The organism is Flavobacterium bernardetii (assembly GCF_011305415.1).
GTDB lineage: Bacteria > Bacteroidota > Bacteroidia > Flavobacteriales > Flavobacteriaceae > Flavobacterium > Flavobacterium bernardetii.
Genome location: NZ_JAANOQ010000001.1, coordinates 574,973 through 690,315, shown reverse-complemented (window position 1 = coordinate 690,315; position 115,343 = coordinate 574,973). Strand labels below are relative to the sequence as shown.

The 115,343-nt window shown below is 30.3% G+C and carries 119 protein-coding genes, 4 tRNA genes, 1 other RNA gene and 1 pseudogene (2 of these 125 running past the window's edge); 42 read left to right on the top strand and 83 right to left on the bottom strand.

Annotated features, from left to right (window positions below; translation table 11 throughout):
- From G6N05_RS03255 to rnpB, 5 genes are all read right to left on the bottom strand, one after another.
- A protein-coding gene (locus tag G6N05_RS03255; RefSeq protein ID WP_166125117.1) for a zinc-dependent metalloprotease crosses the window boundary here: on the bottom strand, nucleotides 1-1,910 show its 5' portion. Its footprint begins 631 nt before the window's first position; only the first 1,910 of its 2,541 coding nucleotides appear in the window; its start codon is at nucleotides 1,908-1,910; its stop codon lies off the left edge, out of view.
- A gap of 154 nt (nucleotides 1,911-2,064) precedes the next feature.
- On the bottom strand, nucleotides 2,065-3,279 hold the full coding sequence (locus G6N05_RS03250; RefSeq protein ID WP_166125116.1) for a porin: 1,215 nt from the start codon (nucleotides 3,277-3,279) through the stop codon (nucleotides 2,065-2,067).
- A 216-nt stretch (nucleotides 3,280-3,495) separates the two neighbouring features.
- Nucleotides 3,496-5,175: an inorganic phosphate transporter gene (locus G6N05_RS03245; protein WP_166125115.1), complete on the bottom strand. Its 1,680-nt coding sequence runs from the start codon at nucleotides 5,173-5,175 to the stop codon at nucleotides 3,496-3,498.
- Between the two features lie 9 nt (nucleotides 5,176-5,184).
- Nucleotides 5,185-5,829 carry a DUF47 domain-containing protein gene (locus G6N05_RS03240; RefSeq protein WP_166125114.1) on the bottom strand — a complete coding sequence of 215 codons (645 nt, stop codon included), beginning with the start codon at nucleotides 5,827-5,829 and terminating at the stop codon, nucleotides 5,185-5,187.
- A gap of 112 nt (nucleotides 5,830-5,941) precedes the next feature.
- An RNA gene (rnpB, locus tag G6N05_RS03235) (RNase P RNA component class A) lies at nucleotides 5,942-6,275 on the bottom strand.
- 212 nt (nucleotides 6,276-6,487) lie between these two features.
- Here rnpB and dnaX point away from each other — a divergent pair.
- From dnaX to G6N05_RS03210, 5 genes are all read left to right on the top strand, one after another.
- Nucleotides 6,488-7,573: a DNA polymerase III subunit gamma/tau gene (dnaX, locus tag G6N05_RS03230; protein ID WP_166125113.1), complete on the top strand. Its 1,086-nt coding sequence runs from the start codon at nucleotides 6,488-6,490 to the stop codon at nucleotides 7,571-7,573.
- A 404-nt stretch (nucleotides 7,574-7,977) separates the two neighbouring features.
- Nucleotides 7,978-8,223, top strand: coding sequence for a DNA polymerase III (locus tag G6N05_RS03225; RefSeq protein ID WP_166125112.1), 246 nt, complete (start codon nucleotides 7,978-7,980; stop codon nucleotides 8,221-8,223).
- 4 nt (nucleotides 8,224-8,227) lie between these two features.
- The gene (locus G6N05_RS03220; protein WP_166125111.1) at nucleotides 8,228-9,856 is read left to right on the top strand and encodes an acyl-CoA carboxylase subunit beta; all 1,629 of its coding nucleotides are present in this window, start codon (nucleotides 8,228-8,230) and stop codon (nucleotides 9,854-9,856) included.
- Between the two features lie 80 nt (nucleotides 9,857-9,936).
- Nucleotides 9,937-11,562: a M1 family metallopeptidase gene (locus G6N05_RS03215; RefSeq protein WP_166125110.1), complete on the top strand. Its 1,626-nt coding sequence runs from the start codon at nucleotides 9,937-9,939 to the stop codon at nucleotides 11,560-11,562.
- A gap of 62 nt (nucleotides 11,563-11,624) precedes the next feature.
- Nucleotides 11,625-12,050, top strand: coding sequence for a DoxX family protein (locus G6N05_RS03210; RefSeq protein WP_166125109.1), 426 nt, complete (start codon nucleotides 11,625-11,627; stop codon nucleotides 12,048-12,050).
- Nucleotides 12,051-12,228: 178 nt separating this feature from the next.
- Here the strand turns inward: G6N05_RS03210 and G6N05_RS03205 are convergent, their stop codons facing one another.
- Together G6N05_RS03205 and G6N05_RS03200 are read right to left on the bottom strand one after the other, a co-directional pair.
- Nucleotides 12,229-13,260, bottom strand: a complete 1,032-nt coding sequence (locus G6N05_RS03205; protein WP_166125108.1) for an AMP-binding protein — start codon at nucleotides 13,258-13,260, stop codon at nucleotides 12,229-12,231.
- A complete protein-coding gene (locus tag G6N05_RS03200) occupies nucleotides 13,260-14,159 on the bottom strand; it encodes a CPBP family intramembrane glutamic endopeptidase (protein WP_166125107.1) in 900 nt (299 codons plus the stop codon). Before G6N05_RS03200 ends, G6N05_RS03205 begins: the two co-directional genes overlap by 1 nt.
- A 59-nt stretch (nucleotides 14,160-14,218) precedes the next feature.
- Here G6N05_RS03200 and arsC point away from each other — a divergent pair, with 59 nt between their 5' ends.
- Entirely contained in the window at nucleotides 14,219-14,560 is a 342-nt protein-coding gene (arsC, locus tag G6N05_RS03195) for an arsenate reductase (glutaredoxin) (RefSeq protein WP_166125106.1), read from the top strand.
- Here the strand turns inward: arsC and G6N05_RS03190 are convergent, their stop codons facing one another.
- Nucleotides 14,561-15,268 (bottom strand): YoaK family protein, encoded by a 708-nt coding sequence (locus G6N05_RS03190; RefSeq protein ID WP_166125105.1) that lies wholly within the window; start codon nucleotides 15,266-15,268, stop codon nucleotides 14,561-14,563. It abuts the gene before it with no gap.
- A gap of 206 nt (nucleotides 15,269-15,474) precedes the next feature.
- Here G6N05_RS03190 and G6N05_RS03185 point away from each other — a divergent pair, with 206 nt between their 5' ends.
- A complete protein-coding gene (locus G6N05_RS03185; protein WP_166125104.1) occupies nucleotides 15,475-17,937 on the top strand; it encodes a TonB-dependent receptor domain-containing protein in 2,463 nt (820 codons plus the stop codon).
- 107 nt (nucleotides 17,938-18,044) lie between these two features.
- On the opposite strand, the gene G6N05_RS03180 is transcribed toward G6N05_RS03185, so the two are convergent.
- Entirely contained in the window at nucleotides 18,045-18,260 is a 216-nt protein-coding gene (locus tag G6N05_RS03180) for a hypothetical protein (protein WP_166124465.1), read from the bottom strand.
- A 147-nt stretch (nucleotides 18,261-18,407) separates the two neighbouring features.
- On the opposite strand from G6N05_RS03180, the gene G6N05_RS03175 reads away from it, so the two are divergent.
- From G6N05_RS03175 to G6N05_RS03130, 10 genes are all read left to right on the top strand, one after another.
- The gene (locus tag G6N05_RS03175; protein ID WP_166125103.1) at nucleotides 18,408-19,178 is read left to right on the top strand and encodes a hypothetical protein; all 771 of its coding nucleotides are present in this window, start codon (nucleotides 18,408-18,410) and stop codon (nucleotides 19,176-19,178) included.
- Nucleotides 19,179-19,250: 72 nt separating this feature from the next.
- Nucleotides 19,251-20,114: a KPN_02809 family neutral zinc metallopeptidase gene (gene ypfJ, locus G6N05_RS03170; protein ID WP_166125102.1), complete on the top strand. Its 864-nt coding sequence runs from the start codon at nucleotides 19,251-19,253 to the stop codon at nucleotides 20,112-20,114.
- Between the two features lie 91 nt (nucleotides 20,115-20,205).
- Nucleotides 20,206-20,796, top strand: coding sequence for a hypothetical protein (locus tag G6N05_RS03165; RefSeq protein ID WP_166125101.1), 591 nt, complete (start codon nucleotides 20,206-20,208; stop codon nucleotides 20,794-20,796).
- Nucleotides 20,797-20,888: 92 nt separating this feature from the next.
- On the top strand, nucleotides 20,889-21,335 hold the full coding sequence (locus G6N05_RS03160; RefSeq protein WP_166125100.1) for a contact-dependent growth inhibition system immunity protein: 447 nt from the start codon (nucleotides 20,889-20,891) through the stop codon (nucleotides 21,333-21,335).
- 27 nt (nucleotides 21,336-21,362) lie between these two features.
- Nucleotides 21,363-21,812: a GNAT family N-acetyltransferase gene (locus G6N05_RS03155; protein WP_166125099.1), complete on the top strand. Its 450-nt coding sequence runs from the start codon at nucleotides 21,363-21,365 to the stop codon at nucleotides 21,810-21,812.
- A 22-nt stretch (nucleotides 21,813-21,834) separates the two neighbouring features.
- The gene (locus G6N05_RS03150; RefSeq protein WP_166125098.1) at nucleotides 21,835-22,602 is read left to right on the top strand and encodes a hypothetical protein; all 768 of its coding nucleotides are present in this window, start codon (nucleotides 21,835-21,837) and stop codon (nucleotides 22,600-22,602) included.
- 51 nt (nucleotides 22,603-22,653) lie between these two features.
- Entirely contained in the window at nucleotides 22,654-23,265 is a 612-nt protein-coding gene (locus tag G6N05_RS03145; RefSeq protein WP_166125097.1) for a hypothetical protein, read from the top strand.
- 23 nt (nucleotides 23,266-23,288) lie between these two features.
- Nucleotides 23,289-23,843, top strand: a complete 555-nt coding sequence (locus G6N05_RS03140; protein ID WP_166125096.1) for a glycosyl-4,4'-diaponeurosporenoate acyltransferase CrtO family protein — start codon at nucleotides 23,289-23,291, stop codon at nucleotides 23,841-23,843.
- A gap of 139 nt (nucleotides 23,844-23,982) precedes the next feature.
- Nucleotides 23,983-24,420, top strand: a complete 438-nt coding sequence (locus G6N05_RS03135) for a MarR family winged helix-turn-helix transcriptional regulator (RefSeq protein WP_166125095.1) — start codon at nucleotides 23,983-23,985, stop codon at nucleotides 24,418-24,420.
- Between the two features lie 109 nt (nucleotides 24,421-24,529).
- On the top strand, nucleotides 24,530-25,750 hold the full coding sequence (locus tag G6N05_RS03130; protein ID WP_225875119.1) for a serine hydrolase domain-containing protein: 1,221 nt from the start codon (nucleotides 24,530-24,532) through the stop codon (nucleotides 25,748-25,750).
- Nucleotides 25,751-26,098: 348 nt separating this feature from the next.
- Here the strand turns inward: G6N05_RS03130 and G6N05_RS03125 are convergent.
- The 3 genes from G6N05_RS03125 to G6N05_RS03115 form a co-directional block, all read right to left on the bottom strand.
- Nucleotides 26,099-26,172, bottom strand: a tRNA-Arg gene (locus G6N05_RS03125).
- A gap of 32 nt (nucleotides 26,173-26,204) precedes the next feature.
- A tRNA-Pro gene (locus G6N05_RS03120) sits at nucleotides 26,205-26,279 on the bottom strand.
- Nucleotides 26,280-26,289: 10 nt separating this feature from the next.
- Nucleotides 26,290-26,373, bottom strand: a tRNA-Ser gene (locus G6N05_RS03115).
- Between the two features lie 385 nt (nucleotides 26,374-26,758).
- Here G6N05_RS03115 and G6N05_RS03110 point away from each other — a divergent pair.
- Both G6N05_RS03110 and G6N05_RS03105 read left to right on the top strand, forming a co-directional pair.
- Nucleotides 26,759-27,937: an acetyl-CoA C-acyltransferase gene (locus tag G6N05_RS03110; protein ID WP_166125093.1), complete on the top strand. Its 1,179-nt coding sequence runs from the start codon at nucleotides 26,759-26,761 to the stop codon at nucleotides 27,935-27,937.
- Between the two features lie 81 nt (nucleotides 27,938-28,018).
- Nucleotides 28,019-28,780, top strand: coding sequence for a C40 family peptidase (locus tag G6N05_RS03105; RefSeq protein WP_166125092.1), 762 nt, complete (start codon nucleotides 28,019-28,021; stop codon nucleotides 28,778-28,780).
- Nucleotides 28,781-29,161: 381 nt separating this feature from the next.
- Here G6N05_RS03105 and G6N05_RS03100 read toward each other — a convergent pair whose 3' ends face one another.
- Nucleotides 29,162-31,120 (bottom strand): KUP/HAK/KT family potassium transporter, encoded by a 1,959-nt coding sequence (locus tag G6N05_RS03100; protein ID WP_166125091.1) that lies wholly within the window; start codon nucleotides 31,118-31,120, stop codon nucleotides 29,162-29,164.
- A 162-nt stretch (nucleotides 31,121-31,282) separates the two neighbouring features.
- On the opposite strand from G6N05_RS03100, the gene pheT reads away from it, so the two are divergent.
- Nucleotides 31,283-33,712, top strand: coding sequence for a phenylalanine--tRNA ligase subunit beta (pheT, locus tag G6N05_RS03095; protein ID WP_166125090.1), 2,430 nt, complete (start codon nucleotides 31,283-31,285; stop codon nucleotides 33,710-33,712).
- A gap of 162 nt (nucleotides 33,713-33,874) precedes the next feature.
- On the opposite strand, the gene G6N05_RS03090 is transcribed toward pheT, so the two are convergent.
- From G6N05_RS03090 to rpsA, 5 genes are all read right to left on the bottom strand, one after another.
- Entirely contained in the window at nucleotides 33,875-34,504 is a 630-nt protein-coding gene (locus G6N05_RS03090) for a hypothetical protein (protein WP_166125089.1), read from the bottom strand.
- Nucleotides 34,505-34,626: 122 nt separating this feature from the next.
- Complete coding sequence (locus G6N05_RS03085) at nucleotides 34,627-35,193, bottom strand: fasciclin domain-containing protein (RefSeq protein ID WP_166125088.1); 567 nt, start codon at nucleotides 35,191-35,193, stop codon at nucleotides 34,627-34,629.
- A 117-nt stretch (nucleotides 35,194-35,310) separates the two neighbouring features.
- Nucleotides 35,311-36,984: a T9SS type A sorting domain-containing protein gene (locus G6N05_RS03080; RefSeq protein WP_225875118.1), complete on the bottom strand. Its 1,674-nt coding sequence runs from the start codon at nucleotides 36,982-36,984 to the stop codon at nucleotides 35,311-35,313.
- Between the two features lie 105 nt (nucleotides 36,985-37,089).
- Entirely contained in the window at nucleotides 37,090-37,737 is a 648-nt protein-coding gene (locus G6N05_RS15580; protein ID WP_225875117.1) for a leucine-rich repeat domain-containing protein, read from the bottom strand.
- 173 nt (nucleotides 37,738-37,910) lie between these two features.
- Entirely contained in the window at nucleotides 37,911-39,695 is a 1,785-nt protein-coding gene (gene rpsA, locus G6N05_RS03075; protein WP_166125087.1) for a 30S ribosomal protein S1, read from the bottom strand.
- 118 nt (nucleotides 39,696-39,813) lie between these two features.
- Between rpsA and G6N05_RS03070 the strand changes: the two genes are divergently transcribed.
- The gene (locus G6N05_RS03070) at nucleotides 39,814-40,014 is read left to right on the top strand and encodes a hypothetical protein (protein ID WP_166124463.1); all 201 of its coding nucleotides are present in this window, start codon (nucleotides 39,814-39,816) and stop codon (nucleotides 40,012-40,014) included.
- Nucleotides 40,015-40,510: 496 nt separating this feature from the next.
- On the opposite strand, the gene cmk is transcribed toward G6N05_RS03070, so the two are convergent.
- The 5 genes from cmk to G6N05_RS03045 form a co-directional block, all read right to left on the bottom strand.
- Nucleotides 40,511-41,206 (bottom strand): (d)CMP kinase, encoded by a 696-nt coding sequence (gene cmk, locus G6N05_RS03065; protein WP_166125086.1) that lies wholly within the window; start codon nucleotides 41,204-41,206, stop codon nucleotides 40,511-40,513.
- A 150-nt stretch (nucleotides 41,207-41,356) separates the two neighbouring features.
- Nucleotides 41,357-42,373, bottom strand: coding sequence for a type IX secretion system protein PorQ (porQ, locus tag G6N05_RS03060; RefSeq protein ID WP_166125085.1), 1,017 nt, complete (start codon nucleotides 42,371-42,373; stop codon nucleotides 41,357-41,359).
- Between the two features lie 165 nt (nucleotides 42,374-42,538).
- Entirely contained in the window at nucleotides 42,539-43,081 is a 543-nt protein-coding gene (gene msrB, locus G6N05_RS03055) for a peptide-methionine (R)-S-oxide reductase MsrB (RefSeq protein ID WP_166125084.1), read from the bottom strand.
- Nucleotides 43,082-43,266: 185 nt separating this feature from the next.
- The gene (locus tag G6N05_RS03050) at nucleotides 43,267-43,698 is read right to left on the bottom strand and encodes a hypothetical protein (RefSeq protein WP_166125083.1); all 432 of its coding nucleotides are present in this window, start codon (nucleotides 43,696-43,698) and stop codon (nucleotides 43,267-43,269) included.
- Nucleotides 43,698-44,192, bottom strand: coding sequence for a DUF4920 domain-containing protein (locus tag G6N05_RS03045; protein ID WP_166125082.1), 495 nt, complete (start codon nucleotides 44,190-44,192; stop codon nucleotides 43,698-43,700). The genes G6N05_RS03050 and G6N05_RS03045 overlap by 1 nt, the downstream gene beginning before the upstream one ends.
- A 149-nt stretch (nucleotides 44,193-44,341) precedes the next feature.
- Here G6N05_RS03045 and G6N05_RS03040 point away from each other — a divergent pair, with 149 nt between their 5' ends.
- Entirely contained in the window at nucleotides 44,342-45,406 is a 1,065-nt protein-coding gene (locus G6N05_RS03040; protein ID WP_205729727.1) for a branched-chain amino acid aminotransferase, read from the top strand.
- Between the two features lie 50 nt (nucleotides 45,407-45,456).
- Here G6N05_RS03040 and G6N05_RS03035 read toward each other — a convergent pair whose 3' ends face one another.
- The gene (locus tag G6N05_RS03035) at nucleotides 45,457-45,840 is read right to left on the bottom strand and encodes a pyrophosphohydrolase domain-containing protein (protein ID WP_166125081.1); all 384 of its coding nucleotides are present in this window, start codon (nucleotides 45,838-45,840) and stop codon (nucleotides 45,457-45,459) included.
- A 229-nt stretch (nucleotides 45,841-46,069) separates the two neighbouring features.
- Here G6N05_RS03035 and G6N05_RS03030 point away from each other — a divergent pair, with 229 nt between their 5' ends.
- Genes G6N05_RS03030 through G6N05_RS03020 form a run of 4 tightly spaced genes read left to right on the top strand, consistent with a single transcriptional unit; the run spans nucleotide 46,070 to nucleotide 47,835 of the window.
- Nucleotides 46,070-46,258, top strand: coding sequence for a hypothetical protein (locus G6N05_RS03030; protein ID WP_166125080.1), 189 nt, complete (start codon nucleotides 46,070-46,072; stop codon nucleotides 46,256-46,258).
- Nucleotides 46,259-46,291: 33 nt separating this feature from the next.
- Entirely contained in the window at nucleotides 46,292-47,359 is a 1,068-nt protein-coding gene (locus G6N05_RS03025; protein WP_166125079.1) for a GyrI-like domain-containing protein, read from the top strand.
- A gap of 18 nt (nucleotides 47,360-47,377) precedes the next feature.
- Nucleotides 47,378-47,512 (top strand): hypothetical protein, encoded by a 135-nt coding sequence (locus G6N05_RS15690; protein WP_262887782.1) that lies wholly within the window; start codon nucleotides 47,378-47,380, stop codon nucleotides 47,510-47,512.
- Nucleotides 47,513-47,541: 29 nt separating this feature from the next.
- Complete coding sequence (locus G6N05_RS03020; protein ID WP_166125078.1) at nucleotides 47,542-47,835, top strand: hypothetical protein; 294 nt, start codon at nucleotides 47,542-47,544, stop codon at nucleotides 47,833-47,835.
- 38 nt (nucleotides 47,836-47,873) lie between these two features.
- Here the strand turns inward: G6N05_RS03020 and G6N05_RS03015 are convergent, their stop codons facing one another.
- From G6N05_RS03015 to G6N05_RS03005, 3 genes are all read right to left on the bottom strand, one after another.
- Nucleotides 47,874-48,371, bottom strand: coding sequence for a hypothetical protein (locus tag G6N05_RS03015; RefSeq protein WP_166125077.1), 498 nt, complete (start codon nucleotides 48,369-48,371; stop codon nucleotides 47,874-47,876).
- A gap of 64 nt (nucleotides 48,372-48,435) precedes the next feature.
- Nucleotides 48,436-48,753 (bottom strand): c-type cytochrome, encoded by a 318-nt coding sequence (locus G6N05_RS03010; RefSeq protein ID WP_166125076.1) that lies wholly within the window; start codon nucleotides 48,751-48,753, stop codon nucleotides 48,436-48,438.
- Nucleotides 48,754-48,876: 123 nt separating this feature from the next.
- The gene (locus G6N05_RS03005; protein ID WP_166125075.1) at nucleotides 48,877-49,809 is read right to left on the bottom strand and encodes a peptidylprolyl isomerase; all 933 of its coding nucleotides are present in this window, start codon (nucleotides 49,807-49,809) and stop codon (nucleotides 48,877-48,879) included.
- Between the two features lie 86 nt (nucleotides 49,810-49,895).
- Here G6N05_RS03005 and G6N05_RS03000 point away from each other — a divergent pair, with 86 nt between their 5' ends.
- The 7 genes from G6N05_RS03000 to G6N05_RS02970 all read left to right on the top strand — a co-directional run bounded on the left by G6N05_RS03000 (nucleotide 49,896) and on the right by G6N05_RS02970 (nucleotide 56,001).
- Nucleotides 49,896-50,696 (top strand): class I SAM-dependent methyltransferase, encoded by an 801-nt coding sequence (locus tag G6N05_RS03000; RefSeq protein WP_166125074.1) that lies wholly within the window; start codon nucleotides 49,896-49,898, stop codon nucleotides 50,694-50,696.
- A 15-nt stretch (nucleotides 50,697-50,711) separates the two neighbouring features.
- Nucleotides 50,712-51,269, top strand: coding sequence for a hypothetical protein (locus G6N05_RS02995; RefSeq protein ID WP_166125073.1), 558 nt, complete (start codon nucleotides 50,712-50,714; stop codon nucleotides 51,267-51,269).
- Nucleotides 51,270-51,320: 51 nt separating this feature from the next.
- Nucleotides 51,321-51,767 (top strand): DUF1569 domain-containing protein, encoded by a 447-nt coding sequence (locus tag G6N05_RS02990; protein ID WP_166125072.1) that lies wholly within the window; start codon nucleotides 51,321-51,323, stop codon nucleotides 51,765-51,767.
- A 97-nt stretch (nucleotides 51,768-51,864) separates the two neighbouring features.
- Nucleotides 51,865-52,542, top strand: coding sequence for a tRNA (guanosine(37)-N1)-methyltransferase TrmD (gene trmD / locus G6N05_RS02985; protein ID WP_166125071.1), 678 nt, complete (start codon nucleotides 51,865-51,867; stop codon nucleotides 52,540-52,542).
- A 13-nt stretch (nucleotides 52,543-52,555) separates the two neighbouring features.
- Nucleotides 52,556-53,377: an AraC family transcriptional regulator gene (locus G6N05_RS02980; RefSeq protein WP_166125070.1), complete on the top strand. Its 822-nt coding sequence runs from the start codon at nucleotides 52,556-52,558 to the stop codon at nucleotides 53,375-53,377.
- A gap of 76 nt (nucleotides 53,378-53,453) precedes the next feature.
- Nucleotides 53,454-54,854, top strand: a complete 1,401-nt coding sequence (locus G6N05_RS02975; protein ID WP_166125069.1) for an agmatine deiminase family protein — start codon at nucleotides 53,454-53,456, stop codon at nucleotides 54,852-54,854.
- A 13-nt stretch (nucleotides 54,855-54,867) separates the two neighbouring features.
- On the top strand, nucleotides 54,868-56,001 hold the full coding sequence (locus G6N05_RS02970; protein WP_166125068.1) for an agmatine deiminase family protein: 1,134 nt from the start codon (nucleotides 54,868-54,870) through the stop codon (nucleotides 55,999-56,001).
- Between the two features lie 76 nt (nucleotides 56,002-56,077).
- Here G6N05_RS02970 and G6N05_RS02965 read toward each other — a convergent pair whose 3' ends face one another.
- Entirely contained in the window at nucleotides 56,078-57,697 is a 1,620-nt protein-coding gene (locus G6N05_RS02965) for an ABC-F family ATP-binding cassette domain-containing protein (protein WP_166125067.1), read from the bottom strand.
- Nucleotides 57,698-57,851: 154 nt separating this feature from the next.
- On the opposite strand from G6N05_RS02965, the gene G6N05_RS02960 reads away from it, so the two are divergent.
- Complete coding sequence (locus G6N05_RS02960; RefSeq protein WP_166125066.1) at nucleotides 57,852-59,255, top strand: TlpA family protein disulfide reductase; 1,404 nt, start codon at nucleotides 57,852-57,854, stop codon at nucleotides 59,253-59,255.
- Nucleotides 59,256-59,347: 92 nt separating this feature from the next.
- Here the strand turns inward: G6N05_RS02960 and fsa are convergent, their stop codons facing one another.
- The 6 genes from fsa to G6N05_RS02930 all read right to left on the bottom strand — a co-directional run bounded on the left by fsa (nucleotide 59,348) and on the right by G6N05_RS02930 (nucleotide 64,451).
- Nucleotides 59,348-60,004: a fructose-6-phosphate aldolase gene (gene fsa, locus G6N05_RS02955; protein WP_166125065.1), complete on the bottom strand. Its 657-nt coding sequence runs from the start codon at nucleotides 60,002-60,004 to the stop codon at nucleotides 59,348-59,350.
- A gap of 76 nt (nucleotides 60,005-60,080) precedes the next feature.
- Nucleotides 60,081-60,884: an SDR family oxidoreductase gene (locus G6N05_RS02950; RefSeq protein WP_166125064.1), complete on the bottom strand. Its 804-nt coding sequence runs from the start codon at nucleotides 60,882-60,884 to the stop codon at nucleotides 60,081-60,083.
- On the bottom strand, nucleotides 60,884-61,774 hold the full coding sequence (locus tag G6N05_RS02945) for a DUF3667 domain-containing protein (protein ID WP_166125063.1): 891 nt from the start codon (nucleotides 61,772-61,774) through the stop codon (nucleotides 60,884-60,886). The genes G6N05_RS02950 and G6N05_RS02945 overlap by 1 nt, the downstream gene beginning before the upstream one ends.
- A gap of 91 nt (nucleotides 61,775-61,865) precedes the next feature.
- A complete protein-coding gene (locus tag G6N05_RS02940; protein WP_166125062.1) occupies nucleotides 61,866-63,278 on the bottom strand; it encodes an MBL fold metallo-hydrolase in 1,413 nt (470 codons plus the stop codon).
- A 135-nt stretch (nucleotides 63,279-63,413) separates the two neighbouring features.
- Nucleotides 63,414-63,803, bottom strand: coding sequence for a DUF983 domain-containing protein (locus G6N05_RS02935; RefSeq protein WP_166125061.1), 390 nt, complete (start codon nucleotides 63,801-63,803; stop codon nucleotides 63,414-63,416).
- A 117-nt stretch (nucleotides 63,804-63,920) separates the two neighbouring features.
- On the bottom strand, nucleotides 63,921-64,451 hold the full coding sequence (locus G6N05_RS02930; RefSeq protein ID WP_166125060.1) for a hypothetical protein: 531 nt from the start codon (nucleotides 64,449-64,451) through the stop codon (nucleotides 63,921-63,923).
- 177 nt (nucleotides 64,452-64,628) lie between these two features.
- On the opposite strand from G6N05_RS02930, the gene G6N05_RS02925 reads away from it, so the two are divergent.
- Entirely contained in the window at nucleotides 64,629-66,425 is a 1,797-nt protein-coding gene (locus tag G6N05_RS02925; RefSeq protein ID WP_225875116.1) for a BamA/TamA family outer membrane protein, read from the top strand.
- 99 nt (nucleotides 66,426-66,524) lie between these two features.
- On the opposite strand, the gene G6N05_RS02920 is transcribed toward G6N05_RS02925, so the two are convergent.
- The 37 genes from G6N05_RS02920 to G6N05_RS02735 form a co-directional block, all read right to left on the bottom strand.
- Nucleotides 66,525-66,860: a hypothetical protein gene (locus G6N05_RS02920; protein WP_166125059.1), complete on the bottom strand. Its 336-nt coding sequence runs from the start codon at nucleotides 66,858-66,860 to the stop codon at nucleotides 66,525-66,527.
- The gene (locus tag G6N05_RS02915) at nucleotides 66,857-67,210 is read right to left on the bottom strand and encodes a hypothetical protein (RefSeq protein WP_166125058.1); all 354 of its coding nucleotides are present in this window, start codon (nucleotides 67,208-67,210) and stop codon (nucleotides 66,857-66,859) included. Before G6N05_RS02915 ends, G6N05_RS02920 begins: the two co-directional genes overlap by 4 nt.
- 13 nt (nucleotides 67,211-67,223) lie before the next feature.
- Entirely contained in the window at nucleotides 67,224-67,454 is a 231-nt protein-coding gene (locus tag G6N05_RS02910) for a YtxH domain-containing protein (RefSeq protein ID WP_166125057.1), read from the bottom strand.
- A gap of 22 nt (nucleotides 67,455-67,476) precedes the next feature.
- Nucleotides 67,477-67,629 carry a lmo0937 family membrane protein gene (locus G6N05_RS02905; protein WP_166125056.1) on the bottom strand — a complete coding sequence of 51 codons (153 nt, stop codon included), beginning with the start codon at nucleotides 67,627-67,629 and terminating at the stop codon, nucleotides 67,477-67,479.
- A 17-nt stretch (nucleotides 67,630-67,646) separates the two neighbouring features.
- Complete coding sequence (locus G6N05_RS02900; RefSeq protein ID WP_166125055.1) at nucleotides 67,647-68,297, bottom strand: porin family protein; 651 nt, start codon at nucleotides 68,295-68,297, stop codon at nucleotides 67,647-67,649.
- A 190-nt stretch (nucleotides 68,298-68,487) separates the two neighbouring features.
- Entirely contained in the window at nucleotides 68,488-68,952 is a 465-nt protein-coding gene (locus tag G6N05_RS02895; protein ID WP_166125054.1) for a hypothetical protein, read from the bottom strand.
- 17 nt (nucleotides 68,953-68,969) lie between these two features.
- A complete protein-coding gene (locus G6N05_RS02890) occupies nucleotides 68,970-69,155 on the bottom strand; it encodes a CsbD family protein (RefSeq protein ID WP_091306797.1) in 186 nt (61 codons plus the stop codon).
- A 73-nt stretch (nucleotides 69,156-69,228) separates the two neighbouring features.
- Nucleotides 69,229-69,750, bottom strand: a complete 522-nt coding sequence (locus tag G6N05_RS02885) for a hypothetical protein (protein ID WP_166125053.1) — start codon at nucleotides 69,748-69,750, stop codon at nucleotides 69,229-69,231.
- Between the two features lie 97 nt (nucleotides 69,751-69,847).
- Nucleotides 69,848-70,279, bottom strand: a complete 432-nt coding sequence (locus tag G6N05_RS02880) for a low affinity iron permease family protein (RefSeq protein WP_166125052.1) — start codon at nucleotides 70,277-70,279, stop codon at nucleotides 69,848-69,850.
- A 2-nt stretch (nucleotides 70,280-70,281) separates the two neighbouring features.
- Complete coding sequence (locus G6N05_RS02875; RefSeq protein ID WP_166125051.1) at nucleotides 70,282-70,665, bottom strand: hypothetical protein; 384 nt, start codon at nucleotides 70,663-70,665, stop codon at nucleotides 70,282-70,284.
- Nucleotides 70,666-70,675: 10 nt separating this feature from the next.
- On the bottom strand, nucleotides 70,676-70,900 hold the full coding sequence (locus G6N05_RS02870; protein WP_166125050.1) for a hypothetical protein: 225 nt from the start codon (nucleotides 70,898-70,900) through the stop codon (nucleotides 70,676-70,678).
- A gap of 304 nt (nucleotides 70,901-71,204) precedes the next feature.
- Nucleotides 71,205-72,074: an OmpA family protein gene (locus tag G6N05_RS02865; RefSeq protein WP_166125049.1), complete on the bottom strand. Its 870-nt coding sequence runs from the start codon at nucleotides 72,072-72,074 to the stop codon at nucleotides 71,205-71,207.
- A 24-nt stretch (nucleotides 72,075-72,098) separates the two neighbouring features.
- Nucleotides 72,099-72,842 (bottom strand): PorT family protein, encoded by a 744-nt coding sequence (locus G6N05_RS02860; protein ID WP_166125048.1) that lies wholly within the window; start codon nucleotides 72,840-72,842, stop codon nucleotides 72,099-72,101.
- On the bottom strand, nucleotides 72,800-72,943 hold the full coding sequence (locus G6N05_RS02855) for a hypothetical protein (protein WP_166125047.1): 144 nt from the start codon (nucleotides 72,941-72,943) through the stop codon (nucleotides 72,800-72,802). Before G6N05_RS02855 ends, G6N05_RS02860 begins: the two co-directional genes overlap by 43 nt.
- A gap of 260 nt (nucleotides 72,944-73,203) precedes the next feature.
- Nucleotides 73,204-73,770 (bottom strand): hypothetical protein, encoded by a 567-nt coding sequence (locus tag G6N05_RS02850; protein WP_166125046.1) that lies wholly within the window; start codon nucleotides 73,768-73,770, stop codon nucleotides 73,204-73,206.
- A gap of 10 nt (nucleotides 73,771-73,780) precedes the next feature.
- Nucleotides 73,781-74,929 (bottom strand): hypothetical protein, encoded by a 1,149-nt coding sequence (locus tag G6N05_RS02845; protein WP_166125045.1) that lies wholly within the window; start codon nucleotides 74,927-74,929, stop codon nucleotides 73,781-73,783.
- A gap of 5 nt (nucleotides 74,930-74,934) precedes the next feature.
- On the bottom strand, nucleotides 74,935-75,165 hold the full coding sequence (locus tag G6N05_RS02840; RefSeq protein ID WP_166125044.1) for a beta propeller repeat protein: 231 nt from the start codon (nucleotides 75,163-75,165) through the stop codon (nucleotides 74,935-74,937).
- A 70-nt stretch (nucleotides 75,166-75,235) separates the two neighbouring features.
- Nucleotides 75,236-75,622 (bottom strand): FtsZ/tubulin family protein, encoded by a 387-nt coding sequence (locus G6N05_RS02835; RefSeq protein WP_166125043.1) that lies wholly within the window; start codon nucleotides 75,620-75,622, stop codon nucleotides 75,236-75,238.
- 116 nt (nucleotides 75,623-75,738) lie between these two features.
- Entirely contained in the window at nucleotides 75,739-76,365 is a 627-nt protein-coding gene (locus G6N05_RS02830) for a metallophosphatase domain-containing protein (RefSeq protein WP_166125042.1), read from the bottom strand.
- A gap of 19 nt (nucleotides 76,366-76,384) precedes the next feature.
- Nucleotides 76,385-78,337 carry a DUF262 domain-containing protein gene (locus G6N05_RS02825; protein ID WP_166125041.1) on the bottom strand — a complete coding sequence of 651 codons (1,953 nt, stop codon included), beginning with the start codon at nucleotides 78,335-78,337 and terminating at the stop codon, nucleotides 76,385-76,387.
- 4 nt (nucleotides 78,338-78,341) lie between these two features.
- The gene (locus G6N05_RS02820; protein WP_166125040.1) at nucleotides 78,342-79,670 is read right to left on the bottom strand and encodes a DUF262 domain-containing protein; all 1,329 of its coding nucleotides are present in this window, start codon (nucleotides 79,668-79,670) and stop codon (nucleotides 78,342-78,344) included.
- Between the two features lie 23 nt (nucleotides 79,671-79,693).
- Nucleotides 79,694-80,170: a 3'-5' exonuclease gene (locus G6N05_RS02815; RefSeq protein ID WP_166125039.1), complete on the bottom strand. Its 477-nt coding sequence runs from the start codon at nucleotides 80,168-80,170 to the stop codon at nucleotides 79,694-79,696.
- Nucleotide 80,171: 1 nt separating this feature from the next.
- Nucleotides 80,172-81,068: a helix-turn-helix transcriptional regulator gene (locus G6N05_RS02810; protein ID WP_166125038.1), complete on the bottom strand. Its 897-nt coding sequence runs from the start codon at nucleotides 81,066-81,068 to the stop codon at nucleotides 80,172-80,174.
- Between the two features lie 228 nt (nucleotides 81,069-81,296).
- Entirely contained in the window at nucleotides 81,297-81,461 is a 165-nt protein-coding gene (locus G6N05_RS02805) for a hypothetical protein (RefSeq protein ID WP_166125037.1), read from the bottom strand.
- A gap of 13 nt (nucleotides 81,462-81,474) precedes the next feature.
- A complete protein-coding gene (locus tag G6N05_RS02800; RefSeq protein WP_166125036.1) occupies nucleotides 81,475-82,218 on the bottom strand; it encodes a DUF3307 domain-containing protein in 744 nt (247 codons plus the stop codon).
- 6 nt (nucleotides 82,219-82,224) lie between these two features.
- A complete protein-coding gene (locus G6N05_RS02795; protein WP_166125035.1) occupies nucleotides 82,225-82,884 on the bottom strand; it encodes a hypothetical protein in 660 nt (219 codons plus the stop codon).
- A gap of 377 nt (nucleotides 82,885-83,261) precedes the next feature.
- Complete coding sequence (locus G6N05_RS02790) at nucleotides 83,262-86,714, bottom strand: DEAD/DEAH box helicase family protein (protein ID WP_166125034.1); 3,453 nt, start codon at nucleotides 86,712-86,714, stop codon at nucleotides 83,262-83,264.
- 69 nt (nucleotides 86,715-86,783) lie between these two features.
- A complete protein-coding gene (locus tag G6N05_RS02785) occupies nucleotides 86,784-88,079 on the bottom strand; it encodes a DUF2130 domain-containing protein (protein WP_166125033.1) in 1,296 nt (431 codons plus the stop codon).
- 141 nt (nucleotides 88,080-88,220) lie between these two features.
- Nucleotides 88,221-89,204, bottom strand: a complete 984-nt coding sequence (locus G6N05_RS02780) for a virulence RhuM family protein (protein ID WP_166125032.1) — start codon at nucleotides 89,202-89,204, stop codon at nucleotides 88,221-88,223.
- Between the two features lie 13 nt (nucleotides 89,205-89,217).
- Nucleotides 89,218-90,345, bottom strand: a complete 1,128-nt coding sequence (locus G6N05_RS02775) for a restriction endonuclease subunit S (RefSeq protein ID WP_166125031.1) — start codon at nucleotides 90,343-90,345, stop codon at nucleotides 89,218-89,220.
- A gap of 5 nt (nucleotides 90,346-90,350) precedes the next feature.
- Nucleotides 90,351-90,863 carry a hypothetical protein gene (locus G6N05_RS02770; RefSeq protein ID WP_166125030.1) on the bottom strand — a complete coding sequence of 171 codons (513 nt, stop codon included), beginning with the start codon at nucleotides 90,861-90,863 and terminating at the stop codon, nucleotides 90,351-90,353.
- Nucleotides 90,863-91,756 (bottom strand): hypothetical protein, encoded by an 894-nt coding sequence (locus tag G6N05_RS02765; protein WP_166125029.1) that lies wholly within the window; start codon nucleotides 91,754-91,756, stop codon nucleotides 90,863-90,865. The genes G6N05_RS02770 and G6N05_RS02765 overlap by 1 nt, the downstream gene beginning before the upstream one ends.
- 233 nt (nucleotides 91,757-91,989) lie before the next feature.
- Nucleotides 91,990-92,850: a hypothetical protein gene (locus G6N05_RS02760; protein ID WP_166125028.1), complete on the bottom strand. Its 861-nt coding sequence runs from the start codon at nucleotides 92,848-92,850 to the stop codon at nucleotides 91,990-91,992.
- A gap of 4 nt (nucleotides 92,851-92,854) precedes the next feature.
- Nucleotides 92,855-93,841 (bottom strand): PDDEXK nuclease domain-containing protein, encoded by a 987-nt coding sequence (locus G6N05_RS02755; protein ID WP_166125027.1) that lies wholly within the window; start codon nucleotides 93,839-93,841, stop codon nucleotides 92,855-92,857.
- 11 nt (nucleotides 93,842-93,852) lie between these two features.
- Complete coding sequence (locus tag G6N05_RS02750; RefSeq protein WP_166125026.1) at nucleotides 93,853-95,418, bottom strand: class I SAM-dependent DNA methyltransferase; 1,566 nt, start codon at nucleotides 95,416-95,418, stop codon at nucleotides 93,853-93,855.
- A 329-nt stretch (nucleotides 95,419-95,747) separates the two neighbouring features.
- Complete coding sequence (locus G6N05_RS15575; RefSeq protein WP_225875115.1) at nucleotides 95,748-97,313, bottom strand: hypothetical protein; 1,566 nt, start codon at nucleotides 97,311-97,313, stop codon at nucleotides 95,748-95,750.
- 521 nt (nucleotides 97,314-97,834) lie between these two features.
- Nucleotides 97,835-98,584 carry a hypothetical protein gene (locus G6N05_RS02735; protein WP_166125025.1) on the bottom strand — a complete coding sequence of 250 codons (750 nt, stop codon included), beginning with the start codon at nucleotides 98,582-98,584 and terminating at the stop codon, nucleotides 97,835-97,837.
- Nucleotides 98,585-98,824: 240 nt separating this feature from the next.
- On the opposite strand from G6N05_RS02735, the gene G6N05_RS02730 reads away from it, so the two are divergent.
- Nucleotides 98,825-99,013, top strand: a complete 189-nt coding sequence (locus tag G6N05_RS02730) for a hypothetical protein (protein ID WP_166125024.1) — start codon at nucleotides 98,825-98,827, stop codon at nucleotides 99,011-99,013.
- A gap of 158 nt (nucleotides 99,014-99,171) precedes the next feature.
- Here G6N05_RS02730 and G6N05_RS02725 read toward each other — a convergent pair.
- The 10 genes and pseudogenes from G6N05_RS02725 to panB all read right to left on the bottom strand — a co-directional run bounded on the left by G6N05_RS02725 (nucleotide 99,172) and on the right by panB (nucleotide 108,283).
- Nucleotides 99,172-99,259: transfer RNA gene (locus G6N05_RS02725), tRNA-Ser, on the bottom strand.
- A 136-nt stretch (nucleotides 99,260-99,395) separates the two neighbouring features.
- On the bottom strand, nucleotides 99,396-100,526 hold the full coding sequence (gene ribB, locus G6N05_RS02720) for a 3,4-dihydroxy-2-butanone-4-phosphate synthase (protein ID WP_187002993.1): 1,131 nt from the start codon (nucleotides 100,524-100,526) through the stop codon (nucleotides 99,396-99,398).
- Nucleotides 100,516-102,003: an LptF/LptG family permease gene (locus tag G6N05_RS02715; protein ID WP_166125023.1), complete on the bottom strand. Its 1,488-nt coding sequence runs from the start codon at nucleotides 102,001-102,003 to the stop codon at nucleotides 100,516-100,518. Before G6N05_RS02715 ends, ribB begins: the two co-directional genes overlap by 11 nt.
- 115 nt (nucleotides 102,004-102,118) lie before the next feature.
- Nucleotides 102,119-102,781, bottom strand: a complete 663-nt coding sequence (locus G6N05_RS02710) for a LolA family protein (RefSeq protein ID WP_166125022.1) — start codon at nucleotides 102,779-102,781, stop codon at nucleotides 102,119-102,121.
- Between the two features lie 12 nt (nucleotides 102,782-102,793).
- Entirely contained in the window at nucleotides 102,794-105,280 is a 2,487-nt protein-coding gene (locus tag G6N05_RS02705) for a DNA translocase FtsK (protein ID WP_166125021.1), read from the bottom strand.
- Between the two features lie 6 nt (nucleotides 105,281-105,286).
- A complete protein-coding gene (locus tag G6N05_RS02700; protein ID WP_166125020.1) occupies nucleotides 105,287-105,661 on the bottom strand; it encodes a diacylglycerol kinase family protein in 375 nt (124 codons plus the stop codon).
- A gap of 4 nt (nucleotides 105,662-105,665) precedes the next feature.
- Entirely contained in the window at nucleotides 105,666-106,163 is a 498-nt protein-coding gene (gene tpx / locus G6N05_RS02695) for a thiol peroxidase (RefSeq protein ID WP_166125019.1), read from the bottom strand.
- Nucleotides 106,164-106,290: 127 nt separating this feature from the next.
- Nucleotides 106,291-106,980, bottom strand: a complete 690-nt coding sequence (locus G6N05_RS02690; protein WP_166125018.1) for an RluA family pseudouridine synthase — start codon at nucleotides 106,978-106,980, stop codon at nucleotides 106,291-106,293.
- A 56-nt stretch (nucleotides 106,981-107,036) separates the two neighbouring features.
- Nucleotides 107,037-107,350: pseudogene (locus G6N05_RS15795) on the bottom strand (four helix bundle protein).
- Between the two features lie 114 nt (nucleotides 107,351-107,464).
- Entirely contained in the window at nucleotides 107,465-108,283 is an 819-nt protein-coding gene (gene panB / locus G6N05_RS02680) for a 3-methyl-2-oxobutanoate hydroxymethyltransferase (protein WP_166125017.1), read from the bottom strand.
- A gap of 146 nt (nucleotides 108,284-108,429) precedes the next feature.
- Between panB and G6N05_RS02675 the strand changes: the two genes are divergently transcribed.
- Both G6N05_RS02675 and G6N05_RS02670 read left to right on the top strand, forming a co-directional pair.
- Complete coding sequence (locus G6N05_RS02675; protein ID WP_166125016.1) at nucleotides 108,430-108,864, top strand: nuclear transport factor 2 family protein; 435 nt, start codon at nucleotides 108,430-108,432, stop codon at nucleotides 108,862-108,864.
- Between the two features lie 28 nt (nucleotides 108,865-108,892).
- Complete coding sequence (locus tag G6N05_RS02670) at nucleotides 108,893-109,933, top strand: DUF389 domain-containing protein (RefSeq protein ID WP_166125015.1); 1,041 nt, start codon at nucleotides 108,893-108,895, stop codon at nucleotides 109,931-109,933.
- A 55-nt stretch (nucleotides 109,934-109,988) separates the two neighbouring features.
- Here G6N05_RS02670 and G6N05_RS02665 read toward each other — a convergent pair whose 3' ends face one another.
- On the bottom strand, nucleotides 109,989-111,407 hold the full coding sequence (locus tag G6N05_RS02665; RefSeq protein ID WP_166125014.1) for an L-serine ammonia-lyase: 1,419 nt from the start codon (nucleotides 111,405-111,407) through the stop codon (nucleotides 109,989-109,991).
- A 179-nt stretch (nucleotides 111,408-111,586) separates the two neighbouring features.
- Between G6N05_RS02665 and G6N05_RS02660 the strand changes: the two genes are divergently transcribed.
- Complete coding sequence (locus G6N05_RS02660) at nucleotides 111,587-112,159, top strand: hypothetical protein (RefSeq protein WP_166125013.1); 573 nt, start codon at nucleotides 111,587-111,589, stop codon at nucleotides 112,157-112,159.
- A gap of 66 nt (nucleotides 112,160-112,225) precedes the next feature.
- Here G6N05_RS02660 and G6N05_RS02655 read toward each other — a convergent pair whose 3' ends face one another.
- Nucleotides 112,226-113,536 carry a DEAD/DEAH box helicase gene (locus tag G6N05_RS02655; RefSeq protein ID WP_166125012.1) on the bottom strand — a complete coding sequence of 437 codons (1,311 nt, stop codon included), beginning with the start codon at nucleotides 113,534-113,536 and terminating at the stop codon, nucleotides 112,226-112,228.
- A gap of 122 nt (nucleotides 113,537-113,658) precedes the next feature.
- Between G6N05_RS02655 and G6N05_RS02650 the strand changes: the two genes are divergently transcribed.
- The 3 genes from G6N05_RS02650 to dnaK all read left to right on the top strand — a co-directional run.
- Nucleotides 113,659-114,546, top strand: a complete 888-nt coding sequence (locus tag G6N05_RS02650; RefSeq protein WP_166125011.1) for an EamA family transporter — start codon at nucleotides 113,659-113,661, stop codon at nucleotides 114,544-114,546.
- Nucleotides 114,546-114,863 carry a ribosomal maturation YjgA family protein gene (locus G6N05_RS02645; protein ID WP_166125010.1) on the top strand — a complete coding sequence of 106 codons (318 nt, stop codon included), beginning with the start codon at nucleotides 114,546-114,548 and terminating at the stop codon, nucleotides 114,861-114,863. The genes G6N05_RS02650 and G6N05_RS02645 overlap by 1 nt, the downstream gene beginning before the upstream one ends.
- Before the next feature lie 226 nt (nucleotides 114,864-115,089).
- Nucleotides 115,090-115,343 carry the 5' end (the start) of a molecular chaperone DnaK gene (gene dnaK, locus G6N05_RS02640; RefSeq protein ID WP_166125009.1) on the top strand. 1,627 nt of this gene lie beyond the right edge of the window, so 254 of the gene's 1,881 nt are visible here — the first part of the coding sequence; the start codon lies at nucleotides 115,090-115,092; its stop codon lies beyond the right edge, outside the window.

Sequence of the window (115,343 nt, the reverse complement as noted above, 5' to 3'; positions counted from 1 at the left end):
ATATATCTACGGAATTGACCTACTAAAGAATTATATAAACCTTCTAATTCAGAATAATCTTCCCCTTTTTCTTTACTCCATTCAATTAAATTTGGTAAAATTCTTTTTAAGTTTTTAATACCATATTCCGAAGCTTTCATTGAATTATCTCCTAAATCTTCTGTTTGAAAACGAGGATCATACGGACTAGTTTCTGTACCAAACTGTAATCTTTTATTTTTGTAAGCTTCTTTTGTCATTTCATTTAACAACGCTTTTTCTGCATCTTCAGATTTCGCATCATTAAAATATGAGTAACCCCATTTGATGGCCCATTTGTCGTAATCTCCAATTCTTGGGAATAAATCTGTTACACCATCTTCTGGTTGTGCTACATAATTGAAACGCGCATAATCCATGATTGAAGAAGTATGTCCGTTTTTAGCTTGGAAATCTTTATTACGTAACATTTCAACAGGAGTGGCGTTACTTGCACCCATATTATGACGTAATCCTAAAGTGTGTCCAACTTCGTGAGCCGCCACAAAGCGAATTAATTCACCCATTAATTTATCGTCTAATTTTTTATTTCTTGCTTTAGGGTCAACTGCAGCTGTTTGAATCATATACCAATCACGTAATAAACTCATAATATTATGGTACCAACCAATGTGACTTTCCATAATTTCACCTGTTCTTGGATCATGAACATTTGGTCCGTAAGCATTTTGAATTTCAGCAGCGAAATATCTTAAAACAGAAAAACGTGCATCTTCTAAACTCATAGTAGGATCATTTTCTGGCCAATATTCACCACGAATAGCATTTTTCCAACCAGCAAATTCGAAAGCCACTTGCCAATCGTCAATACCTTGTTTGATGAAAGGTTTCCATTTATCAGGAGTTGCAGGATCTAAATAATATACAATTGGTTTTTTAGGTTCTATTAATTCCCCTCTTTTTTGTCTTTGAGCGTCTTCTTCATTTTTAGGTTCTAAACGCCATCTCACAGCAAAAATATCTGTTTCAGCTTTTTGAGAATCTTCTTCGAAAACATCGTATCCATTTGCAAAATAACCTACTCTTTTATCGAAAGAACGTTTACGCATAGGGTTTTCTGGTAATAAAATAAATGAAGTGTTTAATTCCATAGTTACTACACCAGCATCTAAACCAGCAGGTAAATCCACTCCAATTTTTGGTGTTGGATTTCTTGAAATTTGAGGAGCAACAGTTGTAAACGTTTTAGTCGTTCTAATTTCTGTATTGATTGGGAAACTTTTTACGAATTGAATAAACGATTTATCTTTTTGAAAAGCTTGAATACTCAACAATTGCTTGCTGATAGAATTCAAAGAAAACGTTTGTAAATCAGAATCGAAAGCAGTTGTCATATCAATAACACTTGCCGTGTTTTCTTTTCCAGATTCGTCTTTTTTATAAGCTAAAATATCATAAATCCCGATAATTGGATCAGCATTTGAATTTCTAACCGATTTTGTAATGGGTTTGTCTTCATCTGGCGTCATGATTACATACGTTATCGAACGTAAAATCATCGTATTATTTTGTCCTTTTTCGAAACGAACTACTTGACGATTTACTTCTTCACCACCAAAAATTCCTCCACCAGCTGGTGTTTTAGAATATCTCGTGATAGTCATAATTTCTTTTCCGATTAATGATTCTGAAATTTCAAATAAATATTTATCCGCAACTTTGTGAACATCAATTAATCCTTTTTGTGTAACCGCAGTAGAATCAATTACTTTTTTATAAGGTTTTGGTTCTTTTTTAGCGTCTGGTTTTTTGGCTTCAGCTGTAGCCGGAGGTAAGTTTTTCTTATTCTTTTTGTCTTTCTTTTGTGCGAAAGTTTCTGCACTTGTTAGAAGAAAAAAGCAAAAAAGAATTTGTAATGATTTTTTGATCATAAAATTTAGTTTAGTTAATGTTTAACTAATCTGTCTGAGAAATTATTTTATGTTACTCAGATTTTGAAGTTTTAAGTTTATTTTAACAATTGATTAAATACAAAACGCCGATTTAAATGAAATCGGCGTTTTGAATTGTAATTATGAATTGAATTTATATTCCGATTTCAACCTGAAAACGTAAATACCAATTGTTTTTAGTTGTTCCATCAAAATAATCTAAAGTATCATAAGCAACTTCTGTTTGTAATTTAAAAGTGTGTTCCCAAATATATCTTGTTAATCCTAAAGATATTTGTTTAGAATTTGGTGCGAATTCTCTAATATCCTTTCCAACTTTTTGAATGGAATATCTTGTGATAAATTCGTAGTTTGATTTTGTATTATAACTCAATTGATAATCAAATCCGTTACCAACATAAGCATAATTAGAACTTGTAATATCATCTGGATCAAAAGTAACCGCGTTTTTTGTAGTGGTTCTCGACATAAAACTAGACATCGCAGCAAAACCATTATATTTGAACATCGCATCTAAAAGTACTGATTTCATGGTTCTTTTTTCAAATAAATCATTCCCTAATTGACCTTGAGTTCTTCTGGCATGATTATTTTGTTGGAAAGCTCCTGAAAACATTAATTTCGGTTTTTTCTCACGCATAATATCTCCCTCAAAATAGGTTCCATCTCTTGTAAAAGCTCCTAAAGGTAAGATTTCAATTTTTCCAGTTACTGCAACTCCATCATCTGGTTTTTCTGTTGAGTTTCTTCCTTCTCCGGTTGAAACAGCTCCTTTTAAATTATAAGAAAACTTATCTTTAAACTCATTCATATTATGAACTTGAAATCCAAAATCTCTATCAATTGTAAAACGAGAATTATTAATAGATCTATCCGTTAATTGTAATCCTCCAGATGAATTAACACGCTGTCTGTTTCCAGGTAATTTTGTTTGTCCAAAACTAATGTTCCAATTTTTATTTGGTCGATACATAAAAACCGCATCTCTAATAATATTTATATTTTCTCCATCTTTTATTTCGCCAACATCACCTGGAGCGAAAGACAGTTGAATCGCATATAAAAACTTTGGACTTCCTACATAACCATCAAAACGTAATCTTAATCTTCTAATTTGTGCATCATAGCCTCCGTTTTCACCTTCATTTTCAATATAAGTCACTCGGTTTTGCATTCTAAATCTAATATTCAATTGATATAAACTATCTGGTGAGGTTATACCAATTCCTTTACCTGTACTGAAGTAAGGTAACGTAGATAATTTGATGTCATTTGTTGGTTTGTCTTGTGAAAAAACTTGACCTGAAATTAAAAAAACAAATAAATGAAGGTAAATTATTTTTTTCATTAGTTTTTGCGTTGTTGTGTTAAGAATTAGTTGTTGTTTTGTTTTGTTTTTGCAAATTTAATGTTAAGAATCAGAGTATTAACACATCTTATATTAAGTTATCTTTAAGTATTTAAAACTGTAATTTACAATTTCTTAACAATCGAAATTTTGTAAAAAAAAAATCCGTCCTGATTATCTCAGGACGGATTAAGTATTTTATATAATTTATTTTTATTACACGAATAAAGTAGTAACGTAATATAATATTGCAGCAATAATTGCTGATACTGGAATAGTTAATACCCAAGCCCATAACAAACTTATTGTAACTCCCCAACGCACCGCACTTAAACGTTTTGTTGCTCCTACTCCTATAATTGATCCAGTAATAGTGTGTGTTGTAGAAACTGGTACTCCCATTTGAGAAACTGTAAACAAAGTTAAAGCTCCTGCTGTTTCAGAACAAACTCCCTCTAATGGTGTTACTTTGGTAATCTTAGTTCCCATTGTTTTTACAATTTTCCAACCACCCATTAAAGTTCCCATTCCAATCATTAAGTAACATCCGAAAGCAATCCATGTTGGCATTGTATCTTTAGTCACTTTCGTTTCTAATTTATAACCTTCTAAAAGTTTCCCTTCTTTATCAAGATATTTTGAGAAAATTTTGGCATATCTATACTTTGGATTTATCGTTTTATCCGTAAAAATAACTTCGTTAGTTACAACGTCTTTTACTTCTTTTTTATCCGAATATACTTCTAATTTAGTAAGTGGATGACTCGATGTATTTACTTTTGATTTTCTTTCTAATTTTTTTTCTGTACTAACAATTTCACTGAAATTATTAACATTAACTCCTTCTTTCTTCAAATGATTAATAAAAGGGTTGTCAGTAGAAACTTTTGAGTTTAATTTCTCATCCTCATAAATTTTCTCTCCTGTAGTTAAATCAAAAATATTTTTACCATCTAAATAGACCGTGTCTTTTCCGAAAACACCAACTGATGGTTTGAATTTCTTAACTTTTCCTTCTTCATTTTTATAAACAACCTGAAGAACTTCAGTAGTATTTAATAAGTTGTATTCTTTTACGAATTCTGGCATGTTTTTATCAGGACTCGTTCTATATCCGTTTGCATAAACTATACAAGCCGCACAAATAATTCCCATTACCTTTTGTGAATCGGCACCACCATGTCCTAATGAAAAGGCTGCAGAAGATAATAATTGTAATTTTTTATACATATTACCTTCTTTAGTATGCGAAGGATTTTTTCCATGAACTAATTCATACCAACAGTATACTAAGATAAATAAACCTAAAAGTACACCAATAATCCAAATCATAATTGGTTTAATATCTAAACTGTCTTTTAAAGCATAAGTAACATAAACAGTTAGTGCTGAAATAGCTATAGAGATACTTATTTTTTTAGCGAAATTTCTTTGTATAGTTACCATTGCAATAAAGAAAGAAATGATTCCTCCAATAAATGGTGCTAAAAATATAAATATAACTGTAAGTCCAATAGATTCTAAATTTAATACTCCAAAACCTGCGTGTGCCACGGCTGCTCCTGCAAAACCACCAATTAAAGTATGTGATGATGATGAAGGAATTCCTAATTTCCAAGTTAATAAATTCCAAATTGTTGCTGCTAATAATCCAGATAAAATTACCCAAAGATTAATTACAGAACCATCTACTGTTTTGGCAACGGTATTTCCAACACTCATATCAAAAACCCAATAGGCGATAAAGTTGAAAAATGCTGCCCAAATTACAGCTTGTGTAGGCGTTAAAACCTTTGTAGAAACTACTGTTGCAATTGAGTTGGCCGCGTCATGAAATCCGTTTACCAAGTCAAACAACAATGCAATTACTATAATTACTATTAATAATGTAAACATAGTACTTAATTAAGAATGTTTAACAGCTACTGCTTCTAATACTCTTGCAACAGATTTACATTTGTCTGATGCTTTATCTAATGACGCTAAAACTTCTTTATATTTAATAATATTTTTGGCATCTGTTTCATTTTCGAAAATATCAGCAACTGCTTTTTCAAAAACTGAATCTGATTTTCTATCTAATTTGTTGATTTTCTTAACAGAATCAAAAATATTTTTGAAATTCTTCATATCTTTTAATTCCATTACAGATTTTGCAATGTAACCACAAGCTTCTAAATTAATTTCAGTAATTTTTCTAATCGATTTCGTAATTTTTTCTACTTGATACATTCTAATTCTGTTAGAAGCTTCTTGCAAATTACTAGCCACATCTTCAATTGTAGTCATTAATGCGTGAATATCTTCTCTATCAAATGGAGTAATAAAGTTTTTACTCAATTCAATGTTCATTCTGTGAGAAATTTTCTCAATGCTTTCAAATAACTCATCAATCTTTTTAAAATAACTTTCTCTATCTGCTTTTGAAGCATTTACACCTTCATGTAAAGCGTCAGACATTTTTGTTAACTTGTTAGTTGCATCCTCAAATAAAGGAAAAAAAGTTTTGTCTTTTGGAGAGAAAAAATTTAAAATGTTTTTAAAGGCCATCTTTTAGTTTGTTTAAATTACGGTGCAAAAGTAAAAACCTAATGTTAAGTTAATGTTACGTAATTAATAATAGTAGATTAATTGTTAACGAATTATTAACAATAAGTAAAGAAAAAAATGCAGACCTATAAGCCGGATTCTGTACTCCGATAAATCGGAGCCCTTATCATTTATCTAGTTCCAAAATTACTCTTGGAATCCATCTTTCTACCCTTCAGCAACGGACGAGAAACCCTTAAATGCTGATATACTTGAAATTTCACCGCATAGAGTTTACCTGGTTTCACTACAGCTTAACCTGTACATACTTTCTGTTGCACTTGTCCTCCCCCATCTCGTTCCTAAAAACGAGGCAGAGTGACGGGCGTTACCCGCTATACTTCTCTTTGGTGTCCGGACTTTCCTCCCTTCCGATAAATCGAAACGACGATAAGGCGGTCTGCGTGGCAAAGATAATTAAAGTTAGGAGTTGGAAGCTGGAAGTTGGAAGTTTTTTTTTTCAAAATACAGTTTGAACAGATTTTAAAATTCTTTAAAATTCTCAAATCTGTGTTGAAAAAATAGTTGAAATTGATTTTTTTAAATTTATTAATAACTTTTATCTTTTTACTTTTGACTTTTTACTTTTAAAATCTATATTTGCTATCGAGAATTACCTATGGAACAATTTATAGTATCAGCCCGAAAATACAGACCTCAAACATTTAAAGATGTTATTGGGCAACAGGCTATTACAAATACTTTACTACACGCTATAGAAAATAATCACTTAGCCCAAGCCTTACTTTTTACAGGACCTCGTGGTGTTGGAAAAACAACTTGTGCTAGAATTTTAGCTCGAAAAATCAATCAAGAAGGTTATGACGACCCAAATGAAGATTTTTCTTTCAATGTTTTCGAATTAGATGCCGCTTCAAATAATGGTGTAGATGATATTAGAAGTATTATCGACCAAGTTCGAATCCCTCCACAAACAGGAAAATATAAAGTTTATATTATTGACGAGGTTCACATGCTTTCAACTTCTGCATTTAATGCGTTTTTGAAAACTTTAGAAGAACCACCAAAACACGCTATTTTCATTTTAGCAACTACAGAAAAACACAAAATTCTTCCTACGATTTTGTCGCGTTGTCAAATATTCGATTTTAAACGAATTACGATTAATGACACAAAAGACTATTTAATGGGAATTGCCGAAAATCAAAACGTGCAGTTTGAAGAAGAAGCGTTGCGTATTATTTCTCAAAAAGCAGATGGTGCCATGCGTGACGCGTTGTCAATTTTTGACAGAGTGGTTTCGTATTGCGGAAATAACTTAACACGTCAGGCTGTTGCCGAAAACTTAAACGTGTTAGATTACGATTACTATATTAAAGTTACCGATTTAATTTTAGAAAATAATATTCCAGAATTACTGTTAACCTATAATGATATTTTAGCCAAAGGATTTGACGGACACCATTTTATAGCTGGTTTAGCATCTCATTTTAGAGATTTATTGGTTTGTAAAAATCCAGTAACACTTAAGTTGTTAGAAGTCAGCGAACAAACGCAACAACAATTTGCCATTCAAGCACAAAAAGCTTCTCAAGCCTTTTTATTAGCTGGAATTGAAACCGCAAATGATTGTGATTTAAAATACAAAGTCAGCCAAAATCAAAGACTATTTGTAGAATTAACTTTAATGCAATTGGCTTCATTAACACATGATGCCGAAAAAAAAAAGCTAAATACTTTATAATTCCTTCAAATTTCTTTCATAAAGCGAAAGAAATTCAACCTTCAACAAGTACAATTCAAACAGAAATCGTTTCACAACCAGAAGCGAAAGTTGTTCCTGTAGAAACCATTCAAAAAGTTGAAGAAAAAATTGAAGAGAAAATCGAACAAATTCAGCAAAAGCTTCCTCCTACTATTTCTATTGATCCAAGTAAAAGAGTTTCTTCTTTATCTATAAAAGGATTAAAACAAAAAGCGGATGTTTCGAATCAAAACAAAACAGAAACGGTAGCAATTGGCGAACATCTAGCCGATCCATTCACTCAAGAAGACGCCATAAAACATTGGAACGATTATATCGAAATCTTAGAAGCTAAAGGAAAAAAGCTATTTTGTAGCTACATGAGATTGAGCAAACCGGTTTTAATGGGAACAAATATTTTATTAGAATTCCCAAACCAAGGCTCAAAAGAAGATTTTGAAAACACCAATTCAGATTTAATTGGTTACTTAAAAACAAATTTACGCAATTACGATATCAAGATAAAAATTACGGTTATAGAAACCTATAAACCAAAAGTAATTTATACCAACGAAGAAAAATACAAACATTTTTTAGAGTTAAACCCAACAATAGAATTATTTAGACAAACCTTTGAATTAGATTTATAACAACATGGACATTAATTTCAACAAAAACGAAGATCATAACAAATTATTAGTTTCAGACATGCTGCAAAAATTTGCGAAAGTAAAATTAGGTGGCGGACAAAAACGTATCGATAAATTACACGCTGAAGGAAAAATGACAGCTCGTGAACGTATTGATTATTTATTAGATGAAAATGCCAAAAGCATTGAAATTGGTGGTTTCGTTGGAGATGGAATGTACGAAGAACATGGCGGTTGTCCTTCTGGTGGTGTAGTCATAAAAATAGGATACATCAAAGGAAAACAATGTATTGTTGTCGCTAATGATGCCACAGTAAAAGCTGGAGCTTGGTTTCCTATTACAGGAAAAAAGAACTTAAGAGCGCAAGAAATTGCCATGGAAAACCGTTTACCTATTATTTATTTGGTAGATTCTGCTGGTGTGTACTTACCAATGCAAGATGAAATTTTCCCAGATAAAGAACACTTCGGAAGAATTTTCCGTAACAATGCCATTATGAGCAGTATGGGAATTACTCAAATTGCTGCAGTAATGGGAAGTTGTGTAGCTGGTGGAGCGTATTTACCAATTATGAGTGACGAAGCTTTAATCGTAGATAAAACTGGAAGTATTTTCTTAGCAGGAAGCTATTTAGTAAAAGCCGCAATTGGTGAAACTATTGATAATGAAACACTTGGTGGCGCAACAACACATTGCGAAATTTCAGGAGTGACCGATTTTAAAGCAAAAGATGATGCTGCCGCTTTAGACAGAATTAAAAGTATTGTTTCTAAAATTGGAGATTACGATAAAGCAGGATTCAACAGAGAAACACCAGCAAAACCAGCATTAGAGCCAAAAGATATATACGGAATTTTACCAAAATTACGTACGGATCAATATGATATGAATGAAATTATCAAACGTTTGGTGGATAATTCAGAATTTGATGAATACAAAGCGGGTTACGGACAAACTATTATTACGGGTTATGCCAGAATTGATGGTTGGGCTGTAGGAATTGTTGCCAATCAACGTTTGGTTTCAAAAACTAAAAAAGGAGAAATTCAATTTGGAGGAGTTATTTATTCTGAAAGCGCCGATAAAGCCACTCGTTTTATTGCGAATTGTAACCAAAAGAAAATTCCATTAGTCTTTTTACAAGACGTTACTGGGTTTATGGTAGGAAGTAAATCGGAACATGGTGGCATCATTAAAGACGGTGCCAAAATGGTAAATGCAGTTTCGAATTCTGTAGTTCCTAAATTTACAGTGGTTGTCGGAAATTCATACGGAGCTGGAAATTACGCCATGTGTGGAAAAGCATACGACCCAAGATTAATTTTTGCATGGCCAAGTGCTGAATTAGCTGTTATGGGTGGAACTCAAGCTGCAAAAGTATTAGCACAAATTGAAGCGGCTTCTTTAAAAAATAAAGGAGAAGTAGTTGATGAAGCTAAAGAAAAAGAATTATTCGATAAGATAAAAGCAAAATATGATGCGCAAGTTTCACCGTATTATGCCGCTTCTCGTTTATGGACTGATGCCATCATTGATCCATTAGATACCAGAACATGGATTTCTATGGGAATTGAAGCAGCGAACCACTCGCCTATTGAGAAAAAATTTAATTTAGGTGTGATTCAGGTGTAATCTTGAATTTTTAAAAAAAATAAACGTAACAAAACACAAAAATCTACTACTAATTAGTAGATTTTTTTATTCCAACTACTATGAAAAAAACACTATTATTTTCCCTTGCTTTTTTAGGTTTCAATCAAATTGAAGCGCAAAATTTTTCTCGTAAAGATTCTTTACAAGGTGGTTTACGTGAAGAACGCACGTGTTATGATGTATTGCGATATAACTTAGATATCAAAATTAATCCTACTGAAAAATCAATTGTTGGATACAACGAAATCATTTTTAAAGTGGATGATAACACGTCTAAAATTCAAGTAGATTTGTTTGAAAACATGAAAATTGAATCGATTGTTTGGGAAAATAGTAAGCTAAATTATAAAAGAGAATTCAACGCTGTTTTTATAGATTTTCCTGAAGAATTAAAAAAAGGAACAACTCAAACCATAACATTCAATTATTCTGGAAATCCAGTAATTGCTAAAAATGCACCTTGGGATGGTGGTTTCGTATTTACAAAAGATAAAAAACAAGATCCATGGATTGGTGTAGCTGTACAAGGAACTGGCGCAAGTTTATGGTATCCATGTAAAGATTCTCAAACAGACGAACCTGATAATGGCGCAAGTATGAAAATAGCTGTTCCGAACGGATTAATGAATGTTTCTAACGGAAGATTTTTAGGTTCTACCGATTTAAAAAATGGATATACACGTTGGGATTGGGAAGTGAAAAATCCAATTAATAATTATGATATTACTGTAAATATTGCCGATTATGTGCATATTCACGACAATCACGAAGGTTTAGATTTAGATTATTATGTATTACGTTACAACGAAGAAACAGCACGTAAACACTTTGACAATGATGTAAAACCTATGATGGATTGCTTTCAATCGAAATTTGGAAAATACCCGTTTTACGAAGATGGTTACAAATTGGTAGAAACTCCTTATTTAGGTATGGAGCATCAAAGTGCTGTTGCTTATGGTAATAAGTATAAAAAAGGATATCTAGGAATGGATATATCTGGAACTGGAGCTGGAATGTTTTTCGATTATATTACGATTCACGAAACGGGTCACGAATGGTTTGGAAACAGTATTACAAGTAAAGATATTGCCGATATGTGGATTCACGAAGGTTTTACAACGTATACTGAAACCGTTTTTATCGAATGTGTCAAAGGATATGATGAAGCTATTAAATACGTAAACGGACAATCGAGAAGTGTTCAAAATGACCGTCCAGTTATTGCTCAATTTGGTGTAAACAAAGAAGGCAGTGGCGATATGTATTACAAAGGTGCATTAATGCTAAACACAATTCGTCACATCATTAATGACGATGCAAAATGGTGGAAATTATTATACAATTATTCTGAAACCTATAAAAAACAAATTATTGATACAAAAACAGTAGTTGATTATTTTAATGCAGCAAGTGGTATCGATTTAACTTCTGTTTTTAATCAATATTTAACGACAACAAAAATTCCAAAATTAGTTTTATCTAAATCTGGAGGCAAATTAAATTACAAATGGGAAAATGTAAATAACGACTTCAAAATGCCTGTAGATATTATAATTAATGAAAAAACAATACGATTACATCCAACCAATTCAAAACAAGAAATTAAAATTGATAAGAAATTTGAATTAGAAAACATTGAAGTAAAAACAAATCAGTTTTTTATTTCGGTAGAAAAAAAATAAAAAAATAATTTATAATCAATTAATTTTTAGTAACTTAGATTGTAATTTTAAATCTATTATCTATGGCTACTACTATTAAACATTTGAACAAATGGGCAAACGCACACACATCTTACCCATTAGATTTTGTCAGAATTGCATTAGGCGTGTTTTTATTTATTAAAGGCGCAACCTTTATTACCAATAAGCAATATTTAAGTGAAATTTTAAGTTCATTTAGAGGTTATGGAAGTGAAATGATGATAATTCATTACGTTGCTATGGCTCATATGATTGGTGGATTTATGATTGTACTTGGCTTCTTTACCAGATGGTCCATTTGGTTTCAATTACCAATTGTTTTATGCGCCGTACTAATTAATTTTTTCGGAGAATTTATACTCTCTAACTTTATACAATCAAGTGTTGCCCTTTTATTATGTGTCTTTTTCTCCTTCTATGGAAGTGGAAAACACTCTTTAGATTACAATTTCAAAATGGAACATTAAAAAAATTAACGAAAAGTTTGTGTATTTAATAATTTTTTTATAAATTTACTACTCTTTTCAAAACAACTTAAACTATTAATTAGTTATAAAGTATTTTATTAGTGTCATACTGGAAAAAAATCTGCAAAAAGAAGAATTTAATTACAAAACAGGATTTTTTATTAGTGTGGCACTTTTTTTATGCCAACTTCTCAAGGGTTTTTCTCCTATTGATTTTATTGGTTTCCGTTTCCATAAACTTATCTACAAAGACAATTTCCTTAGGAATCTGAAATTTTGATAATTCTGAAAATATAGCATTCTCAATTTCAAAAGACTTTCCTTCTAAAACCAAAACTAGTTTTTCTCCAAATTTCTCATCAGGTAAACTAGCCACAAAAAAAGGAGTTGAAATATATTTCGCTAACTTTTCCTCTACTTCTTCAGGGAAAATTTTCACACCTCCAGAATTAATCACATTATCAATTCTTCCTTTTAAAATAAATTGCGTTTCGTTTAAAATCTCAACTATATCATTTGTACTAATTTTATTTGGCGACAGCTCTAACGCTTCAATAACTAAACAATTTCTTTCATCAACAGAAATACTCACATGGGGTAAAATAGTAAAAGGCTTCGCTCCTATTTGCTTTATAGCAATATGAGAAATCGTTTCCGTCATTCCATACGATTCAAATGCTTGGCAATTTGTTTTCAAAATACTTTCTGTCATTTGATAACTTACTTTTGTTCCGCCAATTAATAACGTTTCAACCAAATGCAATTGATCTAAAGAATTCGCCACTTGCATCGGAACCATTGCTACAAAATCGTATTTTTTATTTTCTAATGGATTGCTATTCGGTTCAACAGTATCTAAATGTAACCCTAAAGTTATGGCACGAACCAACATCATTTTTCCAGCAATATAATCTGCGGACAAACACAATAAAGCTTTAGTTTTTGGTTGTAAATTGAAAAATGAACCTGTAGCTTTCGCCGAAGCCATCATCGCCGTTTTTTGCAACACAATTTTTTTGGGCTTTCCAGTAGAACCTGAAGTTTGCACAAAAACAAACGATTCGTTATTGAGCCATTCTAAAATAAATTTTCCAATATTTTTTTCAAATAATTGTCCGTTTTCTTTTAAATATAAAGCTTCAGATAAAAGTTCGATGTAAGAAAAACTCTTTCCGTTTAGTTTAAAATCGGGATGAATAAATTGATTCATTATTCTACTTCAATAGGTTTGATAGTTCCGAAAAGTTTTTCTTTCCAATTGCTCCATTTATATTTTATAGCGAAAATGTAAAGTAGTATAGGGAAAATAACCAAAATCGGAATGAATATTTGAATATTTGCGCTTGGTTCCGATACATCTTTTAAAATAGAATGTGTTTGAAATGCCGACCAATCTGAAGTCACTAACAAAGCACCAATTAAATTATTAGCCGCATGAAATCCTAAAGCTAATTCTAAACCTTCATCCATTAAAGTCAAAATCCCTAAAAACAAACCTGTTCCAATGTAATAGAACATAATTACCATTCCTAATTTTTCTACTTCCGGATTAGCAATATGCATAATTCCGAATAAAAAAGAAGTCACAACTAACGGAATCCATTTTGTTTTTGTCGCTAAGCCTAATCCTTGCAACATATGTCCACGAAATAAATATTCTTCAAAACTAGTTTGAAATGGAATTAAAATTATCGCTAAAATCACAAAAACTGCAAACTTTTCAGGTTTAAAATTTAGCACGAAATCTTCCGGAGCATTGTAATAACTCACCACAGTGGTAAAAATTGTAATTAAACTCCAAAGTCCAAAAGAAAAAAACACCCGTTTCCAATCGATTTTTGGTCGAGATGTCGTTAATATTCGTAACGTATTATTTTGAATGAATTTATTGTAGAATAAAACGATTAACAACATAAATACTAAAGGTGAAACCAACATAACAAATGTTCCATTTATACCAATCATTTCAATAGTTTGCTTAATCATTGTATTGGTATCAACACCTTCAGTAGCCATATAATTATAAGCCATTAAGCCTAAAAAGGCAATTGGAATGACTAAGTATGTCCACAAATTAATCTTGAATTTTTGCAATTGTTCTATATACATTTTTTGTTTTTTTAAAGTCCACTAAAATACAATTATTACCTTTGCAAAAAAAATATTTTATGCTAACCATTTACCACAACAATCGCTGTTCGAAATCAAGAGAAGGACTTTGTTTTTTAGAAAACATGAATGAACCATTTGAAGTAATCAATTATTTAGAGAACGTTCCTACTTTCAAAGAATTAGAAACTATCATAAAAAAACTAAATATTAAACCGATTGAATTAGTTAGAATCAAAGAAAAAGATTGGACAGAAAACTTCAAAGGAAAAACCTTATCGGATAAAGAAATTATTGAAGCTATGATTCAATTTCCTAAATTGATAGAAAGACCAATTGTAATTAATGGAGAAAAAGCTGTAGTTGCAAGACCAACGGAATTGATTAATAAAGTTTTATAGTTATTTCGTTTCGTCAAGTTTCACATTAATATAATCTACAATTAAGCCAATTATAAGTATTAGAGAAGCTATCAATAAGGTTTTCATTTTATTGGTTGAAAAAAATAATCCAGCCAAAATTCCACCTATAAAAAATGTGGTTATAATCGTTAGTCTTAACTTAATTGAGGAAAAAAGTTTTAAGCGTTGTTCTTCTGTTTTATAAAAAAATAGCTGAGATATTTCAATTCCTAAATCCGTGAATAATCCCGTTAAATGTGTTGTTCTAACCACTGAATTGGAAATAGTTGTCACCAAAGAGTTTTGCAATCCCATCGCAAATAGCAAACAACAAGCAATTAAATTTGGATGTTGAACTATATAGTTAAAATTCAATAAAGCAATAATTGTTAAAAGAATCGCTTCAATTAAAACAGGAATAATGAATATATTTTTATCAGTAACTTTTTGTGTGATTTCAATGATAAAATTGGAAAAAAAAGCACCAAATAAAAAGAAGAAAATATAAATAAAATAAAAAAGTGCCTGATTAAAATGAAATGAAAAAGCTGCATCAACCATAAACGCAAAATGTCCAGTAACATTAGTAGTTAATTTCTGAACCGCTAAAAAACCAACAACATTAACAATTCCAGCCACAAAAGACAACAAAGAAGCTATTCCAATATTGTGTTTTAAATTTCTGGTTTTACCTTTATGTCTGAACATTTATTTTCTTTTTTATTCTTAATTAATACTTAAAGATAGTGTAAATTATTCCACTACTAATAAATCATTTTTTTCAGGAATTTTAGTTCTAGTTTAAAACCACAACTCACAACTTGTCAAGCAAATTTTATAAAATCATTTAACATAGTTTTAATAATTATTTGCTAAGTCTAACAGTACATTTGTACTGTAAATTGTTTTACGCTATGTTATTAAAAAAATCTATTCTATTTTTAACTTTATTACTTGTAAGCACAACTGCTTTTTCGCAAGTTTCTTTAAAAAAAGTAACTCTATCAGGCAAAATTATCGACAAAGAAACTTCAGTACCAGTCGAATTCACAATTATTACAATTTCAAAATCAGACACCAAAATAGTTGTTAATGGTGGAACTGCTGATGCTAATGGAAATTTTAATATCGAATTAAATAACGGAAATTACGACTTCAAATTTGAATTTCCAGGTTATAAAACTCAAGAAAAATTAAACCAAAACATTTCTGTAGATACCAATTTAGGTAACATTCTGTTCGAAACGGAATCCAGCCAAATTGAAACAGTTATGATTCGTGGAGAAAGAACAACTGTTGATATTAAATTAGACAAAAAAGTTTATAATGTTGGTCAGGATTTAATGGTAAAAGGTGGAACAGTTAGCGATGTTTTAGATAACATTCCAAGTGTTGCTGTTGATGTAGAAGGAAATATTTCTCTTCGTGGAAACGAAAGCGTAAGAGTTTTAATTGACGGAAAACCTTCAACTGCGATAAATGTTACCGACGCTTTAAGAATGCTTCCTGCTGATGCCATTGATAAAGTAGAAGTAATTACCAATCCATCTGCGCGTTATGATGCTGAAGGTGGTGGTGGAATCTTAAACATTATTCTTAAAAAAGGAAAAAACAAAGGTTTAAATGGAACGCTTATAGCAACTGCTGGAGACCCAAGAAACAATGGAATTTCTGCAAACATCAATTCAAAAACAGATACTTACAATTTATTTACCACTATTTCATATAATGATAGAAATAATCCTGGGAAAACAAAAATTAATCAGGAAAATTTAGAACAAAACAGTTATATTGAAGAAAGAAGATTTTCAGATCGTTACAGTAAAGGGGCGAATGTCAACTTCGGAATGGAAGTGTTTTTAAACAAAGACAAATCGGCAACTTGGACAAATAGTATCAACTATAGAAATAATGGTGGAAATAATTTTGAAGATGTTACTTATAAAAATTACACTTTGGATAGAAGTACGTTTTTATTCACCCGTTTTCGTGATAACATTTCTGAAAACGATAATGAAGCAATTGAATACAGTTCAAACTTCTTAAAGAAATTCAAAAAAGATGGTCATAAATTAACAATCGACGCTTCTATTTCTTTAAATAAAGAAGATGAATTTTCTAATATTTATGGTAGTTATTTAGAAACTGGAGCGTTTGTTTCCGATGAAAAAACATCTAAAATTGGAAGACAAAATAGAAACTTATTTCAAGCAGATTATGTTTTGCCACTTGGTAAAGGCATGCAGTTTGAATTAGGTTCTAGAGGAAGTTATACCAATTCAAATAGTGTTTATGAAGTTTTAGAAAGAGTGGCACAAAATGATCCTTATACTAATATTCCTGGCTTCACTAACAACTTCGAATATATTGAAAATATAACTGCAGTTTATACACAATTTGGAACTAAATTTTTCAACAAACTATCTGTTTTAGCAGGTTTACGATTTGAAAACACCAATTTAGAAATCAATCAATTGTTAACTAACGATTTAAACAAAAGAAATTACAACAATTTATTCCCAAGTCTTTTCTTTACTTATGAATTAAATGACGATTCTAGTTTATCTTTAAATTACAGTAAAAGAATCAGCAGACCAAGAGATCGTTTCATCAATCCGTTCTCTTCTTACACAAGTAATACTAACTTATTTATAGGTGACCCGAAATTGAATCCAGCATTTACAGATGCTTTTGATATTGGTTATTTAAGAAAATGGGATGAAATTACATTTAGTACTTCAGCCTACTATAATCATACAACAGATTCTTTCCAAACGGTTAGAAAAGAAAGCGGTCGATTTATTGGTACAATTCCGGTAATCATTAATTCGCCTTTTAACTTAGGTGAAGACAACAGAATTGGTATAGAATTTACGGTAAACTATTCATTAAAAAAATGGTGGAAATTAAACTCAAACGTAAATTATTTTTACAATGAAACCAAAGGAAATTACCAATTTACCAATTCAAACAACGTTTTAGTGAATCAAAATTTTGATTTCAAATCTAGTACTTGGTCGGCAAGAATAACATCTAAAATTAATTTACCATATAAAATTGATTGGCAAACAAATATGAATTACAATGCAGGTCAGAAAATGGCTCAAGGTAAAAACAAAGGAATTGCGGCTATGAATTTAGCTTTTAGTAAAGATGTATTAAAAGACAAAGGAACTATTGCTTTTAATGTGAATGATGTTTTTAATTCAAGAAAGAGAATTCAAGATTTACAATTACCAACTGTAAATTCATATAGCGAAATGCAATGGAGAGTTCGTGCAATTACGGTTTCTTTCACTTACAGATTTAACAAATTAAAAACAGATAAAGATCCAAAACCAAAAATGCAAGAGCAAGATGGTGGTGGAGAATTCTAAAAATATACAATCTTTCAAAACCTCTTTTTTAGAGGGTTTTTGATTAAGACCAAACATAAAAAAATCCCGATTCGTACGAATCGGGATTTTTTATTAAGCTAAGAAAATTACTTTTCTTGTTCAGCTAATCTTTTTGCTTTCTTTTCTTTGTACATTTCTATTAAAGATCCGCCAATCCAATATTGAACAAATCCTACTAAAAAGAACATTAACCAAAAACCTATAGTTAAAATGGTTAAGAAAAGTATAAAGCCTAAATACTGTTGAAATTCAAACATGTTTTCCGGAATTTTATTTGTGAATTCTGTCCAAAGATAAATCATAAATTTATTTTTAACAAATATTATATATTTTTTAAACGAATTTATTTAATCAAATCAAAAAACTAAGATACAAAACAAGATAATTAACATTTCCATTTGCTATTTAATTTTAAAAAACTAAATTTGATTTTAACATATTTTTAAATTATGAACTCAAATTTCGAAACCAAATTCAGACAAAATAATTCGCCAGACATCGGTAAAGTCATTGATCAAAGCTTTACTACTTTTAAAAAATCCATTTGGGTTTCTGGAGTTGGAATAATTTTAATGCTTTTATTAGCCGTTCCAATCACCTTTTTTGCCATTTTTACCTATATGGGAATTTCATCATTAGAAGATTTTGTTCAAAAAAGTGAAACTTTACAATCAGATTTTACCTATTTATTAATGAATGCTGCAATTGGAATTGTTTTAGCTGCACTTATAGCTCCAGTTATGGCAGGTTTTTATAAAATTAATCACCTTGCCAAACAGGATAAAGAATTTGGTGTCAATAATTTATTCGATTATTATAAGAGTCCTTATTTTCAGCCTTTGGCATTAAGTGCTGTTTTAGCAACGCTTTATTCAAATATTATTAGTCTTCTACTAATTTATTTAAACTTACCTCTTGTTGCAAGTATCATGCAAGCGTTTATTTCGCTTCTATTTATTTTCATGGTTCCTCTAATTATTTTCGAAAATCAAAATGCAACTGATGCCATGTCAAACAGTTCTAAAATTGCTGTAAAACATCCATTTACAATAATTGTAACTGTTATTTTTGCATTTATAATTGCGCTTTTAGGCGTTTTTGCATTCTGTATTGGATTATTTTTTACTGTAGGATATTTCTATACGATGAATTACACCTTATACAATGAAATAATTCCAATAGAAAACAAAAATGCTTTTGACGAAATTGGTCAAGAATAAAAATAATTAATTTAACAAAATGTCAGTCTGAGCGTAGTCGAAGACTTTTTATAAACAATAAATACTTAACATATGAAATGGAGAGATTATAGAAAAAGTGACAACGTTGACGACAGACGTGGCATGAGCGGAACAGGAAAAGCTGTTTTAGGTGGTGGTGGAATCATCGGAATTATAGCTTTTTTATTAGTAACATTTGGTGGTGAACAAGGGCAACAAATTGGAAATGTAATCCAACAAATGCAACCTGCTCAACAAGAAACTCAAGTTCAAGGTGCAACAGAATTAACACCAGAACAAAAAGAAATTGGAGATTTTGCCAATGCTGTTTTTGCAATGACTGAAGACACGTGGACAAAAATATTTCAAGAAGAAGGTTTAGGTAACTATCCAAAACCAGAAATGGTATTGTTCACTGGCGGTGTAGAAACTGCTTGCGGTAGCGCAACTTCTGCTTCTGGACCATTTTATTGTCCTGGTGATAATAAAGTGTATATGGATTTAGAGTTTTTTGAAGAATTAAAAACACGTTTTGGTGCAAAAGGTGGCGATTTTGCTATTGCATATGTAATTGCGCATGAAGTAGGTCATCACGTACAAACGGTTTTAGGAACGTCGGCAAAAGTGCGTCAAGCACAACAAAACAAAAGCGAAGAAGATGCCAATAAATTATCTGTTTGTCAAGAATTACAAGCCGATTTTTATGCAGGTTTATGGGCAAAATATAACCAAGACCGAATTGAAGTGGGCGATTTAGAAGAAGCTATTGATGCTGCTCACGCTGTCGGTGATGATGCCATTCAATCTAAAATGCAAGGTCACGTACAACCAGAAAAATTCACACACGGAACGTCAGCACAACGTAAAAAATGGTTTACCAAAGGTTTCCAAACTGGCGATTTCAAACAACACGATACATTCGCAGAAGAATTGTAAAAAGAATATTTAAATTATAAAATAGCGCATATTCATCTTGATTTAGAAGTTTATGCGCTTTTTTGTAACAAGAAAAAAACATTTAAAAAAGATGAACATATTCAACATTTTAGCACAAAAGCTTAAAAAGTTTTATGGAACTATAGCTGATGAAAATGGTGTTTATTTTCATGAGGATTTTTTTAATCAAGTTGAATTTCTTCCAAGAGAAAATCTATTTTATCTAAAAAAAGAGAATGAAAAAATTGAGAGTTTTGCTGAAGAAAATTTTGATTCAAATGGCTTTACAGACATTTATCTTAGAAACGAAAATCCAGTTACCATAGCTAACAAGAAATTTTCTGTTGACAAACTGGACAAATTACTTCTAAGTCTACATCTAAAAAAAAATATTGAAGTTTATGAAGGATATGCTTCAACAAAACAAAAGTGTAAAAATACTTTTGCATATTCTTACAAAAGTGCTGACATAATAATTACTTTTAAGGATAATGTGGTACATGATTTTTGGATTAATGGTTTTCGATTTTGCAAAGACATTGAAACTAAATCTAAATTAAAAAGCGTTTTGTTCATAATTGGTAATGAAATGGATTTAATATTAAATGATTGGGATTTACCTGCAGTCATAGATTTAAAAAACGAAAACGAAATCCAAAAATATTTAAATGAAGAATTATAAACTCCGCTGCTCAAAGTATCTAGAATTTAAGTACTAAAACTTAGAACTAATTCAAAATCTATTTACTTGCTTAACAAGAGGATTCATCAAACATGGAAAATAAATTAAAACTTAATACAATAGAAAATCTTGAAAAAAATATTTGGACGTTATCAAATGTTGATGAAGAATCGTATTTAATTAAAACTTGTAATAAGTTACGTAAAAAACAATTGATCGATTTTACAATTGAAGATTTAAGAATTATGATAAGTCAAAATATGGGTTTAAAATATTTGATTCCAATTGCTATTGAAATATTAAATGAAAACATACTTGCCGAAGGTGATTATTATGAAGGCGATTTATTAAGTGCTGTTTTGAGTAGCGATGTTAAATTTTGGAAAGAAGATATAACAAATTATAAAACTTTTTTTGAGTTATTTCAAAAAAACGATTCAATATTAAAAAATTGTGATTCAACTTGGGAAATTAAAAAAAACTGGTTTGAATTGTTTAAAGAATTCGGAGAAATAAATTCATATAGTTCTAATTTATAGTCCTTGTAAACATAAATACTAATCAAAATGACATTCAGAGAAGCAAAAATTGAAGATATAAAACAAATACAAATTGTTAGAAATTCTGTAAAGGAAAATATGTTATCAAATCCAGATTTGGTTACAGATAAAGATTGTGAAGAATTTATGTTTGAACGCGGAAAAGGCTGGGTTTGCGAAATTGACAATCAAATTGTGGGTTTTGCTATTGCCGACTTAAAAGAAGATAACATTTGGGCCTTGTTTTTAGATCCCGAATTTGAAGGCAAAGGAATCGGAACCCAACTTCATAAAATGATGCTAGATTGGTACTTTTCAACTGGAAAAGAAAACGTTTGGTTAGGCACTTCACCAAATACAAGAGCAGAAAAATTTTACACCAAATCCGGCTGGACAAAAAACGGCATGTACGGACAAAAAGAAGTGAAATTTGAAATGTCAAAAAGTCAATGGGAAGCTATTTCAAATAATCATTAACAATTTTATCTAAAAATATACTATGAAAAATAGAACATCAATCGTCCTATTCGCTTTAATTGTGATGATTTCTTGTAATACTAAATCAGAAAATGAAAATAGTACTAAAAAAGAAATAGCACCTAAAGTAACTGATTCGATTTTAGACAAACAAAAAGATATTGATTCAACTAAAGAAGAAAACGAAGACATAAAAGAATTAGCTAATAAAGTAAATTTAAAGATTGAAAGTGTAGAAAAAATTGACTTTGACGGAGACGGAACCAAAGATTTTATATGTAAAGGTATTGTTAATCAACAAGGTCTACAAAATGAGTATTGGATTGACTCCAACTTTAAAATTGTAAAAAATAAATTAGTTTCTATTTATGGTCGGTTATATCGTCAATATATAAATCTTGACGAAGACAAAGAACCTGAAATATTTGAAGTTGATGTATATGATGACGGTGCGGATTATGTAATCCTTGATCAAAATCTGAAAACAGGAAAGGATAAAATTGTAATGTATTACAATCCAGTCATAATTGAAAATAACAACTATTATTGGGGCTATCCATGGGATGTAACAAGTATTATGTCTAAGGAAGAAAACGGACAAGTTAAATTATATTGTTCCCTAAATCATAATATTGAAAGAGATGGAAATGAAGAAAGCTACCCAAAACACCAAAAGCAAATGCCAGTAATTTTCTTCAATGGAAAACATACACAAGAAGGCAATGAGAAAAAAATATCAAACCTAAAATGGTTAACCTTACAAGAGATTGTTAAACTTATTGAAAGGTAAAAGATACTAGAAATATAACTCGATAATACGGATTTGTAACCTAAACACAATATGGATTTACAAGATAAAATTATTCTTTTTTTTAGTGGAAAAGATAAAACTCCAATATGGCAACAATTTGCAAATGAAAAACAAGGTAAATTAAAATCCACAAGTGGAGATTTATTTGTTGAGTATACTTACTCAAATTATAAATTTCAAATAGGAGAATTTACTCATTATGTTACAACTGGCGGTAAATCTTATGAAAAAAAATACATGATTGGAATAGTAGCATTTTCAAATCTGAACAATTTTGAAATATCCATAGCTCCAGATGATTTGTTTAGAAAAATTGGAAAAATCTTTAAAAACAATGACATCAATATCGGACATAAAGATTTTGATAATAAATTTTATATTAAAAGTAATCATGAGTTTAAAGCAATAACAATTTTAAAGGATAAAGCATTATTGGAAAAAATAATATCTGTCAATCCTACTCTATTGGAAATTACGAATGATAAAGGTTTATTTGATGAAAATCGTCCACCTGAAGGAAAATACATGTTACACTTTGCGAAACAAGAAAAATTTAAAGATCTAAATCAATTAAATTTCATTCATTTATTACTCTCAACTTTTATAGAAAATTTGAAAGTAAATTGTTCCATTCAAAATTAATACAATTATTAATACATCAAAAAATGCGCAAATACATACTACTTTCTCTTACTGTAATTATCACCATTTTCTTAGTTTACGGACTCGTTTACAAAGTTGGAATGCTTGGATTTCTATTTGCTTGGATATTGAATTTTGTATTAATGATGTGTGTTTTCTTTTTTACAGAAACCCTAAAATCAGAATTTAAATCTGAGTATTATTTAGAAAAAACTTGGGAAAAGAAAGGAAAAATATACGAAGCTTTTGGTATCAATTGGTTTAGAAAATTATTGGTTATAATTGGTTGGGAAAAACTAAATAAAAAAGCCAATCCGGTTGAAAAGAATTTACAAGCGTTAGTTCATTTAGAATACCGCACCAAACAGTCAGAATTAGGGCATATCATCATCTTTTTCATTGTTTTAGCCTTCACTATTTATGTGGCGATTACTTTCGGAATAAAGGAATCTGTATCATTAATTATATTAAATATTCTACTGAATCTTTATCCCGTTTTATTACAACGCTACAACAGACCTAGATTACAAAGAGCTATTATTTTAAGTAAATATAGAGAAGAAAGAAAAAATTCTTAGGCAAGAAGAAAACTCCTTACTGCGTTTATAAATCCTGCAACTACACTCTATTCCACTCAAAAAAAAAAATATTAAAAAAATAAAGTTTTTTTGAATTTTTAATTAACATATCAATTATATTTGCATCAAACAAAATAGTATGCTAAACAGTAATCCAACAGGAACAGTGCTTTATTCCATAGAGCAAGCAATTAAAGAATATAGAAAAGTATCACAGAAAAATATTTCTAAAATTGTAAAAGATATTACAATAGATCAATGTTTAGTTTTGATAATACTTAACAAGGATTCAAATATTTCTCAAAACGTATTGGCAAATCTTATATTTAAAGACAGTGCATCCATCACGAGAATGATAGAATTAATGGTTAAAAAAGAGTATTTAATCAGAACTATTCATAAAAAAGATAGAAGAAAATTTAATCTCGAAATAACCGAAAAAGGCAAAAAAACCCTGGAATTAATAGAACCTGTTATCAAAATAAATAGAGAAACTGCGCTTGATGGTTTATCATTGGAAGAAATAAATTTTCTAGAGAAAACTTTACATAAAATAATCTCAAATTGTAAAAAATAAAATGAAAAAAATATATCAAATATTTAAGTCCGCACAAATTTTAATATTTATACTTATCCCAGCAGTAATTTTTGGACAAAAAAACATATCAACTCATCTTGCAAAATATATGCAAGCACAGGTTGAAGTAAATAATTTTAGTGGAACAGTTCTTATCACAAAAAACGGATCTGTTTTATTAAAAAAAGCATATGGTTTAGCAGATTACGAATGGGATATTAAAAACACAATAGATACTAAATTTCAGTTGGCTTCCGTAACAAAACAATTTACCGCTACAGCAATTCTTCAATTAGTTGAAGAAGGAAAATTGTCACTTAATGATAAACTGAGTAATTTTTTTCCAGATTACCCAAAGGCCGATAGGGTTACCATTCACATGTTATTATCTCATTCTTCAGGACTTGGCTTAGGCTTCAAAGAATTGGCAATAAGCACCATTAGCAATGATTCTGCTTATTCTGAGATTAAAAAAATACCATATGAATTTTCACCAGGAACGAGCACGGCATATAGCAATATAGGATATTACTTACTGGGCAAGATTATAGAAAAAGTCTCAGGTGAAAAATATGCTGTTTTTTTAAGAAAAAATATATTTGAAAAAGTAGGAATGAAAAACACTGGTGTTAGTAATAATGATTCGATAATTTCCAAAAAAGCAAAAATTTATTATAAAACTGATAAAGGATTTGCCCACAATCCTTATATTAATTGGGGATTTAACATTGGTCATGATGGTGTTTATTCTACCGTTGAAGATTTGGCTTTATGGGACAATGCGCTATACGGAACAACTATTCTGTCAGCAGAAATGAAGAAACTAATGTTCACTTCCCATAGCGATCAAAACTGGGGATATGGATTTATTATTAATCCATTTTATAATCACGGACATCAACTAATTGCTCATGATGGAGGTTTTTTTGGTACAATGACTTCTTTTAACCGATTTACAGATGACAAAATTTTTGTAACTGTACTTTCTAATAACGAATCATTTTCACACATTATAGGTTATGGCCTTTCAGCAATTGCACTGCAAAAAGAAGTGGAACTTCCATATAAACATCATCAAACTAAAATAGATACTACAATTTATGATAAATATGTAGGTAAGTATGGTAAAATTGAAATTGTAAAAATTGACGGTAAACTTTACTACAATAGTATAGAAATGGAACTAATTCCTGAATCCAAAACAAAATTTTTCAGAGCAGACAATAACGACAGAACCGTTGAATTTATTAAGGACAAATCAGGTAGTTACAATTCTATAATTTTGACAAAAGGTGGTGTGAAAGAAGTTTTTAAAAAGAATAGTAATTAAAATATACTAACTCTTAACCCAGCAATGGAATATTAGCTGACTTTTCGTGTTTATTAAGTTCCAAGTCAAAAAAGAAAACTCCTTACTGCATTTACACATCTTACTCCTTCGAAAAGGAAACTCCCTACTACGGAAAGAAATCTCGCTACTGAGGTTATATATCTCGCTACTGCGGAAAGAAAACTCCTTTAAGCGGTTAGATATCTAGTTACTGCGGGAAGAAAACTCCTTACTGCGTATAAATATTTCGCTACTGCGGAAAGAAAACTCCTTACTTCCAGCTTCCATCTCCCAGCTTCAAACGTATTAAAAACAAAAAAGTCCCGATAAAACTATCGGGACTCTTTGTGATCGCGCCAGGATTCGAACCTGGGACCTACTCATTAGAAGTGAGTTGCTCTATCCAGCTGAGCTACGCAACCTTAAAAATTATTCATTTGACAACCAAATGTTGTCGGGGTGGCAGGATTCGAACCTGCGGCCTCCTGCTCCCAAAGCAGGCGCGATAACCGGGCTACGCTACACCCCGAGGATAATTGCGGAGAGACAGGGACTCGAACCCAGGCGACAGTTACCCGTCGACAGTTTAGCAAACTGCTCCATTACCACTCTGGCACCTCTCCTATTAATTCTGCAAAGAACTTATCCTTTTTTGCGATTGCAAATGTAGAACAAAATTTGTAATTCACAAGAAAAAAAATGTAATATTTTTAAATAAAAAACAAACTTACTAAATATCAATATTATAGATGAATTAATAAATTTTACAATTCCTTAATTTTAGGTTTATTTTGAATAATTTGAGTGATTTTTGACAGAAAATAATATCGAGAATATGAAATATTTTATTAAAAACAGTTCTCTATATATTCTTAATGAATCAAACAACATCCACTAAAAACACTCGAAGTGACGTTTTAAATTCAATATTCACCTAGTTAAAAAAGCAAAAAATCCTTTAAAATTTGATAAATTTAGTTACTTTCGCAAAAAATAAAACAAATCACAATGAGCAAAAAAGTAGTTATCGTATCAGCTGTTAGAACTCCAATTGGTAGTTTTATGGGCGCATTATCAAGTGTACCAGCAACTAAATTAGGAGCAGCAGCTATTAAAGGCGCTTTAAATAAAATAAATTTAAACCCTTCTTTAGTTGACGAAGTGTTAATGGGGAATGTAGTTCAGGCTGGAAACGGTCAAGCTCCAGCTCGTCAAGCAGCTTTGTTTGCAGGTTTATCAAATGATGTAGTTTGTACTACTATCAATAAAGTATGTGCTTCAGGAATGAAAGCAGTAATGCAAGGTGCGCAAGCTATTATGGCTGGTGACGCAGAAATTGTGGTTGCTGGTGGAATGGAAAACATGAGTTTAATTCCGCATTACGCACATTTAAGAAATGGTGTGAAATTCGGCCCAACTACTTTCGTAGACGGAATGCAAAAAGACGGACTTACAGATGCTTACGATGGTAACGCTATGGGAGTTTCTGCCGATTTATGCGCTACTGAATATAATATCTCTCGTGAAGAGCAAGATAATTTCGCAATTCAATCTTATACTCGTTCAGCAGCAGCTTGGGACGCTGGTAAATTTGATGCAGAAATTGTTCCTGTTGAAGTACCACAAAGAAAAGGTGATCCAATTATCGTTTCTAAGGACGAAGAGTACACCAATGTAAAATTAGACCGTATCCCTACTCTTGCAGCAGTTTTTACAAAAGAAGGTACTGTAACAGCGGCAAACGCTTCAACAATTAATGATGGTGCTGCAGCATTAGTATTAATGAGCGAAGAAAAAGCAAATGAATTAGGTTTAAAACCTTTAGCATATATCAAATCTTACGCAGATGCAGCTCAAGAACCAAAATGGTTTACAACTGCACCAGCGAAAGCCTTACCAAAAGCATTAGACAAAGCTGGTTTATCAGTTGCTGATGTGGACTTCTTCGAATTTAACGAAGCGTTTTCAGTAGTTGGTTTAGCCAATGCAAAAATCTTAGGTTTAGATAACGATAAAGTAAACGTTAATGGTGGAGCGGTTTCTTTAGGGCATCCACTTGGTTGTTCTGGAGCCAGAATTATTGTAACTTTAATTAATGTTTTAGCACAAAACAATGCAAAAATTGGTGCTGCAGCTATCTGTAATGGTGGTGGTGGTGCTTCTGCAATTGTTATTGAAAGAGCGTAATTAATTATGAATTTAAAATTATGAGTTATTAATTTATATTTTTAACTCATAATTTATAATTCAAAATTTATAATTCAAAAAATGTTTGGAATTTGTAATTTAGGAATTGTACCAATAAGAAGTGAAGCCAGTGACAGAAGTGAAATGGTTTCTCAATTGTTATTTGGAGATTCTTTTAAAATCATAGAAACTTCACCTAAATGGACAAAAATCAGTACCACTTTCGATACTTACGAAGGTTGGATTGACAACAAACAATTTCAAGAAATAACTGAAAATCAATACAACTTATTAGAGAATTCAGAAATCGTTTTAAATGGTGAATTAATTGATTTCATTTCTTACGAAACAAATCAACTCATGCCTATTCCGCTAGGAAGTTCGTTGAATTTCTTAGACATTAACGAAGTTAATACCTCGAATTTTCAATTTGAAGGTAAAAAAGAATGTGGTGTAAAACCAAAAGACAATCTTCTTAAAACAGCCTTTTTATATTTAAACGCACCCTATTTATGGGGCGGAAAAACACCTTTTGGAATTGACTGTTCTGGATTTACTCAAATGGTGTATAAATTAAACGGCTATAAACTTTTAAGAGATGCTTCGCAACAAGCCAAACAAGGTGAAGCGTTAAGTTTTATTGAAGAAAGTGAACCCGGAGATTTAGCCTTTTTTGATAACGATGAAGGAAACATCATCCATGTTGGAATTATGATGGAAAACAATTACATCATTCACGCTTCAGGAAAAGTGAGAATTGACCGAATTGACCACTTAGGAATTTACAACGTAGATACCGGACGACATACTCATAAATTGAGAGTGATTAAGAAAGTGATATAAAACAAAAATATAAAAAAGTCAGAACGTAAATTCTGGCTTTTTCATTTATATTACAAATCTAATCTTGATCAGAATAATCGATTTTTTTGTAATCATTGTTTAATTTTTTTTCCAATTCCTTTTTATCTTTTTTATTTTGCTTTACAAAATATAGTATTAAAAAAAATACTAAAAAAACAACAACACCAATTATTAGTACAGAATTTTCCATGATTTCTTTTTTATAAAATTAATCAATTTCTTGAAATAATTACTATTTTAATTAGTGAAATATTAAACACTAACCTTTGTAAAAAACTCAACAATAGCAATTAACAAAAAATAAAGACTAAATTTCATAAAAAAAGCCAGAACTTACATTCTGGCTTTTCATTTATATTTTTAATCTATTCTGGTCAATTTTAATGCTTTCGTTTCCGAAATTTTTAATGGAAACTTTTCAATTGTTACTGAACCAGGATCCAATCCAAAGGCTTTTTCTTCAGATAAGCCCATTTTTTTCAATAAGTTATAACCATCTAAAATTAATTTTTCGTAGAATGGTAACGCGTTATCATATGACATAAATTTTTCAATCAATACAAATCTGAAGTCGCTAATTACTTTATGTTTATTTAAAGAAGTATATCGACTTATTAAATCAACTTCACCTCTTTTTTGCATGTCTTTTACAACTTGTGCAAACATTTTATTGAATTTTGGAGCAACTCTAAAACCTAATCTAAAATCTACACGAATAACATCATCATGAATAAATTCACAAACTCTGTATTCCATTGTATAAGGCTCATCCACAACATGTACGTGTGCGAACCAATAAATATCAGCACGCTTCGGACTATTGTTAATAATCGAATAAATAATTTTCGATTCTATTTCGTATCTATTATCTGCACTAGTTAAATACACTAAGTTAGTCGCATATTTTGCAATCGATTCATCTCTACTTAAATCTTCTAAAACAGGTAAGTATTTATCTAATTTAACAAATTCAACGAATCTATTTCTAATTTTTCTAGCGAAATACCAACAAGTCATTACGGCAAATAGTACAAATGCAATAATCAAAGTAATGTAACCACCTTCTCCAAATTTATGCAAACAAGCATATAAAAAGGCCATTTCAATAATAACATAAGTAGAAATAATCGTAAAGATAAAATACTTATTATATCGTTTTAAAATCATGTAAAAGTTCAACAAAGTAGTTGTCATTAACATGGTTAACACAATTGCTAAACCGTATGCCGCTTCCATTGCTGCTGCTTTTTGGAAGTATATTACAATGAAAATACAACCTGCCCAAAGTAACCAGTTTAATGAAGGAATATACAATTGACCTTTTAATTCGGTTGGATATTTAATCTTAACTTTTGGCCAAAAATTTAATCGAATCGCCTCATTGATTAAGGTAAACGAACCACTAATTAAGGCTTGAGAAGCAACAATTGCTGCTAAAGTTGCTATGGCAATTCCGAAAGGTAAAAACCAATCTGGCATTACACCATAAAATGGATTGGTAATTCCTGCTTCCGTTAAAGTTTGTCCATCATGTTGAATCAACCAAGCACCTTGACCTAAATAATTTAAAATCAAAGTTGCTTTTACAAAAATCCAACTGATTCTAATATTTTGTCTTCCACAATGTCCTAAGTCAGAATACAATGCCTCTGCTCCTGTTGTACATAAAAATACAGCACCTAAGTACAAATATCCACCATGAATAGTAAGCAATTTATAAGCATAATAAGGATTTAAAGCCGTAAGAATATCTAAATTCGAAAATAATTGTGCTATTCCCAATCCACCTAACATCGCAAACCAAACAAACATTACTGGTCCGAAAAACTTCCCAATAAATTTTGTTCCAAACTGCTGAATAGCGAATAAAAAAGTTAAAATGATAATTACAATGTACATGATATACTTTTCTTCAAAGCTTGGATACATTGTTTTTACTCCTTCAATTGCTGAGGAAACTGAAATTGGCGGAGTAATAATTCCATCAGCTAAAAGGGTACAACCACCAATAATTGCAGGAAATAAAAGCCATTTAATTTTAGTTTTCCTAATAAGAGCATATAGAGAAAAGATTCCTCCTTCACCATTATTATCGGCCCTTAAGGTAAGAATTACGTATTTAATTGTAGTTTGAAGTGTTAATGTCCAAAAAATACATGAAATAGCTCCTTTAATTACATCTGAATCAATAGGATTTTTTCCAATAATTGCATTAAGAACATACAAAGGAGAAGTTCCAATATCTCCATAAATAATACCTAGCGTAACTAGTAAACCGGCTGCAGAAAGTTTATGCAAACCGTGATGACCTTTTTCCATTCTAAATTTTATAAAAACGAAATACAAAATTACAAAAACTAAAAGTTTAAATATCAATTTTTATTAAAAATATTTTAACAAAATATTAATATCTAGTATACAATATTTCTTTCAAATTCTAATCAATTACTTATCTTTGCAGTCTTATTAAAATTTGAAAAAATGCGTATTTCTTACAATTGGTTAAAACAATTTATTAAAATAGACTGGAAATCAGATGAAACAGCAGCTTTACTTACCGATTTAGGTCTGGAAGTTGAAGTGGTTGAAGCGTTTGAAAGTGTGACTGGCGGACTGAAAGGTATTGTTGTAGGTCACGTTTTAACATGTGAAAAACATCCTGATGCAGATAAATTAAAAATTACTACTGTTGATTTAGGTGATGGAAATGCTCCCGTTCAAATTGTTTGTGGTGCAAGTAATGTAGCTGCTGGACAAAAAGTACCTGTCGCAACTATCGGAACAAAATTATTTGACAAAGACGGAAATGCTTTCGAAATCAAAAAAGGAAAAATCAGAGGACAAGAAAGTCATGGTATGATTTGCGCTGAAGACGAAATCGGTTTAGGTGAAAGTCATGACGGAATTATGGTTTTATCTGACGATTTAGTTCCAGGAACGCCAGCAAGTAAAGTTTTCAACATTGAAGTTGATGAAGTTTTCGAAATTGGTTTAACGCCAAATCGTGCAGATGCTATGAGTCATATGGGTGTAGCGCGTGACTTAAAAGCAGGTTTATTACAATCTAATGTGACAACTGAATTCATTACGCCATCTGTAAGTAAATTCAAAGTCGACAAAAGAACATTAAAATATGATGTCGTTGTTGAGGACGCAAAATTAGCACCTCGTTATGCAGGAGTAACTATTTCTGGAATTACAGTAAAATCATCTCCAAGTTGGTTACAAAATAGATTAAAAGCAATTGGATTAACACCTAAAAATAATATTGTTGACGTTACAAATTACGTTTTACACGAATTAGGACAACCTTTACACGCTTTTGATGCAAATAAAATTAAAGGAAATAAAGTTTTTATAAAAACAGTTGCTGCTGGTACAAAATTCACCACTTTAGATAATATCGAAAGAACTTTACACGAAGAAGATTTAATGATTTGTGACGAAAACGGTCCAATGTGTATTGCAGGTGTTTTTGGTGGTGCCAATTCTGGTGTAACGGATTCTACAACAAATATTTTCTTAGAAAGTGCGTATTTCAATCCGGTTTCTATTAGAAAAACAGCTAAACGTCATACACTATCAACTGATGCTTCTTTCCGTTTTGAAAGAGGAATTGATCCTGAAATCACAGCTTACGCCTTAAAACGTGCGGCTTTATTGATTCAAGAAGTGGCTGGTGGTGAAATCACTTCTGATGTGATTGATATTTATCCAAAGAAAATTGAAGATTTCAAAGTAGTTTTAAACTTTGAAAAAGTTAATAAAGTAATTGGTGAAGAACTTAAAAAAGAAACGATTAAAAACATTTTAGCGTCTTTAGATATCAAAATTAATAGTATTTCTGATGCTGGTTTAGGATTAAATATTCCTTCATACAGAGTGGATGTTCAAAGAGAAGTAGATGTTATTGAAGAAATTTTAAGAGTTTACGGATATAACAACATTAAAATTCCAAGTAAAATTAATGCTTCAGTTTCTAATTCATCAAGAACAGAAGAATTTAAAGTACAAAACATAATTGCGAATCAATTGTGTTCTTTAGGTTTTAATGAAATGATGGCGAATTCATTAACGACTTCAAATTATGTAGCTTTTTCTGAGCAAGTAAGTTCAGAAGAAACAGTTACGATGTTAAATCCGTTAAGTAGCGATTTATCTGTAATGCGTCAATCCATGTTGTTTTCTGCTTTGGAAGCGGTTTCGTATAATGTAAACAGAAGAAATTCGGATTTAAAATTATTCGAATTCGGAAAAACCTATCATTCAATTGAAGGAAAATATACAGAAAGAAAACATTTAACCATCACCATGACTGGAAATGCATCTTCTGAAAACTGGAATGTGGCTCAAAAACCAAGTGATTTCTTTTTATTTAAAGGATATATTACTGCTATCTTATCAAAATTAAACATTGATGCCAAAGTAAAAACGGTTCCTGTAACACATGATGTTTTTGCAGAAGGTATTGGTTTTGCTATAGGTAACGAAATTATAGCCGAATTCGGTACGATTAAAAAAACAGTATTAAAACATTTTGACGTGAAACAAGATGTATTTTTTGCTGACTTAAATTGGGATGCGATTCAGAAATACGTTTCCAACAAAATTAAATTAGTTGATATTCCTAAATTCCCTGAAGTGAGAAGAGATTTAGCGCTTTTAGTGAATGATAACGTGACTTTCGAACAACTTTATTTAGTTGCGAAACAAACAGAAAAAGCGTTATTAAAAGACATTAATTTATTTGATGTATACGAAGGAAAAAATTTACCTGAAGGAAAAAAATCTTATGCGTTAAGTTTTATTATTCAAGATACTTCAAAAACATTGACAGATGTTCAAATTGATAAAATCATGAGCAAATTGCAAAGTAATTTTGAAGCGCAATTTGAAGCTGTCTTAAGATAAAAGATATATATAAATTTTAAAATCCTTTTAGTTTGCTTCTATTTCAAGCAAACTAAAAGGATTTTTATTTAATGTCAAACAGATTTTTGTCATTCTGAACTTGTTTCAGAATCTAGGATAATGAGAATCTGAAACAAGTTCAGATTGACAAGTTCAGTAAAATTACTTCAAAAAACCTGCGGCTTTTATTTCTTTATGTATTTGAACAATGTTCTCAGGAATTTCTGCATCTATCATCCAATTCACATCTAAACTATTATAATTTGCCGTTTTCAAAAGCATGGCATTTTTAGATATGTTTGCTCCTAGCCTTTCCAAATCTTCTTTAAAATCTAAAAGAAAATCTTCGTGAAGTGCGTGTATTAAAAGTAAAATTTTAAAAGCTCGTACAATTACATAATTATAAAACTTAGTTGATTTTTGGGGTTTTGAATGCGATAATGAAAACGCATTTTGCTCAATTGTTTCATTTAGCATTTGTAAATTCAGACTAATTTCTCCAAATTTATCTTTTGTAATTTTTACATGATGCGAAATTTTTCCACTGATACTTCGCAGTTCCACAGCTATGTAATCCAAAGAATGATAGTTTTCAGAAAAACGTTTGATGTATTTAGAAATAGTAGTTTCCATAATTCGGCGTTTGTCTTCAATCGTATCCGTATCGACCAATTCAAAAAATAATTTTTCTGCTAAATCCATATCTCTTCTCAACAATCTTAGAATAAGTTTGTCTTTCTCTTTTTCTGGTAATTCTTGAAGTGCTTTTTTGAACTCTATATCTTTAAACATACTAAATTTATTTATTTGTAAAATTAGGGATTGAAATTTTAAACCTCCCATAAATACCAAAAAAAATCCCACTTTAGAATGAACTAAAATGGGATTTCCAACTAAAAAAAACTATGTGGGCATTACATTTTAGAAGTAACAACGGTGTCAATTACATGAATAACTCCGTTAGATTGGTTCACATCAGCAATTGTTACTTTTGCAGAACCACCATTTTCGTCAGTAATATATACATCACTTCCTTGCATCCAAGCTGTTAATTTCCCACCGCTTACAGTAGTTAAAACTGCTTTTCCGTTTCCTTTTTTAATCGCTGCAACTATATCTTTTGCATTTAGTTTACCTGCAACAACGTGATACGTTAAAATAGTTTGCAATACTTTTTTGTTTTCAGGTTTTACTAATGTTTCAACAGTTCCTGCTGGTAATTTTTCAAACGCTGCATTTGTTGGGGCAAAAACGGTGAATGGACCTGCTGACATTAATGTTTCTACTAAATCTGCTGCTTTTACTGCTGCTACTAAAGTGGTGTGATCTTTTGAATTCACTGCATTTTCAACAATATTTTTTGAAGGATACATGGCTGCACCGCCAACCATTACTGTTTTTTCTTTTTGTGCTAAAGCGTTTCCGCTTGTTAATAATACAAATGTGAAGGCTACTGCTGATAAAATTTTGTTCGTTTTCATGTTTATGATTTTAAAGTTATATAGTCATTTACGAGAAAACATTTCGTTTGGTTTTAAAATAGTCAAAAAAAATCCCAATCATTTCTGATCGGGATTTAATATATATAATAATAACGTTTATTCCTTTATAAATTGACTAGTGCTGTAACCTTCATTCGTATTTATTTTAATGAAGTAATTTCCTGTTTTTAAATTCGAAACATCCACTTTTAAAGCATTTCCAGTTTGAGTAATAACTAATTGTCCAATTGTGTTATAAATCTGAATAGAGTTAATTTCAATAGCTGATTTTAAGTTAATATTCAATTCATTAGTTGTTGGATTTGGATACAAACTAAAATAAGATGCAAATTCAAAACTTGGATTACTTAATGCTGCAATAGTTGTTGTTGCCGTATTCGTAACAATTGGAAAGTTATAATCGAAATAAATATTTGCTGAATTACTGAATGTATTTCCAAGAACTAAAGTTGGAACTGTTTTTATTTTAAAAGCAATATATCCGTCATTATTTGCATCATCAAATGGTAAATTGATGTTTTCGAAAATGAATTCTACTTTGTTATCAGTAATTTTTGTAACATAATTATGACTCGCATCTAATGGAACTAAACTTGAAACATCAAATTTAATAATATCAATCATGTCTTTTACTACAATGTTTTCAGCAGGGAAAGTTCCAGTGTTTTCAAAACGAATCATGTAATGTACAAAACCTCCTACTCTATCTGGAGAAATTGTATTTCCTTCTAAACACGTTTTATCATTTGGATCATAAGAGTTTACAACAGTTTGGTTTAAAACAAACGTATTATCAGAAAGCATTTCATCAATATTAGCAATTGTATTTGTAACCGTATAATTTAAAATATCACCACTATTCACAGCTGGAGTTTCCATTGGCGAATTCACATTGAAAACCACATTAATTTCTCTAGTTTCAAAAGGCAATAAATTACTATAATTAAACGTCAAATTATTTATCGTTTGTGATGTAAAAGCTGGATTTGTTGAAACTAAATCTAAAACAGCATCATTAAATTGTAAATTTATTACACCATTCTCCGTTTGATTACCTTTGTTTTTGTAAATAATTTTATAGTTGGCATCAAAACCTGGTCTTGCAACATTTGTTGGAAGTATTGAAACTTCAACATCATGATGAATTCCATTTGGTGCAACACAAAAATCTTGAAAAAAAGGACTAGTTTGGGTTGGGAAGTCTACCATAACATTTGGTGGAGAAACTGTAAAATAACTTGGGTTTTCAAAAATAGGTACTACAGTATGTAAACCAGCTTGTACTGGAATTGAATATGTACCAATATTGTTAAAAATTATAGTTCCAGTTGTAGTTCCATCTGTAATAGAATATTTAAAATTTGGAATAAAATTATCAGTTACATCACAATTATCATTTTCATTATCAAATTTTTGTTGTCCTTGAATGGAATAAAAAGTTCCACCTGGCGTAAATGAACAATAAGAATTAAACTGAATTTGATTTTGCAAATTTAATTCTATTATTCTTTGTGTAAAAAAATCCATTTCACCCTCATCTAAACAAAAGTAATTTAAATTAGGGCAATTATCTATACTTAAAACATTTAACCCATTTAATTCAAAATTAAATCCATCTTTTAAGTTTACATTTGATAAACTTAACATACTATTCAAATACAAATTTTGAATAGTAAATGGTGTATTTGAAAAATCTAAATTTGATATATTAATTCCATTTAAAGACAAACTAGTCAAATTTATAGGAAGATTTAAACTAACATTAGTCATTTGATCGTTTCCAATTCCTATATGATTAAGATTTATATATGGAGAAAAATCGAAATTCGATATGGGATTGTGTGAAATATCAATAGAATAAACATCTTCAGGAAATTAAAAATTTAAATTTAATGAACTTAAATTATTATCACTAAGATTTATTGACTGACAAGTAATATTAGGATTAAAAACAATATTACTAATATTGTTGTGTGAACAATTTAAATGCTTGACATTCGTTTGAGTTAAATCTAAAGAAGTCAGTTGGTTAAGACTACAAATTAAAAATTGTAAGTTATAATTTGAAACAAAAGTCAAAGAAGTTAATGAAGGATTATAATGAGTTATTAAACGATTTAATAAAGTTCTATTTTCAACATTTAATGATGTAAGCCCACAACCACTACAGTCAATATTTTTTAGATTTGAGAAATTGTTTACATCACTAAAATCTAATGAAATTAATGGATTGTTACTACAAACTAAATCTTCGAGATTTATAAAATAAGTAAGACCTCCTAAATTTGATATACCAGAAATCTGAACATTTAGAGCTTTTATTGATGTTACTTCATTTTCTTCAATTTCACTATTATTGTTAGTGTCTATTTTTACATAATTTCCAAGAACATCAAGTGCAATTGTATTACTCGGGCTTGCTGCCAACAACTTCGCTTTAAAATTAGCATCTGGAAAATTAATAATTTGAGCTTTTCCAAAAAGTCCAAATAATAAGAATAAAAGTAGGTAATAGTTTTTCATAGTATTAGTTTATTGTAAGATGCTAAGATATCAAAAAGGTTGCGTCAAATTTGTAATTTTTTACTATTATTTTTTGATTAATAAATTTAAACAAAAAAAATCCCAATCATTTCTGATTGGGATTTAACACTTCGACAAGCTCAGTGTGACATTCTATATTAATGAAAAAAAAATTAGTTTCCTCCTTTTTCCATTCTTGCTTTTAATTCCATTAATGCATCAAGATCACCTAAAGTAGATTTTTCAGCATTGTTAGAAGATGAAGCTACAGTATTGTTACTAGATTCGTTAGAAGCCGATTTGAAGTTTTTCTCTTCTTCTTCTCTGAAAGTAGCAGTATGTGAAGCAACGATTCTTTTGAATTCTTTGTTAAATTCAATAACTTTAAATTCAATAGCATCTCCTTTTTTCAATTTTTTACCATCTTCTTTTTCTAAATGACGAGTTGGAACGAATCCTTGAACGTCTTCAGAAAATTCTACAGTAGCACCTTTGTCAACAATTTCAGAAACAGTACCAGTGTGAACTGTACCTACTGCATAAGCAGCTTCATGTTTGTCCCAAGGATTGTCTAAAGTTTGTTTATGACCTAAAGATAATTTACGAGCTTCAACATCTAATTCTAAAACTACAACATCTAATTTGTCACCAACGTTAACAAATTCTGATGGATGTTTGATTTTTTTAGTCCAAGATAAATCAGAAATGTAAACTAAACCGTCAATTCCTTCTTCTAATTCTACGAAAATTCCGAAGTTAGTAAAGTTTCTAACGATACCTGTATGACGAGAACCAACTGGATATTTCTCAGTAATTCCATTCCAAGGATCAGTAGTTAATTGTTTGATACCTAATGACATTTTTCTATCATCTCTATCTAAAGTTAAGATAACTGCATCTACAGTATCACCAACTTTAACGAAATCTTGAGCAGAACGTAAATGCGTAGACCAAGACATTTCAGAAACGTGAATTAATCCTTCAACTCCTTCAGCTACTTCAATGAAAGCACCATAATCAGCTAAAACAACTACTTTACCTTTTACTTTATCTCCTACGTTTAATTCAGCAGATAATGCATCCCATGGGTGAGCGTTTAATTGTTTTAAACCTAATTGAATTCTTGTTTTCTCGTCATCGAAATCTAAGATTACAACATTTAATTTTTGGTCTAATTCTAAAACTTCACTTGGGTGATTGATACGAGACCAAGATAAGTCTGTAATATGGATTAATCCATCTACACCACCTAAGTCAATGAACACTCCGTAAGAAGTAATGTTTTTAACAACACCTTCTAATACTTGTCCTTTTTCTAATTGACCGATGATTTCTTTTTTCTGAACTTCGATATCAGCTTCGATAAGCGCTTTATGAGAAACTACTACGTTTTTAAATTCGTGATTAATTTTCACAACTTTAAATTCCATAGTTTTGTTTACGTATTGATCGTAATCACGGATTGGTTTCACATCAATTTGAGAACCTGGTAAGAAAGCTTCAATACCAAATACGTCAACAATCATTCCACCTTTAGTTCTACATTTAACAAAACCGTTAACAATTTCTCCAGTTTCGTTAGCAGAAATAACTCTATCCCATGCTTTGATTGTTCTTGCTTTTTTGTGAGATAATACTAATTGACCTGTTTTATCCTCACGGATATCAATTAATACTTCTACTTTGTCACCCACTTTTAAAGATGGATTGTAACGGAATTCATTTAAAGAAATAACTCCTTCAGATTTAGCGTTGATATCAACAATAACATCTCTGTCAGTGATTCTTACAACTACTCCTTCTACTACTTCTTCATCAGAAGTTGAAATGAAAGTTTTTGTTACTAAATCTTCAAATTCTTGAAGATTGTCTGCGTCAATAGGATCAATTCCTTCAGCATAGTTATGCCAGTTGAATTCTGCTAAAAACGACTCTTGTTCTTGATTAATATTAGACATGCTTTTATTATTTTGTATGTTGTGTTTGTTCGAGTTTATTTCATGCAGATTAAAACAACAACAGTGTTTTTACTTAAATATTTGATTACCAATTGAAAACTCTACTCCGCCAAAAGGTGTGCAAAGATACTACTTTTTTGGTAAATACAAATGTTTTGCGGGAAAAAGTGTTGGAAGTTGGAAGTTGGAAGTTGGAAGTTGGAAGATGGAAGATGGAAGTTGGAAGTTGGAAGTTGGAAGATGGAAGTTTGAAGATGGAAGATGGAAGATGGAAGATGGAAGATGGAAGTTGGAAGTTGGAAGATGGAAGAATTATTAATTAAAAATATTGTTTTGTCAATTCTCCAATAAAGACACATATAACTAAAGGAAAAAAAACAATAAAAAACTGTATAAAAAATTCTTTCCAAGTTGAATTTATTGACTCAAAATCTTTGCTGTATTTTTGATAAAAATACAAATCTCTTTTTAAATATAAATTCCAAATATTATTTAAACTTTTAAATAATAACAAAAACACAAGTGGTACAAATCCAATAAATCTCATATGTTTGAATTTTTGGATTTCAAAATCTTTCCACATCAAAATGGAAATAACTATTAAAACTATGGCAAAAATAACAGATCTATTATAATATTTTGATATTCTCAAATATCTAATAAGTTTCACATGAATCAATCCAGGGATAAAAACAAAAAACCAACAAGTAAATGTTAAAACTAAAACTGACATAATGAAAATTAGAATTAAAAAAGAAGCTGAAACAAGTTCAGCTTGACAAAGTCTTTACTCAAAACTCACATTAAAAACACTCCTAACTCCCAGCTCCCAGCTCTTCATTCACCAACTCCATCACCAATTCAAATTGTTCTTTTTTGGATAAGTGAGAATTGTCAATTTCAATAGCGTCTTCAGCTTTTACTAATGGAGAATCTTCTCTGTGTGTGTCAATATAATCGCGTTCTTGAACATTTTGTAGTACTTCTTCAAAAGTGACTTGTTGGCCTTTTTCAATTAATTCATCATAACGGCGTTGCGCTTTTGTTTCTGGGCTTGCCGTCATAAATAGTTTTAAATCGGCATCAGGAAAAACAACCGTTCCAATATCTCGACCATCCATAACGATGGCTTTGTTTTGTCCCATTTTTTGTTGCTGCTCTACTAATTTAGCACGAACTTCAGATATTTCTGCAATTTTACTTACTAAACGTGAAACTTCAATAGTACGAATGGCAATTTCAATATTTTCTTCATTTAAATACATTTCTGCAAAACCAACTTCTTCATTAAAATGAAATTGTAACGAAATGTTTGATAAATTTTTAATTAATCCATCAGCATCTAAATGAGTTTCAGAAACAAAATTATTTCGCATCGCAAAATACGTAACCGCACGATACATCGCACCAGTATCAACATAAATATAACCTAATTGTTTAGCAATTTGCTTGGCTAATGTACTTTTTCCTGTTGACGAAAATCCGTCTATTGCAATGGTAATTTTTTTCATGATATGTATTATTTGCCACGAAGACACTAAGTCGTTAAGTTATTTTTTTGTTTTACTTTTCACTTTTTACTTTTTACTTGGCTCTTTTTACTTGGCTCTTTTTACTTGGCTCTTTTTACTTGGCTCTTTTTACTTGGCTCTTTTTACTTCTTAATCTAAGTTAATCATTAAACCAAAAATACTAGAATTCGCCGCAATTGTGTAACGAGAATGTGAAAAATCGAATCGGACTTTATTAAATCGTAAACTGAAACCTGCTGAAATTCCTGAGAAATTTCTTTGATCAATAATATTTAATTCTTGCCCACGACGGAAATTATACCCTAATCGAATGTTAAACGCTTTTTCTGGAAACAACTCTGCTCCTATTATTACGTGACGTAAAGCATTATTAAAAAAAGTGACTTTTTCTTCTTCGCTTGTACCATCTAAACTTCCTTGTGCTCGGTTTGGATTCGCGAAAGCTACTTTCCATTGTTGCAAATTCTCGAAAGTTAAATGCCAACGTATAGGAACATTTTCAACTAATTGAGAAATACCAGCTGTAATTTCAAAAGGTAATTTTTCTCTAGTCGTTTCGTAGGGTTTAATTTGATAACCAATATTTCGGAATGATACACCATAATTGATATCGTTTTTATCATCAATATATAAAAAACCAATATCAGTTGCCACTCCAAAAGAGCTATACGACTCTAAAGCAGAAGTAATAAATTTTGCATTGGCTCCAGCATAAAAATTGGTCCATGGAATATTATAGGAGTATCCAAAAGACAAAGCACCTTCCGAACCAGTAAAACTTGCTTCTTGATTACCGAATTCATCATAACCGTCAAAATTTCCGTAGTTCACATAATTGGCTCCTACGTGAAATGTTTGTATATGTCGGTCCCAAGTATAGGCATAAGCTGCAGTTCCATAAGTTACTTCACCGAAATAATTACTATAACTACTTGATAACTGATTATGCATTTTTGCATTGATGGTTGCCGGATTAAAAAACGCCTGATTGACATCATAATCGACAATTGTAACCGTTTTTCCACCCATAGCTGCTTGCCTAGGTGATTGCACTAAATTTAAAAACTGATATACCGATTGCCCTCCTACTTGCGCATAAATAGGCGAAACAAAAACAAAAAGTAGTGGTAATAGTTTTCTTAGCATTTTTTCAGTTATTATATAATAACGCAGTTGCGAAGATAAAATTATATATTAGAATTAGAAAATTTAGTTTAAAAAAGGTTCTCGATACATTTTTTATTTCGCTTCAATACATAAAAAACACTCGAACTGACGAAATAATTCATTTCAAGTAATTGAATTTATAAACTATTTTGCTGGTAAAAACTTAATAGAAACTGAATTCGTACAATAACGTTGACCGGTTGTTTCTTTCGGACCATCATCAAAAACATGACCTAAATGTCCGCCACATTTCGCACACATGACTTCAGTACGAATCATACCAAAAGAAGTGTCTTTATGATAAACCGTTGAGCCTTTTATCGCTTCATCAAAAGATGGCCAACCACAATGCGAATCGAATTTGGTATCTGAAGTAAATAATGGATTTTCACAAGCGGCACATACATACATTCCTTTTTCAAAATGCTTGTCGTATTCACCAGTGTAAGGTCTTTCCGTTCCTTTTTCTCTTAAAACAGTATATTCTTCTGGTGTAAGTTGCGCTTTCCATTCCGCATCTGTTTTTACGATTTTAAAATCCATAGTGTCATTTTTAGTTTCTGATTTTTTAGTGATTTCTTTGTCAATTTTATCAATAACTGCTTTTTTAATTTTTGCATCCTTAGTTTGACTGTTGCAAGAAACAAAACTAAAAGCTAATAAAATAATAAATACGTTCTTCTTCATGATTTCTTTGTTTCTATAAAATTACGAAAAAGTTGTACTCTTGGTTTTAAAATCTCAAATTTTAAGTAATTTATAACTTTTGTGAACCACCCCGACCTTCGGCCACCCCTCCAAAAGAAGGGAATAAAAAAAATAAAAAAACCAGAAGATGAATTCTGGTTTTAAATCTATTTTCGAAATAAATCTTATTTAATATATAATGTTTTAATTCTTTCAATTGGTCCGCCACATTTTACTTCGTGACAACTTATACAAGCATTTACCATTGCATTGAAGCTTTCTTTGGTGTTTTTTGAAGTATAAATTTCAGATTGCGCTTTGATAAAAACAGCTGCTTTTTCGTTAAAAAACGCATCTCTTTCTTTACCTTTTGTCATGGTTGCTTTAGAGATGTTTGAAAAATATTCTGGTAATTCACCTAACGAATCATTTTTACTAATTTTATCGCGAAGTTGCACATTATGAACATACATTTGTTCCATTAGTATCGCCATTTCAGAAGCTTCATACATTTGAAACTCTTCTTTAGGTTTTTCGCAATTCTCTTTTTTCTCTTCTGATTTATTCGAGTTACAACTCAAAAATAAAACCGAAATAACAAATACTAAATACTTCATTATTTCGCAATTAAAACGCCATGCGCTAAAAATTTATATTCTGTTTTTGGTTCAGTAATTTTAGCAATTTCTTCAGCAGATTTGCCTTCATCTTCAGCGTAATGTTTTAATTCTGCTACAGAAGTTTCTTCAACAAACGCTTTTCCTTCTACAACAGATGCTCTTTTTTGAGCATTCATCGGTACGAAAAAACTATAACCTTTAAATTTTACAAATGCTTTTTCTTCTTTTCCTAAATCTAAAGTCATCCAACAACCTTTGTTTTGACAAATTTCATTAATTTTAGTCGCAACTTTTACATTTAAAGTATCACCCGATTTTAACGATTTATATTTGGCTAACATTTCGTCTTTTGTGATAGAATTCTCCTCTGTAATTTTATCTCCAAAAGAAGCATAAGTCATTTTTGATTCTGATTTTACTACAGTTTCTTCCTTTTTACTACAAGAAACCAAAGCAACTGATAATGCAGCAATTAGAACTATTTTTTTCATTTTTTTTTTATTTTTATAGTGTTTCAAAAAACAAATTTAATTATTTAAGGTAAACTTTGTTAATAATTATTCAAAAAATGAATCTTCAAGAATAATTTATTTAATAAATTTGTAAAAATTTTCAAAAACACAACACACACCTATAAATAATGAATAGTATTACAAACGATATCAAAATTATTAAAAATGAAACTTCAAAAATTAATGAAGTAGATTTTGAAAACTTAACTTTCGGTAACACATTTACGGATCACATGTTAATTTGTGATTTCAGAAATGGAGTTTGGGAACAACCTGTAATTAAGGCTTACGAACCATTTACAATTGATCCATCTGCAAAAGTTTTCCATTACGGACAAGCTATTTTTGAAGGTATGAAAGCGTATAAAGATGCTAATGATGACGTTTGGTTATTTCGTCCAGATGAAAATCATACGCGTTTTAACAAAAGTGCGGTTCGTATGGCTATGCCTGAAATACCTGAGAATATCTTTATTGACGGATTAAAAACATTATTAAATATAGAGAAAGATTGGGTAAAATTCGGAAACGGAAACTCATTATATATCAGACCATTTATGATTGCGATTGGAAGTGGTGTAATTGCACAACCTTCTTCTCAATATCGTTTTATGATTATTCTTTCGCCAGCTAAATCTTATTATTCTGGAGAAGTTAAAGTAATTATTGCAGAACATTTTAGTCGTGCTGCAAATGGTGGAATTGGTGCTGCAAAAGCGGCTGGAAATTATTCAGCTCAGTTTTATCCAACAAAATTAGCTAACGATCAAGGTTTTCAACAAATTATTTGGACGGATGATGCTACACATACAAAATTAGAAGAAGCTGGAACAATGAATGTATTTTTCAGAATTGGAGATACTTTATTAACAGCGCCAACTTCGGAAAGAATTTTAGATGGTGTAACGAGAAAATCCGTTTTAGATATTGCTAAAAGAGATAATATTGCTACAGAGGTTCGTCCAGTTTTAGTAGAAGAATTAGTAGCTGCTGCGAAAAACGGAACGTTAAAAGAAATTTTTGGAGCTGGAACGGCTGCGGTTATTAATCCAATTATTGGTTTTTCATTCAGAGATGAATATTTCGAATTACCAAAATTAGAAAATTCTTTTGCTTTAGAAATTAAAGAAAAATTAAACAACATTCAATACAAATTAGCTGAGGATACATTTAATTGGACAGTTAAAATTTAATTCAACTTACATAAAATTAAAAATGCCTTTGACAATCAAAGGCATTTTTTTTATTTTAATATTTCTTCAAAATTGGGTTTAAAGTAATTTGGACCTTTCATCACTTTACCATCTTCACGATAAATTGGTTTTCCATCTTCACCTAATTTACTCATATTACTTCTCTGAATTTCATCAAAAACTGATTCCATTTTATGTTGTAATCCGTGTTCTAAAATCGTACCGCATAAAATGTACAACATATCGCCTAAAGCATCTGCAATTTCAACAATATCATTGTTTTGAACGGCTTCTAAATACTCTTCATTTTCTTCCTTCATCAATTCAAAACGAAGGTTGTTTTTTTGTTCACCCAAATCGGCTTTCATTTCAGTACTTACTCCTAATCCGTAAGTGGTATGAAATAATTTCACAGCATCTAATTGTTTTTGCATAATATATGTTTTAGCATTATTTTAAATTTATTTTGGCCACGAATATTCGAATACTTATTTATTGAATTTAAAAATTTTATTCGAATAAATTTCCGACAAAGTCGAAACTAATTTTTAATCTTAACATTAAATTCGATAATTCGTGGCAAACTTTTTTTGAAAAATTTTAATGCCATAAAATTATATTTTAAATATTGTAATCCTTAAATTTGTTGAAAATTTTATCAACATGTTTTCACAAGGACAAACTATTTTCGCCATTTTATTTGCAATTGCTTTTATCATAATCATCGTTTTTATGTATCTAAAAGACAAAAGCATTCACAAACAACAATATAAAGGTGTGAAATGGGTGTTATTAGGATTTTTACTATTTATTTTATTCTTATTCTTAATTAAAGGCTACATAAAAGAATAATTTATTTATATTTGGTTTTTAGAATCAGGGTAAATGAAAATTTTCAAATATTTAACGCTTTTATTTCTACTTTTCCTTCTGGCATTTGTAGTTTTTGTTGCAACTCAACCAGCGACTTATCAAATTACGAAACAAAAAGAAATTGATTCACCTACTGCAGTAGTGTTTGAATACGTTAACGATTTTTCAAATTGGAGCGATTGGCAACAATTTAATAAAGACGAAAACTTCACTTTTACCACTTCTGAAAATACGATTGGAGAAAAATCTTTCGTAAAATGGGATGCTAACACTAAAATTGCAACTACATACGCACAAAAAGATTCTATTGTTCAAGACTATATTGAAAGTACAAACAAACAAACCTTACACTGGAAATTCAAAAAAACTAAAACTGGAACTTTAGCTTTAGTAACAATTAAAGGAGATTTAACCTTTAAAGAAAAAATATATTCTGTTTTAAATGGTGGAATCACGAGTTATGTTGGACCACAAATTGAAGAAAGTTTGGTTAAAATCAACAATTATTTAGTGAATGAATTAGGTAATTTTGATATAAAAGTACAAGGTTTAGTGAACCGACCAGAAACCATTTTTATTGAGCAAAAAGATTCGTGTTTAGTGAAAGATTTTCCTAAGAAATCTAAAGCTTTACTCACTACAATGAAAACTTTTATTAAAAGTAATGACATTGAAACTTTAGGTGTTCCGTTTGTTATTTTTTATAACAGTCCAAATGGAAATACAATGAAATATTCTATGTGTGTTCCTGTCAGAGATGAAATTTTAACCACACCAGAAAGTCAAATTAAAGGAAACAGTTTCGAATCCTTTTTAGCAGTTAAAACCATTTTAAAAGGCGATTATTCGCACATGAAAAATGCTTGGTCAAAAGCAAGAAATTATATAGCTGAAAATAAATTCACGGAAGACAAAGCGTCTGTTTATATGGGGATTTATAAGAAATCGGCACCAGAAGTTAGCGAACCTTCTAAATGGGAAACTGAAATTTACATTCCAATTGTAAAGAAAAAACCAAAACCAAGAAGAAAAGTGGCAACAGATAGTACTGCTGCTCCTATTGCTGCACCTGTTGAGTAGTTTTTAATATATTTAAAAATGAAATTTATTACTATTAAAAATGTTTTTGAAGAAAAAAATAATGAATTAATTCATAATAAAAACACCAGAAAACATAAAAAGGAAAAATTTGATTTTAGAAAATATTTTGAAAAAAAATTAACTGGAGGCTAAGTATTTTTGAATGTGAAATTCCACCAACAATGGATTTTTCATATTATATGCCAGCAGAAAAATTAACCGAAGAAATAACCAGTGATTTTATAATTTCTGAACTTAATTTCAAAAACATATTTGATTTTGAGTACTTTCCAAATGAAGGAGATTATTTTAATATATATTATAAGTATACTCAAAATGAGTTAAAAAATAAATTTAGAACACCTTTATATAGTGATTTTATGTGTTTCATCTATACAAACGGAAAATGGGATAATGATTTTTATAGAGGAGAAGTAATAGCAAAAGAAATTTTCGAAGGAATTGTTGAAGAATAAACCCATTCACTAATAGCAGTTTTAAGTATTAAAACAATCTATTTACTCATCTCCACAGTAATCATATTATTTGTCATTTTTGGACCAAAGCTTTTCACTTTTGTCGTACACAAAACATATAGATTAGTATTAAAAACGGGAACAATTGTTGTTGGATAACGTTTTAATGAATCGGTGATTTTTACAGCGTAACCCTTTTCTTCAGGAATAAAATTGGCTTTCAATTGCAGTAAATACTGATCTTCACAAATATTATAAAACCATCTTTCTTCTGAATTTGCTAATGTAACTCTGTAGTTTTTCGCAAATGATAAAGTTTTATCTTTATTGATTAAACTAAATTCGTTATTTGTGTTTAACATTTCATTTCCGTTATTATCCACTAAAGTAATTTGTAAACCATCTATAATTTTCTTTGTAGTTGCATCAATTGGATTAGCTACTAAATAGGTTGTAAAATCGTAGCCACAATGAGGTAAACCATCTTGCGAAAAGCAGAAAGTAGTGAACAATAGGAATAGAAATAATTTCTTCATATATAAAAATGGCTCGCAAAATACGAGCCAAAGTTAATTGAAATTGTATACAAACCCAAATCTATTACATTTGTGGTGTAGTTAAATAAGCATATATTTTTTCACGTTGTTCATCAGAAATTTTAGCTTTCTTTTGCATACGTAATACAATTGGAGTCCATTCTTGAGGTGTAAAACTATTTGGATTAAACAATTCGTGACATTTTGCACAATTCATTCCGTATAAACTTTTTCCTTCAGCTAAAACTTCTCTAGTAATAACTAATTTTTCTTTAACAGGTTCAGCAGCAACTGCAACTGAATCTGATGCTGCCGCTTTTTTAGCCGTACAACCATAAGCAAAAGCTAAAGCTAATAATCCAATTATAAATTTTGTTTTCATCTTTATATTTTTAGTTTTTCAAATATAAAAAAAATCCGTTCCGATTTAGAATCGAAACGGATTTTAACATTTATTTTTTTACTCAATTCTTACTGAATACTAAAAACTGAATACTTCTAGCTATTATTTAACGTCCATTAATTCTACGTCAAATACTAAAGTAGCATTAGGTGGAATTACTCCTCCAGCACCACTACTTCCATAACCTAAGTAAGATGGAATGACAAAACGAGCTTTATCTCCAACTTGTAACAAAGCAATACCTTCGTCCCAACCTTCAATAACTTGTCCAACTCCTAATTGAAAATCAATTGGTTGTTTTCTTTTGTATGATGAATCAAATACTTGACCGTTTTCTAAAGCACCTTGATAGTGAACAGAAACTTTTTTACCTTTTTCAGCTTGTTTACCACTACCCTTTTGAATAATTTGGTAACGTAAACCACTTTCCGTTTTTGAAAAACCAGCAGCTAATTTTTCCATAGCATCTTCAGCAGCTTGTTTTTGTAAAGACATTCTTTTTTCGCGACCACCTTTAAAAGAAATGAATTCTTCAATAGCATTCCATTTTTCAGCTTCAGCTCCAACTCTAATGATTTCAATAGAATCTAAAGAATCATTTCCAGCTACTGCATCAACTACATCTTGACCTTCTACAACATGACCAAAAACAGTATGTTTACCGTCTAACCAATTTGTTGGAACGTGCGTAATGAAAAACTGAGATCCATTAGAACCTGGTCCTGAATTTGCCATAGACAAAACACCTGGTTTGTCATGTTTTAATTCTGGGTGAAATTCATCATCAAATTGGTAACCTGGTCCACCAGTTCCTTGTCCTTGTGGGCAACCACCTTGGATCATGAAATCTGGAATAACTCTATGGAATTTTAAACCATTATAAAAAGGTTGTCCCATTGGTTTTGCTTTGTTTTCTAATTGGCCTTCAGCCAAACCTACAAAGTTTCCAACTGTTCCAGGCGTTTTATCGTGAGTTAACTTTACTAAAATGGCACCTTTTGCTGTATTAAATTTAGCGTAAATTCCGTCTTGCATTGCTTTTATTTTTTAAATTAAAGTGCAAATTTACTACTTTTTTAACTATATTTGATTGGTTTTTAACCAAAAAATAACATCTCAAAATGAATTCAGAAAACTACCTTCAAATTAATAAACAGACATGGAACAGTAAAGTTACCATTCATGTTGATTCCGATTTTTACGAACAAGAAAATTTCATTAACGGAAAAATCACGTTACCACAAACCGATTTAGAAGCTCTTGGCGAGGTTTCTGGAAAAAGAATTTTGCATTTGCAATGTCATTTTGGACAAGATAGTTTGTCTTTGGCGAGATTAGGTGCAAAAGTTACAGGAATTGATTTTTCAGAAGAAGCAGTTGCTAAAGCCAAAGCTTTAAATGACAAATTAGGTTTAGATGCCGAATTTATTTGTTGTGATGTGTACGATACTTTACAACACATTACTGAAAAATATGATATTGTATATACTAGTTATGGAACAATTGGCTGGTTACCCGATTTAGATAAATGGGCTTCAGTAATTAGTGGAGCATTAAAACCAAATGGAAAATTAGTATTTTTTGAATTTCATCCTGTCGTTTGGATGTACGATAATGATTTTAAAGAAGTCTTCTATAATTACTTCAAATCTGAACCTATTTATGAAGAAGAATCTGGAACTTATGCAGATAGAAGCATTGAAGTAGAACATAAATCAATCACTTGGAATCATAGTTTAAGTGAAGTGTTTCAATCTCTTCTTAAACAAAACATTACTATCAAAAGTTTTAAAGAATTTGACTATTCAAATTATAACTGTTTTAGTCAAACTGAAGAATTTGAACCAGGCAAATTTCGCATACAAAAATTCGGAAATAAAATTCCGATGATGTATGGGATTATTGGGGAATTAGGGAGTTAAAAACTTAAATATTTTATGATCAACAATTTTAAAGCAGGCTGTACAAATTTTCACAATAAAGGAAATAATTTTATTATTGAAAAAACAAATAGTACTCTAATAACCGAAAATATATTTTTAGGAGTTTTTTGCTTATTTTCTTTTATCTTTTTTATTCTAGTGTTACTTACAGAAGAAATTAAATATCTAGCATTAATTCCTTTATGTATTGGTTTATTTTTTCTGCGAATTTTTTTATGGAAATTTAGAGGTAAAGAAATTATTACCATTAATAAAAATTACCTTACAATAAAGAAAACTGGAAGTTTTTTAATGTTTATTAAAAAATTCGAACTAAGAAAAATTAAAAATTTAACAAGTTTAAGAATTGAATCCAATATTTTCAAAAATAGAGGATTAGGCATGGAATTCGAACAAATGATGTCATTTCATTTAGAATTATTTGGCATGAATTCGAATGGTATTTCTTTTAAATATGACAATATTTCAATTGCTATATTAGAAAATACGTCTGAAGTTGAAAAAGAAAAAATAATAGAAGAAATAAACTTACGATTAAACATAAAACCTTAGCGACTTAGTGTCTTCCTGGTAAAAAAAAAATAAAACTTAGCAACTTAAAAAATGAAATCAATCTTCAATAAAGCAGACAATCAAGAAATTATAAATAGAATTCATTCATTATCACCCGAATCACAAGCATTATGGGGAAAAATGAGTGTAGATCAAATGTTAAAACACATTAACGATGCTGTTCTTGTATCATTTAATGAAAAACCTTTAAAAGTTCCTTTTGTTTTTAAAATTTTAGGGCGATTAATGAAAGGTTCTGTTCTCAAGAAACCTGAATTTGCTAAAAACAGTCCAACAGCAAAAGAATTCAAATACGCTGAGAACTTTGAATTTGAAACCGTAAAAAATGAATTGATTACCAATTTTTCAAGATTTCAACAAGGTGAACAAGCTATAACATGCAAAAACCATCCTTTTTGGGGAAAAATGAATGCTGAAGATTGGAATAATTTGCAATGGAAACATGTAGACCATCATTTAAGACAATTTGGAGTTTAATTATTTGTTTCAAGTTTAAAGTTTCAGGTTTTTGTTGTTTATCTTTGTAACTATTTATAACTCCAAACTAATTACTAAATACTCCAAACTTAAAAATATGCGCGTAGATATTATTACCGTTTTACCAGAATTAATAAGAAGTCCGTTTGAAGGTTCGATGATGAAAAGAGCTATTGATAAAGGCTTGGTAGAAGTTCATTTTCACAATTTACGCGATTATAGTACAAACAAACAGAAAAGTGTGGACGATTACCAATTTGGCGGAGGCGCTGGAATGGTAATGAATATTCAACCTATTGACGATTGCATTACCCAACTAAAAAGCGAACGCGAATACGATGAAATCATTTACATGACTCCAGATGGAGAAACGTTAAACCAAAAAATGGCGAATTCGATGTCGATGTTAGGGAATTTAATTATTTTATGTGGTCATTATAAAGGTGTAGATCAAAGGGTTCGTGATATGCATATTACCAAAGAAATTTCAATTGGCGATTATGTATTGTCTGGTGGCGAATTAGGTGCTGTAATTTTATGCGATGCCTTATTCCGATTGATTCCAGGTGTGTTGAGTAATGAAACTTCGGCGTTAACGGATAGTTTTCAAGATAATTTATTATCACCTCCAATTTATACTCGTCCAGCTGAATATAAAGGGATGAAAATTCCAGACATTTTATTGAGCGGTAATTTCCCAGAAATTGAAAAATGGCGCGAACAAAAAGCCTACGAACATACAATGGCAAGACGACCAGATTTATTGGAAGAATAAAATAATTTCTCCAATGTTAGAAATAGAGAAAATTCATAAAGTATTAATTTTTGTTGAAAAAAATTTCAATAGAAATATTAGTGTAGAAGAATTAGAAGCTATTTCAAATTATTCTTACAGAAATATTCAACGTATTTTTAAAAAAATTTTCAAGGAAAACATTGGCGAATTTCAAAAAAGAGTACGCCTTGAAAAGGGTTTCAAAAGATTAATTTATTCAACAGAATCTATTTCCGATATTTCAATTGATATTGGCTACGAAAGTAATCAAGCCTTTTCAAAAGCTTTCAAAAATAAGTTCAAAATAACTCCAAACGAAGCACGTCAAAATAAAGAAAATATTTTCAATAACTTTATTGAAGAAAAAAGACATTCAAAAATAGATTCTAAAACTATATATCTTGATAAAATTGAAGTTCAATATAAATTATTAGTTACGAATGATTATGATAACGAAATCATAGATAATTTATGGGATATCATTTATGATCAAAACAAAAACAATACAAAAATTTCCTATTTTGGAGTTATAATAGACCAACCACTAATTTCAATACCTAATAAAAGTAGGTATGAAGCTTGTTTTGGTACTGGAAACGAAAAAATAAAAAACTACAATTCTAAATTTATTTTCGGTGGAAAATATATAAAATATACGCATTTTGGAAGTTATGATACCATTTTAGAAACCTATCGTTTATTATATTTTGATTGGCTTTTTAATCAACAATATGAAATAAATGCAACGCCAATTATAGAACATTATGAGTTTGGTTCTATTAACACAACAAATGAAGAAGATTATATCACTCATATTTTAGTCCCTATAAAATAATTAAAGTTGTCCATTTTGGACAATACTCCTATTTCAACAATAAATATTTTTGTCATAACCTTAAATACAACACATTATGACCAAAATCAAACTGTTAAACATTATTATTTGCTTGTCTTTTTCAAGCTTAAATGCGCAAACCTACACTTTTCCTGATGAAGCTGAACTACACGAAGGCACTTGGCTACAATGGCCTCATCAATATGAATACGGAATGACGTTTAGAAATGAAAATGATGCCACTTGGGTAGCTATGACAAACGCTTTACAAGCCAACGAAAAAGTGCATATTATTGCTTACAATAACACGGAAAGAACCAGAATTACGAGTTTACTTACTACAGCAGGTATCCCATTAACAAATGTAGATTTCAAAATTTTTCAAACTAATGATGTTTGGGTTAGAGACAATGGACCAATCTATGTTAGAAATTCATCTGGTCAATTAGTGATTCAAGATTGGGGCTTTAATGGCTGGGGTGGTGATTATAATTTTAGTAAATGCAACCCAATTCCAACAAATATCGCTACGGCTACTGGGGCAACAGTGATAAACTTAAATAGTGTTATGACAGTTGAAGGTGGTTCATGGGAAATGGATGGCGCAGGAACTTTTTTAGCTACAAAAAGCGCTATTTTAGCACAAACCAACCCAACTACTCCAACAGGAATAAACGCCTTACGAAATGTTGGAATGACAGAAGCACAAGCCAATGCCATTTTTAGTCAATATTTAGGAGCTACAAAATTTATTTGGTTAGATGGTTGGTTTAGTCAAGACGACATAACAGACGCACATATAGATGGCTTTGCAAAATTTGCCCCTGGAAATAAATTAGTTACAATGAGTCAAGCGGATCTATTGTATTGGGGAGTTCCACAAACTGATATAAATATATTATATGCAGCGACCAATGCAAATAATGTTCCATATACAATTGTTACAATTCCGTTAACAGCAAATAATGTTTCTAAAACTAACGGAACAAATTTAGGATATAAAGGAAGTTATGCTAATTATTATGTAGCCAATAATCGCGTGTTAGTTCCAAATTATAACGATCCAAATGATGCTGTTGCCAATACTATAATTGCAGGATTATATCCTGGAAGAACTGTTGTTGGAATTGATGTAAGGAATTTATACGGTAATGGTGGAATGGTTCATTGTGTGACGCAACAACAACCCGCTTCTGGAACTTTGGGTTCTTCAAGTTATGACATTGATGATGAAGAAATTTTAATTTATCCAAATCCGACAGATGATTATATAAATATCGAATTAGACCATTTTGAATATAAAGATTTACAAATTGAAATTTCAGATATCAATGGAAAAACCATAAAAAGATTCGATTCAAACATTGAAGCAGAAATTCTAAAAATAAACATAGAAGACTTAAAATCAGGAATTTATTTCTTAAATTTATTTGAAAATTCAGAAAAAATTTATTCAAAAAAGATAATTATTAATTAAACACAACTCCCAAATGAAATCTTTAAAAATTTTAACCATCATAACAACATCTCTTTTGTTTTCGTGCGGAGGAGAAGATGAAATACAAGAAGAAACACCAATCAATACAACTGTTCAATATACTTTTCCTGATGAAAGTGAAACACACGAAGGAACTTGGTTACAATGGCCACATCATTACGAATATGGTTTAGAGTATCGTAATAGTTTAGACGCCACTTGGGTAGCTATGGCAAATGCTTTGCAATCAAATGAAAAAGTACACATAATTGCGTACAATACTACCGAGCAAGCTAGAATTACAACTTTATTAAATAACGCTTCTGTTCCGTTAACAAATATCGATTTCAAAATTCATGAAACAAATGATGTTTGGGTTAGAGATAACGGACCAATATTTGCAAAAAATTTATCTGGTACAATTGTGATTCAAGATTGGGGGTTTAATGGTTGGGGTGGAAAACACAATTTTACAAAATGCGACCCAATTCCAACTTTTATTGGAACAAGTTTAGGGAAAACTGTTGTAAATGTTCCAATGATAAATGAAGGAGGTTCTGTAGAACTTGACGGAAATGGTGTGTTGATGGCTACAAGAAGTTCTGTTATTAGTCAGAGTCCAGCAAATTCTGTTAGAAATAGCGGAATGTCACAAGCTCAAGCAGAAGCGAATTTTAAAAAATATTATGGTGCTACAAAAGTTATTTGGCTAGAAGGTGGATTTAGTGCTGAGGATGTTACTGACATGCATATTGATGGTGTTGCAAAATTTGTTCCTGGAAATAAAATGGTTACCATGAGCAATGCAGATTTATTGACTTGGGGTTTAACTCAAGATGATATAAACATTTTATATAACGCTTCAAATACTAACAATCAAGTTTATACAAAGACGTATTTACCATTAACTCAAAATAATGTTATAACAACTAATGGTACAAATTTAGGCTACAAAGGTTGTTATATAAATTACTATGTTGCCAACGGAAAAGTACTAGTTCCAAATTATAACGATCTGAATGATGTCATTGCAAATAATTTAATTGCAGCGCTTTACCCAGGAAGAACAGTTGTAGGTATAGATGTTAGAAATTTATACGAAAATGGAGGAATGATTCATTGCGTTACACAACAACAACCCCAGTAATAAACAAAAAATCCCGAGCAAAACTCGGGATTATCTATATTATTAAATTCGTAAATCTAAAATCTATACTCATAAATTAAGAATACATTTTAGTACGTAATTCTTTAATTTTATCATCTTCTAAATATTCATCAAATGTCATGTAACGATCAATTACACCACTTGGAGTAATTTCTAAAATTCTGTTTCCAACAGTTTGTGCAAATTCGTGATCATGTGTAGTTAATAAAATAGAACCTTTAAAATTATTTAACGAGTTGTTAAATGCTGTAATTGATTCTAAGTCTAAGTGGTTTGTTGGTTCGTCTAACATTAAAACGTTAGCTCTAATCATCATCATACGAGACAACATACAACGCACTTTTTCTCCTCCAGAAAGGACGTTACATTTTTTCAAAGCTTCTTCACCAGAGAAAATCATTTTTCCTAAGAAACCACGAACGTAAACTTCATCGCGTTCTTCTTCAGTCTTCACCCATTGGCGTAACCAATCTACTAAATTTAAATCAACGTGATCAAAAAAGCTGTGATTTTCAACTGGTAAATAGGATTGTGTAGTCGTAACTCCCCAATCGAAAGTACCAGAATCGGCAGTTTTTAATCCGTTTAAAATATCGTAAAAAGCAGTTGTAGCACGAGAATCTTTAGAAAAAACGACAATTTTATCGCCTTTAGCCATATTTAAATGCACATCTTTAAATAGCAATTCTCCATCTTGAGTCGCAGATAAGTTTTGCACATTTAAAATTTGATCACCTGCTTCACGCTCGGTTTCAAAAATAATGGCAGGATATCTTCTACTTGATGGTTTAATTTCATCTAAGTTTAATTTTTCAATCATTTTCTTACGAGAAGTTGCCTGTTTTGATTTTGCAACATTGGCACTAAAACGACGAATAAATTCTTCTAATTCGGCCTTTTTCTCTTCTGCTTTTTTGTTTTGTTGTGCTTTCTGACGAGCTGCTAACTGACTACTTTCGTACCAGAATGTATAGTTACCAGAATAGTGTGTAATTTTCGCAAAGTCAATATCAGAAATATGTGTACAAACCGCATCTAAAAAGTGACGGTCATGCGATACAACTAATACTGTATTTTCATAATTAGCTAAGAAATTTTCTAACCAACCGATGGTTTCAAAATCCAAATCGTTGGTAGGCTCATCCATAATTAAAACATCAGGATTACCAAATAAAGCTTGCGCTAATAACACACGAACTTTAAGCTTTCCTTCTAATTCGCCCATTGCAGTATAATGATGTTCTGCACCAATTTCTAAATTTGATAATAAGGAAGCGGCATCACTTTCGGCATTCCAACCGTTCATTTCATCAAATTTCAATTGCAACTCACCTATTCTATCAGCATTTTTATCATCATAATCCGCATATAAAGCATCCATTTCAGATTTTATGGCGTGTAATGTTTTATTTCCAATCAATACCGTATCTAAAACCGTGTATTCATCAAACATATTGTGGTTTTGGTTTAAAACCGACATACGTTTTCCAGGTTCTAAAATAACTCTACCCGCAGTAGGATCCATTTCACCGGCAATTATTTTTAAAAATGTTGATTTTCCAGCACCATTAGCACCAATAATTCCGTAACAGTTTCCTTGCGTGAAAGTAGTATTTACTTCGTCGAATAAAATTCTTTTACCAAATTGTACCGATAAATTAGAAATTGTAAGCATGTATTTTATGTTTTAATTTGCGGCAAAATTAACAAAAACCAACGAGTTTTCACAGTTTTTATTCTTATAATTCTATTACCTATTTTTAACGCTACGTTAACATGAATACTATTTTGAAACAAATATATTTGTTACGATGATAAAAGAACCCTCTATGTTAAAAAAATACTCTTATATTAATTTTATTTTACTCTCCTTTCTGCTTACATCGATGACCTCATGTAAAGATGGTATGATTGGTGGCAATCATGTAGCCTACTTTGGTGGTGAAATTGAAAATCCAAAAAATAATTTTGTTGTTTTTATGAAAAATGATAAAGTTATGGATACTTTTTATTTAGATAAAGACAATCGGTTTTTTCATAAATTCGATTCATTAACACCCGGATTATACAGTTTTAAACATGATCCAGAATATCAATATGTATTTTTTGATAAAAACGACAGCATTATGGTTCGTTTAAATTGTAATGATTTTGACAATACTTTAATGTTTTGTGGAAGAGGTGATGAAAAAAATAATTTCATGATGGAATTGTTTTTAAAAGACATTGATTTGAAAAACAATATGTTTGACGTTTATGAAAAAGACGAAAAAGTTTTTTCAAAATATATAGATTCATCGTATCAAAATACGACTAAATTATATAACAAAAGAAAATCTTTCATCAATTGGTCAGAAGAATTTGATGAGATTGCAAAAGCAAATATTGAACTAAACTATGCTTATAAAAAAGAAGTTTTCCCAATTGTACATGAATATAAAACGGGTAACAGCATCAAAACGAAATTACCAAAATCATATTATAGCTACAGAAATAAAATTGATGTAAACAAACCAAATTTATTACATTATTCGCCTTTTATTAACTACATGACAAGTATGTTAAACAATATTGTTTTGACGGACTGTAAAGGTCATTTAGATGATATGAGTTTAGAAAACAATATTAAAAAACTACAAATTGCAGATACATTAATTAAAGACAAATACGTTAAAAATTTAGTGATGAATAATGTTGCTAATATGTATTTGTTATCCGATCAATGTTCTGTGAATAATGGCAAATTTTTTAATTTATATTCTAAGATGGTTTCAGATGAAAAAATGAAATCAAAAGTAATGCAAACAGCTGAAAACATTAAAAAACTTAAAACTAATAATGTGCTCCCTAATGTGACTTTATTAGATGTGAATAAAAAGCAAGTAAAAATTAAAGACTTACTTAGTAAGAAAACGATTATTTATTTTTGGACGAAGCAAGCAGAAACGCATGCTATTTATTCTCATAAAAAAGTAGATGAACTTAAAGCAAAGTATCCAGATATTCAATTCATTGCTATTAATATTCATAATTCACAAGAAGATTGGACAAAAGAAATTAAAGCTAAAAACTATACTAATTCAATTGAATTACGAGCGACAGATTTTGAAGAATTAAAAGAAAAATGGGTAATCAACAGAGTATATCGAACCATAATTATAAATAAAAACGGGACTATAAATGATGCTTTTGTAAGTATGTTTGATGTTAATTTTGAAAGCAATTTGAAGTAGACAATCAGATGCTGAAACAAGTTCAGCAAGACAAAATAAAAAAAGGCGTTCAAATCATATGAGCGCCTTTTTTTATTATTGTTAAGAAAGTATTATTTATTTCCTTTTTCGTAATCTGCTACAAACTGAGCAATTCCGATATCTGTCAAGGGATGTTTTAATAATCCCATAATTGATGATAATGGTCCGGTCATAACATCTGCACCAATTTTCGCACAGTTTACAACGTGCATGGTGTGACGTACAGAAGCCGCTAAAATTTGAGTTTCGAAACCATAGTTGTCATAAATTTGACGAATTTCATCAATTAAATTTAAACCATCTGTTGAAACATCATCTAAACGACCTAAAAATGGAGAACAATAAGTTGCACCAGCTTTAGCAGCTAACAAAGCTTGTCCAGCTGAAAATATTAAAGTTACATTCGTTTTGATTTCTCTATCTGAAAAATATTTACACGCTTTAATTCCTTCTTTAGTCATTGGTAATTTTACTACGATTTGTTCGTGTAAATCTGCCAACTCTTCTCCTTCTTTAATCATGCCTTCAAAGTCAAGTGCATTTACTTCTGCACTTACATCGCCATCCACTAAATTACAAATATCTACATAATGTTTTAAGATATTATTTTTTCCAGTAATACCTTCTTTAGCCATTAATGATGGATTTGTAGTCACTCCATCCAAAATTCCTAAAGCTTGTGCTTCTGCGATGTCTTTTAAATTTGCTGTATCAATAAAAAATTTCATTTTCTGTATATTTAATTAAGTTGACTTGTATTCTTTTTACAAAATTACGATATAAAACTTCAATATCAAGTTTCAATTATAATTTATAATGATTCATTAATATTTTTTCGTACATTTTATCTGGAAGAATTCTTTTTAAAACGATGGAGAATTTCTGCATAAAAGCTCCAACTTTATAATGAATTTCTGGGTTTTTAGTTTCGATAATTTGATGAATTGCAATAGCCATTTCAATTGGATTACTTCCGCCAGTAACGTGTTCATTCATCATATCTAATTGCGTTTGATATAATTTTTCGTAAGCAGAACCTTTGATAACGGGTGCATGAAATCTTCTTGAAGCAATATCTGTTGCAAAATCTCCTGGAGCAACGTTTGTGATATGAACTCCGAAGGCTTTTGTTTCCATTCGTAACGATTCGGTAATTAATTCTAAAGCACCTTTTGAAGACGAATAAATACTTCTGAAAGGCAATCCCATATAACCTGCAATGGAAGTTATATTTATAATTAAACCACTTTTTTGAGTACGCATTTGTGGTAAAACCGCTTTCATAGTTTCTATGGGTCCGAATACATTAGTTTCAAAATTATTTTTAATTTCTTCTAATGGAATTTCTTCTAACGGTCCAGTAATTCCTACTCCGGCGTTATTGATTAACACATCGATTCTTCCTTCAAATTCTAAAACTTTTGCAATACAAGCTTGAATTGAATCTGAATTTCGTACATCTAAATCGACTAATTTTATTTTTGAATTCGAAACGGTTGAAGCATTCCTACTAGTTCCATAAACTACAAAACCTTTTTCTAATAAGAATTCACCTATGGCTTTTCCAATTCCGGATGAGCCACCAGTAATAAGTATGACTTTTTTCATTATAAAATATACAAAATATAAATACTAAATACTACCAAAACAAACAAGAAAATTAAACTGTTTAAAAAATAAACAACAACTAACTTCACTATATTTTTAAGTTTAGATTCTTGATAAAAACACACAAAAGCCTTTATAAATAGAAAATTTAAATACAAATAGATTAAGCCTATAAAGACACCATTGGTTTCGTAATTAAAAAACCCTAAAATTTGATTGATAATTGTGGTGATACACAACAACAACAAAAAAGAAGAAAAATAGTGAAAAGTAAAAATACCATGATCAAAATACCACCATTTCTTTTTATTATGTGTTATCCATAACGATAAGGCAAAAAAGGGCATAACTAAGAATAAAAACTTAGGCAGATTCTGAAACACCTTTTGTAGTACTTTTTGAAAGATTTGTTCTTCAGTATAATTGTCTTCTAATTTATTCATTTTCCTACTTAAATAAGATTCATTCAATTTAACATGAACCGTATTTTTATTAAGTTCTTTCTCTTCTAATTCATTATCTACTTGAACTTCTGTTTGACCTAATTCTGGATTTAATTCGTGTTCTAATTCTTTAAAAGTAAAAGAACTAAAAATAATGAAAGAAATAATATTTATAAAAATAAACAATCGTACAGGAGCCATGAAGGCTTTGCGCTTTCCTGACAAATAAACTAATGAAAGTTTTTCTGGTGCATATAACAAATACTTTAATGCTTTCCAAAAACTACTTTCATAATGTACTAAATCCTCTAGAAAATGGGTAAATAAATAATGAAAAGATTTTTTGGTTTCTGTGTTTTCTTGTCCGCACGTAGGGCAAAAACGTAATTTTACTTCATCTCCACAGTTTTGGCAAGTGGTATCTTCTCTTAATTTTCCGTGACTCATTTCTTTTTATTTAGATGCTGTAAAACTAAATAAAAAAAACCGATTCAAGAAATAGAATCGGTTTAGAAAACTTATAATAATTGTAAAATATTTATAAAACTTTGCTTTGACACATAAAGTTAGTTCTTGGTAATTCTGTTTTAGCAATGGCATTAAATCCACCATCAATTTCAGAGAAATTTCTATAACCACGAGCTTGCAAAATAGAAGCGGCAATCATACTACGATAACCTCCTGCACAATGCAAGAAAAAGTGTTCGTTTGGATTGATGTCTTTCACCCAGTTATTGATATAAGCTAGAGGTTTGCTATAAGCATCTTCTAGGTGTTCTGCTTCGTACTCACCTTCTTTTCTAACATCAATAATTGTGCTTTCGCCTATTTTTGCTTCTTTTTCAAATTGTTCAGCTGAAATTCTGTTTACTGTATCAACATCAAAACCAGCAGCTTTCCATGCTTCAAAACCGCCTTTTAAGTGACCTAAAATGTTATCAAAACCTACACGAGATAATCTTGTAACTGTTTCTTCTTCTTTTCCTAAATCTGTAACTAAAACAATAGGTTGATTTACGTCAGCAATTAAAGCACCAACCCATGGAGCAAAATCTCCATTAATTCCAATGTTTATTGCTTGAGGAACAAATCCTTTTGCAAAATCACCGCTATTTCTTGTATCTAAAATTAAGGCTCCAGAATCTTCTACAATTGCTTCAAATTCATTAGCGCTAATTTCTTTCATTCCGTTATTCAAAACATTCTCAAAACTTGGAATTCCTTTTTTATTCATGGCAACGTTCATTCCAAAATATGCTGGAGGAGGCAATAAGCCATCTGTAACTTCTGAAATAAATTCTGCTTCAGTCATGTTGGCACGCAATGCATAATTTTTTTCTTTTTGTTCTCCAATTGTTGAAACCGTTTCTTTACTCATGTTTTTTCCACAAGCAGAACCTGCTCCGTGTGCGGGATAAACAATTACATCATCACCTAAAACCATTACTTTATTTCGTAACGAATGAAATAAAATTCCAGCCAATTCATCTTGTGTCATTGATGCTGCTTTTTGAGCTAAATCTGGTCGACCAACATCTCCAATAAATAAAGTATCACCAGAAAATAATGCATGATCTTTTCCGTTTTCATCGATTAATAAATAACACGTACTTTCCATCGTATGACCCGGTGTATGCAAAACTTTAATTTTGATATTTCCAACTTCGAAAATTTGTTCATCTTTTGCGGAAATGATTTCAAAATCGGGATTTGCATTTGGTCCATATACAATTGAAGCGCCAGTTTGTTTGCTTAAATCTAAATGTCCAGAAACGAAATCGGCATGAAAATGCGTTTCAAAAATATATTTTAATTTTACATTATCATTTGATAATCTTGTGATATATGGAGTTGTTTCACGTAAGGGATCAATAATAGCAGCTTCACCATTTGAAGCAATATAATAGGCACCTTGAGCCAAACATCCTGTATAAATTTGTTCTATATTCATTTGTACTTTTCAATTAAAAAACTAACACAAATTTAGTTCTATTTTTTAAATAAAATTGTGATATATATCATTTATGTAAAATTTGTGTATTGGTATTTACTTTTGCAAATTATTATTAATATCGATTTTATTAGATCATTTTTTCTCGAAAAACTCATCATCACTGTGAAAAAATGCAGTTAACCAAATTACTCTTGATAAACGCATAATCCAAGGTTGCAGAATAATTAAGAAAAAGATGTTTATCGGCAACCACCAAAAAATCTCTTTATTTTGTAGCGTATACCCCGTGACAAAAACCCAAATTGCAAATGTTATTAAAGAAAAACCAACTGTTAATCCATAACTTACATAACCTGTTCCTTGAAAAAAACCAGGTTCAATTTCTGTTCTTTGTCCGCACACACTACATCTTTCAACCATTTTATTTCCGTTTGGAAAATTATACCATTTATTAATAAACAAATTTCCTTCGTGACAACGTGGACATTTGAATGATAACAAATTTTTAAAGAATTTTAACATAATTAATTTTCTTACAAAGCTACTATATCTAATAATAATGTACAGTTACATTTGTTACAAAAAAAAATCGACTCAAATAAATGAGCCGATTTTAAACTAACCTTTAATTAATTTTACTTACTTTTTAATCACTGCGTATTTTTCAATATTTACTATATCTAATTTTTCGTCATAAAACTCAACAACTAAATTTCCTTCTGTATCAAAATAACCAATAGCAGTTCTATTATCAGATCTGAAAATATAACTATTTGTTGATGTTTTTCTTAATAGAGAAGGTTTCATATCACCGTGAGAGATAACATAACCATTGGCATCAAGAGCTAATTTGTAAATTTTTCCGTTTGATTCGTAATACGCACTTCTATCTACATCTACTGTTCTTGTTGTTCCGTCAGGATTAGTTATTTTAGTTGTAGTTGTTACGGTTACAGGAGAATTAACTGTAGGAATATTAATTGTATTTGCTTTTTCTTCACCTAAAACAACATTTTGATCTTTTTTAATCACTTGTGTTTTAACCGTTTTATGAGTTCCATCTGAATCCTTTACCGTTGTTGTTTTTGTCTTTGTTTCAGTTTGTGTATTTTGTGCTTCAATTTGAATTGAGAACAAAAAAGCTATTGTACTTAAAATTACTAGTTTCATATCTTTATGTGTTAGAATGTTATGTTACAAATTTATAAAATAGGTAACTTAAATAATTATCATAATTTTGATATATTATTGTAAAATTCCCACATTTTTAGCATAATGTAGTTTTAAACAGTAATTTTGTGAATTAAAATCTGAATGTTTTTAAAGCGCAAATTTCTACTTTATATTTTGATACTTTTTAGTTATCAACTTTCGTTTGCGCAAAAAACTGAGATAAAAAAAGATTCATCAAAAGGATATCGGGATATTGAAAAATATTCTAAAAAAAGAAAGTTTACCAAATTTATTCATAAACTTATCTTTAATCCAGTTACGAAGGAAAATGTCAAAAAGACAAAAAAAAAGAAAAAAAAACCAACCAGTATTTACAAACCCTACGAAGGAAAAATTATTCGTAATGTAGAAATTACAACTTTGGATCCCTTTGGATATTCTGATAGTGATTCAACACAAATTCCAAATAATTTCGTAAAAAAAGCTGGAAATACTTTACATCTAAAAACGAAAAACATAGCGATAAAGAATTTACTTTTAATAAAGAAAAATAAACCATTAGATTCATTATTAGTAAAAGAATCGGAAAGGATAATTAGAAGCCAGCGTTTTACAAGAAGTGTAACTTCACACATGAAAGTAGTTTCAGGAGATTCTGTAGATGTTTATGTTAGAGTTTTAGATTCCTGGAGTTTAATTCCAGATGCTTCTACTTCTACTTCGAAATCAAAATTTTATCTCAAAGATAAAAACATATTTGGATTAGGACATGAATTTTCAAACTCCTATACTAAAAGCCTTAAGAGTAATCAAGAAGGCTATAGCACAAGCTATTTCATACCAACTTTTCTGAATTCGTTTATTAGTACGCGCTTGGATTATGAAATTGATTTAGATAGAAATTATGCCAAATCTATAGACATTCAACGTCCGTTTTTTTCCTCATATACTCGATGGGCAGCAGGTATTAATTTAGGTCAAAACTTGAATAGAATTTTAACATTAGATTTTAATCAAGTTGAATCTATTCAAAGTGCAAAGTTCAATTATCAAGATTATTGGGCTGGACATGCCTTTCGAATTTTTAAAGAAAATACTGAATACAGTAGAACTACAAATTTTGTAACAAGTGCCCGATTTTACAATAAAAATTATGTTGAAAAACCTTTCGTTAATCTGGATAGTTTAGATATTTATGCCAGTGAAAAATTGTATCTTATAAGCTTTGGAATTACTTCAAGAAAATTTACTCAAGACAAATATATTTTCAATTTTAATGTGGTGGAAGATGTGGCGTCAGGATTTGTTTACAACATCACTACAGGTTATCAAAAAAAGTACGGAGAATACAAGTTTTATGCTGGTGCAAGAGTTGAAATGGGAAACTATTTTAAATTTGGTTATTTGAGTGGTAATTTAGAAACAGGGACTTTTTTAGATTTAGGAAAAACCAATCAGACTGTAACCAGTTTGCGACTTACTTATTTTACTAATTTACTTGAAATTGGAAAATGGAAGTTTCGTCAATTTATTAAACCACAGCTGATTATTGGTAATAACAGATTAGATTCAAACTACGATAGACTGACTTTAAATGGCGATGATAATGGAATTGATGGTTTCAGTAGTACAACGTTATTTGGTACTAAGAAACTATTAATGACTGTTCAAACACAAGGTTATTCACCTTGGCGAGTTATAGGGTTTAGATTAAATCCATATTTGAGTTATACCGCCGGAATGTTAGGTCAGAAAGACATTGGCTTTAGTAATAGTAAACTCTATTCTCAAATTAGTGCAGGCGTGATTATTAGTAATGATTATTTGATTTTTAATTCTTTCCAATTTTCATTGTCTTACTATCCGAATATTCCTGATGGTAATTCGATATTTAAAACCAACGCTATATCCACATCTGATTTTAGATTGCAAAATTTTGAATTATCTAAGCCCAGTTTAATTTCATATTAATAAAATATTCTTGCTTTGAATTTAAATATTTATTAAATCTGTATAACGAGAGAAGTCGACCCTCCCGAATCGACTCCATGTGTACTGAAAAAAAACACTTTAAGCATTGCTGCTTAAACCTTTTTTTCCAATAAATCTGTTAGCTAAAATCTTTAATGCTTTACTGAATATTGATTTATTGTTATCAGACTTTGGATTTAAAAATTTTTTGGTTAAGTAGTTAATTCCAAAACCAACAGTTCCACTTATTAAGTTTGATGTTAAATTGGGAGTACTAATTACATCACCTATAGAATCCTTTATTAAATTTATTGGCTTAAAACTATCAATAGTATTCCGATATTGGTCTTTAAGATTTGAAAAATCTTCCTCCTGTTTGTTGCTCAAAAGCTCTATTTGTGAGGCTAATTGAGTTTTTTGGTCTATCGTTTTCATATTAAATCATTATTATTCATTTTACTAATAATGAAGTTGTTAACAGGATTTTTAATCCATTTATTTTTAAAAATATAAAGTATAATTCCTATAAATAAATAACCAAATCCAACAAGAAAAAAACCATACCAAATTTCTCCAAAATAATCGCCAAGATAAAAGGCCAGTCCTATATTTGCAAATAGTAAAACAACAACAACAACAATAGCTATGGCTAATTTTACTGCTAAGCAAGAAAATATATCTGCCGATTTATAAATCGCTTCACATTTATATAATTCTAGAGTAGTTTTACTATAAATTTCTGCTTTTTCAATCAGTTTCTCTATTGTTGTTGAGTTGCTTTCCATTTTACTTTAATTTTTATTTTGAATTGACCACTGATTTGGCATCTTCCAATAAAGTATCATATTTATCAGAAACGTCTTGATATAGACCATCAAATTTACCTTTTAATCCATCGGCTAAATCATGCCCTTTATCTCTAATTTTTTTTCTCGTGTTCGAACCTTTATCTGGTGCAAATAATACACCTAATAATGCTCCTACTCCAATTCCTAATGCGATGCCTAAGGCTGTTTTTCCTGTGTCCATAATTTCTAATGTTTAAGATTATTTATAAATTTTTTCCTTGAATAAGTCTTAATAATATTGCGATAACTGCAATAACTAATAAGATATGAATTATTGATCCGGCACTATAAGCGAAAAATCCTACAGCCCAAAAAATGATTAAAATAATAGCGATTGTGTATAATAAATTGCTCATGATATTTGTTTTTAAGTTTATAATATTGAATATGACAAATACAAATTAATTGCACTGTTTTTACCGTCAGGAAAAGTATAATCTGTACCATTAAAATTTCTTTCTTTTCCAACCTTTTGCAATCCGTAATTGTAACGAACTCCAAATCCTATTTTATTTGAATCGTAACCAATTCCTACAGAAATTCCTGTATCAAACTTGTTAAAATCATCATTATCTAAAGTGTCTTCACCATCAAAAATTGTACCTTCAGCATCATTAGTAGCTTTTCCATCAATTAAATATGCAAAATATGGACCACCGTGAATGTTAAAGTTTTCATTAAGATTAACCACTAATAAAATTGGTGCTTCAAGGTAATTTAATTTGAAAGTTGATGTTCCACTAATAAATGCATTATTGTATACTAATTCAGCTCCTTTTGTGGTGTAAGATAACTCTGGCTGAATGGCAAATGTTGGAGTAATTGGTAATTTTGCAAATACACCAATATTAAAACCAGTTAACACATTATTATCTTCTACGTCTTCTGTATAGAGGTTAGAGAAATTTACCCCTCCTTTAATACCAAACTTTTGACTTGATGTTCCTGTCGAAGTTTGAGCAAATGTTACTTGAGATATACTAGTTAAAAGTACAATCGCAAGTATAGTTTTTAATTTTTTCATCTGTATTGATTTATTAGATTAATATATACAAATATGGCTCTCTTAATAGATAATCTTGTTACATCATTTGTAAGAAAATTTACAATATTCACACTTTGCAAAAAATAAAAAAACCTATCATTCTGTTTGTTGCAGAGTGATAGGTTTTTTTTTTAAATTTCAAATATCAAATAAATCTTGATAAGAAAAACTACTTTTTATTGTTGACTGTTAAATCTCTTAAAGCGTCTCCTATTTCTGTCATATCAGAACTGAACTCTCTTTTAAATGAAGCCCAATCCGTTTGATTGTTTTCATAATTTGAAATTTTAGTTTTTAAAGCTTCATTTCTTTCTTCTAACACTTCAATGTTTTTTTTGTATGTTTCGTCAAAAGTTGTTCCTGCTTTATTCATTGCTTTTTTTAATGCAACAATACGAACTTCGTTTTCAGCTATGGTTTTATTAGCATCTGCCTTGTATGTTTGCCATTCGGCATCATTAGCTTTTGTAATAGCATCATTATTAATGTCTTCTGTGACATTCTCCAAATTTTCCTTTGCCTCCTGAACATTTTCAATGGCATCCTCTTCTTTATCTGTATTGGATTTACAACTTGTAAATACATTTCCTGCTAGAAACGTGGTTAATGCAAGAATAAAAATTGACTTATTCAATTGTATGTATTTAAATGTTATAATTTTTCAATTAGTTTTTGCAACTCTTCTTTAGACTTACCTAAAGTAATTTGAAGCTTTCCTAACATTTCATCTTTTTTACCTTCAACAAATAACAAATCGTTATCTGTTAACTTTGCAAATTTTTGTTTGAGTTTCCCTTTTTGTACTTCCCAATCTCCTTTTAATTCTGTAGTATTCATATTTTTAAGTTTTATATTAAGAATTAATTTTCTTAATTTCACAAAGCGTAATCAGTTTTAATTTTGTAGAATGTTAGAAAAGAAATCTGACACCCAAAGCAACGTCTGGTCCGAAACTATTTTCTCTAAATTTATCCGAATTGAAATATATTTCCGGTCTAAAATCTAATGATAATTGTAATGGAAAGTCAAAATTATATTCGATACCAATATCTCCTGCAACTAAAGCAAAAGCACCACTATCATCTACACCATCATAATAAAAATTACCATTGTTATTATAATATCTATTGTCATAGCTCCAAGTTCCAGCTCCAGCACCAACACCTGCGTACCAGTTGAATCCACCATCAATGTTCCAAACCCATTGGTATAAACCCACTAATTTAATAGCATCCACATTATTACTGTTTCTCCAACCTAAATCAAATTCTAACCTATTGTTTTTAGCTAATTTTCTTTGATAAGAAAGTTCTCCTCCAAATCCGTCATTATCACCTAAACGCAAACCCAATGCATTTTTTGAAGTATTTTGTGCTTGTGCGCTAAATGATAATCCGATTATCAAACTAGCTACTAAAATGATTTTTTTCATAAGTAAAGTATATTGTTATTTTATTAATGTAAAGGTGCGGTTTAAACCACTTATTCTTGTTACAGAATTAGATACAAAACTTATATTATTCCTAGTTTTAAATTTGATTATCTGTATTGGCTTCATTCATTTTGTTGGTTAATTCTTCTATTATTTCTTCCGTTACTTCATCAGTTTCAATATATTCCTTAGATAATTCAATTATTTCATGCTCGGTTTTTTTATGTGTATCTATTACCGAATTATTTGCCGTTTCATGTGAGGAAATCAATTCATTTACTTTCAAATGCAATAATGCCGAATATTTATTAAATGATTTTTGAATAATGAATAAACTTAAGAAAGTTGTCCCGAAGATGAAATCCCCTATATTTTGATGCAAATTTGTTGAATTTAACAAGGTGTTAATCCACCAAAATAACACCAAACAGCAAGCTAAAATAAAAGTTATAGAGTTCCCCAAAACTTTTGTGGCTAATGCTACTAGTGCTTCGAAATTTTTTTCCAGGCTGAAATAAATATCTTTCATTTTTAATGGATATAAAAACAATCATTTACAAATGCTGTTTGTTCATTATCTGAAAGTTTATCTGTATTTTTAATGATAATTTCCACATCAGAAAACTTAACATCTGCTTGCAAAATATTTGCAAATTCTGTTTTTGCATTGGTTGAACCAAATAACAAAACGTTTTTATAATCTAGTAATTCATCTTTAAGTTTTAGATAAAATTTTAGTTGAAAATCTTGCTCTTTATTGTGCATATGACTTTCACCTTTTTGCAAAATTCTTTCTTTTTCAAAATGATTGAACTCTGATTTTATTGTTTTTATAAACGTAGCGGTATTGGTATACTCAATTATGTTTGCCATAAAATGATCCATATAAACCGCTATTTTTTTAACTGTATCCATGGTATGAATTTTAAAATTTATTGATAAAGCCATTATGATTTGGCGCGTATTTTCTAAGTAAATCTTCTAAAGAATCATAATAATCTTGAAGAATTTTAATGTTGATTTCAGGATTTTTCTTATCTGGAATTGTTTGAGGCATTTCACCAAGAAATTTCATTAATTCAGGAAATTCATTGCGAATTGTCATAGTCATTTTCACAATATTTTCATTAAGTTCGGCTTCTGTTTTCATAACTATTAAAAAATTAAAAAAGGAGAAAGTCGAAAAGCTAAATACCTATGTTTAAAAACTCATTTGTCAAGATAACACACAGTTGATTTTTGAAAACAACCTGTATTATTAAACAGTTTTGTTTCCTTTTTAGACATTGAAAACTTTAAGACTATCTCTTTTTTATATACTCAAATTTAGCTAGATTGTGAAAAAAGATTGTTATAGAATCTGAGTGAAATGTTTCATAATTCATAGATTATATAAAACAAAAAAGAACAGTTTTTACAACTGTTCTTTTTAATTTGTAATGTAATGAAATTAATTATTGCGCTGGAAGTATATCAATTACAACAGTTCTGTTATAAAAACGTTCTTCTGGATATTTATTTTCAAACGGTGCTTTACTTTCGTCTTCTCCACTACCATAAACTTCAAATTTCACATCATTTCTACCCGATTTAGCTAAACTTTTTTCAATGATACTTTTCACATCATTCGCTCTGGCTAAAGATAAATTTTTGCTATAACTTTCTTCACCAATAATATCTGTATATCCTTTGATGAGTACTGTTCCACCAATTGGAATTTTTGGAGTCACAATTTCAGTTAAATATTTATCATAAATTGCAATTGATTTTGATTCATTGAATTCATAAATCACACTAAATCTGATACTTTCTTGCACTTTTGGCGCTACATAAGGTAAAATATAAACTGTTGCATCTTTTACTACTGTTTTACCAGTTAAAGTTGTTCCGGTCATTTTTACATTAAAGTTACCTTGTTTTTGATTTTGCAAGATTAATTTTCTAGAAATAATCACTTTATCTTCAATATATGGTCCGAATTTTTTCACTTTACCATTATCATCTTTCAATTCTAAAAACCAAGTTGAAAAAACTTCTTTTGAACCAGCCACATTAATAACAATATCATCTGGATTTGAATTTTGTGGAGTTGTATAAATTTCGATAGGTTTCAACGGTGCATCACCACTTTGAAATTCCATTAACAATTCTGGTGAATTACTTTCAATAGTAACTCTTTGATCTCCTTCACGAAGTAAAAGTAACTCATTAGTTCCTCCAGGTTGTTCTGAAGCTACAACAGGTTTTGTTCTTCCTACAACAGCAATTCTAGAAGTATTAGTACCAAAAACCGTAGTTAAATAATCTTTTACACTTTGAGCCATTGCACGACCGTCATCTGGTCCTTTCTAAGAAGAACCTACTAATTTAATAGTTGATGAAGGATTTTTTTGCATTCTATCACCTAAGATATTAATTACATTATAGTATACTACCATTTGTCTTTCTGAACGACCAGAAACTTTATTTGGAGTAGAAAATTGAACTTGATCTTCTTTAAAATCTTTAACTTGATCCTTGTTTAAAAGTACATAACGACTAGGGATTTCAGTTGAACCTACATTAAAAAAGATATAATTTCTTAATGGAAATACTTCTCTAACTCTATTTTCTACCAACACATTTTCTGGTTGATTAACGGAAAACTGAACTTCACCATCAATAATATTTGCATTTTCAATAGCTTTACCTCTACCTAATTTCAAGGCTACTCCTGCTCTAACGGTTGTTAAATTCCAAGTTTCATTAGCTCTTGGATTTTGTCCGAAATAAGGTTGAAAAGTAACGAAAGGAGAAAGAACAAACTTAGTTTTTCTGTTAGCTGACGATAATGGAATGTCGTAACCCATACCAATTTGCATGGATAAAATGGTTTTTTCCACTTCACTAAAATCACCCGTGACATCTGGATTTGGAGTTTGTGCTGGAAAATTAGGATTAATTCCTTGTTCGTACACAAATGATTTATCTAAATTGAAAGCCAATCTTGGTCCACCATATAAATAAAAGTTAGATTTAAATGGAGCCAATCTAATACTTGGTTCGATAGTCAAATACTGGCTTGAGAATTTTGTTCTATACCTTTTATCCATTTGGCAAAATATTTGTTTTCAAATTCGTCTTCTACAACAGCTGTTATTGAATAACCTCTTGCTTCTTTTTTTCGGCAAATTTGGTATTTTTCTAGAATCATATACTAGTTTAGATTTTTTATTTTTTTATCGAAGTTGCTATAACTTTAATAGAGGTCCAAAATATTAATTTTTTTTGTAAGAAAAGCTTTTTTTTTATGAATAATATAGATTGACATACCTACTAATTTTATCATAGAAAAGAAATTAGTAAAATAAAACAAATGGCGGCAGCTACTATAGGAATAATTGACAAAAGAGTTTTTTTGTACAGGTGAATGAGGTAATTAAAATAGGGGCTGAAATTATTAATTTATCATTATTAAATTTCAAAACAATTTTGAAACGTGAGTAACGAGTCTTTCTTCTTACAAACTAAAACTTGATTTTTATAGATCAGCTTTTCCAAAATAGTCTGTTCGTTCGTTTGGAGTAACTGGAATTCTAAATCATCAATACTAAAATTATCCGTATAAATTTCGAAACTTCCAATTAAACCTATTTCTTTTTGTTCAATATAAATACCCTTTTCTAATTGGAGATTTGTCTTTTGAATTATTGTTTTATATAAAGGAAAAAGTAATAATTCTTCCTTTAAATCATTGATTTTTAATTTTTGTACCTTCTTGTTCTTATACCATATTTCTATTTGATTTTTTGGCGAATTAATAAGTCCTTCAAAACAATTCCCTTGTAAATCGTCTATGGATTGGATTGTTTTATTATTAAGGTAATGGTAGAAGAAAGGATCAATAAGCACTTTATTTAAAGGCTGTTTCATTTTTGTAGCCACTTCATCAAAAGTATGTAAAAGCGCATCGAAAAATACTACTTGTTTTAGTTTCCAGGCTTCTCCTAAAAGGTTTATTTTGAGTTTATTTTCTAACAATGATTTGTATTTAAATTTTCAGTTTTTCCTTAAGTTCTAACAGCAATTCGTCATAATTATCTGTTTCTGCAATTCTTGAAAACAACCATGATAATATTTGTATTTCTCGCTCCCATTTCTCACAAAAACCACGTAAGATTAATTTGAATTTTTCAAACTCGAATAAGCGCTCAAACGCATAACGACCACAATCTACTTCAATATCTTCGTAGTTTGAATACTGTGAAAAATGTTCCGTTGCTTCGATACTTCCATCATTAAAAACAGGAGAATCTCCACAAAAATCATTAATAGATTTATCATTAACAATACCATTATGATACCCAAAAGCAAAAAGCTTTTCTAAAATCCAGAATCGTTGCGTTAATTGGGCGTTGTTTATATTATACTCTTGAATGGGAATTCTCCCTTTTAAATAATCTAAAAAAACATCTCTTATTTTAATGCCTAAATTTTCCATCTTTTCAACAACCTCTTCATTTTGAATTGCAGCATTCTTTTCAATAAAACTACTCAGCATTAGATAATTCGATAATTCAATTTTACCATAATCGTCTTCTATTATAGCTACGTCAATTTTTGTTTGATTATGTCTTTTAAAATAAGGTTCGGGTTCAATTATACCATCACGCCATCTATTTCCAGAATCTGCAAAATAAATTATTCTACACTTTCCAAAACGTTCATAGTTTTTAATAGCATTCAAGTCTTCAAAAAAAGAATCTCCCAAATAACTTTTATAAGAAATCTGTTTCCTATTATGTTTCAATTTATCGGCATAACAATACTCTTTATAATTCTTGTATTCCCACTTAGGCAATTTGTAGAGGTTAAATGTGCTATCATATTCAAAATCTGAGAATTCGTTAAGATAAATAAAGGAAGCCACATCACAAATAGAGACTTCTTCAAATAAAAAATCATATTGATTCTTCACAAAATTAGAGGCATCATTTGGCAAACCTTTCCATTTTGTAAGAAGTACTGCTTCTTGTTGGTTTTCTAAATCTTGAAAAAAGAAAAATAAACTTTCCCTATCCATTTCAGTAAAAAACTGACCATAATGTAAGTCTTCAGGTTGCTGATTAGGAGTTTTAACATGTTCCCATTTTCCAATTTCTTCATCAAAAACCTCCAAAAAGCAGTAATAAACTATCATATCAATTAACTTCTTTTATGCCAAGATCTTCCTTTATTATTTGAATAGTACAACCCTTTTGATGTTGTAACGAGTAATTCTTTTCCATTGTGAATTAAATCTTGCATTGTTCCCATCATGGAAGATGCACTGCTTCTGTTATGCCAGCTTCTACCATTATTGTTTGAATATTCAATACAGTTTTTTGAAGTGTTGATGCGAATTAACTCTTCTTCTAATTGGATCATTTGTCCCATAATTTTATGTTTTTAATTGTTATAAGACAAAATTACCTAGAGCATCAGACAAAGTATGACAGTTTGAAAATTAGGAATTAGGAATCTCTGATAAATTAATTTTACTTTTAAAACCAGTGGCGATTATGGTAATTCCAATAGCATTTTCTAGGTTTTTATCTTCCGAAACATTTAAAATTATATTTGGTTGATTGGTTGATTCTTGTTGGATATAATCACTTATTTCACTTATTTCATCTAAAGTTATTTCTTCCAAACCAATACTGATTAACACTACTATATGTTCACTATTTGTAATTGTAGCGCCTTTGTGTAAAGGGGAAAGCAATGCCTTTTTTATAGCTTTTTCAGCTCTGTTATTTCCTGATGCAACTGATGAACCAATGAAAATGTTATCATTATTACTTATTATATTTTTAAAATCTATAAGTAGTGTTTCTGAAAGAATAAGTCCCATAATTTTGTTTTTAAGTTAATATCACACAAAATTACTTGGAGGGTCAGACAATAGCTGTCAGTGTAAATTTTTCATAAAAAAAAACGACACTTAAAAAAGTGCCGTTAAGATAATATTTAAAGCTCGAAAGTTATTGGCGGATTCGTTAAACCATACTTTTCATCAAGTACAGAAGCATTTATAAACTTTGTTTTCGATGAAGTGGTTTGTCCATAACCTTCGTGTATGTGTCCACATATATGAACTTTTGGTTGTATACTTTCAATAATATGTAATAAATCTTCACATCCAACATTTTCTCCACGTGTGGTTTTATCTAGTTTCCCAAATGCGGGTCCGTGAGTAATCAGTATGTCAGTGTCAATTGGAATTAATTGCCAATGATGCGAAATTTGTGCTCCGCGAGGTCTATTAAAAGCCCAATCATAAAACCAAGGAGTAATTGGAGAACCCCAGATTTTAATATTTTCAACTTCTATTCCACTGTCACATAAATAAATAATGTTTTCTGGAATAATCTTTTGAATGTCATTTTCTGAAGTTTTCTCAAAAAAGAAATCGTGGTTACCAGCAATGAAAATTTTGTATTTGAAATCTAAGTCTTTAAACCAATTCAGAAAATCTATGATTTCACTTTCTTTACCACGTTGACTTATATCACCCGCATGAATGATGACATCACCTTTTGGTAAGGTCAAGTTTTTATGTTGTCCGTGTGTGTCAGAAATGATTACGAATTTCATAGGGTGAAATTATTTGTATTTAATTTTTGTAATGTTCATTTAGTATTAAAATCATTTCTTCTTGATGTTGTTTAATTTGTTCGGTATTCCAATTAATACAATTAAAAATTTTAGCAGTTTTTAAAGAATCATAATATTCCTTTGCTTTAAATCTATCTTTTTTTACAATAAAACTATGATTACTATATTCTGAATTTTGTCCAACTGATAATAAAGCTAAATTGCCAATAGAATTTAACCAATCAATATCATCACCTAAATCATTAAGACTTATTTTGTATTCTTGATTTTGCGGAAAAACATGTTCAATAGAATTTTTTGAAGTAATTCGATATTTTTTATACTTAAGGTCATTTTTATCCCAATTTTTCCAAAGTAAATATTCTAATTTATAAAACCAATAATGATCAAAACTAGTGCCTCTACTTATTTTTAAATCTGAAGCTATTTTTTCAAAATTTGGCATCAAAAATTGATTATTTAAAATATTCCAAGTCATTTCTTTTTTGTTACCTGGAATCATAATATTGTCTATTTTTTCTAATTCTTTTAAAATAGAAACATCTGTTACTGTATGATTTTCAATTAAAAAACTTAAAAAAGGTGTTAACCAAAATTGAGTAGGCATATTATTAAAATACAAAACCGATTGTAACATTTGAATGCTTGAAAATTCTTTTTCGCTTCTTGAAAAATATGATTTATCGTTATTTTTAGAAGTATTGATATATGATAAAAGTAGTTTTTCATCTTCATCTGTACTTTCATCTTCGTCTTTTAACCATTTTACAATGTGTTTGTCAAAATTGTATCTGATTTGCCAGAGTAATTCAAAGAAATCTTTAACATTTTTACTGGTTACTTCTTCATTTTCATTTTTAAAAACTTGCTTCTCGTGGTCAAAAATTTCTAATAATTTCTTACTATCCATAGAAATAATATCATTATTTGAATGAATTTGTTTTTTGAAAATTCGCAAAGCGTGTAACAAAAACAAATTAAATGTGATAATAGAACGACATTCGGTATTACTATCAGATTTGTTTTTTGTTTTTATTTCTACGCTTGTATCAAATTCTATTATTTCTGAAATAGTAATAGCTTTTTCAATATTTAATTCTTCGAAATCCGAATTGTAATTGAATTTTTCTGCATTATATTTTTTAAAATCAATTTCAGTCACTTTGCTGGTGTCATATGGAAATGAAATTTTAACATTACTTTCAAAATAATTATTCATGTTTTCGCAAGCTTCCCAAATTTTTGCATAAATAATTCTTTTATCTTTTTCGATTATTTTATCTAATAGTCTAGCTTTAAGAATATCTGATTGTTGCAATTGTATACCGCTAGTTCCAAGTGCAACAAACAAGGCGTTTAAATCAGTATTATCGGGTGCTTCATTAAAAACAAACATCACTTTTTCATAGATATAATCTCCAAAAGCTTCCAAGTTTATTTTATTTTGGCTTGCTGTACTTGAATTTAAAATCCCTTTAATTGTCTCAATACCAGCAGCAATGTTTTTTAAAAATTCAAGCTTTTCAACATTTTCAAATCTTCTATGTGCTGAACCATCTAATTGCCCTTTTAGATATTCGTAAACTTCTTTTCTAATATCAAAATCAAAGCGAATGTCCTTGTTTTTTTCAATTCTTAAGTATTCGGTTAATTTCGTTTTAACATTTAATAATTCAAAACATAAAGAAATTAGCCAAAATGTTGTAAAACGTTGTTGTCCATCTATTACTTCATATTGATTGGGTTTGTTTTCATTATTTGATTTTATGGCATAAGTATTTCCTACGAAATATTCAGTTGTGTTAACTTCAAAATTATGTTTTAAATCTTCTAATAATTTTTTTATTTCTGTATCATCCCAAACATAAGGACGTTGATAAACAGGTATTAAAAATTCAAAGTTTTTTTCTACTATTGATTGTATATTGATTGTATTTGTTATAAAGTTCATCCAGTTATTTTTTTAGATAGTTTTTGATAGCGATTATTAAATCTTGGTCGTATTTTTCTTTTGAAATGGTTGTTTCAGCATTATTTTTAAAAAACAAATGGATTCTTTCGTGAAAGCGTTGTTTTACTCCTGAAATTTCTTTAGTACTTATTTTCACTTCATAGGTTTTTAAGAAAATCAATATTTCTTCATAAGTATAAGCATTAAGTATCCGTTCAAAAATTAAGGTTTCTGTTATGTAATTTCTAACGGTTGATTCATAAACTCTAGAAAGGTCATTTAATCGTAAACTATAAATAAAGCGAAAAAGATAAAGCGAAAATTCTAATACATTTTTCCTACCAAATCTGTCCACAAAGCACAGTAAAGCGAGTTGATAAAAATATCTTAAATCGACTGTCCCATCAATAATATCTATAATTTTTTTATTGAAATATGAATATTTATTTTTAATTACTTCATCTGATTCAAACAAAAAATTATAATCATCAGTAAAATTCAACAAGTAATTTATATAATTAACACCTTGATTTAAAGGTTGTCTAATAGCGTATTTATCTGCGGTTATTGTATGTGTATTTTCTTCAATCTCTACAAAAGAATAACCAATATCTCTATTGCTTTTTTTAGTTTTATCAGCAAAATCATCAGTTAAAACGTTTTTCCATTTGTTATCATCTGTAAACTTATCTGGAACAAATTTAGATTTATTTAAATAATCCATTCGTCTAATTTTACTCAACATTCTGTTTACCGTTTCGAGGTTTTTTTGTTTCTTTTCCCATTTTAAAGCATATGAATTTCTTTCATCATTTTCAGAAATACTTCTTAAATGATGTGCTTTTAAAATATCGGTCCCACCCAATCTTTTTCCGCCTGTATTTAAGGTTTCAAAAAAATTGTATGCCATATCTTCACTTTCTGTTATTACAATTGTTACATTTATTTTATCAAAATCTATTAAATTTAACTCTTCTTTTTTACTTTTAAAAGAGATATAATTTTCTTTAATATGATTTAAAGTTATTGGGTGATTGTATGTAATATTATATTTTGAATTTACATTATTTACAATACTCAAAATTTGCATTGTGGTTATGCGTTGTTGGCCGTCAATAATATTGTATTTTTCACCATCGTAATGCAGTACAATACTTCCTAAATAAAAATTTGGCTTATTATCAATTCTGTTTTTATGTTCTGAAAATTGAAATAATAATTTATTTATTTCTCTTTCTGTCCACACATATGGTCTTTGGTATTCTGGAATAGCTAATTGATAATTACTTAACAAATTTTCTAGTGTTATGCTATCTACTTTAACTGCGTTCATAATTAATATTTTATAATTATTTTTTATCTATTATTTAAAAATCTCAAATACAACTCCGCGCAAGCCCTAGCATCGCTCAATGCATCATGATGATTTAGCGGAATGTTATGTTCTTGACACAAATTAGCCAAATTTGATTTATATATTTTATACGTGCAAAATTTAGTATACTCTGGCGTGGACATATTATAATATTCCAATGTCTTACTTAAAACTGGAAAATCAAAACCAAAACCATTATGAGCAATTACATTTTGGTTTTTAATATAGGGTTCTATCAGATGCCAAACTTGATTGAAAGTTGGAGATTGACGCGTATCTTTTGCTGAAATACCGTGAATAGTTGTAAAATTGGACCAATAATAATTATCAGGCGGTTGTACTAAAATATCTAGTTCTTTAGTAATAATGCCATTTTCAACTCTAACAAGTCCAACTTGACAGATACTCCAACGGTAGCCTTGAGCAGTTTCGAAATCTATGGCTGTAAAAGTATTCATCTTATTTATATAGTTTTATCATATTTGCTACTCTGTCTTTGATGGTATTGCGTAATACTTCTGGCTCGATAACTTTTACTTCCGCACCAAATCGCATTAACTCCATAGTAAAATCGTTGGTAGGATGAAGTAACAATTGAATTACCAATTTTTCTTGCGTATCAGTTATAATTTTTTGCGAACTATGCAAAGGGAATGATTTGATATAGTTTCCTTGTTGCCAAGAAAATTCCAATACCATCTTTTGTTCTGGAGCATAGGTTTCAACTCCAAAAGCATGTTTGTAGGCTTTTTCAACATCGAAAACAACGGGTTTAAACTTGGTATCTGAAATTCTTAAATCTGAAATTCTATCGAAACCAAAATTCTTGATACTACCATCTTTGTTATCTTGCGCAATTAAATACCAACGATGTTGAGATTCTTTTATTGCAATTGGTTTTACTGTTCTTTGGGTAATTTCCATGTCCCAAAATTTGGTATGCGTAAATGTGATTTGAAAATTGTTTTGAATCGCGTATAAAATCCCACTTATTAAGTTGGTTCCAGATGCTTTTCGACTTTCCAAATAAATGCTTGTACTAATTTTATCTCCTTCCTTAAGCGCTTGATGGATAGAAAAAGCTTCTACCATTCTGGATACGGAAGGATCTTCTATTTCCTCATCGATATAATAGACTTTGTCTTTTCGGTTATATTGAATCAATATTCCGAACAAATCGAAAATGTCTTTTTTATCTCTATCGAAAGTACGAATAGAAAACTCGAACTTATCATCTAAATCGTCATTTTCTAATCTTTGCATCACATATTTATGCAACTCCGAAAAGTCACTTGGCACCGTTTTTAATCGGTCAATGATGTATAAATAGCGTTTATAAAATCCAACTTTTGCCATACAAAATTATTTATATTTTGCTAAAGTAGTATTTTACTCCGACAAAATGAGGCAGATAAAACCAAAGCTAATAAAAGATTATTTCTTTTTTTAAATTACACATGGGTTCAACTAAAAGCGTATTGGCTGAAACCAAAGTCTGCAATATTTTTTGTTTTTAGGTGGTCCAGTCCAACGTTAAAGCCCCTATTATTACTTCCAAACGGTCACTTAACAACATAACTTGTACTATTCCATTATTTGTATAATCTCTTTGGTAATGGCATTTACAATGGCTTCCGATACAATTTCTTTTGAGATTTCATATTTTCCAGGAAATTCAATTTTTTCTGCTCGAATTCCTACGGAATAATACAATTTTGACAATACGAAATCTACTGCTTGGTCTACCAATTAAAATGCACTATCAACTCTTCAACAAACTTCTGCAAGCCAATCCAACCACTACCGCTATAAAAAAACTTAATAAAGTACCTACCAATACATATTCCGTCTTTTTTCTACCTTCATCATCAGCGTCTTTGCTTATTCTTAAAATAGATTTACTTGCCAACAAAAAGCCTATTGCTTCGTACTGACTTAACAGTATAAAAAGCAAAACCAAAAGTCTTTCCGAATACCCTATATATTTACCAGCATTTTTAAGACTGTTGTCCTTTTTTATTTTTTTTCTGAAAGTGTCTGTTACTTTTCCTATTAGTATTCCTGTAGGTGATAATAAGGCCAAAATTGCTGTTACAATAAATAAATTTCTCTTTATCAGTACAACTTCTTTCAACCACAACAGGAAATTATCATAAGTAAATTGAAAAATCACCCATATCACTAACAGTACACCAATGTGTAATAATTGGTCAATTAAAAATAAATCCCTTTTTTTTCTGCTCTTTTTTTCAGTAAGTTTTCCTTCTTGTTTTATTTTCCAGTAATCAATTATCCCATGTGTAATACCTATGAGTAAAGCGGCTCTCCATTGAAACCATTCTCCAATTAATAACACAAGCGGAATAACAAACGCTACACACACATGCAACCAAAAGAATTTTGATGTGTGTTTATTTTCATTTTTATCTTCCACCCATTTTGTCGGTTGAAAAAAATAATCTGTCAACAAATGAGCCAACAGCAATTTTATAGCCAGTACTTCCATAAGCAGTTATAATTCTCTTCCTATTAATATCTCATAGCGTTCTAGCAAAGCCTCTATACCATACCATCCTGCTCTTTTTTTCCTCTGATTTACTGCTGATTGCGATATATTTAGTTTAAAAGCTATCTCTTTTTCTGTCATTCCCATTAATAAACAATACATCAATTCTGCCGAAGTGATATTCCAACTTAGCAGTATTTCATCAAGCAGTTTAAAAGCAACATTCAATTCTTCATCAAGCGCAATGGTATCACTTTTTAAAGTAAATATTGTTTTCTCTCTTTTCATTTCGTCAAGTGTTCTTCCTGAATGACTATAAGCCCTTCCCATTGACTCGTCAACTAATGATCTTTTATTCGTAATATTACCAAGTCCAATAGCCATTCGTATGTCTATTATTGGTCTTTTTCTTTTATAAGAATCCGTTTCAAAAGTAATTTGAGTAACTGCTGCTTTTAATAACAACCCTATTTTTAAAGCCTCTTTCGGATTTTTTATTTCTACTTGTACCGCATCACCTCGATATATCTTAAAATTATTTTCAAGATTATCTCGCACACCCTCTATGCTTTCAAATAGTTTTTTTATTTCTATTAATACAACATTTTGTTGCTCCTCACCGAGCTTTGTATAGCCAATAATATCTGCACTTATAACCGCTTCCATACTCTTTTTTTTATTCGTTAGCAATTGCTGAGGTAATTATAACCTATTAGCCTCACGACTTATTTTTAACAAATATAAGTCTTAAAACTTATATTTTATAATTATAAGCCTTAAAACTTATAAAAACACATTATAAGCCTCAAGACTTATAATACAAATACTATACTTTTACTCCACCTTTAACCTCATCATACGCTAACTAAAAACTAGCTCAACAACCAAAACCGCATCATAGGATAATGCATACAACTTGTAAACTAAAGTATCCAAAATAAACTTCATTAACATTTTAATCAAGTTCTTGTTGAATAACCTCAAAATTTGAATTGCTTTATACTATTCATTCTTGTATTACGCTATACAAGCATTTAAAACATTTATCCTAAACCTGCATTTTGATTAACTTCCTCAATTAATTTAATCACTTTAACTAATTTTTCTTCATCGGGAAATATACCTATTACGCCATTATCATCTAAATCATTAAACGGTGGTTGTGTTAACATAGTTTTTTCAAGTATGCCGTTTTTATTTAAATAATCAATGATTTTTTGAATAAAGGTAATTTGGTTGGAATTAAGATTCTCATTTTGAATAAAGGTTGCAAAATGACTTTGGGCTACTTCAATATCTAAGCCTAAAATTCTTCTTATAAATACACTAAGAGGTTGCTCTTCATATTCTGAAAACAAACGGTCTTTACTTTCAGCTTCTTGCATTAAAAAATGCTCCAGAATAATTAATTCAGAAGATGTAATTGGAATGTTTTTATATAGCTTATCAATTACTAAATGGTTTTTATTTTTTCTGATAAATGATTCCACTCTATCACGATAACTTTGAAGTTTAGTATAGTTGTCTAAAATAAAATGTTCTTTTACCTCATCAAGAGGTAGTTCATCTGTAAAGTCAGAATATATAGGTTTTTCCTTGTTTTCGTCTTTAAGAAACTGAATGAGTCCTCTTAACTCCTCTCTAGTTTTCTCTAATTGCAATAAGGAAATATTTTGCCAAAACGTATCTGAAATAATAGCATTTATTGTATTTATCTTTTGTGCAACTGCAGGAATATTTCTTTTTGTAAAAAGCATATTTCCAATAGTAGTAATATTTTCGATATGACGAATTTGTTTATTACTTTGATGGATTATAGCTAATTCTAATTGGTAGATTAACAAATCAAATCGTTTGGCTAATTCATCAGTATCTTCAGAATAGGCAACTAAATGAGAAATATTTTGTCTTACATCAAGTTCATCACTATGCGTTAAAGCATTCCAGTTAGACCAATTTTTATATTTATTAACGTAACGCAAATGCTTTCTTACTTCAAATCGATTGGTATCTAATTGATTTACTTTTTCAAACAAGTTTTCCTTGTATATTTTAGCCAATTCATCATCTTGTTCATTGGCCTCTGCATTGTTTTGAATACTCAGAATAATTTCTAATTGTGTTTCAAAAAGTAATTGGTGCAATGGTTTTGTTGTTGAAGGAATATGGCCATCAGGAAATTCATCAAAAAATTCAAAGTTGCCACAAATGTCAAAAATCAAAAAGAATTCTTTATCCTTTCCTTTTCCGAAAATATTAGGACACAATCGCGTCCCTCTTCCAATCATTTGCCAATACTTTGCATACGATTTTACTTCTTTGAAAAACACCAAATTTAAGACTCTTGGCGCATCTACACCTGTATCCATCATATCTACAGAAACTGCAATTTGAGGATCTTTTTCTTCTCCTTTGTCAAAACAAAACCGTTCTAATAAATCTTGTGATTTGTCTTCGTAGTTATCAATAACACGTAAAAAATTACCTCCAAATTCTGGATAATTTTTGTTAAAACGTTCTTCTATGTATATAGCGTGCTGATGATTTTTAGCAAAAATTATTGTTTTCCCTAATTTATCGCCACTTTCAATTTTCTGACCATACTTCATTAAATATTCTAATACTTTATCTACGGTATCATCATTGAATAAAAATGAATTGATTTTACTTTTTGAAATTTCGGGTATTCCTGTATCTGATTCATCTCCTTTTATACCAAAAAGTTCTTCAAAACGAACTTTGTCTCTTTCGCTTAGTTCTGAATATTTTAATCCTTTTCTTGGAAATTTAAGTGGAATTTCAAATGCTTTTGGCGGTACTAAATATTTTGCTTCTACCGCTTGAGTCAATTCATAAGCAAACGTGGGATTATCATCTTCAATTTGAAAAAGATGATAGGTGTTTTTGTCTATTTCCTTTTTAGGTGTTGCCGTTAAGCCAATTAGAACGGCATCAAAATAATCGAAAATCGCTTGGTATTTTTGGTAAACGGAACGGTGTGCTTCATCAATGATAATGACATCAAAATGACCAATCCCATAAAAACGTTCGTTTTCACTTTTGAGAGTATCAATTTTGTTTAGTATTGTAGGATAAGTAGAAAAGACCAATCTGGTATTATTATCTTCTTTTTCTTTAGTTAAATCGATAGCACTTAAATGTGGTAAATGTTCTTTAAAAGCATTTTTAGCTTGCGTAACTAAAGCGTTTCTATCCGCTAAGAAAAGTACTCGCTTTGCCCAATTGCATTTGGTAAACATATCAACCATTGCTGCAGCAGTTCGTGTTTTACCACTACCTGTAGCCATAACTAATAAAGCTTTTCTGTTTTTCCCAATAAGTTTACCATTTTTTGAAACTACTAAAGTTTCGGCAATTCTTTTAATGGCTTCTAATTGATAGGGACGTCCTGCAATATTTGTATTTACAGAAAAATTTCTAATGTCTAAACGTTCAAAACGTCTTTTCATTAGTAATTGTAATTCTTCTTTAGTGTAAAAACCTTGTACTTGACGTTCTGCATAAAACGAATCGTCCCAAAGAAAGGTTTCATACCCATTTGTATAAAAAATTATAGGACGCTGTCCTGTTTTGTTCTCTAAACAATCTGCATATAAACTGGCTTGATGTTTTCCTTTTTTCGCATCGTGTAAAGTGCTTTTTGCTTCCACAACTGCTAAGGGTTTTCCATTATCATCCCAAAGCACGTAATCGACATAACCAATACCTGTTTTATTTGTAGTGATTGGCATTCCTTGTACTTCATATTCAATTTCAATACCTGGACGTAGCTTTTCCCAACCAGCTTCTTTTAGTAATAAATCTATTAAGACTTTTCGCGTTTCTAATTCAGAAGTTAATTCAGGTACAGCTTCTTGAGTTTTGAAAATTGTTTTTCTTTCTTCTTTACGTTCAGCAATTAACTGTAATTGATTTTCAAGTTGCTGTTTTAGTTTTTCATTTTCTTCTGCTAAAATCGCATTTTGCTTTGCGTTTCTTTTGGCTTGTTCTCGTTCTTTTTCGAATTGTTCGGTTACTGCTTGTAGTTCTTTTTTATTTTTATCATTAACATCACCGTAAGGAATCAATCGTTCCTCAAAATCAGGTATGTCAGGATTACTTTCACTGTAATATTTGCTTAACCAAGATAAAAAACGAAAGGTGTTTTTGAGTGATTGTAAGGCTTCTAATGCTCTTATATTTTTCCCGTGAGCGGCATTGTTTCCATACAAACGTACCACGTCTAACTCAATCAACATACTTGGTTTTAGTATGGCTTTGAAACTATCGTTGTGCAGTAAAGCCCCAAGTTTAGTATCATATGGCAATTCTAAATCTTCATCATTTTGATACAACCAAAAAATGGTTTTCTCTAAAGTGCTTCTACACAATAAAGCGGCATAACGAGGTGCTGTAAAAGTATGTTTTTCAGCATCACTTATTTCGTTAAAAATGGCAGGGAATTCTTTTTGAAGAAATAGAAAGTTAGAGTTCATTCATTAAATTTTGTACTAAAATACTACTTTTTATGCTAAGAGAAAATTATTCATCATTTTTGATTGCTTTTACAACTCATCAAACTTAGCTTTCATAGTTGGATTACCATGAGTAAGCTTCTTAATCGTTAAATCATCCGCTTTTTGATTGGCTAAACGAAGATTATTGTCAGATGATAATAAAGCATCTTTTGTTTTTTGTAGATGGTCAATAGTTTTATCTATTTCATCAATAGCGGTTTTGAATTTTTTACTGGCTAATTCGTAATTTCTGGCAAAACCTTCTTTGAATATGTTTATTTTTTCCTCAAAGTTGGTGATGTCAACATTCTGATTTCTTACTAATGCCAGTTCTGCCTTGTATTTCAGTGAGTTCATTGCCGCATTTCGTAACAACGTAATAATTGGAATAAAAAATTGAGGACGTACTACATACATTTTAGGAAACTTATGAGAAACATCTACAATTCCAGAATTGTAATACTCGCTTTCTGCTTCTAAAAGAGAAACCATAACCGCATATTCACATTTTTTTTCGTTACGATCTTTGTCTAGTTCTTTAAAAAAATCTTCGTTTTTCTTTTTGGTGGCCGTTTCATCTCCTTCGTTTTTCATTTCAAACATGATGGAAATAATTTCATTTCCAGTTTCATCGGTTTCTCTGTAAATAAAATCACCTTTACTTCCTGATTTTGAATCGTTATCTTTTTCGAAATAGGCATTTTGAAAAGCAGTGGCACGCAATTTATTAAACTCTGTTTCGCAATGTTGCTCTAAAGTTTCTCCAATCATTTTTGTGGATAGTTTTAACTTCATGTCTTTTCGTAAAGCAATTTCTTCGTCTTTCAGTTTAATAATTTCGTCTTTAGTTTTAAGCTCTGCCGAAAATTTATCTTTGAGTGTGTTTTCTAATAATTGTTTGTCCGTGTCTTTTGCTTTTACTTCGTTAACTAGTTGATCACGTTCTTTTTCAATTAATTGAACGGCTTCCGTTACCGCTAATTTTTTCGCTACCTCAGCATTTTCTAATTTTGCTTGTAGTTGCGTAACATCATTTACATTTTGTGTTTTAAGTTGTAATAACTCGTTATCTTTTTGCGATAGCTTTTGCGATAATTCTATTGCCGCATCAGCTTTAAGTTTGGCTAAAGCGGCATCTTTTTGAGCTAGTTGTTCTTGCAACGAATTTTTAATAGTTGCTTCAGCTAATTTAACGGCACTTTCTTTTTCCTTTTCGGCTAGGTTTAATCTGTTTTGTAGTTCTTCTTCAAACTGATGATCGCGAACTTGCTTTACAATATCGGCAAAACCTGCTTCATCTACTTTAAAGGCTTTATGACAATTAGGACAAATGATTTCGTTCATGATTTTTTATAGTTTTTAGTTGTGTGTTTCTTGTTTTTTATATTTTCTATCAACATTTCTATCAACATTTAGGTGTTATTTCACGCTTTTTTGTTGATAGAATATTTTGTCCAACGCTTTTCACCTTTTTAAATAAATAAATTAAAAATCTAATTTTTTAATTTCTCTATCAAAATCGCTTTCATAATTTTGGTCTTGGATGACTCTAAATTTTTCAAATTCACTTTCTGCTTTTAATTTAGCTTCTAACATACTTATTTTTCCTTTGTGTGTTAAAATAGGATAATTTGAAAGTTCTAAAAAGCGATCTAAAAAAGAAGCCCATTGTTGCATATTAAAAGCAAAACCTCTTTGTGCATTATTTTCTGCCAAATCTAAATACGCTGAAACAATTCTATTAAGTTCGGCAATGTGTTGATGTGTCATATAATTTTTAGCCACTGTAACATCGCTTTTTAATATTTTATCATCTGGAGCAGCTTTCCAAGTTTTTAAACCCATGTAAAGCTTTGTTGCATCGGCTTCGGTATAAATAATTTCAGCAGCCGTTTGTCCCGTTATAGCCCAATGTAATTTATTTTGAACGGCAGCAAAAAAATCTTTGGTTTGTTGGCTTTCCTTGTCGTAATCCGTACTAAGTGCATATAAATCCGTTATTTTTTGATAAAAGCGACGTTCACTTGCACGAATTTCTCTAATGCGTTCCAATAACTCATCAAAATAATCTTGTCCGAAGTGTTTGCCTTGTTTTAAACGTTCGTCATCTAAGATAAAACCTTTAATAATGAACTCATTTAAGGTTTGTGTTGCCCATTTTCTAAAATCAGTTGCCTGAATAGAATTTACTCTGTAACCAATCGCTAAAATGACTTCTAACCGATAAAATTTTGTGTTGTATTTTTTTCCATCGGCGGCAGTATGTGCAATTTTTGCACTTACTAAATTTTCATCTAATTCATTTGTTTCAAATATGTTTTTAATATGTTTTGTAACCACACTTCTATCTACTCCAAACAATTGAGCCATAGTTTTTTGGGTAAGCCAAAACGTGCCGTTTTGAAAATGAACAGCTAACTTTATAGTATTTGTAGCTGTGCTATATAATAACAAATCTCTTGGTTTCATTTTGATAAATTATTTAATTCAACTCCCCATTAAATGCCTGTTGCAACAACCCTTGAAACAAAGCCTCACTTTTTACCAAAGCCTCTTGTGCTTGTTGTTTTTGGGTTTCAATAATGGCTACACGTTCTGCAAATTGAATCTGAAGCTTGATAGGAGGAAGAGGAATTTTAAACTTCTCTAATTGTTCTTTTGTAATAGCTTCCATTACTGCACCACCAGCGGAACCAACCCCTAATAAATGATTTTTTATATTTTCTGATATCAATAAATGACTTAAAAATAATGGATGCAATTTTTCAGAAATCGGTCTTAAAATGGAAACGTGTTGATTAACTCTTGCTGGTAAAACCTCATCCGGTACTACTGTACAACGACAAACAGACGCTCCGGTTATGTTAAAAAGAACATCATTACTCTCTACTGTTACATTTTTTAATTTTTTTGCTTGGTCATCATTGATAAAAGCTAAATTTTTATATTTGAATTCATTATCATAAATATTTAAACTTCTAATTAATGAGATGCCTTCAGAATGATAAGCTTCTTTACCTCCTCTTGGTGTTGAGCCACTTCCAATTTTTGAAGTTACATTTCTTAATTCGGTTTTCTCCCAACCCTTTTCATTCCTCACAGGATCTCCAAACATATCCAAAAACAAACTTTGCGTTAGCGCCTCATATTTTTCAATAAGTTGTTTGTTGTATTGGCTGAGTTCATCTGCTTTGTCTAGGATGTTGGCAATTTTTTGTTGGGTTGGGAGGTTTGGGAGTTCAATATCTATTTGTGAGTATTTTGAAATCCAATATCTTTTATGCAAATCTTTATCAATTGAAATGGTTTGCATTTTGTAATATAAATACCTTAAACTTGCTTTATTTTCAACTGCTTTTAAAATTTTCATTGCTGAAGATTTAACCTTAAAAGGAAAGTCAACATAATGAAATGCAGTTGTGAAGTCGTCAAAAATAATTACAGGAACGTTTGTAAACAAACCTTTTTCTTCATTTGTATAACCTAAAATAAATGATTTACCAGCAGTTAAAACTGGAGTTTTATAGTCATTATTATAATTTTCAGTTTCAACAATGTATTTTGTTGGCTGTTCATATTTTAGAACATCGTCTAATTTGATTTTCTGCATTTTAACTAATTTGATTTTTCAAAGAATGAAAAATAGATGAATGTAATATTTCTTATATTTAACAATACTAAATGTAATATTGTTGTTAAATTTAATAGGCAAAGTAATTTAAAAAACCAATTCTCATAAAGCGAGGAAATAGGAATAACATAACCTATAACTTCGAAAAATATTATTATAAATGCTAATAGTGTTGAGTAAGAGATATAAATGTAAAGCTCTTGAAAAAGATTTATTTTTTTTCCTCCGATTCTCTCTACTCCTTTTTTTGCTTTTAATTCGTCAACCATTTTACTAGAAGTTGAAGAAAGAAATGTAATAGCTGTAATGTTAAATCCAGCCAGAATTCCAACTAATGAAATCATTTGACCAATAAATTCATCATTGAAAGCTAATTGAGAAGGAACAACATATATAATAAAAAATGATAATATTAATGGAATTACCATATCAAAAAAAAGATACTTTTTTGATATGGATAGATAATCAAATATTAAAACTAAAAATTCTCTAAACATTATATTAGCTTTATCATTTCTGTTTTCATTAAATCTTTTACAATGGCTTTTGTCGTTGGATCTAACGTTACTTTTATATGGTTTGATTTCATTATTCTTTCTATAAAAAATTTGTGAACATTTTTGTCATTATCCTTACCACAAATCCAAACTTTAGAGATATTAGTGTTACTGGCAAAACCTGAAGCAACATCTTTTGCGAACTCTCTAATATTCATCATAGTATCTGCTCGAACATCAATAATCAAATCCTTTTTTACTTGAACTGTTCTATTGGACAATTTTAAAAAATTTGAACCTAAAACTTCTTTGTCCATATAAACTTTACATTCAACAATTCTGTCTAATTGAGCAATTAACTCATTTGGATCGCTAATAATAATATCGCCCATTTCAGTATTAAAATCTTGTTCAATTCGTTTTACGGATAAATACTTTCTAATGAACTTATCAAGATATTTTTTAAAATGGTTAGATGTAATACCTAAATGTGTATTTTGCAAAATAATTTCAAATTCTGAATTATCTTTAAAAGCCAAAACAAAATAGTTTTCTTCTTTTTCACCTTCAGTTAACTCTTTAGGATTCTCTCTCTCTGTATTAGTTAAGCTATCAAGCAGATTTTTCTTTGTTCCAAATGAAGCTGACTTAATCATTCCAAAAAAACATTTTTGTCTACCTTGAAAGTATCTTGGTTGGATAATTTCAATAAAATCCAATGCACAATACTTTTTTGGAGTTATTGGCATCTTTCTATCTTCCTCATTTAATGAATTTAAAAAAGTAACAAAATCAGGAAAATCAAAATCTTCAAAACTATTTTCAATTTGTAATCCTTCATACAATTTGTATATGTGATAAGATATTTTCTTGGATGTTTTGTCAATTACCATATTATTTATTATTTTAGCTTTAATTATTAATTTAATTACTCAATTGAAACTTCAATATAGCCCAACTCACTTCTAATGAGTAGGTCCCAGGTTCGAATCCTGGCGCGATCACAATTTTGTGAGGTTTTTGGTTTGAATCCAGACAAGGTCACTATAACAACCTAGTGTGATTATTTTCCACCCCGCCTTTCAGGCACCCCTCAATAGGGGAAGTATTGCGACACTATTAATTTTTATATCTCGTTAAATTTGTTTAATGGGTATACGCGTTGTAAAAGATTTTTCCATTCTACTATATTTAATTTTGGTGCAACAATGGTATATTCATCAACCCTTGTCCATTGTTTTGGTAAAATGGAATTTAAATCGTCGTTAGTTATGGCATATATTGTTTCTTCATCTATTTGAAATAAAATATAATCGTATTTATCTATTAAACAATCTACTTGGTTAGTTAGTAGTTTTAATGTTTTTTGATTTTCTCCTTCGCCAGTTGTCATTACATTACCATAACTGTAATTTGGTATGTTATAATTTACTGCTTGTATGTATTTGTGCATTATTTTGGTAAGTCCTTCAATAGATTTATCTTCAAAACTATTCATAAATTCAACGCCAAAATGAGTTGTTCTAATAGGTCCAAAAACTGTCATTGTTGTTTTTTGACTATTTATAATTGCTTTTAATGTTTTAGTATCATCAAAGACTGATTTTTCTATTTGCTCGTCAGTATATACAGGTAATTCTTTAGCCATTAATTTTAAAACATCATCGTCTAATTCGTAGTTAGTATATTCATAATCGTCGTCAATGGTTAGCAAAGTTCCATCATAAACTGTACAAATAGCATCGGCTAATATATTGGTTAAATAATAATCGGCACCGTTAGACATTATCGTATTTCGTATTTCTATAAGTTCGTTTTCTTCAATAGTAATATCAACTCCACGTGTTGAAGCTTCTGAAAACCATAAATAGCATAAATTATCGGCTCTTTTTTGATATTCAACATGTTCTATTTCTTCTGCAATATGCTGAATAAAAGAATCTATACTAAATTCTAAATTGGTTTGTATGTAATGTGTTTTGCTCATAATATTAATCTTCTTTTTCTAAGCTTTCTAGAACTTCTACCCATTTTTGTTGCAATACAGCTTTGTTTGGTAGTTTGGTTTTATAATCGGCTACTAATGTTGGCGATAAACTTCGGTTAAGCGCATATTCTACTACCGTATCATCTTTACCTTTGCATAATAAAATGCCTATGCTTGGATTTTCATATTCTTTTTTTATATCTCTATCCAGTGCTTCTAAATAAAAATTGAGTTGCCCCAAATGTTCAGGTTTAAATTTTTCTGTTTTTAATTCTACAGCAACCATGCAGTTTAAAGCACGGTTATAAAAAAGTAAGTCAATTGCAAAATCTTGGTTGCCTACTTGTAAAGTATATTCTTCGCCCATAAAGGCAAAATCTCTTCCAAATTCTAACAGAAATTTAGTAATGCTTTGAGCAATAGCTTTTTGAACATCTTTTTCTTGATGGTCTTCGGAAATATGTAATAATTCTAATACATACGTATCTTTAAAAGTGCTTGTTATATCTTGAGGTAATTCTCGCGACAGTGTTGAGAGTTTTGCATCGGCAAGCATAACCCTTTCATAATAAGAAGAATTAAGTTGTCTTTCAAGCTCACGAACAGACCATTTTTCTTTTATAGTCATTCGATAATAAAACTCTTGTTCTTGGGCATTTTCTAATGGTAAAATTAATCTGTTATGTGACCAACTCAATTCTCGCGACAATGTGGCGAGAATTTCATTTTGAGCATAAGTTTCGTAAAACTGTTTCATTCGCCATAGATTTTGCGCTGAAAACCCTTTGATATTTGGTTCTGATGTTTTGATGAAATTAGCCAAATCTTCAACAATAGATTTACCCCAATCATTGGCTTTAACTTTGTTACTCAAATATTGTCCAACTTGCCAATACAACGTAACTAATTCTTTGTTAACTGCCTGATATGCTTTTGCTTTTGCAGAAGCAATAAGTGTCGTAATTTCTGTAAACTGCTGTTGTAATTGCATTTTAATAATTTTTATTGTAACATTTTTTCCAATTCTTTCATAGCTTCCAAACGTTTTTGGTCTATCGCTTTAATAGCAGCAATAAGTGTTTGTGGTTTTTCGTAAATTACTTCTTCGTACACTATTTCTTTATAGCGGTTGATGCTTAAATCGTAATCGTTGGCTACAATGTCTGCTTTTGCGACAAGGAAAGATTTTTGGGTTCTGTCTTTAAAAAGCCCTTCGACTCCGCTCAGGGTGACAGCATCATTAACAGATTTCCAATCGTTAAGAATAAAAGGAATATCACATTTATCGGCTACTTCGTTGGCTACTTTTTCCGGATTGGCAAATACTTGTTCTAATTGCTCATCAGGAATTAAAGCATTACGTTTGTCGTCTAAACTAAAACCATCGGCTTGCATGTCATAAAACCAAACGTTATCTGTACCGCCTGAATTGGTTTTGGTAAATAATAATATAGCTGTACTTACTCCTGCATAGGGTTTAAACACTCCGCTTGGCATAGAAATTACACCTTGTAATTGTTGGTTTTCTACCAATTCTTTACGGATATTTTTGTGTGCGCCTGAGCTTCCAAATAATACACCATCTGGCACAATTACTGCTGCTCGTCCACCTAATTTTAGCATTCTTAAAATTAAAGCTAAAAAGAGTAATTCCGTTTTTTTGGTTTTAGTGACTTGCAATAAGCTACTTTCTACTTCGTCATAATCTAACGCACCTTTAAATGGTGGATTCGCTAATACTAAAGAATATTTTCCGTTGATAGTGTTATTTTCTGCTAAAGCACTTCCACCAACTAATTGAGGAGATTCAATACCATGTAATTGTAAATTCATAGACGCAATACGCATCATTGAAGGATCAATTTCTAATCCGTTAAACATTTGTGTATTGTAATGTTCACGAAAATCTTTATCCAGAAATAGTTTATCATGCTTATCGTGAAAATATTGTCCGGCAGCCACTAAGAAACCAGCTGTTCCTAAAGATGGGTCGCAAATAGTATCATCGGCTTTTGGTTGCGTCAATTCCACCATCATTTGAATGATATGACGAGGTGTACGGAATTGTCCGTTAGTACCAGCTTCGGCGATTTTACCTAACATGTATTCGTATAAATCACCTTTAGTATCTCTATTTTGTAAAGGCAGTTTATCTATTTGTTGCACCACTCTATCTAATAGTTTAGGTGTGGCAATCATAAAAGTTGCTCCTTTGATGTATTCCGTGAATTTACCACCATCTTCACCCAATGTTTTCATGAAGTCGAATACTGTTAAATCATTCAAATGGCGTTGCGGACGAACAAATAAATTAAACATTACTTCAGGATCTTTATCTTTAAAATAACTCCAACGCAATTCATTCTGACTTTCTGCATAAATTGGCTTCTTGTTAGAACCGCCTAACATACTGATTTCTTTTTCAATAAGAATTTGTTTATCGTCTAATTGTTTCAAGAAGATTAGGTAGGTAAATTGTTCAATTACCGTAAGTGGATTGGAAATTCCACCGGTCCAGAAGTCGTTCCAGATTTTGTCAATTTGAGATTTTAATTCGCCTGTTATCATTTTATTCTATTTTTTCTATTAAATGTGCTACAATTTGTAGTTAGTTTTTATCCTTTTAAGTTTTCACCATGAGAAAGTAGAAACACTACTAATTCATAATTAGGTTTATTATTTTATTTATTGTCTTCAAAATTATAGTCTTTTGATGGATGTATTGGTTGCCAAAATGGTAGTGGTTTGAGAATTATACAAACATACAAAAAAGGGTAGGATATTAAATTGTGGAAATCCGTAAACAAGCAACATTTTATAAACAAAATGTGTTAGAATGAATTACTGCTTTAGTCTGGATGTTTTAAAATAATGATTTTTGACATGATAAAATTCAATCATCTTTTGTCTATTGTATCTGAGTTAAATGATATTACATTAAACATTTGTTTTATTTTGGTACTAACCATACTGCCATAAAACTTTTCGATTGCTAACATTGATAAATTTGTGGTTAAATGAGTAACTGTTTTATTTTCAACAAATTGCTCGTAGCGGTTTAATATTATTTTCGCTACTACATTTGAATCGTTTCCGAAATGTTTGATTTGATGTTCAGTGCCAAAATCGTCAAAGCAATAACCAGTCAATCGGTTTTGTTTGTTTGATTTTTGAGTGTAAATTTCCAAAGCTTCGGAACCTTTTTTCGCAAATTCAAAAGAAACTTCTCGGCAGGTTTTAATTTTGTAATCAAATTTTGGAGGTAAGAAAGGTTTCAACAAATGCATTATAGCCGTTTTCCCGCATCCATTTTTTCCAGACAATAAAATACCTTTGGACAAGTCAATATTTAACGCAGCGGCAGATTTTTCATCTTTAATGGCGTAAACAAGTAGTTGGTGCATAACTGACAAATCGGATTCATAAATCTTAAAGGCTTGGCCGAATTTCTTTTTACCTTGGTAGGTTATAAATGCAACACATTTGTTGAAATTGTAAATTCGAGTAGTAGCAATAACCTCAAAAGTTTCCTCGAAAGTTGTACAGCGATTCGTCAACGTTTTTTGGGTATCGAGTGTGCAAACAATTGGATTTTGCCCTTCAACACTTCGACTATGCTTAACACTAGCTTGCTCAGGATTACGAAAATTTGTAGAATAGATTTGACGATTGAGCATCCAGTTTTTGGCTGCTGCTTCCCAATTTTTTATTTTGGTTTTTCCACCCACTAACCAGCCGTTACTTTCGAAAGAATAGAAAAAGGTTTCAGCCTCGATTTGGTTTTGATTATTTTCTTTAAAAAAGGTGATTACATTTTCTAAAATTGGGAGGGTTGAATCAGAATCAGAATTACCTCTGTCGTTTTCATTGTTTTTAAATTGAATCGGAGAACCCGAAACGGGTGTCTTTTTTTCGCGCCACTTTTTTTCTTCATTTTCTGAATTATTTAATAAATTATTTTCAGTTTTATTTTTTGTGGGCGCTATACTATGTTTATAATGTTTAATATGTTTATTAATGTTTATATTAGATACTAGTGCTTGTTCATTACTTGTACAGTGCTTGACTAGTGCTTGTTTAGAATTTAATATAGTAACTTGTTCATTAGCTTGTTTAGCGACTTGTTCATTTTTTACTTTAGTTTTTATACTATTCTTTTTGACTTTAAATGCTTCAGTTAATTCAATAATGTGAACCAAACTTCCTTTGAATGGATTATCAGAGGGTTGGTACTTAATATAGCCTTTGTCATCTAATTTTTTTAGACAATTATGGTACATAGTTATAGAACCAATTTTGCTAGTTCGCATCATGTCAACTCTAGAAATAGTAATTGGATTTTGGAAGCGTTTGCTGTTCCATGATTGAAATATAGCCAAATACAAGCTAATATGTGTGGGATTCAGATCAGGTTCTTGTGAAACTTTCTCGAAAAAGGCAGTGAGGTGTTTAATGTAATTCATGGCTGGATGAGTTAAAGGGTTTGGCGGTTAGTTATTTTTTATTATTTGATTTCAAATTTTCTAGGTGGCAAAAATCATAGCAATATCTTTTTAAAATTATAGCTGCAAATCAAAAAAGAATAAATGACTTTTATATACAAGTTGTATACACCTTGTATACGATTTTTATAAAAAACGAATGTCACGACATTTCTTCTACTCCTTTTTAGTAAGATAAGACTATAGTAATCAAGCAATTGTTAAGAAATGAAATAGATTTCGCTTTAGCTTTAAATTTTCTGTTTTTTTTGCCTTTACATCCTTTTTGATACACGCACCTTGTAGGTTGAACTAAAATTCAGTTTAAAAGCGAGCTGAAATCATACAAAATGAATCCGTTTTGTTTTGAAATCAGGGCAAACCAAATAAAAAGCAAAAACAAGATAAGGGCACAAAGAATAAAAACTCCCCACCTTAGCAGGGAGATAAACATTGCATTTTGGAATACAAAAACAGTTGCATCAAATCAAATCAATTACAAGCTATTGCACCTCTATTATATTTAGTACATTAAAGGCTCCATTATTCAAAGAATACTGTTCGCCATTCACCTCCTGAAAAAATTCAAGAAGCAAAACCATAAACACAATACCTGTTCCGGAAGGCACACCACTTGGAGTTAAAGTAATTGTGGAAACAGAACCATTTATTGGAAGATTTGTTACAGCGCTATAAGTAATATCTGAAGTGCCTGTTGCAAAATCCAAATTCACAAAGCCACTTTGCAAACTAAAATGGGTAGCACCTTCTAAATAACGTATTTCTTCTGTAGGTTTCAAATCCGTAAGAGTTATAATTCCAGTTACAGCGTCAACTACAAACGGATTAAAAAACACACTTCGAAGGGTGGCTCGAATATTAAAATCGAAACCCTTTAAATACGCTTTACCGGTGGCAGTAGTCAAACCATTCACCACATTACGTTCTCCCCGCACCGATACCGAATCCTGATTCTTAATATCAAACATAACTTTCATCAAGCGACTCGACAACTTACTGTCTTTCGCTTTAAACACAAAACTCCCCACAGCATCTCGCAACAACTTTCCAGAACTAGCACTTCTGCCAAACTCTCTGCCGTTTTCCCTTGTTCTTACAAACGCTGGATCATTCATAATTCTCTTTTTACTTACACCACCTTTGGTGCGTACAAAGTACCCGTCAGCACTCTTGTAGAAAGTCACATTATCTAATGTACCTTCAATCTTAAACAAACTAGTGTTTCTTGCCATTTTTTAAGTTGTTTTAAAATTAAACATACACAAAGATAGCAGCCTATAAAACCCAGTAAAACCAATACTTCCGATTGCAAACGAAAAGGTTTAAAATTTCCGAATTGGCACTTAATATCAAACAAAAAAAAGCGTACTTTAGTAAAGTTCATAGTAAGAATAAAACGAAAACCAAATTGATACGAAACGAAGTTACAAAACCAAACAAAGTAGTAACAGTTGTAATTTTAAGCCATACAAATGAAGAGAATCTGCATCAACACAACCGACGTGATGTTTATTACAGGTAAAAGCGAAAGACAAGCACGAAACATTATTAACGACATTAAAGCATATTTTGGAAAAGAAAAACACCAAATGGTGACCGTTAAAGAACTTTGCGAATATTTAGGTCTAAAAGAAGAAGAAATTATAGGTTACATAAAGTAAAGCAGAACACTAACTTGCCCGCACTAACTAAGTAGATAAAGCATACATAGTAGGAAGAAAAAGCTATCAAAAAAAGTGCTAGAAAACAACCAACAAAATTTTCACATCTAAAATATAACCCATAAAAAAAACCGATTCATTTCTGAATCGGTTTCAACTGGCGGAGAAAGAGGGATTCGAACCCCCGGACCTGTTACAGTCAACAGTTTTCAAGACTGCCGCATTCGACCGCTCTGCCATTTCTCCAGTATGACTCGCACTACTTCCGTATTGCGAGTGCAAATATAAAAGCTTTTTTCAATTAAAAAAACAAAAGCAGCACTTTTTTTGTAAGTTTTTTTTAAATATCTGATTGTCAATATTTATTTTAAAAACTTTTTTTTTAATAATTTAAATATTCTGTGATTTCTAAGCCATATCCAATCATACCAACACGTTTGTTTTGCCATGAATTGGTTAATAATTTGATTTTAGTAATATCAATATCGTGTAAAATTTGAGCTCCAATACCAAAATCTTTGGTGTCTATTTTAATTTTAGGTGCCGTAAAATCACCTGACTCTTGCATTCTTTTTAATTCAGCTAAACGATCTAATAACTCTACTGATTGTAATTCTTGATTGATAAACAAAATAGCACACTTATCATGAGATTCAAATTCCTTGAAAATATCTTCCATTTTCTTGTGCAAAGTATCCGTTAAACTTCCTAAAATGTCATTCGTAACTTGAGTAGAATTAATTCTCGTAACAACTTCCTCTCCTGTACTCCAACTTCCTTTAGTTAAGGCAATATGAACTTGTTTATTCGTAACTTGTAAATACGCTCTTAATCTGTAGTTTCCAAAACGCGTTTTAATCTCGAAATCTTCTTTTTTCTTAATTAAACTATCGTGTTGCATTCTGTAAGCCACTAAATCTTCAATTGAAACTAATTTCAAATCGAATTTCTTAGCCACATCCACTAATTCAGGTAAACGTGCCATTGTTCCATCATCATTCATGATTTCACAAATTACACCAGCAGAAGAGAATCCTGCTAAACGTGCAAAATCAATCGCAGCTTCTGTATGCCCTGTTCTTCTTAAAACACCACCTTGACGTGCAATTAAAGGAAAAATATGTCCAGGACGACCTAATTCATAGGGTTTCGTTTCTGGATCAACTAAAGCTTCAATAGTTTTTGATCTGTCGGCAGCAGAAATTCCGGTAGTTACGCCATTCCCTTTTAAATCTACAGAAACCGTAAAAGCAGTTTCCATATTATCTGTATTATTGGTAACCATGGAGTGTAATTCTAATTCTTTACATCTTGATTCTGTTAATGGCACACAAATTAATCCTTTACCGTGCGTTGCCATAAAGTTGATCATTTCTGGTGTTACTTTATCTGCAGCTGCTAAAAAATCACCTTCATTTTCTCTGTCTTCATCATCCACTACAATTATCATTTTGCCTTGACGAATGTCTTCGATTGCTTCTTCAATAGTGTTAAGTTGTATTTTATTGCTCATTATTTTGTGTGTTAGAACTTTGTTGTTTGTTGTTTGTAAGTTTAATAAATATATTTTTTATCGGATTAATTAACCAATCTAAATCGATTGTTAATCCCATATCATTTGTAGCTCTGTAAGTAAATAAAATAGCAAATGGAGTTAGTATTAAAGCTCCTGCCGCTACTCCTATAAAAGGATGAAGTGCATCTTGACCTGCTAATTTTTTTCCAAAAGTATTAGCGAAGTTAAATACAATAAAAATTAAAACGGCAAAAACAATTGGTAAACCTAATCCACCTTTTCTAATAATGGCTCCTAAAGGTGCACCAATAAAAAACATCAATAAACAAGAATAAGCGACTAAGATTTTATCGTAATAACCAATCCAATAATCGTTAATATAATTTTTTTTCATTTCTAAATCTGTAGTATATCCATCAAGTGAAAAAATAGTATTTGAAATATTACTTTTTGCTACTTCAAAAATTGTAGCTTTTTTCTCTTGTGGGATAATTTTCAATAAATCGTTAGAAGGTTTTTCATTTATTTGAGTAACAGAATTACTTACCATAGGAACTTGTAAAGCATCTGTTAAACTTTGAGAAGTTTTATCAATATTTTCACTATATGAAACAACATCTTTATTATAATTTAATTGAAGTGAATCTATCGTGTATTTCAACTCGCTCATATTTAACATATTATAAGCGTTTATAATTTCACCACCTTCATCAGTAGTTCCGTTAAGTTTGGCTAAATCGATATTTATAGTATATTTTTTAAAACTACTTTTTGCAAATGGTAATTTTTCGCGTTCTTCCATTTTTTGTGACTGAATGTCTTCGTAATAATTTCCATCTAACAAATCCAGTTGCAATAAATTGGTAGTTTCATCACTTTTTAAAACGCCATTTTTAGCTTTAATTACGGTTGAGATTGGTCCAAACTCCCCTTTTTTCATATGCATTGTAATGCCCTCTAAAAACTCTCCATTTTCACCAGATTTTTTATCTACTTTTATGGTTGTTGTAAGTCCAATTTTGTTGAATTGTCCTTCACCAATTGCCATTGCTGGTTTGGTCTGAAGAATGTTTTTTCTTAAATTTACAAATCGATATTGAGCTTCTGGAATGATATTATTGGCAAATAAAAAGGCTACAGCACTAAATACTACTGTACAAATAATTAGGAATTTCATTGCTCTTCTTAAAGAAATACCACCAGATTTCATTGCAGCAAACTCATAGTTTTCTGCAAAACTACCGAATGTCATAATGGATGCTAACAAGATTGATAATGGTAAAACCAACGGAACCATTATTGGTGAATAGTAAAAAATAAATTTAAAAATAGTAACAAAATCTAAATCTTTACCAGCTAATTCGGCTATAAAAAGCCAAATACTTTGCAAAACGAATATAAAAAAAAGGATTACAAATACCGTAGTAAATGTAATCAGGAAAGATTTTAATAAATATTTATCTATAATTTTCATTTATGAAAAATTTATTTTTAGTAAGCATAAATGGAATTGCATATTATTTACAATTCCATTTATCTTAAATACTATATTTATAGCAACATGCTGCTATTTAAAATTTGATTTAAAATTAGTCCGCTTTATTGATGTAATAATTTGGATATTTTGCTTTCACAAAGGTAAACTGATTCTTTGCTAAAACTTGGTTAAATTTAAACGAAGATACTGTTAAAGTTGTTTTCGTTCCGTTTTTACCAACTTCAATCAAATTGTAAATATGATTGGTTTTTGTATCAATACCTATTAAGATTTCTTTTCTTTTATCAACCACACTTGATGGTGTAAGTTTTACGTATTGTATTGTTTTACCAGCAATTGGTTGTTTAATATCCATAGAATATTTAAACCCTTTCTTAAAGAATGTAAATATTTTATTTGGTGACATGGCATTTACATCGCTTTCATCGTGATTAGAAATTGTCACTTCTTCATCTTCTGGAACAATTGTATATATTTTTTTACCATCGAAAATTTTAGTAATTCCCATGAAACTTAAATGGTATTTATTTCCCTGTAAAAGCACAGTTCCTTTACTTTCTTGATTGATGTTTTCTTTAGCATTATTAATGGCATATTTGAAATCAATATCCATATTTTTGTATGACTTTGCTTTCGCTACTACTTTATCTAATAAATTTTTAGCTTCATTTTTTCCTTTAACCGGGTTAACTTCAACCGTGTTAAATGCAACTAAAAAAAAGGCAACTGCTGTTATTGTAAATATATTTTTCATAAAATAAATTATCTATTTTTCGTTATTAAAAAATGTTTCAAGAGAATTCAAATCTGTGATTAGTACTTGTCTGGCTTTACTTCCTTCAAAAGGTCCAACAATTCCAGCAGCTTCTAACTGATCAATAATTCTTCCTGCTCTATTATATCCTAATTTTAATTTTCTTTGAATTAAAGATGCCGAACCTTGTTGTGCTGAAACCACAACTTCTGCTGCATCTCTAAATAAAGAATCTCTTTCAGATATATCCATATCAAGTTTTATGCCACTTTCTTCACCCACATAATCTGGAAGTAAGTAAGCATTCGCATAAGCCTTCTGAGAACCAATGAAATCACAAATTCTTTCTACTTCTGGCGTATCTACAAAAGCACACTGAACACGAATTAAATCATTACCGTTTGAAAACAGTAAATCTCCACGACCAATTAATTGATCGGCACCACCAGAATCTAAAATCGTTCTTGAATCAATTTTAGATGTTACTCTAAATGCAATTCTCGCTGGGAAATTCGCTTTAATCATACCTGTAATTACGTTTACAGACGGACGTTGTGTAGCAATAATCAAGTGAATTCCGATAGCACGAGCAAGTTGAGCTAAACGTGCAATTGGCATTTCCACTTCTTTTCCTGCTGTCATAATTAAATCGGCAAACTCATCGACTACTAATACAATATAAGGTAAAAAGCGGTGACCGTTTTCTGGATTTAATTTTCTTTGTTTAAATTTATCATTGTATTCTTTAATGTTACGAACCATCGCATCTTTTAATAAAGAATAACGATTATCCATTTCTAAACATAAAGAATTTAAGGTATTAATTACTTTCGCATTATCCGTAATAATGGCTTCTTCCGTATCTGGAAGTTTCGCTAAATAATGACGTTCAATTTTATTGAAAAGTGTTAACTCTACTTTTTTCGGATCGACCAAAACGAATTTGACTTCCGCTGGATGTTTTTTGTATAATAACGAAGTTAAAACCGCATTTAATCCAACAGATTTTCCTTGTCCCGTTGCTCCTGCCATCAATAAGTGAGGCATTTTCGCTAAATCGACAACCAACGTTTCGTTAGAAATAGTTTTTCCTAAAGCAATTGGCAATTCCATTTCTGCTTGTTGGAATTTTGGCGAAGCAATCGCACTTTTCATAGAAACCATTGACGGATTCGCGTTTGGAACTTCAATACCAATTGTTCCTTTTCCTGGAATTGGTGCAATAATACGAATTCCTAAAGCCGATAATGACAACGCAATATCGTCTTCTAAACTTTTAATTTTAGAAATTCTAATTCCGGCTTCTGGTACAATTTCGTATAAAGTTACGGTAGGACCAACAGTTGCTTTAATTTGTGCGATTTCAATTTTGTAGTTTTTTAAAGTATCTACAATTTTGTTTTTATTTTCTTCTAATTCGGCTTGATTGATAGTAATTCCAACGCCTGTATAATCTTTCAACAATTCAATTGAAGGCATTTTAAAATTCGAAAGTTCTAAAGTTGGATCAAATAAACCAAAATCTTCAACCAATCTTTGAGCTAAACTTTCCTCTACAACATCTTCTTCTTCAGGTTTTTCAATTACGAAAGAAGCATCTTCCGTTTGAATAAGCTCTGGTTGTTTAGGAGTAATTTCTTCCACAACTGGCTTTGGTTGAGATTCTAAATAAATTTCAGATGAATTTTGAATGGTTGGTTTTAAAGAAGATTTATCAACTTCAAATGTAGAAGTCGGTTCTGAACGATTAATCACTTGCATGTTCGTCCATTCGTCATCTTCTTCTTCTGTAATAACTGGTTTTTTTATGGTTGAAATTGGAACTACAGGTTCATTAACATCATCAATATCTGTAAGAATTGGAGCGACAACTTCATCTGTACTTTCAACTTCAGAATTTAGTTCAACAGGAGTTGCTTTCGATTCTAAATAATCTTTTACTTTATCTGGAGAAACTTTTATTTTAAAAATAAGAAATACAATTGTTGCAAAAACTAACAATAATATCGAACCAATTTTTCCTGAATAATCTTGAATTAAATCGTTAATTTCAAAACCAATAATTCCTGATAAATGTGGAATAAAATCCCATAACAATCCGAATAATATTGAAATAGTAACAACTAAATATAAATCCCAAAAAGTAGATTTTCTAAGTTTTTTTAGAGGCAAATCAACAATTAAATAGGCACCAATTAAAAAGAAGATTTTTACAAATAGAAAAGAAGCTACTCCAAATCCTTTATGTAAAAAAGCATCTGACAGCCAAGCGCCAATTTTACCCAACCAATTTTCAACTACAACATTTCTGTTGCTCAATTCGGTAATTTGACTTTGATCATTATTTCCTGATATATAATAAGATATAAAGGACAATAATAAAATTACAGCAAGTAAAACGAACAAAACACCAACAATGAATTTTTGTCCACGTGATGTTTTGAAAATTGAATTACTTAATTTATTTTCGGATGTATTTGAAACTTCTTTTTTAGCCATTAAATTTTATAAATTGAATATTTTTGGGACATAAATTAATGCGCCAACGGCAATTGCACTAAAAGCGGCAAACAAAACAGCACCAGCAGCAATATCTTTAATAAAACCTATTCTGTTATGAAATTCTGGATGAATAAAATCGGCAATTTTTTCTACTGCGGTGTTCAAACCTTCAATACCCAAAACTAAACCAAATGCTAAAATTTGTAACATCCATTCTTCTCGAGAAATATCGAAATAAAAACCAGCAAAAATCATTAATATCATAATGGAAAATTGAACCATTACGCTATGTTCTGAAGTAACCAATTTATAAGCACCTTTTACAGCAAAACCAACACTTTTGATTCTTCCAGAAACAAATCTTTTGTCTTGAATCATAAAATTATAGTGCTTTTAAAGCCGCTTCGTAATTTGGTTCATTAGCAATTTCGCTTACTAATTCTGTATGAGACACTACTCCATTTTCATCAACAACAACAATTGCTCTTGCATGTAATCCTTTTAAGGCAGAATCTGTTAAAGTTAAACCGTAATCGTCTCCAAAACTTCCATCTCTGAAATCTGATAAGTTTACTACATTTTCTAATCCTTCAGAACCACAAAAACGTTTTTGCGCGAATGGTAAATCTCTTGAAATACACAAAACTTTAGTGTTTTCTAATTCATTAGCCATTTTATTGAAAGTTCTTACTGAAGTAGCACAAGTTGCGGTATCAATACTTGGAAAAATATTTAAGATAACACGTTGTCCTTTAAAGTCTTGTAAAGAAACATCTGATAAATCGTTTCCTACTAATTGAAATTGTGGAGCTGCTGAACCAACTGTTGGTAAAGTAGCGTTTGTATGTACAGGATTTCCTCCTAAAGTTACTGTTGACATGGTTTTAAATTTTAAGTTTCAAAAATACAAAAAATATGTAAGTCTAAAGTCAAATGTCAAAAAGTTTTTAAAGTCTTATTTTAGATTTTCACTTTAGACTTTTAGACGTTGGGCTTTATCACTAAATTTACACTAATTTCCACAAAACATCTTCTGGAACTGGCGCAATAATTTCTAAGGGATCTTTAGTTACAGGATGCGTTAAAACTAGTTTTCTGGCATGTAAATGAATTCCTCCGTTTGGATTACTTCTATCAAAACCATATTTTAAATCGCCTTTAATTGGACAACCAACAGCTGTCAGTTGCGCTCTAATTTGATGGTGACGACCAGTATGCAAATCGATTTCTAAAGCATAATAATTATCTAACTTTTTAATCGTTTTATATGATAATTTGGCTTCTTTAGATTCTGGAACTTCTTTTAAATGCGCTTTTGAAGTATTATTTTTCGTATTTCTTTTTAAGAAATGAACTAAAGTATCTTCTGTTTTTGGTGGTGCATTTTTTACGATTGCCCAATAAGTCTTCTGAGTTTCTCTATTTTTAAAAGTCTCATTTAGACGCGTTAAAGCTTTTGAAGTTTTTGCAAATACTACGATTCCTGTTGTTGGTCGGTCTAAACGATGAACTACGCCTAAGAAAACTTCACCTGGTTTATCGTAAGCCACTTTTAGATATGATTTTACAATTTCAGATAAAGGCTCATCACCTGTTTTATCGCCTTGTACAATATCTCCAACTCGCTTGTTTACTACAATTATATGATTGTCTTCATGTAGGATTTGAAGATTTTTTGAATCTGAAACTATTTTCATCTTAGATTATTAGATTGTTTGATTAGTTAGATTTTTAGATTTTCTAAAATTCTTAATTATTCTATTTTTAATGTTGAACGAAATCTCGAAGTCATTTTGATAATTTCTTCTAACAATTCGGTTAATTCTGTAACTTTCTCTTGATTTAAAAAACCTAAATCAGCAGAAATCAATAATTGTGTTTCTACTTCATATGCGGAACCGATAGCAATTTCAAAAATCTTGCAAAATCTTTGTTTGAACTTCTAGAAGAACCTTCAGCTATATTTGACGGAATAGAAACTGATGCACGTCTTAATTGATTTGTTAATCCAAATTTTTCTTCTTGCGGAAAAGATGCTGTTTCATTGCAAATTTTAGAACAAAACAATCTGCTTTTTTTCTAAATTCCCAATTCTTTAAATTTGTGCATAAATATATTTATAGTTTTTTTTATTCTAATAAATCTAAAACTCTAAAACTCTAAAAAGTCTAAGTTATCTAATTAATATTGCTCATTGGCATTAGGAAAATCTTTTGATTTCACGTCAGCAGCATATTGTCCGATAGCTTTTGTCATATCTTCAAATAAATTCATATATCTGCGTAAAAATCTTGGACTGAATTCGTGAGTCATTCCAATCATATCGTGTAAAACTAAAACTTGACCGTCTACTCCACCGCCTGCTCCAATTCCAATTACTGGAATAGAAATACTTTCGGCTACTTTTTGGGCTAAACTAGCTGGAATTTTCTCTAAAACTAAAGCAAAACATCCAATTTCTTCTAACATTTTGGCATCTTCTAGTAATTGAGCCGCTTCTTCTTCTTCCTTAGCTCTTACCGTATACGTTCCGAATTTATATATCGATTGTGGTGTTAAACCTAAATGCCCCATAACTGGAATTCCAGCGTTTAATATTTTTTTAATAGAAGATTCGATTTCTCTACCACCTTCTAATTTTACGGCATGTCCACCACTTTCTTTCATAATTCTGATTGAAGAACGTAACGCTTCTTTAGAATCAGATTGGTAACTTCCAAAAGGTAAATCTACCACAACTAAAGCTCTGTCAACTGCTCTAACCACACTACTTGCGTGATAAATCATTTGGTCTAATGTAATTGGTAAAGTCGTTTCGTGACCAGCCATGACATTACTTGCTGAATCTCCAACTAAAATTACATCAATACCTGCTGTATCAACAATTTTCGCCATAGTGAAATCGTATGCCGTTAGCATAGAAATTTTTTCACCATTGGCTTTCATATCAATTAACGACTTCGTTGTAATTTTTTTATAATCTTTTTTTGCTACAGACATTCTTTTTGAGTTAGAAGTCAGAAGTTAGAAGTTGGAAATATTTGTTCCGAACTACTTTTCTGAAAATTAATGCTACAAAATTAATATAAAGATATGGATTGTAACAATTTTTCTACATTTAATACCAATAATTAAATTCTACAATTATGAGACATTTACTTATTTTACTATTTTTTGGTTTTAGTTTATCGATTTCTGCACAAGAAAAGCAAATTAAACAATCGATTTTCGTTTTTTTTGAAGGTTTACAATCGGCAGATACTTTAAAAATTCAATCAGTTTGTCATAAAGAAATGAAGTTACAATCGATTATGGAGAAAAATTCGATTGGTAATTTATCTTTCGAAACCAATGAAGAGTTTTATAAATCGATTGCTTCCATTCCGAAAAACCTAAAAATTGAAGAGCGAATTTTAGACTATAAGATTCAAATTGATAACTCAATGGCACAAGTTTGGACACCTTACGAATTTTATATAAATGATAAACTAAGTCATTTTGGAACAAATTCCTTTACTTTGCTTTTAGAGAATAATGTTTGGAAAATTGTTCATATTATTGATACGAGGAGAAAAAAATAGAAATTTTATTATTTCATAACTAAAAGGAATGCTTCAAAAAACAGCCATAATTAAACGATTTATTCGTCAGTTATTCGATTTAAAATCGACACAAGAAGAAGAAAACCAAACCTTTTCAGAAATTAAAGAAGGTGTAGAATTCAAAGGTAAAAACTTATGGTTATTAGCTTTTGCTATTTTTATTGCCTGTATTGGTTTAAATATTAATTCTAAGAGTGCTGTAATTGGCGCTATGATTTTATCGCCAGTTATGGGTCCGATTTTTGGAATTGGATTTTCTTTAGGTGTATCAAATTCTGATTTATTCAAAACCAGTTTAAAAAATGCTTTACGAATCGTTTTAGTTAGTGTGTTTTTTTCAACCTTATATTATTTAATTAATCCGTATTCTATAGAAACAGAAGAATTAATTAGTTTTTCTAAACCTACGTTTTTTGATGTATTACTAGCATTCATTGGTGGTTTAGCTGCGATGTTAGCGATTTCCAGAGAAAGTGGTACTCAAGTAATTATTGCAGTTGCAGTTGCAACTTCTTGTATTCCACCTTTATGTACGGCCGGTTTTGGATTAGCAACGTTGAACTTAGATTATTTTTTAGGCGGATTATATACCTATAGCATCAATTCCTTATTTATTGGATTTGGAACTTTATTGATGACCAAATATTTAAAATTTGAACGTCATTCTGATCAAAATATTAAACATGTAAATGGTTGGTTTTTTGTTTTGGGAATTTTAGCTTTAATTCCAGCAGTATATTTTGCTTATGTTTTAGCGGTTCAAAATATGTTTCAATCGAAAGTAGAACATGTTATTAACAATCAAATTGAAGCAAAATACCATGTTATCAATTATGATATTAATTCCGAATTAAAAACCATTGAATTGGATATTTCTACACCAACATTTGATGCGAAAATTAATCAAAATATTAACACATTTTTTGTTCGAAATAATATCAAAAACATTGCTATTACTATTCATCAATCTACAGAAGAAAATCAAGATTTAGGTAAGGAAATCAAGAAACTACAATTAGAAATTATGGAGTTGAAGAAGACTAAGTAAACACAGATTTTAGAAATTATATAAATCTGTAAAATCTGTGTACCTATTTTGAGATTTAACAATCCGCTAAACCAACTCCAATAGCCAAGCCGCCTTCGGAAGTTTCTTTGTATTTTGAATTCATATCTTTTGCAGTTTCCCACATCGTAGCAACGACTTTATCTAAAGGCACTAACGTGTTTTTCGCATCAGTTTCTAAAGCTAACTCTGCTGCGTTTATGGCCTTAATTGCTCCCATTGTATTTCGTTCAATACAAGGAACTTGCACCAAACCACCAATTGGATCACAGGTCATTCCTAAATGATGTTCCATTGCGATTTCGGCAGCAACTAAAACTTGGTCTGGAGTTCCGCCCATTAATTCACATAATGCAGCTGCAGCCATTGCGGATGACACACCAATTTCTGCTTGACAACCGCCCATTGCTGCTGAGATAGTCGCACCTTTTTTGAAGATACTTCCAATTTCTCCAGCGACCATTAAAAATTGTTTGATTTCTTTTTCTCCGGCTTTATGATTTTCAATACATAAATAATACATTAAAACAGCAGGAATAACACCAGCACTTCCGTTTGTTGGTGCTGTCACTACTCGACCTAAAGAAGCATTTACTTCATTAACAGCCAAGGCAAAACAAGACACCCATTTTAATATTTGTCGGAATTTAACTTCGGTTTGTCGAATGCATTGCAACCATTCTTGAGGAGAATTATAATTGGCAATTCCGATTAAATTGGTGTGCATATCGTAAGCACGTCTTTTTACATTTAATCCGCCTGGTAAAATTCCGTTAGTATGTGCGCCAATGTACATACATTCTAACATGGTGTTCCAAATTCGCATTAATTCGGTGTGAATTACATCTTCGGAACGCATTGATTTTTCGTTTTCGTAAACGATTTCAGAAACTTTTTTATTTTCGGAATGACAAAAAGCTAGTAACTCTGCTCCTTTATCAACTGGAAAAGGAAAAGCACATTTTATTTCTGATTTTACATTCGTATCTTCTTCTTCCTTAACCACAAAACCACCACCAATTGAATAAAAAGTGGAACTGTATTCTGAGTCGTTTGTAAATGCTGTAAAGATTAATCCGTTAGCATGAAAAGGTAAAAAATTCTTATTGAAAAAGATATCAGAAACTATGTTAAAATGAATTTTAAATTCGTTGTCCAATACTAATTCGTTGTTCGTTTTAATGTCTTCAATAATAGAATCAATTGCGTCAATAGGCACATATTCAGGATCGGCACCACTTAAACCTAACATGACTGCTAAATCTGTAGCATGCCCTTTTCCTGTCAACGACAACGAACCATACAAATCGACTTTTACGCGATGTACGTCATTGATTATATTTTGACTACGTAATTCTGCTAAAAATTGTTCCGCAGCACGCCATGGTCCTAAAGTGTGAGAACTTGAAGGGCCAACTCCTATTTTTAACATATCAAAAACTGAAATACATTCCATATACTAAATCGTTATAGTAGCAAAGATAACATATGAAGTTGGAAGTTGGAAGTTGGAAGTGAAAATTTTTGAAACTAATTAAAGTGGATTTGTTATAGTTTGAAAATCGCATAAAAAAGACAGCTGAATTTTATTTGGCACAGAATTTGAATCTTAAAAAAATGTTAAAAACCATCCTTATGAAAAAGCTGCAATTTGTTTCTGTTATTATTATTTTATTACTTTTTTGTCCATTTATTAAGCAATGTGATGGGTTGACAAAAAAGGCTGAAGAATCAACAGTAGCAGACTCAACTGCAGTTGTTATTGATAGTGTTTCAGAAGTAAAAATTAAAAACGAACCTTTAACTGAAGTAGAAAACAATCAACCAAATGAACTAAAAACGTATTTTACTGAAGAATCTCAAAATGTTTTTGATTTATCTAGTCAAGTAGGAATTTATTTTGATAACAAGAAAAATGAAGATATTGGATTAAGAGGATTAAACGGTATTTTCTTTTCAATCTTATTTTCGATATCTTTAATTTTAACTTCAGTTATTGGAACAATTAGAATCTTCAAAAACAAATTAATAAAAACAAATTGGTTTTATATCTTAAATATTTCTTTTGCCATTTTAATAGTCATTTCAAATATGTTTGTTTGGTTAGATAGATTCGGACAAATAAAAATCGGATTTTATCTCTTATTACTTTCTAATTTTTATATGCTGTATTTATTAAAACAAAAAAAGGAACAAATTCAACACTGAACTTATTCCTTTTAACTTTTGCCTTTTTACTTGCCACTTTTTACTTGGCTCTTTTGCCTTTAAATCCTAATACCAACGCTTTTTATTTTGCTTTGATGTATCTGATTTTCTTGAATTTGAAGAATCAGCTGTTTTAGCTGTTTTAGCTGCTTTTGGAGCGTGATTTTGTTTTTGTTTTACTGGGTTTTTCTTACCACGCGTATCCGTTTCTTTGTTTTTTAATTCGTCTTCTGTGAATTCTCTGTAAGGAAATGGATTTTCTTTAACGATTTTAATTTGCTGACGCGTTAATTTCTCAATGTCTTTCCAAAAAGGTAATTCATCTTTTCCACAAAAAGATATCGCTAAACCTTCATTTCCAGCTCTACCCGTTCTACCAATTCTGTGAACGTAGGTTTCTGGAATATTTGGTAAATCGAAATTGATTACATAAGGTAATAAATCGATATCAATTCCACGAGCTGCAATATCTGTAGCAACTAAAACCGAAATTTCTTGACTTTTAAATCCGTCTAACGTTTTAATTCTGTTGTTCTGAGATTTATTTCCGTGAATCGCTTCTGCTGAAATGTTTTTCGCTTTTAAGGCTTTTACCACATTATCCGCACTGTGTTTTGTTCTCACGAAAACCAACACATTATTTATATTTTCTTCTTCAATTAAATGAATTAGTAATTTTCTTTTGTCTTCTTTCTGAACCATGTATACTTTTTGGTTCACTCTTTCCGCTGTGCTAGAAATTGGTGCTACCGAAACGTATTTTGGTTTTTTCAAAAATTGATCCGCTAATTCTCTAATCGCGACTGGCATTGTTGCAGAAAACAATAACGTTTGACGATTTTCTGGAATTAACTTGATGATTTTCTTCACATCATTAATGAAACCCATATCTAACATTTGATCGGCTTCATCAATAACTAAATGATGTAAGTTATTCATGTCTAAAAATCCTTGCTTATTCAAATCTAAAAAACGACCTGGAGTTGCAATTAAAATATCCACACCTTCTTTAAGTTGATTCACTTGTGGTACTTGACTTACACCACCATAAATCACCATCGATTTGGTATTCATGTATTTTCCATACGTGGCAAAACTATCTTGAATTTGGTGTGCTAATTCACGTGTTGGCGCTAAAACTAAAGTTCTAATTACTTTTCTTTTGGTTTTTGAACCTACAATTGGATGTAAATAATTTAAAATTGGAATGGCGAATGCACCTGTTTTTCCAGTTCCTGTTTGTGCGCAACCTACTAAATCGTGTTCTTCTAAAATAACCGGAATAGCTTGTTGTTGGATTGGTGTTGGATTAGTATAATTTTCTTCTTCTAAAACCTGAAGTATATTTCTATGTAAATTTAAATCTTGAAATGTCATATTTGTATTTTGAATGGCAAAGATAGTTTATTTTTGTTTGATGTAAATTATTAACAGAATTTTGGCACTTTGACACCTATAATTATTGGCACATTTATCAATATCTTTGCAAAAAAAATCAAATGAAGTTTAACAAATATTATGCATCCGCTTTATTAGCTTTTATCATTTGGGGATTTTTCAGTTTAGCTTTAAAACCCTTGCACGAGTATCCTTCATTAGATATTTTATTTTATCGCGTGTTTTTTTCAACCGAAGTTTTATTGGTTATAAATTTTGTATTTAGAATCAATTTATTGAAAAAGAGTTTAGAATTATTTCAATCTTTTTCCAAAAAGAAAAAACGAAATACCCTTTTACTTACTGCTGCTGGCGGATTTTTATTAGTTTTTAATTGGTTCTTATTTATGTATGCTGTGAACCATGTGAGTTTGCAATCGGCATCATTGGCTTATTTAATTTGTCCAATTATTACAACTGTTTTAGCTTTTGTTATTTTAAAAGAAAAATTAGACAATTGGCAATGGTTAGCTGTTGCGATTTGCGTCATTAGTTGTGCGATTTTATCTTACGGACACGCTACAGAATTGATTTATAGTTTTGTTATCGCTACTTCATTTGCGCTATATTTAATTAGTCAACGACGAAATAATGAGTTTGATAAATTCTTAGTTTTAACCATTCAATTGGTTATTGCGAGTTTAGTTTTATTACCTTTTTATCCGAAGTTTAGCGCTGCAGTTCCGACTGAAAATTTATTTTATATAATGATGGGATTAATTGTAGTTTTATTTACGATTATACCTTTATTCTTGAATTTATTTGCCTTAAAAGGAATGAATTCTTCTGCTGTTGGAATATTAATGTATACGAATCCATTAATTCATTTTTTCTTGGCTATTTTTTATTTTAAAGAAGATATTCAGATTTCGCAACTTATTGCTTACAGTTTAATTGGTGTTTCTATAATCGTTTTCAATAAAAAAGTACTTTTTAATTCGAATAACTAATGTTCCAATTCAATATAAAATATTTTTTAATTTTCATTTCGGTATTTATTATTGAAGTCATTATCGCCGTATTTATTAAAGACAATTTCATTAGACCCTATTTTGGAGATTTTTTAGTGATTTTCTTAGTCTATTACTTTTTATTAAGTTTTATAAATGCCGATAAAAATAAAATAGCGTTAGGTGTTTTAGTATTTGCTTTTACGGTTGAAATCATCCAATATTTTCAAGTATTATCCTATTTCAATTTAGAAAAAAATAGAATTTTAAGAATTGTGGCGGGAAATACCTTTTCGCTTGAAGATTTAATCATTTAGACCTTAGCATTCTTCACAATTATCATCTTTAATAGGTATCGCACAAAAACACTTTCTGACAGAAAACCAACAAGTTAGGGTAAAAATAAATGACACTTTGTCAGATGCAATTCTGTCATAAATAGAATTTCTGCCAATTTCTAGTGATATTTTATCTTGGCACAAAACTTGACTTATCCAAAAAGAGTTTAAAAAATAAACCGAATAAAATTTAAAATTAAATAAAATGAGTAAGATTATTGGAATCGATTTAGGTACAACCAATTCTTGTGTTTCTGTAATGGAAGGTGGAGAAGCAGTTGTAATTGCTAATGCAGAAGGAAAAAGAACAACACCATCTGTAATTGCATTTGTAGAAGGTGGAGAAATTAAAATTGGAGACGCTGCAAAAAGACAAGCTGTAACTAACCCAACTAAAACTATCGCATCTATCAAAAGATTTATGGGTAACAAGTTCTCGGAAAGTGCTAAAGAAGCTTC

Excerpts from the sequence above, each read along its gene's own strand:
- G6N05_RS03250 (WP_166125116.1), bottom strand. The coding sequence starts at position 3,279 with ATGAAAAAAATAATTTACCTTCATTTATTTGTTTTTTTAATTTCAGGT.
- G6N05_RS03245 (WP_166125115.1), bottom strand. The coding sequence starts at position 5,175 with ATGTTTACATTATTAATAGTAATTATAGTAATTGCATTGTTGTTTGAC.
- G6N05_RS03240 (WP_166125114.1), bottom strand. The coding sequence starts at position 5,829 with ATGGCCTTTAAAAACATTTTAAATTTTTTCTCTCCAAAAGACAAAACT.
- dnaX (WP_166125113.1), top strand. The coding sequence starts at position 6,488 with ATGGAACAATTTATAGTATCAGCCCGAAAATACAGACCTCAAACATTT.
- G6N05_RS03225 (WP_166125112.1), top strand. The coding sequence starts at position 7,978 with ATGGGAACAAATATTTTATTAGAATTCCCAAACCAAGGCTCAAAAGAA.
- G6N05_RS03220 (WP_166125111.1), top strand. The coding sequence starts at position 8,228 with ATGGACATTAATTTCAACAAAAACGAAGATCATAACAAATTATTAGTT.
- G6N05_RS03215 (WP_166125110.1), top strand. The coding sequence starts at position 9,937 with ATGAAAAAAACACTATTATTTTCCCTTGCTTTTTTAGGTTTCAATCAA.
- G6N05_RS03210 (WP_166125109.1), top strand. The coding sequence starts at position 11,625 with ATGGCTACTACTATTAAACATTTGAACAAATGGGCAAACGCACACACA.
- G6N05_RS03205 (WP_166125108.1), bottom strand. The coding sequence starts at position 13,260 with ATGAATCAATTTATTCATCCCGATTTTAAACTAAACGGAAAGAGTTTT.
- G6N05_RS03200 (WP_166125107.1), bottom strand. The coding sequence starts at position 14,159 with ATGTATATAGAACAATTGCAAAAATTCAAGATTAATTTGTGGACATAC.
- arsC (WP_166125106.1), top strand. The coding sequence starts at position 14,219 with ATGCTAACCATTTACCACAACAATCGCTGTTCGAAATCAAGAGAAGGA.
- G6N05_RS03190 (WP_166125105.1), bottom strand. The coding sequence starts at position 15,268 with ATGTTCAGACATAAAGGTAAAACCAGAAATTTAAAACACAATATTGGA.
- G6N05_RS03185 (WP_166125104.1), top strand. The coding sequence starts at position 15,475 with ATGTTATTAAAAAAATCTATTCTATTTTTAACTTTATTACTTGTAAGC.
- G6N05_RS03180 (WP_166124465.1), bottom strand. The coding sequence starts at position 18,260 with ATGATTTATCTTTGGACAGAATTCACAAATAAAATTCCGGAAAACATG.
- G6N05_RS03175 (WP_166125103.1), top strand. The coding sequence starts at position 18,408 with ATGAACTCAAATTTCGAAACCAAATTCAGACAAAATAATTCGCCAGAC.
- ypfJ (WP_166125102.1), top strand. The coding sequence starts at position 19,251 with ATGAAATGGAGAGATTATAGAAAAAGTGACAACGTTGACGACAGACGT.
- G6N05_RS03165 (WP_166125101.1), top strand. The coding sequence starts at position 20,206 with ATGAACATATTCAACATTTTAGCACAAAAGCTTAAAAAGTTTTATGGA.
- G6N05_RS03160 (WP_166125100.1), top strand. The coding sequence starts at position 20,889 with ATGGAAAATAAATTAAAACTTAATACAATAGAAAATCTTGAAAAAAAT.
- G6N05_RS03155 (WP_166125099.1), top strand. The coding sequence starts at position 21,363 with ATGACATTCAGAGAAGCAAAAATTGAAGATATAAAACAAATACAAATT.
- G6N05_RS03150 (WP_166125098.1), top strand. The coding sequence starts at position 21,835 with ATGAAAAATAGAACATCAATCGTCCTATTCGCTTTAATTGTGATGATT.
- G6N05_RS03145 (WP_166125097.1), top strand. The coding sequence starts at position 22,654 with ATGGATTTACAAGATAAAATTATTCTTTTTTTTAGTGGAAAAGATAAA.
- G6N05_RS03140 (WP_166125096.1), top strand. The coding sequence starts at position 23,289 with ATGCGCAAATACATACTACTTTCTCTTACTGTAATTATCACCATTTTC.
- G6N05_RS03135 (WP_166125095.1), top strand. The coding sequence starts at position 23,983 with ATGCTAAACAGTAATCCAACAGGAACAGTGCTTTATTCCATAGAGCAA.
- G6N05_RS03130 (WP_225875119.1), top strand. The coding sequence starts at position 24,530 with ATGCAAGCACAGGTTGAAGTAAATAATTTTAGTGGAACAGTTCTTATC.
- G6N05_RS03110 (WP_166125093.1), top strand. The coding sequence starts at position 26,759 with ATGAGCAAAAAAGTAGTTATCGTATCAGCTGTTAGAACTCCAATTGGT.
- G6N05_RS03105 (WP_166125092.1), top strand. The coding sequence starts at position 28,019 with ATGTTTGGAATTTGTAATTTAGGAATTGTACCAATAAGAAGTGAAGCC.
- G6N05_RS03100 (WP_166125091.1), bottom strand. The coding sequence starts at position 31,120 with ATGGAAAAAGGTCATCACGGTTTGCATAAACTTTCTGCAGCCGGTTTA.
- pheT (WP_166125090.1), top strand. The coding sequence starts at position 31,283 with ATGCGTATTTCTTACAATTGGTTAAAACAATTTATTAAAATAGACTGG.
- G6N05_RS03090 (WP_166125089.1), bottom strand. The coding sequence starts at position 34,504 with ATGTTTAAAGATATAGAGTTCAAAAAAGCACTTCAAGAATTACCAGAA.
- G6N05_RS03085 (WP_166125088.1), bottom strand. The coding sequence starts at position 35,193 with ATGAAAACGAACAAAATTTTATCAGCAGTAGCCTTCACATTTGTATTA.
- G6N05_RS03080 (WP_225875118.1), bottom strand. The coding sequence starts at position 36,984 with ATGACTAATGTTAGTTTAAATCTTCCTATAAATTTGACTAGTTTGTCT.
- G6N05_RS15580 (WP_225875117.1), bottom strand. The coding sequence starts at position 37,737 with ATGAAAAACTATTACCTACTTTTATTCTTATTATTTGGACTTTTTGGA.
- rpsA (WP_166125087.1), bottom strand. The coding sequence starts at position 39,695 with ATGTCTAATATTAATCAAGAACAAGAGTCGTTTTTAGCAGAATTCAAC.
- cmk (WP_166125086.1), bottom strand. The coding sequence starts at position 41,206 with ATGAAAAAAATTACCATTGCAATAGACGGATTTTCGTCAACAGGAAAA.
- porQ (WP_166125085.1), bottom strand. The coding sequence starts at position 42,373 with ATGCTAAGAAAACTATTACCACTACTTTTTGTTTTTGTTTCGCCTATT.
- msrB (WP_166125084.1), bottom strand. The coding sequence starts at position 43,081 with ATGAAGAAGAACGTATTTATTATTTTATTAGCTTTTAGTTTTGTTTCT.
- G6N05_RS03050 (WP_166125083.1), bottom strand. The coding sequence starts at position 43,698 with ATGAAGTATTTAGTATTTGTTATTTCGGTTTTATTTTTGAGTTGTAAC.
- G6N05_RS03045 (WP_166125082.1), bottom strand. The coding sequence starts at position 44,192 with ATGAAAAAAATAGTTCTAATTGCTGCATTATCAGTTGCTTTGGTTTCT.
- G6N05_RS03040 (WP_205729727.1), top strand. The coding sequence starts at position 44,342 with ATGAATAGTATTACAAACGATATCAAAATTATTAAAAATGAAACTTCA.
- G6N05_RS03035 (WP_166125081.1), bottom strand. The coding sequence starts at position 45,840 with ATGCAAAAACAATTAGATGCTGTGAAATTATTTCATACCACTTACGGA.
- G6N05_RS03030 (WP_166125080.1), top strand. The coding sequence starts at position 46,070 with ATGTTTTCACAAGGACAAACTATTTTCGCCATTTTATTTGCAATTGCT.
- G6N05_RS03025 (WP_166125079.1), top strand. The coding sequence starts at position 46,292 with ATGAAAATTTTCAAATATTTAACGCTTTTATTTCTACTTTTCCTTCTG.
- G6N05_RS15690 (WP_262887782.1), top strand. The coding sequence starts at position 47,378 with ATGAAATTTATTACTATTAAAAATGTTTTTGAAGAAAAAAATAATGAA.
- G6N05_RS03020 (WP_166125078.1), top strand. The coding sequence starts at position 47,542 with ATGGATTTTTCATATTATATGCCAGCAGAAAAATTAACCGAAGAAATA.
- G6N05_RS03015 (WP_166125077.1), bottom strand. The coding sequence starts at position 48,371 with ATGAAGAAATTATTTCTATTCCTATTGTTCACTACTTTCTGCTTTTCG.
- G6N05_RS03010 (WP_166125076.1), bottom strand. The coding sequence starts at position 48,753 with ATGAAAACAAAATTTATAATTGGATTATTAGCTTTAGCTTTTGCTTAT.
- G6N05_RS03005 (WP_166125075.1), bottom strand. The coding sequence starts at position 49,809 with ATGCAAGACGGAATTTACGCTAAATTTAATACAGCAAAAGGTGCCATT.
- G6N05_RS03000 (WP_166125074.1), top strand. The coding sequence starts at position 49,896 with ATGAATTCAGAAAACTACCTTCAAATTAATAAACAGACATGGAACAGT.
- G6N05_RS02995 (WP_166125073.1), top strand. The coding sequence starts at position 50,712 with ATGATCAACAATTTTAAAGCAGGCTGTACAAATTTTCACAATAAAGGA.
- G6N05_RS02990 (WP_166125072.1), top strand. The coding sequence starts at position 51,321 with ATGAAATCAATCTTCAATAAAGCAGACAATCAAGAAATTATAAATAGA.
- trmD (WP_166125071.1), top strand. The coding sequence starts at position 51,865 with ATGCGCGTAGATATTATTACCGTTTTACCAGAATTAATAAGAAGTCCG.
- G6N05_RS02980 (WP_166125070.1), top strand. The coding sequence starts at position 52,556 with ATGTTAGAAATAGAGAAAATTCATAAAGTATTAATTTTTGTTGAAAAA.
- G6N05_RS02975 (WP_166125069.1), top strand. The coding sequence starts at position 53,454 with ATGACCAAAATCAAACTGTTAAACATTATTATTTGCTTGTCTTTTTCA.
- G6N05_RS02970 (WP_166125068.1), top strand. The coding sequence starts at position 54,868 with ATGAAATCTTTAAAAATTTTAACCATCATAACAACATCTCTTTTGTTT.
- G6N05_RS02965 (WP_166125067.1), bottom strand. The coding sequence starts at position 57,697 with ATGCTTACAATTTCTAATTTATCGGTACAATTTGGTAAAAGAATTTTA.
- G6N05_RS02960 (WP_166125066.1), top strand. The coding sequence starts at position 57,852 with ATGTTAAAAAAATACTCTTATATTAATTTTATTTTACTCTCCTTTCTG.
- fsa (WP_166125065.1), bottom strand. The coding sequence starts at position 60,004 with ATGAAATTTTTTATTGATACAGCAAATTTAAAAGACATCGCAGAAGCA.
- G6N05_RS02950 (WP_166125064.1), bottom strand. The coding sequence starts at position 60,884 with ATGAAAAAAGTCATACTTATTACTGGTGGCTCATCCGGAATTGGAAAA.
- G6N05_RS02945 (WP_166125063.1), bottom strand. The coding sequence starts at position 61,774 with ATGAGTCACGGAAAATTAAGAGAAGATACCACTTGCCAAAACTGTGGA.
- G6N05_RS02940 (WP_166125062.1), bottom strand. The coding sequence starts at position 63,278 with ATGAATATAGAACAAATTTATACAGGATGTTTGGCTCAAGGTGCCTAT.
- G6N05_RS02935 (WP_166125061.1), bottom strand. The coding sequence starts at position 63,803 with ATGTTAAAATTCTTTAAAAATTTGTTATCATTCAAATGTCCACGTTGT.
- G6N05_RS02930 (WP_166125060.1), bottom strand. The coding sequence starts at position 64,451 with ATGAAACTAGTAATTTTAAGTACAATAGCTTTTTTGTTCTCAATTCAA.
- G6N05_RS02920 (WP_166125059.1), bottom strand. The coding sequence starts at position 66,860 with ATGAAAACGATAGACCAAAAAACTCAATTAGCCTCACAAATAGAGCTT.
- G6N05_RS02915 (WP_166125058.1), bottom strand. The coding sequence starts at position 67,210 with ATGGAAAGCAACTCAACAACAATAGAGAAACTGATTGAAAAAGCAGAA.
- G6N05_RS02910 (WP_166125057.1), bottom strand. The coding sequence starts at position 67,454 with ATGGACACAGGAAAAACAGCCTTAGGCATCGCATTAGGAATTGGAGTA.
- G6N05_RS02905 (WP_166125056.1), bottom strand. The coding sequence starts at position 67,629 with ATGAGCAATTTATTATACACAATCGCTATTATTTTAATCATTTTTTGG.
- G6N05_RS02900 (WP_166125055.1), bottom strand. The coding sequence starts at position 68,297 with ATGAAAAAATTAAAAACTATACTTGCGATTGTACTTTTAACTAGTATA.
- G6N05_RS02890 (WP_091306797.1), bottom strand. The coding sequence starts at position 69,155 with ATGAATACTACAGAATTAAAAGGAGATTGGGAAGTACAAAAAGGGAAA.
- G6N05_RS02885 (WP_166125053.1), bottom strand. The coding sequence starts at position 69,750 with ATGAAAAAAATCATTTTAGTAGCTAGTTTGATAATCGGATTATCATTT.
- G6N05_RS02880 (WP_166125052.1), bottom strand. The coding sequence starts at position 70,279 with ATGAAAGATATTTATTTCAGCCTGGAAAAAAATTTCGAAGCACTAGTA.
- G6N05_RS02875 (WP_166125051.1), bottom strand. The coding sequence starts at position 70,665 with ATGGATACAGTTAAAAAAATAGCGGTTTATATGGATCATTTTATGGCA.
- G6N05_RS02870 (WP_166125050.1), bottom strand. The coding sequence starts at position 70,900 with ATGAAAACAGAAGCCGAACTTAATGAAAATATTGTGAAAATGACTATG.
- G6N05_RS02865 (WP_166125049.1), bottom strand. The coding sequence starts at position 72,074 with ATGGCTCAAAGTGTAAAAGATTATTTAACTACGGTTTTTGGTACTAAT.
- G6N05_RS02860 (WP_166125048.1), bottom strand. The coding sequence starts at position 72,842 with ATGGATAAAAGGTATAGAACAAAATTCTCAAGCCAGTATTTGACTATC.
- G6N05_RS02855 (WP_166125047.1), bottom strand. The coding sequence starts at position 72,943 with ATGATTCTAGAAAAATACCAAATTTGCCGAAAAAAAGAAGCAAGAGGT.
- G6N05_RS02845 (WP_166125045.1), bottom strand. The coding sequence starts at position 74,929 with ATGATAGTTTATTACTGCTTTTTGGAGGTTTTTGATGAAGAAATTGGA.
- G6N05_RS02840 (WP_166125044.1), bottom strand. The coding sequence starts at position 75,165 with ATGGGACAAATGATCCAATTAGAAGAAGAGTTAATTCGCATCAACACT.
- G6N05_RS02835 (WP_166125043.1), bottom strand. The coding sequence starts at position 75,622 with ATGGGACTTATTCTTTCAGAAACACTACTTATAGATTTTAAAAATATA.
- G6N05_RS02830 (WP_166125042.1), bottom strand. The coding sequence starts at position 76,365 with ATGAAATTCGTAATCATTTCTGACACACACGGACAACATAAAAACTTG.
- G6N05_RS02825 (WP_166125041.1), bottom strand. The coding sequence starts at position 78,337 with ATGAACTTTATAACAAATACAATCAATATACAATCAATAGTAGAAAAA.
- G6N05_RS02820 (WP_166125040.1), bottom strand. The coding sequence starts at position 79,670 with ATGAACGCAGTTAAAGTAGATAGCATAACACTAGAAAATTTGTTAAGT.
- G6N05_RS02815 (WP_166125039.1), bottom strand. The coding sequence starts at position 80,170 with ATGAATACTTTTACAGCCATAGATTTCGAAACTGCTCAAGGCTACCGT.
- G6N05_RS02810 (WP_166125038.1), bottom strand. The coding sequence starts at position 81,068 with ATGGCAAAAGTTGGATTTTATAAACGCTATTTATACATCATTGACCGA.
- G6N05_RS02800 (WP_166125036.1), bottom strand. The coding sequence starts at position 82,218 with ATGGAAGTACTGGCTATAAAATTGCTGTTGGCTCATTTGTTGACAGAT.
- G6N05_RS02795 (WP_166125035.1), bottom strand. The coding sequence starts at position 82,884 with ATGGAAGCGGTTATAAGTGCAGATATTATTGGCTATACAAAGCTCGGT.
- G6N05_RS02790 (WP_166125034.1), bottom strand. The coding sequence starts at position 86,714 with ATGAACTCTAACTTTCTATTTCTTCAAAAAGAATTCCCTGCCATTTTT.
- G6N05_RS02785 (WP_166125033.1), bottom strand. The coding sequence starts at position 88,079 with ATGAACGAAATCATTTGTCCTAATTGTCATAAAGCCTTTAAAGTAGAT.
- G6N05_RS02780 (WP_166125032.1), bottom strand. The coding sequence starts at position 89,204 with ATGAAACCAAGAGATTTGTTATTATATAGCACAGCTACAAATACTATA.
- G6N05_RS02775 (WP_166125031.1), bottom strand. The coding sequence starts at position 90,345 with ATGCAGAAAATCAAATTAGACGATGTTCTAAAATATGAACAGCCAACA.
- G6N05_RS02770 (WP_166125030.1), bottom strand. The coding sequence starts at position 90,863 with ATGTTTAGAGAATTTTTAGTTTTAATATTTGATTATCTATCCATATCA.
- G6N05_RS02765 (WP_166125029.1), bottom strand. The coding sequence starts at position 91,756 with ATGGTAATTGACAAAACATCCAAGAAAATATCTTATCACATATACAAA.
- G6N05_RS02760 (WP_166125028.1), bottom strand. The coding sequence starts at position 92,850 with ATGAGCAAAACACATTACATACAAACCAATTTAGAATTTAGTATAGAT.
- G6N05_RS02755 (WP_166125027.1), bottom strand. The coding sequence starts at position 93,841 with ATGCAATTACAACAGCAGTTTACAGAAATTACGACACTTATTGCTTCT.
- G6N05_RS02750 (WP_166125026.1), bottom strand. The coding sequence starts at position 95,418 with ATGATAACAGGCGAATTAAAATCTCAAATTGACAAAATCTGGAACGAC.
- G6N05_RS15575 (WP_225875115.1), bottom strand. The coding sequence starts at position 97,313 with ATGAATTACATTAAACACCTCACTGCCTTTTTCGAGAAAGTTTCACAA.
- G6N05_RS02735 (WP_166125025.1), bottom strand. The coding sequence starts at position 98,584 with ATGGCAAGAAACACTAGTTTGTTTAAGATTGAAGGTACATTAGATAAT.
- G6N05_RS02730 (WP_166125024.1), top strand. The coding sequence starts at position 98,825 with ATGAAGAGAATCTGCATCAACACAACCGACGTGATGTTTATTACAGGT.
- ribB (WP_187002993.1), bottom strand. The coding sequence starts at position 100,526 with ATGAGCAATAAAATACAACTTAACACTATTGAAGAAGCAATCGAAGAC.
- G6N05_RS02715 (WP_166125023.1), bottom strand. The coding sequence starts at position 102,003 with ATGAAAATTATAGATAAATATTTATTAAAATCTTTCCTGATTACATTT.
- G6N05_RS02710 (WP_166125022.1), bottom strand. The coding sequence starts at position 102,781 with ATGAAAAATATATTTACAATAACAGCAGTTGCCTTTTTTTTAGTTGCA.
- G6N05_RS02705 (WP_166125021.1), bottom strand. The coding sequence starts at position 105,280 with ATGGCTAAAAAAGAAGTTTCAAATACATCCGAAAATAAATTAAGTAAT.
- G6N05_RS02700 (WP_166125020.1), bottom strand. The coding sequence starts at position 105,661 with ATGATTCAAGACAAAAGATTTGTTTCTGGAAGAATCAAAAGTGTTGGT.
- tpx (WP_166125019.1), bottom strand. The coding sequence starts at position 106,163 with ATGTCAACAGTAACTTTAGGAGGAAATCCTGTACATACAAACGCTACT.
- G6N05_RS02690 (WP_166125018.1), bottom strand. The coding sequence starts at position 106,980 with ATGAAAATAGTTTCAGATTCAAAAAATCTTCAAATCCTACATGAAGAC.
- panB (WP_166125017.1), bottom strand. The coding sequence starts at position 108,283 with ATGTCTGTAGCAAAAAAAGATTATAAAAAAATTACAACGAAGTCGTTA.
- G6N05_RS02675 (WP_166125016.1), top strand. The coding sequence starts at position 108,430 with ATGAGACATTTACTTATTTTACTATTTTTTGGTTTTAGTTTATCGATT.
- G6N05_RS02670 (WP_166125015.1), top strand. The coding sequence starts at position 108,893 with ATGCTTCAAAAAACAGCCATAATTAAACGATTTATTCGTCAGTTATTC.
- G6N05_RS02665 (WP_166125014.1), bottom strand. The coding sequence starts at position 111,407 with ATGGAATGTATTTCAGTTTTTGATATGTTAAAAATAGGAGTTGGCCCT.
- G6N05_RS02660 (WP_166125013.1), top strand. The coding sequence starts at position 111,587 with ATGAAAAAGCTGCAATTTGTTTCTGTTATTATTATTTTATTACTTTTT.
- G6N05_RS02655 (WP_166125012.1), bottom strand. The coding sequence starts at position 113,536 with ATGACATTTCAAGATTTAAATTTACATAGAAATATACTTCAGGTTTTA.
- G6N05_RS02650 (WP_166125011.1), top strand. The coding sequence starts at position 113,659 with ATGAAGTTTAACAAATATTATGCATCCGCTTTATTAGCTTTTATCATT.
- G6N05_RS02645 (WP_166125010.1), top strand. The coding sequence starts at position 114,546 with ATGTTCCAATTCAATATAAAATATTTTTTAATTTTCATTTCGGTATTT.